Origin of the sequence: Pseudomonas sp. SORT22, assembly GCF_018417635.1 — a bacterium.
Taxonomy (GTDB): domain Bacteria; phylum Pseudomonadota; class Gammaproteobacteria; order Pseudomonadales; family Pseudomonadaceae; genus Aquipseudomonas.
The window spans coordinates 2,416,609-2,528,794 of the sequence record NZ_CP071007.1 but is presented as its reverse complement, the minus strand read 5'-3'; the positions used below and the strand labels follow the sequence as shown (position 1 = coordinate 2,528,794).

General features: G+C 63.3%; 109 protein-coding genes (2 of these 109 running past the window's edge). 60 read left to right on the top strand and 49 right to left on the bottom strand.

Translation table 11 applies throughout. The features are described 5' to 3' along the window. Positions 1–397: the 5' portion of a hypothetical protein gene (locus JYG36_RS11835; protein ID WP_093381617.1), read on the bottom strand. It extends 1,511 nt beyond the left edge of the window; the window shows 397 of its 1,908 coding nt (coding positions 1–397); the start codon lies at positions 395–397; its stop codon lies off the left edge, out of view. A 40-nt stretch (positions 398–437) separates the two neighbouring features. After that, on the bottom strand, positions 438–1,067 hold the full coding sequence (locus JYG36_RS11830; RefSeq protein WP_093381613.1) for a LysE family translocator: 630 nt from the start codon (positions 1,065–1,067) through the stop codon (positions 438–440). 124 nt (positions 1,068–1,191) lie between these two features. On the opposite strand from JYG36_RS11830, the gene JYG36_RS11825 reads away from it, so the two are divergent. Beyond that, positions 1,192–1,575: a DUF2784 domain-containing protein gene (locus tag JYG36_RS11825; RefSeq protein ID WP_093381611.1), complete on the top strand. Its 384-nt coding sequence runs from the start codon at positions 1,192–1,194 to the stop codon at positions 1,573–1,575. Positions 1,576–1,715: 140 nt separating this feature from the next. Here JYG36_RS11825 and tam read toward each other — a convergent pair whose 3' ends face one another. Both tam and pdxR (JYG36_RS11815) read right to left on the bottom strand, forming a co-directional pair. After that, complete coding sequence (gene tam / locus JYG36_RS11820) at positions 1,716–2,480, bottom strand: trans-aconitate 2-methyltransferase (protein WP_093381607.1); 765 nt, start codon at positions 2,478–2,480, stop codon at positions 1,716–1,718. Positions 2,481–2,542: 62 nt separating this feature from the next. Beyond that, complete coding sequence (pdxR, locus tag JYG36_RS11815) at positions 2,543–3,997, bottom strand: MocR-like pyridoxine biosynthesis transcription factor PdxR (RefSeq protein ID WP_213604046.1); 1,455 nt, start codon at positions 3,995–3,997, stop codon at positions 2,543–2,545. Positions 3,998–4,087: 90 nt separating this feature from the next. On the opposite strand from pdxR (JYG36_RS11815), the gene JYG36_RS11810 reads away from it, so the two are divergent. From JYG36_RS11810 to JYG36_RS11790, 5 genes are all read left to right on the top strand, one after another. Further along, positions 4,088–5,299: a multidrug effflux MFS transporter gene (locus JYG36_RS11810; RefSeq protein WP_213604044.1), complete on the top strand. Its 1,212-nt coding sequence runs from the start codon at positions 4,088–4,090 to the stop codon at positions 5,297–5,299. Between the two features lie 34 nt (positions 5,300–5,333). Continuing rightward, a complete protein-coding gene (locus JYG36_RS11805) occupies positions 5,334–5,813 on the top strand; it encodes a GNAT family N-acetyltransferase (RefSeq protein WP_045195638.1) in 480 nt (159 codons plus the stop codon). A gap of 77 nt (positions 5,814–5,890) precedes the next feature. Then, the gene (locus tag JYG36_RS11800) at positions 5,891–6,712 is read left to right on the top strand and encodes a WG repeat-containing protein (RefSeq protein WP_176794246.1); all 822 of its coding nucleotides are present in this window, start codon (positions 5,891–5,893) and stop codon (positions 6,710–6,712) included. A gap of 44 nt (positions 6,713–6,756) precedes the next feature. After that, positions 6,757–8,490 carry a gluzincin family metallopeptidase gene (locus tag JYG36_RS11795; RefSeq protein ID WP_093381594.1) on the top strand — a complete coding sequence of 578 codons (1,734 nt, stop codon included), beginning with the start codon at positions 6,757–6,759 and terminating at the stop codon, positions 8,488–8,490. Then, a complete protein-coding gene (locus JYG36_RS11790) occupies positions 8,487–9,773 on the top strand; it encodes a ComEC/Rec2 family competence protein (protein WP_213604042.1) in 1,287 nt (428 codons plus the stop codon). Before JYG36_RS11795 ends, JYG36_RS11790 begins: the two co-directional genes overlap by 4 nt. 41 nt (positions 9,774–9,814) lie before the next feature. Here JYG36_RS11790 and JYG36_RS11785 read toward each other — a convergent pair whose 3' ends face one another. After that, the gene (locus JYG36_RS11785; protein WP_045194080.1) at positions 9,815–10,435 is read right to left on the bottom strand and encodes a TetR/AcrR family transcriptional regulator; all 621 of its coding nucleotides are present in this window, start codon (positions 10,433–10,435) and stop codon (positions 9,815–9,817) included. A 159-nt stretch (positions 10,436–10,594) separates the two neighbouring features. On the opposite strand from JYG36_RS11785, the gene dkgB reads away from it, so the two are divergent. After that, a complete protein-coding gene (dkgB, locus tag JYG36_RS11780; protein ID WP_195884435.1) occupies positions 10,595–11,398 on the top strand; it encodes a 2,5-didehydrogluconate reductase DkgB in 804 nt (267 codons plus the stop codon). On the opposite strand, the gene JYG36_RS11775 is transcribed toward dkgB, so the two are convergent. Then, on the bottom strand, positions 11,395–11,637 hold the full coding sequence (locus JYG36_RS11775) for a DUF2790 domain-containing protein (RefSeq protein WP_045194082.1): 243 nt from the start codon (positions 11,635–11,637) through the stop codon (positions 11,395–11,397). The genes dkgB and JYG36_RS11775 overlap by 4 nt on opposite strands. Positions 11,638–11,797: 160 nt before the next feature. On the opposite strand from JYG36_RS11775, the gene pdxR (JYG36_RS11770) reads away from it, so the two are divergent. Together pdxR (JYG36_RS11770) and JYG36_RS11765 are read left to right on the top strand one after the other, a co-directional pair. Next, positions 11,798–13,228, top strand: coding sequence for a MocR-like pyridoxine biosynthesis transcription factor PdxR (pdxR, locus tag JYG36_RS11770; protein ID WP_213604041.1), 1,431 nt, complete (start codon positions 11,798–11,800; stop codon positions 13,226–13,228). Positions 13,229–13,330: 102 nt separating this feature from the next. Next, positions 13,331–13,768, top strand: coding sequence for a carboxymuconolactone decarboxylase family protein (locus JYG36_RS11765; RefSeq protein ID WP_045194084.1), 438 nt, complete (start codon positions 13,331–13,333; stop codon positions 13,766–13,768). On the opposite strand, the gene JYG36_RS11760 is transcribed toward JYG36_RS11765, so the two are convergent. The 3 genes from JYG36_RS11760 to JYG36_RS11750 all read right to left on the bottom strand — a co-directional run bounded on the left by JYG36_RS11760 (position 13,769) and on the right by JYG36_RS11750 (position 16,698). Then, positions 13,769–15,199, bottom strand: a complete 1,431-nt coding sequence (locus tag JYG36_RS11760; protein WP_195884437.1) for a short-chain fatty acid transporter — start codon at positions 15,197–15,199, stop codon at positions 13,769–13,771. Positions 15,200–15,310: 111 nt separating this feature from the next. After that, a complete protein-coding gene (locus tag JYG36_RS11755; RefSeq protein ID WP_045194086.1) occupies positions 15,311–15,967 on the bottom strand; it encodes a CoA transferase subunit B in 657 nt (218 codons plus the stop codon). Between the two features lie 32 nt (positions 15,968–15,999). Next, complete coding sequence (locus tag JYG36_RS11750) at positions 16,000–16,698, bottom strand: CoA transferase subunit A (protein WP_045194087.1); 699 nt, start codon at positions 16,696–16,698, stop codon at positions 16,000–16,002. A gap of 137 nt (positions 16,699–16,835) precedes the next feature. Between JYG36_RS11750 and JYG36_RS11745 the strand changes: the two genes are divergently transcribed. Next, complete coding sequence (locus JYG36_RS11745; protein WP_213604040.1) at positions 16,836–17,729, top strand: LysR family transcriptional regulator; 894 nt, start codon at positions 16,836–16,838, stop codon at positions 17,727–17,729. 13 nt (positions 17,730–17,742) lie between these two features. On the opposite strand, the gene JYG36_RS11740 is transcribed toward JYG36_RS11745, so the two are convergent. Beyond that, complete coding sequence (locus tag JYG36_RS11740) at positions 17,743–18,846, bottom strand: T6SS phospholipase effector Tle1-like catalytic domain-containing protein (RefSeq protein ID WP_093381578.1); 1,104 nt, start codon at positions 18,844–18,846, stop codon at positions 17,743–17,745. Between the two features lie 130 nt (positions 18,847–18,976). On the opposite strand from JYG36_RS11740, the gene JYG36_RS11735 reads away from it, so the two are divergent. The 3 genes from JYG36_RS11735 to JYG36_RS11725 are packed head-to-tail and all read left to right on the top strand — an operon-like array spanning position 18,977 to position 22,898. Further along, positions 18,977–21,196 carry an AAA family ATPase gene (locus JYG36_RS11735; RefSeq protein ID WP_213604039.1) on the top strand — a complete coding sequence of 740 codons (2,220 nt, stop codon included), beginning with the start codon at positions 18,977–18,979 and terminating at the stop codon, positions 21,194–21,196. Positions 21,197–21,225: 29 nt separating this feature from the next. Beyond that, positions 21,226–22,050, top strand: coding sequence for an HNH endonuclease family protein (locus JYG36_RS11730; protein ID WP_213604038.1), 825 nt, complete (start codon positions 21,226–21,228; stop codon positions 22,048–22,050). Next, a complete protein-coding gene (locus JYG36_RS11725; protein ID WP_213604037.1) occupies positions 22,050–22,898 on the top strand; it encodes an aldo/keto reductase in 849 nt (282 codons plus the stop codon). Before JYG36_RS11730 ends, JYG36_RS11725 begins: the two co-directional genes overlap by 1 nt. A 15-nt stretch (positions 22,899–22,913) precedes the next feature. Here JYG36_RS11725 and JYG36_RS11720 read toward each other — a convergent pair whose 3' ends face one another. The 4 genes from JYG36_RS11720 to lexA are packed head-to-tail and all read right to left on the bottom strand — an operon-like array spanning position 22,914 to position 28,650. Beyond that, a complete protein-coding gene (locus JYG36_RS11720; protein ID WP_213604036.1) occupies positions 22,914–26,018 on the bottom strand; it encodes an error-prone DNA polymerase in 3,105 nt (1,034 codons plus the stop codon). Beyond that, entirely contained in the window at positions 25,994–27,409 is a 1,416-nt protein-coding gene (locus tag JYG36_RS11715; protein WP_093381567.1) for a Y-family DNA polymerase, read from the bottom strand. The genes JYG36_RS11720 and JYG36_RS11715 overlap by 25 nt, the downstream gene beginning before the upstream one ends. 6 nt (positions 27,410–27,415) lie before the next feature. Further along, positions 27,416–28,033: a translesion DNA synthesis-associated protein ImuA gene (imuA, locus tag JYG36_RS11710; protein ID WP_093381566.1), complete on the bottom strand. Its 618-nt coding sequence runs from the start codon at positions 28,031–28,033 to the stop codon at positions 27,416–27,418. Then, complete coding sequence (gene lexA, locus JYG36_RS11705) at positions 28,033–28,650, bottom strand: transcriptional repressor LexA (RefSeq protein ID WP_045194093.1); 618 nt, start codon at positions 28,648–28,650, stop codon at positions 28,033–28,035. The genes imuA and lexA overlap by 1 nt, the downstream gene beginning before the upstream one ends. Before the next feature lie 77 nt (positions 28,651–28,727). On the opposite strand from lexA, the gene JYG36_RS11700 reads away from it, so the two are divergent. The 4 genes from JYG36_RS11700 (at position 28,728) to JYG36_RS11685 (ending at position 33,274) form a co-directional block, all read left to right on the top strand. Beyond that, positions 28,728–29,384 carry an HAD family hydrolase gene (locus JYG36_RS11700; RefSeq protein WP_093381565.1) on the top strand — a complete coding sequence of 219 codons (657 nt, stop codon included), beginning with the start codon at positions 28,728–28,730 and terminating at the stop codon, positions 29,382–29,384. A 259-nt stretch (positions 29,385–29,643) separates the two neighbouring features. Then, positions 29,644–30,363, top strand: coding sequence for a DUF899 domain-containing protein (locus JYG36_RS11695; RefSeq protein WP_213604034.1), 720 nt, complete (start codon positions 29,644–29,646; stop codon positions 30,361–30,363). A 101-nt stretch (positions 30,364–30,464) separates the two neighbouring features. Next, a complete protein-coding gene (locus tag JYG36_RS11690; protein ID WP_213604032.1) occupies positions 30,465–32,273 on the top strand; it encodes a carbohydrate binding domain-containing protein in 1,809 nt (602 codons plus the stop codon). An 83-nt stretch (positions 32,274–32,356) separates the two neighbouring features. Next, positions 32,357–33,274 (top strand): bestrophin family protein, encoded by a 918-nt coding sequence (locus tag JYG36_RS11685; RefSeq protein ID WP_093381557.1) that lies wholly within the window; start codon positions 32,357–32,359, stop codon positions 33,272–33,274. Here the strand turns inward: JYG36_RS11685 and JYG36_RS11680 are convergent. Beyond that, positions 33,255–34,247 (bottom strand): bile acid:sodium symporter family protein, encoded by a 993-nt coding sequence (locus tag JYG36_RS11680; protein ID WP_093381554.1) that lies wholly within the window; start codon positions 34,245–34,247, stop codon positions 33,255–33,257. The genes JYG36_RS11685 and JYG36_RS11680 overlap by 20 nt on opposite strands. A 79-nt stretch (positions 34,248–34,326) precedes the next feature. Between JYG36_RS11680 and JYG36_RS11675 the strand changes: the two genes are divergently transcribed. From JYG36_RS11675 to JYG36_RS11645, 7 genes are all read left to right on the top strand, one after another. Further along, complete coding sequence (locus JYG36_RS11675; protein WP_093381551.1) at positions 34,327–35,139, top strand: AraC family transcriptional regulator; 813 nt, start codon at positions 34,327–34,329, stop codon at positions 35,137–35,139. A gap of 81 nt (positions 35,140–35,220) precedes the next feature. Next, a complete protein-coding gene (locus JYG36_RS11670) occupies positions 35,221–35,616 on the top strand; it encodes a hypothetical protein (RefSeq protein WP_093381548.1) in 396 nt (131 codons plus the stop codon). Between the two features lie 5 nt (positions 35,617–35,621). Further along, a complete protein-coding gene (locus tag JYG36_RS11665; protein WP_093381544.1) occupies positions 35,622–38,282 on the top strand; it encodes a DUF4132 domain-containing protein in 2,661 nt (886 codons plus the stop codon). 55 nt (positions 38,283–38,337) lie between these two features. Next, positions 38,338–39,708 (top strand): ComEC/Rec2 family competence protein, encoded by a 1,371-nt coding sequence (locus tag JYG36_RS11660; RefSeq protein WP_213604031.1) that lies wholly within the window; start codon positions 38,338–38,340, stop codon positions 39,706–39,708. A 40-nt stretch (positions 39,709–39,748) separates the two neighbouring features. Then, positions 39,749–40,168, top strand: a complete 420-nt coding sequence (locus JYG36_RS11655; RefSeq protein ID WP_213604030.1) for an LIC_13387 family protein — start codon at positions 39,749–39,751, stop codon at positions 40,166–40,168. Beyond that, on the top strand, positions 40,165–40,590 hold the full coding sequence (locus JYG36_RS11650; RefSeq protein WP_213604029.1) for a hypothetical protein: 426 nt from the start codon (positions 40,165–40,167) through the stop codon (positions 40,588–40,590). Before JYG36_RS11655 ends, JYG36_RS11650 begins: the two co-directional genes overlap by 4 nt. Next, positions 40,587–41,636, top strand: a complete 1,050-nt coding sequence (locus JYG36_RS11645; protein WP_213604028.1) for an NAD(P)/FAD-dependent oxidoreductase — start codon at positions 40,587–40,589, stop codon at positions 41,634–41,636. Before JYG36_RS11650 ends, JYG36_RS11645 begins: the two co-directional genes overlap by 4 nt. Here JYG36_RS11645 and JYG36_RS11640 read toward each other — a convergent pair. Further along, positions 41,626–42,501: a LysR family transcriptional regulator gene (locus tag JYG36_RS11640; RefSeq protein ID WP_213604027.1), complete on the bottom strand. Its 876-nt coding sequence runs from the start codon at positions 42,499–42,501 to the stop codon at positions 41,626–41,628. The two genes, JYG36_RS11645 and JYG36_RS11640, sit on opposite strands and share 11 nt — an antisense overlap. Positions 42,502–42,632: 131 nt before the next feature. Here JYG36_RS11640 and ampC point away from each other — a divergent pair, with 131 nt between their 5' ends. Next, positions 42,633–43,790, top strand: a complete 1,158-nt coding sequence (gene ampC / locus JYG36_RS11635; protein WP_093381529.1) for a class C beta-lactamase — start codon at positions 42,633–42,635, stop codon at positions 43,788–43,790. Positions 43,791–43,802: 12 nt separating this feature from the next. Here ampC and JYG36_RS11630 read toward each other — a convergent pair whose 3' ends face one another. Beyond that, the gene (locus JYG36_RS11630) at positions 43,803–44,426 is read right to left on the bottom strand and encodes a glutathione S-transferase family protein (RefSeq protein WP_213604026.1); all 624 of its coding nucleotides are present in this window, start codon (positions 44,424–44,426) and stop codon (positions 43,803–43,805) included. 3 nt (positions 44,427–44,429) lie between these two features. Then, a complete protein-coding gene (locus JYG36_RS11625; RefSeq protein WP_093381526.1) occupies positions 44,430–45,221 on the bottom strand; it encodes a helix-turn-helix transcriptional regulator in 792 nt (263 codons plus the stop codon). Positions 45,222–45,387: 166 nt separating this feature from the next. Between JYG36_RS11625 and JYG36_RS11620 the strand changes: the two genes are divergently transcribed. From JYG36_RS11620 to JYG36_RS11610, 3 genes are all read left to right on the top strand, one after another. After that, positions 45,388–46,482, top strand: coding sequence for a DmpA family aminopeptidase (locus JYG36_RS11620; RefSeq protein ID WP_045194107.1), 1,095 nt, complete (start codon positions 45,388–45,390; stop codon positions 46,480–46,482). A gap of 86 nt (positions 46,483–46,568) precedes the next feature. Further along, positions 46,569–47,942 carry a nucleotide 5'-monophosphate nucleosidase PpnN gene (gene ppnN / locus JYG36_RS11615; protein WP_045194108.1) on the top strand — a complete coding sequence of 458 codons (1,374 nt, stop codon included), beginning with the start codon at positions 46,569–46,571 and terminating at the stop codon, positions 47,940–47,942. Positions 47,943–48,124: 182 nt separating this feature from the next. After that, positions 48,125–48,811: a TIGR04211 family SH3 domain-containing protein gene (locus tag JYG36_RS11610; protein ID WP_093381520.1), complete on the top strand. Its 687-nt coding sequence runs from the start codon at positions 48,125–48,127 to the stop codon at positions 48,809–48,811. 60 nt (positions 48,812–48,871) lie between these two features. Here JYG36_RS11610 and JYG36_RS11605 read toward each other — a convergent pair whose 3' ends face one another. Then, positions 48,872–49,756, bottom strand: coding sequence for a DMT family transporter (locus tag JYG36_RS11605; protein WP_213604025.1), 885 nt, complete (start codon positions 49,754–49,756; stop codon positions 48,872–48,874). Positions 49,757–49,852: 96 nt separating this feature from the next. Between JYG36_RS11605 and JYG36_RS11600 the strand changes: the two genes are divergently transcribed. Beyond that, the gene (locus JYG36_RS11600; protein WP_213604023.1) at positions 49,853–50,410 is read left to right on the top strand and encodes a helix-turn-helix domain-containing protein; all 558 of its coding nucleotides are present in this window, start codon (positions 49,853–49,855) and stop codon (positions 50,408–50,410) included. 14 nt (positions 50,411–50,424) lie between these two features. Beyond that, positions 50,425–50,934 (top strand): methylated-DNA--[protein]-cysteine S-methyltransferase, encoded by a 510-nt coding sequence (locus tag JYG36_RS11595; protein WP_213604021.1) that lies wholly within the window; start codon positions 50,425–50,427, stop codon positions 50,932–50,934. A 235-nt stretch (positions 50,935–51,169) separates the two neighbouring features. Here the strand turns inward: JYG36_RS11595 and JYG36_RS11590 are convergent, their stop codons facing one another. The 3 genes from JYG36_RS11590 to JYG36_RS11580 all read right to left on the bottom strand — a co-directional run bounded on the left by JYG36_RS11590 (position 51,170) and on the right by JYG36_RS11580 (position 55,165). Further along, the gene (locus JYG36_RS11590; RefSeq protein ID WP_093381510.1) at positions 51,170–53,569 is read right to left on the bottom strand and encodes a TonB-dependent siderophore receptor; all 2,400 of its coding nucleotides are present in this window, start codon (positions 53,567–53,569) and stop codon (positions 51,170–51,172) included. A 97-nt stretch (positions 53,570–53,666) separates the two neighbouring features. Next, positions 53,667–54,632, bottom strand: a complete 966-nt coding sequence (locus tag JYG36_RS11585; RefSeq protein WP_213604019.1) for a FecR domain-containing protein — start codon at positions 54,630–54,632, stop codon at positions 53,667–53,669. Beyond that, positions 54,632–55,165, bottom strand: a complete 534-nt coding sequence (locus JYG36_RS11580; RefSeq protein WP_093381507.1) for a sigma-70 family RNA polymerase sigma factor — start codon at positions 55,163–55,165, stop codon at positions 54,632–54,634. The genes JYG36_RS11585 and JYG36_RS11580 overlap by 1 nt, the downstream gene beginning before the upstream one ends. 189 nt (positions 55,166–55,354) lie before the next feature. On the opposite strand from JYG36_RS11580, the gene JYG36_RS11575 reads away from it, so the two are divergent. The 3 genes from JYG36_RS11575 to JYG36_RS11565 all read left to right on the top strand — a co-directional run bounded on the left by JYG36_RS11575 (position 55,355) and on the right by JYG36_RS11565 (position 57,983). Next, on the top strand, positions 55,355–55,942 hold the full coding sequence (locus JYG36_RS11575) for an SMI1/KNR4 family protein (RefSeq protein ID WP_195884456.1): 588 nt from the start codon (positions 55,355–55,357) through the stop codon (positions 55,940–55,942). 94 nt (positions 55,943–56,036) lie between these two features. Continuing rightward, positions 56,037–56,852 (top strand): carbon-nitrogen hydrolase family protein, encoded by an 816-nt coding sequence (locus JYG36_RS11570; protein WP_213604017.1) that lies wholly within the window; start codon positions 56,037–56,039, stop codon positions 56,850–56,852. A gap of 36 nt (positions 56,853–56,888) precedes the next feature. Beyond that, a complete protein-coding gene (locus JYG36_RS11565) occupies positions 56,889–57,983 on the top strand; it encodes a polyamine ABC transporter substrate-binding protein (RefSeq protein WP_045194116.1) in 1,095 nt (364 codons plus the stop codon). A 32-nt stretch (positions 57,984–58,015) separates the two neighbouring features. Here the strand turns inward: JYG36_RS11565 and JYG36_RS11560 are convergent, their stop codons facing one another. Further along, positions 58,016–58,597: a DUF4174 domain-containing protein gene (locus tag JYG36_RS11560; protein WP_093381503.1), complete on the bottom strand. Its 582-nt coding sequence runs from the start codon at positions 58,595–58,597 to the stop codon at positions 58,016–58,018. A gap of 223 nt (positions 58,598–58,820) precedes the next feature. On the opposite strand from JYG36_RS11560, the gene JYG36_RS11555 reads away from it, so the two are divergent. Further along, entirely contained in the window at positions 58,821–59,324 is a 504-nt protein-coding gene (locus JYG36_RS11555; protein ID WP_045194118.1) for an anthrone oxygenase family protein, read from the top strand. 62 nt (positions 59,325–59,386) lie between these two features. On the opposite strand, the gene JYG36_RS11550 is transcribed toward JYG36_RS11555, so the two are convergent. Together JYG36_RS11550 and JYG36_RS11545 are read right to left on the bottom strand one after the other, a co-directional pair. Further along, positions 59,387–61,747, bottom strand: coding sequence for a DNA polymerase II (locus tag JYG36_RS11550; RefSeq protein ID WP_213604015.1), 2,361 nt, complete (start codon positions 61,745–61,747; stop codon positions 59,387–59,389). A gap of 66 nt (positions 61,748–61,813) precedes the next feature. Then, a complete protein-coding gene (locus tag JYG36_RS11545; RefSeq protein ID WP_045194120.1) occupies positions 61,814–63,022 on the bottom strand; it encodes an MFS transporter in 1,209 nt (402 codons plus the stop codon). Between the two features lie 113 nt (positions 63,023–63,135). Here JYG36_RS11545 and JYG36_RS11540 point away from each other — a divergent pair, with 113 nt between their 5' ends. Beyond that, a complete protein-coding gene (locus JYG36_RS11540; protein ID WP_213604013.1) occupies positions 63,136–64,041 on the top strand; it encodes a LysR family transcriptional regulator in 906 nt (301 codons plus the stop codon). Here the strand turns inward: JYG36_RS11540 and JYG36_RS11535 are convergent. Then, the gene (locus JYG36_RS11535) at positions 64,038–64,937 is read right to left on the bottom strand and encodes a LysR substrate-binding domain-containing protein (protein ID WP_093381494.1); all 900 of its coding nucleotides are present in this window, start codon (positions 64,935–64,937) and stop codon (positions 64,038–64,040) included. The genes JYG36_RS11540 and JYG36_RS11535 overlap by 4 nt on opposite strands. Before the next feature lie 112 nt (positions 64,938–65,049). Here JYG36_RS11535 and JYG36_RS11530 point away from each other — a divergent pair, with 112 nt between their 5' ends. The 6 genes from JYG36_RS11530 (at position 65,050) to JYG36_RS11505 (ending at position 68,872) form a co-directional block, all read left to right on the top strand. Beyond that, entirely contained in the window at positions 65,050–65,667 is a 618-nt protein-coding gene (locus JYG36_RS11530; RefSeq protein WP_093381492.1) for a LysE family translocator, read from the top strand. Between the two features lie 118 nt (positions 65,668–65,785). Then, a complete protein-coding gene (locus JYG36_RS11525; RefSeq protein WP_045195644.1) occupies positions 65,786–66,514 on the top strand; it encodes a hypothetical protein in 729 nt (242 codons plus the stop codon). 104 nt (positions 66,515–66,618) lie between these two features. Then, positions 66,619–67,317, top strand: a complete 699-nt coding sequence (locus JYG36_RS11520) for an AzlC family ABC transporter permease (protein WP_045195646.1) — start codon at positions 66,619–66,621, stop codon at positions 67,315–67,317. Beyond that, complete coding sequence (locus tag JYG36_RS11515; protein ID WP_093381490.1) at positions 67,314–67,637, top strand: AzlD domain-containing protein; 324 nt, start codon at positions 67,314–67,316, stop codon at positions 67,635–67,637. Before JYG36_RS11520 ends, JYG36_RS11515 begins: the two co-directional genes overlap by 4 nt. Beyond that, on the top strand, positions 67,634–68,464 hold the full coding sequence (locus JYG36_RS11510) for an AraC family transcriptional regulator (protein ID WP_213604011.1): 831 nt from the start codon (positions 67,634–67,636) through the stop codon (positions 68,462–68,464). Before JYG36_RS11515 ends, JYG36_RS11510 begins: the two co-directional genes overlap by 4 nt. A 12-nt stretch (positions 68,465–68,476) precedes the next feature. Beyond that, positions 68,477–68,872, top strand: a complete 396-nt coding sequence (locus JYG36_RS11505) for a hypothetical protein (RefSeq protein WP_093381488.1) — start codon at positions 68,477–68,479, stop codon at positions 68,870–68,872. A 19-nt stretch (positions 68,873–68,891) separates the two neighbouring features. On the opposite strand, the gene JYG36_RS11500 is transcribed toward JYG36_RS11505, so the two are convergent. Then, positions 68,892–69,662 carry an AraC family transcriptional regulator gene (locus JYG36_RS11500; RefSeq protein ID WP_093381485.1) on the bottom strand — a complete coding sequence of 257 codons (771 nt, stop codon included), beginning with the start codon at positions 69,660–69,662 and terminating at the stop codon, positions 68,892–68,894. A gap of 100 nt (positions 69,663–69,762) precedes the next feature. On the opposite strand from JYG36_RS11500, the gene JYG36_RS11495 reads away from it, so the two are divergent. Beyond that, entirely contained in the window at positions 69,763–70,890 is a 1,128-nt protein-coding gene (locus JYG36_RS11495; protein ID WP_213604009.1) for a Bcr/CflA family efflux MFS transporter, read from the top strand. Between the two features lies 1 nt (position 70,891). Here the strand turns inward: JYG36_RS11495 and JYG36_RS11490 are convergent, their stop codons facing one another. The 6 genes from JYG36_RS11490 to JYG36_RS11465 form a co-directional block, all read right to left on the bottom strand. Next, a complete protein-coding gene (locus JYG36_RS11490) occupies positions 70,892–73,162 on the bottom strand; it encodes a KAP family P-loop NTPase fold protein (RefSeq protein WP_213604007.1) in 2,271 nt (756 codons plus the stop codon). Between the two features lie 126 nt (positions 73,163–73,288). After that, positions 73,289–74,044 carry an ABC transporter permease gene (locus JYG36_RS11485; protein WP_093381477.1) on the bottom strand — a complete coding sequence of 252 codons (756 nt, stop codon included), beginning with the start codon at positions 74,042–74,044 and terminating at the stop codon, positions 73,289–73,291. Further along, positions 74,044–75,243: an ABC transporter substrate-binding protein gene (locus tag JYG36_RS11480; RefSeq protein ID WP_213604005.1), complete on the bottom strand. Its 1,200-nt coding sequence runs from the start codon at positions 75,241–75,243 to the stop codon at positions 74,044–74,046. The genes JYG36_RS11485 and JYG36_RS11480 overlap by 1 nt, the downstream gene beginning before the upstream one ends. Beyond that, a complete protein-coding gene (locus JYG36_RS11475; protein WP_213604004.1) occupies positions 75,209–76,057 on the bottom strand; it encodes an ABC transporter ATP-binding protein in 849 nt (282 codons plus the stop codon). The genes JYG36_RS11480 and JYG36_RS11475 overlap by 35 nt, the downstream gene beginning before the upstream one ends. Then, on the bottom strand, positions 76,054–77,115 hold the full coding sequence (locus JYG36_RS11470; RefSeq protein ID WP_093381470.1) for an acyl-CoA dehydrogenase family protein: 1,062 nt from the start codon (positions 77,113–77,115) through the stop codon (positions 76,054–76,056). Before JYG36_RS11470 ends, JYG36_RS11475 begins: the two co-directional genes overlap by 4 nt. Before the next feature lie 50 nt (positions 77,116–77,165). Next, complete coding sequence (locus JYG36_RS11465; protein WP_045194134.1) at positions 77,166–77,723, bottom strand: carboxymuconolactone decarboxylase family protein; 558 nt, start codon at positions 77,721–77,723, stop codon at positions 77,166–77,168. A gap of 106 nt (positions 77,724–77,829) precedes the next feature. On the opposite strand from JYG36_RS11465, the gene JYG36_RS11460 reads away from it, so the two are divergent. Then, positions 77,830–78,741 (top strand): AraC family transcriptional regulator, encoded by a 912-nt coding sequence (locus JYG36_RS11460; RefSeq protein ID WP_213604003.1) that lies wholly within the window; start codon positions 77,830–77,832, stop codon positions 78,739–78,741. Between the two features lie 139 nt (positions 78,742–78,880). Then, on the top strand, positions 78,881–80,506 hold the full coding sequence (locus JYG36_RS11455) for a methyl-accepting chemotaxis protein (RefSeq protein WP_213604002.1): 1,626 nt from the start codon (positions 78,881–78,883) through the stop codon (positions 80,504–80,506). 63 nt (positions 80,507–80,569) lie between these two features. Here the strand turns inward: JYG36_RS11455 and JYG36_RS11450 are convergent, their stop codons facing one another. The 4 genes from JYG36_RS11450 to JYG36_RS11435 all read right to left on the bottom strand — a co-directional run bounded on the left by JYG36_RS11450 (position 80,570) and on the right by JYG36_RS11435 (position 85,996). Then, entirely contained in the window at positions 80,570–80,923 is a 354-nt protein-coding gene (locus JYG36_RS11450) for a DUF1428 domain-containing protein (protein WP_213604001.1), read from the bottom strand. Positions 80,924–81,063: 140 nt separating this feature from the next. Beyond that, on the bottom strand, positions 81,064–83,283 hold the full coding sequence (locus tag JYG36_RS11445; protein WP_213604000.1) for a TonB-dependent receptor: 2,220 nt from the start codon (positions 83,281–83,283) through the stop codon (positions 81,064–81,066). 380 nt (positions 83,284–83,663) lie between these two features. Next, positions 83,664–84,593, bottom strand: a complete 930-nt coding sequence (locus JYG36_RS11440; RefSeq protein WP_213603999.1) for a DUF4435 domain-containing protein — start codon at positions 84,591–84,593, stop codon at positions 83,664–83,666. Then, positions 84,593–85,996, bottom strand: a complete 1,404-nt coding sequence (locus JYG36_RS11435; protein WP_213603998.1) for an AAA family ATPase — start codon at positions 85,994–85,996, stop codon at positions 84,593–84,595. The genes JYG36_RS11440 and JYG36_RS11435 overlap by 1 nt, the downstream gene beginning before the upstream one ends. 525 nt (positions 85,997–86,521) lie before the next feature. On the opposite strand from JYG36_RS11435, the gene JYG36_RS11430 reads away from it, so the two are divergent. Both JYG36_RS11430 and JYG36_RS11425 read left to right on the top strand, forming a co-directional pair. After that, positions 86,522–86,863, top strand: a complete 342-nt coding sequence (locus tag JYG36_RS11430) for a DUF6124 family protein (RefSeq protein WP_123566275.1) — start codon at positions 86,522–86,524, stop codon at positions 86,861–86,863. Positions 86,864–87,009: 146 nt separating this feature from the next. Then, positions 87,010–87,879 carry an AraC family transcriptional regulator gene (locus JYG36_RS11425; RefSeq protein ID WP_213603996.1) on the top strand — a complete coding sequence of 290 codons (870 nt, stop codon included), beginning with the start codon at positions 87,010–87,012 and terminating at the stop codon, positions 87,877–87,879. A 165-nt stretch (positions 87,880–88,044) separates the two neighbouring features. Here the strand turns inward: JYG36_RS11425 and JYG36_RS11420 are convergent, their stop codons facing one another. After that, complete coding sequence (locus tag JYG36_RS11420) at positions 88,045–88,521, bottom strand: hypothetical protein (protein ID WP_093381455.1); 477 nt, start codon at positions 88,519–88,521, stop codon at positions 88,045–88,047. Positions 88,522–88,675: 154 nt separating this feature from the next. Between JYG36_RS11420 and JYG36_RS11415 the strand changes: the two genes are divergently transcribed. The 4 genes from JYG36_RS11415 to JYG36_RS11400 all read left to right on the top strand — a co-directional run bounded on the left by JYG36_RS11415 (position 88,676) and on the right by JYG36_RS11400 (position 90,342). Next, on the top strand, positions 88,676–88,870 hold the full coding sequence (locus tag JYG36_RS11415; protein ID WP_176794245.1) for a hypothetical protein: 195 nt from the start codon (positions 88,676–88,678) through the stop codon (positions 88,868–88,870). Then, complete coding sequence (locus tag JYG36_RS11410) at positions 88,867–89,199, top strand: low molecular weight protein tyrosine phosphatase family protein (RefSeq protein WP_213603994.1); 333 nt, start codon at positions 88,867–88,869, stop codon at positions 89,197–89,199. The genes JYG36_RS11415 and JYG36_RS11410 overlap by 4 nt, the downstream gene beginning before the upstream one ends. A gap of 89 nt (positions 89,200–89,288) precedes the next feature. After that, the gene (locus JYG36_RS11405; RefSeq protein ID WP_045194143.1) at positions 89,289–90,179 is read left to right on the top strand and encodes a sensor domain-containing diguanylate cyclase; all 891 of its coding nucleotides are present in this window, start codon (positions 89,289–89,291) and stop codon (positions 90,177–90,179) included. Positions 90,180–90,183: 4 nt separating this feature from the next. Continuing rightward, positions 90,184–90,342 carry a DUF2986 domain-containing protein gene (locus JYG36_RS11400; protein ID WP_082075383.1) on the top strand — a complete coding sequence of 53 codons (159 nt, stop codon included), beginning with the start codon at positions 90,184–90,186 and terminating at the stop codon, positions 90,340–90,342. 44 nt (positions 90,343–90,386) lie between these two features. Here the strand turns inward: JYG36_RS11400 and JYG36_RS11395 are convergent, their stop codons facing one another. Together JYG36_RS11395 and JYG36_RS11390 are read right to left on the bottom strand one after the other, a co-directional pair. Continuing rightward, positions 90,387–90,866 (bottom strand): isochorismatase family protein, encoded by a 480-nt coding sequence (locus JYG36_RS11395; RefSeq protein ID WP_213603992.1) that lies wholly within the window; start codon positions 90,864–90,866, stop codon positions 90,387–90,389. 16 nt (positions 90,867–90,882) lie between these two features. Next, positions 90,883–91,350, bottom strand: coding sequence for an NUDIX hydrolase (locus tag JYG36_RS11390; protein WP_093381448.1), 468 nt, complete (start codon positions 91,348–91,350; stop codon positions 90,883–90,885). A gap of 131 nt (positions 91,351–91,481) precedes the next feature. On the opposite strand from JYG36_RS11390, the gene JYG36_RS11385 reads away from it, so the two are divergent. Continuing rightward, positions 91,482–91,868: a hypothetical protein gene (locus JYG36_RS11385; protein WP_123566267.1), complete on the top strand. Its 387-nt coding sequence runs from the start codon at positions 91,482–91,484 to the stop codon at positions 91,866–91,868. Here JYG36_RS11385 and JYG36_RS11380 read toward each other — a convergent pair. Further along, positions 91,865–92,236: an avidin-fold protein gene (locus JYG36_RS11380; protein ID WP_213603991.1), complete on the bottom strand. Its 372-nt coding sequence runs from the start codon at positions 92,234–92,236 to the stop codon at positions 91,865–91,867. The two genes, JYG36_RS11385 and JYG36_RS11380, sit on opposite strands and share 4 nt — an antisense overlap. Before the next feature lie 199 nt (positions 92,237–92,435). On the opposite strand from JYG36_RS11380, the gene JYG36_RS11375 reads away from it, so the two are divergent. The 3 genes from JYG36_RS11375 to JYG36_RS11365 all read left to right on the top strand — a co-directional run bounded on the left by JYG36_RS11375 (position 92,436) and on the right by JYG36_RS11365 (position 95,654). Continuing rightward, positions 92,436–94,022 carry a hypothetical protein gene (locus tag JYG36_RS11375; RefSeq protein ID WP_213603988.1) on the top strand — a complete coding sequence of 529 codons (1,587 nt, stop codon included), beginning with the start codon at positions 92,436–92,438 and terminating at the stop codon, positions 94,020–94,022. Between the two features lie 169 nt (positions 94,023–94,191). Then, positions 94,192–95,130 (top strand): YncE family protein, encoded by a 939-nt coding sequence (locus JYG36_RS11370; RefSeq protein WP_213603986.1) that lies wholly within the window; start codon positions 94,192–94,194, stop codon positions 95,128–95,130. Between the two features lie 11 nt (positions 95,131–95,141). Beyond that, complete coding sequence (locus JYG36_RS11365) at positions 95,142–95,654, top strand: hypothetical protein (protein ID WP_249744424.1); 513 nt, start codon at positions 95,142–95,144, stop codon at positions 95,652–95,654. Here JYG36_RS11365 and JYG36_RS11360 read toward each other — a convergent pair. The 7 genes from JYG36_RS11360 to JYG36_RS11330 form a co-directional block, all read right to left on the bottom strand. After that, the gene (locus JYG36_RS11360) at positions 95,642–98,077 is read right to left on the bottom strand and encodes a TonB-dependent siderophore receptor (protein WP_093381437.1); all 2,436 of its coding nucleotides are present in this window, start codon (positions 98,075–98,077) and stop codon (positions 95,642–95,644) included. The genes JYG36_RS11365 and JYG36_RS11360 overlap by 13 nt on opposite strands. Before the next feature lie 108 nt (positions 98,078–98,185). Further along, a complete protein-coding gene (locus JYG36_RS11355) occupies positions 98,186–99,154 on the bottom strand; it encodes a DUF4880 domain-containing protein (RefSeq protein ID WP_213603984.1) in 969 nt (322 codons plus the stop codon). Beyond that, positions 99,151–99,654 (bottom strand): sigma-70 family RNA polymerase sigma factor, encoded by a 504-nt coding sequence (locus JYG36_RS11350; RefSeq protein WP_045194157.1) that lies wholly within the window; start codon positions 99,652–99,654, stop codon positions 99,151–99,153. Before JYG36_RS11350 ends, JYG36_RS11355 begins: the two co-directional genes overlap by 4 nt. 160 nt (positions 99,655–99,814) lie before the next feature. Further along, positions 99,815–100,627, bottom strand: coding sequence for a class I SAM-dependent methyltransferase (locus tag JYG36_RS11345; RefSeq protein ID WP_045194159.1), 813 nt, complete (start codon positions 100,625–100,627; stop codon positions 99,815–99,817). A gap of 164 nt (positions 100,628–100,791) precedes the next feature. Then, on the bottom strand, positions 100,792–102,996 hold the full coding sequence (locus JYG36_RS11340) for an OsmC domain/YcaO domain-containing protein (protein ID WP_213603982.1): 2,205 nt from the start codon (positions 102,994–102,996) through the stop codon (positions 100,792–100,794). Positions 102,997–103,229: 233 nt separating this feature from the next. Continuing rightward, positions 103,230–103,709 carry a DUF1842 domain-containing protein gene (locus JYG36_RS11335; RefSeq protein ID WP_195884491.1) on the bottom strand — a complete coding sequence of 160 codons (480 nt, stop codon included), beginning with the start codon at positions 103,707–103,709 and terminating at the stop codon, positions 103,230–103,232. A 19-nt stretch (positions 103,710–103,728) separates the two neighbouring features. Beyond that, entirely contained in the window at positions 103,729–104,328 is a 600-nt protein-coding gene (locus JYG36_RS11330; protein ID WP_213603980.1) for a DUF1842 domain-containing protein, read from the bottom strand. A 446-nt stretch (positions 104,329–104,774) separates the two neighbouring features. Between JYG36_RS11330 and JYG36_RS11325 the strand changes: the two genes are divergently transcribed. Beyond that, positions 104,775–105,770 (top strand): AraC family transcriptional regulator, encoded by a 996-nt coding sequence (locus JYG36_RS11325; RefSeq protein ID WP_502937509.1) that lies wholly within the window; start codon positions 104,775–104,777, stop codon positions 105,768–105,770. Here JYG36_RS11325 and JYG36_RS11320 read toward each other — a convergent pair. Continuing rightward, on the bottom strand, positions 105,758–107,677 hold the full coding sequence (locus tag JYG36_RS11320) for a tyrosine-protein phosphatase (RefSeq protein ID WP_213603976.1): 1,920 nt from the start codon (positions 107,675–107,677) through the stop codon (positions 105,758–105,760). The two genes, JYG36_RS11325 and JYG36_RS11320, sit on opposite strands and share 13 nt — an antisense overlap. An 11-nt stretch (positions 107,678–107,688) precedes the next feature. On the opposite strand from JYG36_RS11320, the gene JYG36_RS11315 reads away from it, so the two are divergent. From JYG36_RS11315 to JYG36_RS11295, 5 genes are all read left to right on the top strand, one after another. After that, positions 107,689–108,519, top strand: a complete 831-nt coding sequence (locus JYG36_RS11315) for a histidine phosphatase family protein (RefSeq protein WP_213603974.1) — start codon at positions 107,689–107,691, stop codon at positions 108,517–108,519. A 129-nt stretch (positions 108,520–108,648) separates the two neighbouring features. Continuing rightward, entirely contained in the window at positions 108,649–109,062 is a 414-nt protein-coding gene (locus JYG36_RS11310) for a hypothetical protein (protein WP_045194173.1), read from the top strand. 5 nt (positions 109,063–109,067) lie between these two features. Further along, entirely contained in the window at positions 109,068–109,346 is a 279-nt protein-coding gene (locus JYG36_RS11305; RefSeq protein WP_349629027.1) for a barstar family protein, read from the top strand. Between the two features lie 193 nt (positions 109,347–109,539). Then, positions 109,540–111,216: an MFS transporter gene (locus tag JYG36_RS11300; RefSeq protein ID WP_093381417.1), complete on the top strand. Its 1,677-nt coding sequence runs from the start codon at positions 109,540–109,542 to the stop codon at positions 111,214–111,216. Between the two features lie 149 nt (positions 111,217–111,365). Then, on the top strand, positions 111,366–112,186 hold the 5' end (the start) of the coding sequence (locus JYG36_RS11295; RefSeq protein WP_213603970.1) for a glucose/quinate/shikimate family membrane-bound PQQ-dependent dehydrogenase. It continues 1,597 nt past the right edge of the window; 821 of the gene's 2,418 nt are visible here — the first part of the coding sequence; it begins with the start codon at positions 111,366–111,368; its stop codon lies beyond the right edge, outside the window.

The window sequence follows — 112,186 nt, the reverse complement described above, 5'->3', positions numbered from 1 at the left end:
TCTGACGAAATGCCTCCAGCGTCGACTTGATAGGATTGCTCACATTCTTGAAGCGAAAAGACACGCTCAGCGGCTGCTGCCCCTGCGCCTCAGCCAGGGCCAAGGTCTGCAGGATATCCTTCATCATCACACCGAAATCGCGCTGGGAGGTCAGTACGGCCACCAGCAAGGTCTCGACGCTGACCTGAGCCAAACCACTGCGCGCATCTGCCTTCAACAGGGCCTCCACCGATGGGTGAGCAACCAGTGAAGGTACCGACGCCAGCAGCGCCTGCTGTACCTGATGGTCAAACTGTACATCACGCCCCGGACGCCGCTTCAGCTTCAGTTCAATACCTGCGCCACTGAGCAGCTCGCGCCACAACGCCTGAGCGCTCACTACCGTGAGTCCATTCATGGTGGTTCCTGTAGATTCGGTTCAAGTGGGTACCGCAGTTTCAGCGTAGATCACTGCGCCGGTACAGGCTCAAGCCCACTGCCAGCGCCGCCAGCATGCCGGCGCAACTGCGGTTGATCCACTGCATGGTGCGCGCCGAAAAGCGCCGCATGGCGTGCCGCCCGCCATAGGCGTAGACGGCCATCATCAGCCCGTCGATCGCCGCGCTGGTGATCGCCAGCACTAGGTACTGCTCGGCCACCGGTTGCTCGGGGCGAATGAACTGCGGCAGGAACGCCGAGAAGAACAGCAAGCCCTTGGGGTTGGACAAGCCGACGAACAAGGCCCGCAAGAAGGCCGAACGCCCCGTGGCGCCAGCGCTCACCGTACTACGTTGCAAGGCCCCGCTCGGCGCCCGCCAGAGCACCCAGGCCAGGTACAGCAGGTACACCGCGCCCACCCACTTGACCACGCTGAACAGCTGCTCCGAAGCCTGCAGCAACGCCCCCAGGCCACAGCCCACCGCCGCAATCAACACCAGGTCGGAGAGCATCGCCCCGGCCATGCCGAAACCGGCCACGCGCATGCCGTGGGAAGCGCCATTGTTAAGGGCCAGCAGCATCGCCGGGCCGGGGGTGATCATCACCGCGCTGGCGGCGATAACGTAGAGCAGCAGGGTCGAGGCTTCCATGGCGGGCTCCGCGGGCAGAAAGGCCCAAGCATGCCTCGGCCAGACTGATCATGGCAATCGTGCCATCCCGCGAATGCCTATATCATGACGGTTACAGGAATATCCCCGCGAGGAAGGAATCGTCATGCTTTACCGCCTGGGCGCCGATGGTCTGGTGCTGTTTCACTTGTTGTTCATTGTCTTCGTGCTGTTTGGCGGTTTGCTGGTGCTCAAATGGCGCGGTGCGATGTGGTGGCATCTGCCGGCGATGAGCTGGGGCATGGCCGTGGAGTTCTTGCACCTCACCTGCCCGCTCACCGAGTGGGAAAACCGCCTGCGCCAGGCCTCGGGCCTGGCCGGTTATGAAGGCGGTTTCATCGAGCACTACATTTGGCCGATCATCTACCCGGCGGGGCTGACGCCTGGCATCCAGCTGGTGCTCGGCTCGGTGGTGGTGCTGGTCAACGGCCTGGTCTACCTGCGCGTAATGCGCCAGTGGCAGGCGCGGCGTCAGCAGCGCATTGCCTAGGGTTTGTACGAAAAGTCGCCGAGCGGCGATCAGGCAAGGCGAGAACAGGCGAGGAAGCGGAGTTTACGAGTTGTAAATGAGCATTCCGAGCCTGTTTTCAACGCAGCATGATCGTCGCGCAGGCACTTTTCGTACAAAGCCTAGCGTGTAGCAACGATAAACAGGCGCGGAAACGGCAACAGCACCGTGCCATCGGCGGCAGGCGGATACGCCTGCTCCATCGCTTGCAGGTAATACTGCAGAAAATCTGCCTGCTCCTGGGCATCCAGCGCCGCCAGATACGGCCGCAATGCCGAGCCCTTGAACCACTCCACTACCGCCGGCGCGCCGCCTGCCAGCGGGTGGTAATAAGTGGTGCGCCAGACGTCCACGCGCCGGCAATGGGGGCTGAGCACATCGTAGTAATAGGCCGCAGTGTGCCGTGGCGGCAGTTTCAGGTCACCGACCTTGCTGGCCCAGCTGCCCAGTTTGGCGATCTCGCGAAGCTGGCGGTGGGCCGGTTCGTCGAGGTTGTCCGGGGTCTGGATCGCCAGGCTGCCACCGGCCCTCAGTTGACGTACCAGCTGCGGGTACAGCAGCGCGTGGTCGGGCAGCCATTGCAGCGAGGCGTTGGCGAGGATCACATCGACACCCTCATCGACGCTCCAGCTAGCGATATCAGCCACTTCGAAGGCCAGCTGCGGCAAACGCTGGCGGGCGGCGGCGATCATGTCTTCGCTGCTGTCCAGGCCGGTCACCTGCGCCTCGGGATAGCGGCTGGCGAGCACTTGCGTGGAGTTGCCCGGGCCGCAGCCCAGGTCCACGGCGCTGGCGACTGTGTGGTTGGGCAGCGCCGCCACCAGGTCGCGCACCGGGCGCGTGCGTTCGTTCTCGAAGGTGCTGTATTGCGCAGCTGACCAGGTCATCGCAGGTTCCTTTAGTGGCCTTGGGAAATCGAGCGTGTCCTAGCATGCCGGTTACCCGCCGATTAAGAAACCTCGCACAGCAATGCCGCCAGTTTGCGCCCGGCAAAACGCAGCTGCGCATCGCTCAGGGCGGTGAAGCCGATCATCACCGCAGGCCGCAGTTGCACCTGCTGGCAGAAGCTGCCGATCGGTTGCAGTTGCAGGCCCTGGTCGGCGGCGCGCTGGCAAAAATCCTGCTCATCCGCCCCTACCGGCAACCACAGGACAAAGTGCAAACCGGCTTGCTGGCCGCTGACCTCATAACAGCCCGGCGCATGCTCGGCCAGGCAGGCGAGCAGCAGGTCGCGGCGCTGCTGATAGGCCTGGCGCGCCTGCCTCAGGTAGCGTACGAAGCTGCCATTGGCCAGGTACTCGGCCAGGCCCAGTTGCTCGGTAACCCCGACCGCGCCGCCGGTGCCCTGCAGGGTCGAAAGCAACGGTGCGCGCAGGCTCGCCGGCACCAGCATGAAACCCACGCGCAGGCCGGCGAACAGCGTCTTGTTGAAACTGCCGCAGTAGATCACCCGGTCGCCGTGATCCAGCGCCTTGAGCGCCGGCAGCGGTGCGTTGTTGTAGTTGAATTCACTGTCGTAGTCGTCTTCGACGATCCACGCCTCGGCACGCTTGGCCCAGTCCAGCAGCATCAGCCGCCGCGACACCGACAGGGTCACGCCCAACGGCGACTGGTGCGCCGGGGTCACGCAGGCCAGGCGGGCATCCAGGTGACGCTCAAGCGCTTGCGCGTCGATGCCCTCGGCGGTTACCGGCACCGCCACCACCTGCGCCCCGGCCCGCGCAAACAGCGACCTGGCGGTGCGGTAGCCGGGGTCTTCGACACAGGCCTTGTCGCCCGGGCGAATCACACTGCGCGCCAACAGGTCGATGCACTGGCGGATGCCGCTGGTGACGATCAAGTCCTGGGCAGTGCAGCGGATGCCGCGATAGCGGCGCAGGTAGTCGGCGATCTGCTCGCGCAGGGCCGGCAGCCCGGCCGCATCCGGCGAGCTGAGCAAGGCTGCCGGCGCTGTCGCCAGGGCCTTGGCCAGCGCCTGGGACCAGGCCTTGAGCGGGAACAGCGCCGGGTCGGCCAGGCGCGCGACAAACGGCACACCCACCTGCACACCGGCGCCGCTGGCCGTGCTCGGTGCGCTGAGCGGCTGGCACGCCGGCGCCGCTGCCGGCTCACTGCCAGCAGCGATAAAGGCGTCAGGCACCACCGCACACACCCGGGTACCGGAGCCGGCCACCCGGTTGACATAGCCCTCATCGCGCAGACGCTCGAACACCAGCTCCAGGGTGCCCCGCGACAGCTGCCAACGCTCGGCCAGGGTGCGCGTCGAGGGCAAGCGGCTGCCGGCCGCCAGGCGCTTGTCGAGGATCGCATCGCGCAGGGCGGCATAGGCGCCTTGCTGCTTGCCCTGGGCCAATGCCGTGGGCAGCGGGAGATCGAGGGCGATGGCGGCTTTGCCTGTGCGCATAGTGGTCCAATCAGGTTTGTTCTTAATGGCGCTGCCGATTAAACCACATTGGCCGCTAAGGTCTGCGCATCGATCACAAGGAACCGTTCAATGCCCACCCCCTCCTCGCCCGGCCCGCGAACCTGGCTTCTATTGCTGCTGATGATTGTCTGCCTGCCGCGGGTGGCCCTGGACATCTACCTGCCCGCCCTGCCCGACATCGCCATCGCCCTGCACGCCAGCGACGCTCAGTTGCACCTGACCCTGACCCTGTACATGCTCGGCTACGCCCTGAGCATGCTGATCAGCGGCCCGCTGTGCGACCGTTTTGGCCGCCGCCCGCTGTTGCTGTTCGGCGGCACGATTTACCTGCTGGCAAGCCTTGCCTGCAGCCTGGCCAGCAGTGTCGAGGTGCTGATTGCCGCGCGCCTGTTCCAGGCCCTGGGCGGTTGCTGCGGGGCGGTGATTGGCCGGGTTATGGTGCGCGATCACTTCGACCGCCAGCAACAGGGCCAGTTGCTCGGCTACCTGTCGATGGGTATGGCGCTGTCGCCGATGATCGCGCCCGTGCTGGGCAGCCTGATCGAAACCGGCCTGGGCTGGCGCTGGATCTTCCTGCTGCTGACCTTGAGCGCTGCCCTGAGCCTGCTGCTGATCGCCCTGCGCCTGCCGGAAACCCGCCCGCCGCAAGTGGACGGGCAGCGTCAGCAACCGGTGCTGAAGGTCTACCTGCGCCTGCTCGGTGACGGCTACTTCATGCGCTATTCACTGGCGATTGCCTGCGTTTACTGCACCTACTTCCCGTTCATCGCCGAGTCCTCGACCCTGCTGCAACGCCGCCTGGGCCTGAGTTCGGCGCAGTACGCCGCGGTGTTCGCCGTCACCGTCGGTGGCTACCTGGTAGGCTCGCAGCTGTTTCGCCGGCGCAGTGGCCGCTACAGCGCCGATGCCTTGCTCGGCCAGGCCCTGGTGCTCAACCTGGCTGGCGCGCTGCTGCTGATGCTCGCCACCCGGCTGTGGCCCGACGCGCTGCTGGCGATCGTCCTGCCGATGCTGCTGATCATGCTCTCGGTGGGCCTGGCCATTCCGGCCTGCCAGTGGGCGGTGCTGCAGCCTTATGCGGCCATCGCCGGCAGCGCCTCGGGGTTGTTCTTTTTCATCCAGATGGCCTTCACTGCACTGTGCAGCCTGGTCATCGGCCAGCTCTCCGATGGCAGCGCCGGGCCCCTGGCCGGCATGACTGCGCTGGCCAGCCTGGCCTTTGCCCTGGTGCTCAAATGGCTGCGCAGCGAAGCGATGACGCTCAAGGCCGGTTCCGGCTAACATGGGCGATTACCTCACCCGCCGGAAGCCTGCCATGAGCCTGACCATCCGCCCCGCGCGGCGCGAAGACGCCGCCCAGATCCTCGCCTTCATCACCGAGCTTGCCGACTACGAGCGCGCCGTCCACGAAGTAATCGCCTCCCGGGCCGACATCGAACGCACCTTGTTCGACGACGGCGCCAAGGCCCTGAGCCTGATTTGCGAGCGCGACGGCCAGGCCATTGGCTATGCGGTGTACTTCTACAGCTACTCGACCTGGCTGGGGCGCAACGGCATTTACCTCGAAGACCTGTACATCACCCCCGAGCAACGCGGTGGCGGTGCCGGCAAGCAGTTGCTGCGTCATATCGCCGTCGAAGCCCTGGCCAACGGCTGCGGGCGCCTGGAGTGGAGCGTGCTCGACTGGAACGAGCCGGCCATCCAGTTCTATAAATCCCTGGGCGCCCTGCCCCAGGATGAATGGGTGCGCTACCGCCTCGAAGGCGCCGGCCTTGAGGCTTTCGCCCGCGGTTGAATGGCTGGGCAAGTGCGGCGCGATCGGCTAAGGTGCGCGCCTTGCCCTTACCTCGCCTTGCCAAGGAATGCACTGAATTGAAGGCCCTCTTTCGCTCCCTCCCGTTACTGTGCCTGGGCGCTGCCCTGGCGGCCTGCAGCGCCACCCCCGCCGACCCGGTCAGTTTCAAGGAAAATGACCTGTATGGCCTTAAAGACCCCAGCGGCAAGGTCATCGTTGCGCCGTCCATCGAGCTGCAACCGGTTTACCACGAAGGCATGGCAGCCGTTCGCATCAACAACAAATGGGGCTACATGGACCGCAAGGGGCAGTTGCTCATCCCGACCCTCTACAAGCGCCCCGGGCCGTTCAGCGATGGCCTGGCAGGCGTCTGCCTGACGTATTCCGAGTGTGGCTACATCGATACCCGGGGCCGCACCGTGGTGCCGTTCGAGTATGACTGGGTAGAGGGTTTCGACGACGCCAAGGATGGCCTGGCGGTAGTCGCCAAAGGCAACCTGTTCGGCATGATCAACCGCAAGGGCGAGCAGGTGATCCCCCTGCGCTTCAGCTCGCGGCCCATTACCGAGAAGGGCTATGTGCTGCTGAACGACAGCGCCAGCAAAAAAAGCGGCCTGATGAACACATCCGGCAAAGTGGTGCTGCCTTTCGAATACGACGGCTTCGCCTACAATACCTGGGGCGGACGGCTGATCAACGACAATCTGCTGAGCGCGGCAAAAGAAGGTAAATGGGGCTTTATCGACCTTAAGGGCAAGGTGGTCCTGCCCTATATCTATGACAGACCCGGTTTTTTTCGCGACGGCCAGGCCATCGTACAACGCGACGGCAAGCACTACCGGATCGACCGCAAGGGCAACGAAACGCCCTTGGAATACGAGCCATTGAAGCTACCCTGAGAGTATTTCCAATGATGTAAGCCTGGTGCACAGGAGTGCTGCCCATGGTCGTCAAAGCCAATAGCCAGACCTTCACCATCCTCGCCCAGGACCCGGCGGTGCGTGATGCCCGCGGCCAATTGCTGTTCGCCCGGGTCAGCGTGCCGCTGGAAACCCTCGGCCTGGGCCCCACCGGCTACCGCCTGAAGGTGGTCGACTTCGACGCCTCGCGCAACCAGCTGTACCACGCCCACTCCTACCAGCAGGACGCCACCAGCGGCGCGATGATCGACCCCTTCGATCAGCCCGGCGAGGCGCTGCTGGGCAACCCGGCGTTCCACTGTCAGCACGTCTACGCGGTGGTCATGCGCACCCTGGCGCGCTTCGAGATGGCCCTGGGGCGCCGGGTCGGCTGGGGCTTCGAGGGCCACCAGTTGCATGTGGTGCCGCATGCTTTCGTCGAGGCCAATGCCTTTTACTCGCGGGCCGACCGCGCCTTGATGTTCGGTTATTTCAAGGGCCTCGACGGCCAGCACGTGTTCACCTGCCTGTCCCACGACATCGTCGCCCACGAGGCCACCCACGCGATTCTCGACGGCCTGCGCGGCGGCTTCATGAATGCCTCGGGGCCCGATCAGGCAGCCTTCCACGAAGGCTTTGCCGACGTGGTGGCGCTGCTGTCGGTGTTTTCCCTGCGCGAAATCATCGAGTACGCCCTGACCAATGGCGGGCGTATCGAGCTCACCGTACAGGGCGATCGCCGGCTGCTCAACGGCGACCAGCTGAGCCCGCAGAACCTTGCCGAGTCGCTGCTGTTCGGTATCGGCGAAGAGTTCGGCCAGCAACTCGAAGGCCTGCGCGCCAATGCCCTGCGCCGCTCGGTGATGCTGCCGCCGTCGGCGGATTACCTGAGCGACGAGCAGTTCGCCGAAGCCCACAACCGTGGCGAAGTTTTCGCCGCCGCCATGCTTCGCAGCATGCTCGCCCTGTGGGTGGCGCGCCTGGGCGAGCTGGGCAATTTTGGCGACAACCTGTACAACCTGCGCGAAGTGGTTGAAGAAGGCGCCAAGGCCGCCGACCAGTTGCTGACCATCGCCATCCGCGCCCTGGACTACTGCCCGCCGCTGGACCTGGAGTTCGGCGACTACCTGGCCGCCCTGCTCACCGTCGATGCCCAGGTGGCCCCGGACGATTCGCGCTACGACTACCGGTTGATCATCCGCACCACCTTCGAAGCCTTCGGCATCAATCCGCCGCCAGCGCGCACCGACAGCGACGGCTGCTGGCACGGCTTTGCCGACAACGGCCAGGTGCAATACCGCAACAGCCACTTCGACTCGATGCTGCGCGACGACGAAGAGGTGTTCCGTTTTCTCTGGGAGAACCGTGCGGTGCTGGGCATCGACGAGCGCGCCTACACCGAAGTGGTGTCGGTGCGCCCGAGCATCCGCCTGGGCACCGACGGCCTGCTGCTGCGCGAGAGCGTGTGCGAATACATCATGAAGGCCAACATCTTTGGCGCCGAGCTCAAGAGCGTGTGCAACATCAGCCCGCGCCCGGCCTGGATCAAGACCACCGACGCGCTCACCGTCTACGGCGCCGGCACGCTGATTTTCGACCAGTACGGGCGCATCAAGTATCACGTCCAGCGCCCGCTCAACGACGGCCAGTGGCAATTGCGGCGCTTGAGCTACCTGGCAGGTCTCGATACCAGCGAGCTGGACCTGCGCAACCCGTTGGCGCAACTGCACCGCCAGCGCGCCTGGCAGGTCGGCCCATTGCGCGAGGAGCAAGCATGAACCCGACCAGCCTGACCCTCTATGCCTACCAGGTCGGTTTTGGCGACTGCTTTTTGCTGCGTTTCAACTACCCCGGTGACGTACGCCGCCATGTGCTGATCGACTTCGGCTCCATGGGCATGCCCAAGGGCGTTGCCCAGGGCCAGCGCCTGCTGGCAATCGCCGAAGACATCAAGGCCAAGTGCGCGGGCAAGCTCGATGCGGTGGTCGCCACCCACCGGCACGCCGACCACATCAGCGGCTTTGCCAGCAATCGCGCCGGCACCGCCAGTGGCGATGTGATTCGCAGCCTGGCGCCGGAGCTGGTGCTGCAACCCTGGACCGAACAGCTGGAGCTGGCCGAAGACGCCATTGCCCCCGAGCAACCGGGCCTGCGCGGCGCGCGCAGCATGGCCCAGACCCTCAAGAGTATGAATGCCCTGGCCAGCGCCGTGGTCAAGCTGCTCGACCAGGGCAAGCATGGGTTGTCCGCAGAGCTGGCCAGGCGCCTGGGGTTTATCGGCGAAGACAACATCTCCAACGCCAGCGCGGTGAACAACCTGGCGAGCATGGGCAAGCGCAACGCCTATGCCTTTTTTGGCAGCGAAGATGCCCTGGCCGAACTGTTGCCCGGTGTGCGTACCCATGTTCTCGGCCCGCCCACGGTCGAGCAGAGCACCTCGATCCGCAAGCAGCGCAGCCGTGATCCGGCCGAGTTCTGGCACCTGCACCGGCAACTGGTCGATGCCCAGGTCACTGCGCCGGACGACGACCCCGGGCCCTTTGCCGACTACCCGGCGACCCGTGGCAGCAAGCTGCCGATGAGCACCCGCTGGATCGCCCGGCGGGTGCGCGAAGCCCGTGGCGAGCAGTTGCTGCAGATCGTCACCGCGCTGGACAAGCAAATGAACAACACCAGCCTGATCCTGCTGTTTGAAGTGGCGGGCAAGAAGCTGCTGTTCCCGGGCGATGCGCAGATCGAGAACTGGAGTTACGCACTGAGCCAGGCGGACATTCGCGCATTGCTGGCAGACGTCGACCTGTACAAGGTCGGCCACCACGGCAGCCTCAATGCCACGCCAAAAAGCCTCTGGGGCGGCTTCAACAAGCGCGGCAAGGCCGGCACGCCACAACGCTTGACCAGCGTTCTGTCGACCATGCCCGGCAAGCACGGCAACCCCGAGGCCGGCACCGAAGTGCCAAGGCGGCCGTTGCTGGAAGCGCTGGGCAAGGAGAGCGAGTTGCACAGCACCGATGGCCTGGAGCCGGGAAGCTTGTACGAGGAGATCGAGTTCAGCTTTTGACGATCAGGGCCCTATCGCTGGCTTGCCAGCGATGCTTTTGATCAGGGCTCAAGCCCGATCCCCCTGAGGATCACACTGGTCACCGTCTGTACCGCCCGTTCGAACTGCAGCTCCGACAGCGGTTGGTGATCGTTGAGCAGCCCGACCTGGTGGCTGAAGTCGGCGTAGTGCTGGGTCGAGGCCCAGATCATGTACAGCAGGCCCGAGGGCTCCACCGCCAGGATCCGCCCGTCCTCGATCCACTGGCGGATCTTCGCTTCTTTCATTTTCGCCCAGTCGTACAGCGGGTCGTCCAGCGCCGCGCCGAGGTTCGGCGCACCATGGATGATCTCGTTGGCCCAGACTTTGGAGCCATGGGGCCGGGTGCGCGAATGGTTCATCTTGGCGCGGATGTAGCTGCTCAGCACGATGCGCGGATCGTCATACAGTTCAAAACACAGGGCATCCTGCTTCCACACATCGAGCAGGCCGAACAGCACCGCCTGGTACAGCTCGGCCTTGGTGCTGAAGTAATAGTGCACGTTGCTGCGTGGAAGCTGCGCGGCCTCGGCGATGTCGGCCATGGCGGTGCCGGCGAAGCCTTTTTCGGCAAAGACCTTTTCCGCTGCCAGAAGGATGTTGTCAACGTTGCGTTGACGAATGCTGAGCTTGTGCTGGGCCATGGCCGAATCCGTTGCGACTGACCCTGCAAGGCTACCACTGCCGGAGCATTCGTGCGCTGCAAGCAAAAAGCTTGTGCGGCAACGGGCATTTTTCTGCGCGGGCACAGTCGCAATACTGCACGTCTTGTTTATCAACGCTCGCACCGGAGGAACCCGCTCATGACTATTCCCGCCCTTGGCCTTGGCACCTTCCGCCTCAAGGACCAGGTAGTGATCGATTCGGTGGCCACCGCCCTCGAACTCGGTTACCGCGCCATCGACACCGCGCAGATCTACGGCAACGAAGCCGAGGTCGGCCAGGCCGTGGCCGCCAGCGGCATCGACCGTGACGAGCTGTTCATCACCAGCAAGATCTGGACCGAGAACCTGGCCGCCGACAAGCTGATCCCCAGCCTCAAGGACAGCCTGCACAAGCTGCGCAGCGACTACCTCGACCTGACCCTGATCCACTGGCCATCGCCCCAGGGCGCAGTGCCGGTCAGCGAGTTCATGGGCGCCCTGGCCGAAGCGCAAAAGCAGGGCCTGACCCGTCAGATCGGCGTATCCAACTTCACCATCGACCTGCTGCGCCAGGCCATTGAGGTGGTCGGCAAGGACGCCATCGCCACCAACCAGATCGAGCTGCACCCGTACCTGCAGAACCGCACGCTGGTGGACTTCATGCACCGCCAGGGGATTGCCGTGACCTCGTACATGACCCTGGGCTACGGCAAGGTCCTGCACGACCCGGTGATCGAGCAGATCGCCGCGCAGCACGGCGCCACCCCGGCGCAGGTGACCCTGGCCTGGGCCCTGCAGCTGGGTTATGCGGTGATCCCGTCCTCGACCCGGCGCGAGAACCTGGCCGGCAACCTCAAGGCCCGCGAACTCAAGCTCAGCGCTGACGACATGGGCAGGATCGCCGCCCTCGACAGCGGCCTGCGCCTGACCAGCCCCGAGAGCCTGGCGCCAGCCTGGGACTAACCGCGGTCGGTGCAGACCCGGGCCAGTTTCAGGTACTGCAGGCTGTGTTGCCGGCCCGCGGAGTCGACATAGACCATGCTGGCCAGCACCACCTCGCAGGTGTCGCTGGCCGGTTCGCTCAGCTGCAGCACCCGGGCGACATCCACGGGCATGCCATAGTGATAGACCGGCACCGGTGTGGCGGCCTGGGCCGTCGCCGCCAGCAACAGGCTCAAACCCGGCAGATAACGCAGGCTCATGGTGATTCTCCTGTGCACGCAAGCGGTTCGCCGCAGTGCCGGCGAACCTCGACCCGTTGAGTGTGGCGCGCTGCGGGCATAGGCGTTGCACCAGGGGATCAACGGCAGCGAATCAGGTAACCTGAACGCCAGACAAACGCCTGCGGATACGCCCCTCACTATGGAACTCCACATCAGCCTGCAAGGCCGCAAGGGCCTGGCCGAGCAGCTTTACCAGCAGTTGCGCGACGGCATTGACAGCGGCCGCCTGGCGGCCGGCACGCAACTGCCCCCCAGCCGCCTGCTGGCCGAGCAACTGGGGGTGTCGCGCAAGACCGTGGCCGAAGCCTATTCGCGCCTGACCTACGACAACCTGCTCAGCGGCCAGGTCGGCAAAGGCAGCTTTATCACCCCTGCCGCCACCCGCAACCCACCCCCCAGTACCAGCATCCCCCTCGCCAGCGCCGCCACCCTGGCCAAATGGCAGGCCCGGGCCAACCCGCTGGCTGACCTCAAACTGCCGATGTTGCGCTACGACTTTATCGGCGGCGCCTCGAGCAAGGTGCAGTTCCCCTTCGATGACTGGCGCCGCTGCAGCCAATACGCCCTGCGCCAGATCCGCCACAGCAGCGCCCGCTACAGCGCCCACCAGGGCCTGCCGGAGTTGCGCGAGGCGATCGCCCGGCATATCGCCTTCGCCCGCGGCGTGCGTTGCAGCAGCCAGGACGTGGTGGTCTGCAACGGCGCCCAGCAAGCCCTGGACCTGATCACCCGGGTGCTGGTCGAACCCGGTTGCCAGGTGGCCATGGAAGACCCCGGCTACACCCCGGCGCGCCAGTTGTTCCTGGCCCAGGGCGCCGAGCTGCAATGCGTGCCGGTCGACGCCGAGGGCATGTGCGTCGAGCAGATCGCCGAGGGTACGCGGCTGATCTACGTCACCCCCTCGCACCAGTTCCCGCTGGGCATGCCGATGAGCCCGGCGCGCCGCCAGGCCTTGCTCGAACGTGCCGCCGCGCTGGGAGCGATCCTCATCGAGGACGACTACGACAGCGAGTTCCGCTATGAAGGGCGGCCCACCGACTCGTTGCAAAGCCTCGACCGCCACGGCCTGGTGGCCTATGTCGGGACCTTCTCCAAAACACTTCTGCCGGAGCTGCGCCTGGGTTACTGCATCGTCCCCGAAGCGCTGCGCGAGGCGATCTGCATCGCCAAGCAACTGACCGACTGGCACACCCCGACCCTCAACCAGTGGGCACTGGCGCAGTTCATCAGCGAAGGTTCGCTGCAAAAGCACATCCGCCGCGTGCACGAGGTCTATGCCGCGCGCCGCGAATGCATCCTGGCCCGCCTGCAGGGTGACCTGGCGCCCTGGTTCGAGGTAGTGCCGGCCACTGCCGGTTATCACCTGAGCGCCTTGGCCCGGGGCGAGCTGGACGTGGAGTTTCTGATCAGCATGGCGCGCAAGGTCGAGGTCGGCCTGTATTCACTGGCGCCCTTCCATGCCCGCGTGCCGGTGCGCCAGGGCCTGCTGCTGGGCTTTGGCGCCATCGAACGGCTGGACATCGACCCGGCCCTGGACCGCCTGCGCGACGTGCTCCAGGCCCTTGACTGATTGGCCTCCTGACAAAGGGCAAAATTGGCTATTCGAGTACGCCGTACCTGGCGCTAAGGTAGCGCCATCGCCGCCTGTGGCGGACCTTAGCGGAGAGCAGCAATGAGCAATCGTATCGAATGGGCCAAACACTCGCCTGAAGCCTACAAAGCCATGGTCGGCCTGGAAATGGCCCTGGGTAAATCGGGGCTTGAGAATTCGCTGCTGGAGCTGGTGCGCCTGCGTGCTTCGCAAATCAATGGCTGCGCCTACTGCGTCAACCTGCACGCCAACGATGCACGCAAAAGCGGCGAAAGCGAAGCGCGCCTGCAGACCCTGAGCGTCTGGGACGAAACCGAATTCTTCAGCCCGCGCGAGCGGGCGGCGCTGGCCTGGGTCGAAAGCCTGACCCGCCTGCCCGACCAGCGCGCCCCGGAGCACCAGTACCGCGCGCTGCTCGAACACTTCAGCGAAGCCGAAGTGGTCAACCTGACCCTGGCCATTGCCACCATCAACGCCTGGAACCGCTTCGGCGTCGGCTTTGCGATGATTCCTGGCTGATCAACCCGCCGGGGTCGGCATCACCGGCGGCGTGTACTGCAAGGTGGTGCCAAGGATCCACAGCAGGAACAGCACCAGCGGCACGTGCACCAGCAACTGCACGAACGAGAAGCCGATCAGGTCGCGCGCCTTCAGGCCCAGCACACCCAGCAGTGGCAGCATGTAGAACGGGTTGATCAGGTTCGGCAGCGCCTCGGCGGCGTTGTAGATCTGCACCGCCCAGCCCAGGTGGTACTGCAGATCGTTGGCCACCAGCATCACGTACGGCGCTTCGATGATCCACTTGCCGCCGCCCGAAGGGATGAAGAAGCCCAGCACCGCCGAGTACACGCCCATCAGCAAGGCATAGGTGTCGTGGGTGGCGATCTGTACGAAGAAGGTCGAGATGTGGTGCGCCAGGCTCTGCGCATCGGCGCCCTGGACCTGGGTCAGGATCGCCGCGATCGAGCCGTACAGCGGGAACTGGATCAGCACCCCGGTGGTGGTCGGTACCGCACGGGCCACGGCATCGAGGAAGCTGCGCGGGCGCCAGTGCAGCAAGGCACCGGCCATGATGAACAGCAGGTTGTAGGTGTTCAGCCCGGAAATCGCGGTGATCGCAGGTTTGGTCGAAAACTCGTTGTACAGCCAGCCAGCGGCCAGCGCCACCAGCAGCAGGATCAGGATCGGGCTGTACTCCAGCCACTCGCCCGGGCGGGTGCGCTGCGGTGTTGGCGGTGCCGAGAAGCTTGGGTCGACGCCGCAGGCTTCGGCGCTGCGGGCGCTGTTGGGGCCCGGCGCAGTGGCATAGGCCACGACCAGCGAAACCACCACCAGCGCGGCGAGCATCACCCCCGACTGCCAGAGGAAGATGGTCTCGGTGAACGGGATCACCCCGGTGATCGCCAGGATCGACGGCGGCAGGCTGGCCGGGTTGGCCTGCAGTTGCGCGGCCGAAGACGACAGGCCCAGGGCCCACACCGCACCCAGGCCCAGGTAGGCGGCGGCACCGGCGGCGCGGTAGTCCATTTTAAGGTCGGTGCGCCGGGCCAGGGCGCGCACCAGCAAACCGCCGAACACCAGCGACAGGCCCCAGTTGAGCAACGAGGCGACCATCGAGATCAACGCCACCCAGCACACCGCCGAACGACCGTTGTTGGGGAGGCGCGCCAGGCGGTCGATCAGCTTGACCGCAGGTGGCGAGCTGGCCACCACGTAACCGCCGATGACCACGAAAGCCATCTGCATGGTGAACGGGATCAGGCTCCAGAAACCGTCACCGAAGGCCTTGGCGGTATCGGTGGGCTTGCCGCCCATGGCGAGGGCAGCGACCGACACCAGCACCACGGCCAGGGCGGCGAACACCCAGGAGTCGGGGAACCAGCGTTCGGCCCAGTTCGAGCAACGCAGGGCAAAACGGGCGGAGCGGCTGTCTTGGATATCAGCGGCCACGGGATTTTCCTTTTATTGGTTTTATTGGAACAGCACAAGGCCCCATCGCGGGTCAAGCCCGCTCCAACAGTGGGAGCGGGCTTGACCCGCGATGGGGCCCGAAAGTACGACTCAGAAGGTCATTTCTTTAACATCATCCGCCACAATCAGCTTGCCCGCGGTCTTTTCGATGATCTCTTCAACCGTCACCCCCGGCGCAGTCTCGCGCAGGATGAAGGCGCCGTTCTCGATCTCAAGGTATGCCAGGTCGGTGAGCACCTTGCGGATGCAGCCGGCGCCGGTCAGCGGCAGGCTGCAACGCGGCAGCAGCTTGGACTCGCCGTCCTTCGAGGCGTGGGTCATGGTGACGATGATGTTGTCGGCACCGGCCACCAGGTCCATCGCCCCGCCCATGCCCTTGACCAGCTTGCCGGGGATCATCCACGAGGCGATGTTGCCTTGCACGTCCACTTCAAAGGCGCCGAGTACGGTGAGGTCGACGTGACCGCCGCGGATCATGGCGAAGGATTCGGCCGAGTTGAAGATCGAGGCGCCGGTGCGGGCGGTGACGGTCTGCTTGCCGGCGTTGATCATGTCGGCGTCCAGCTGCGCTTCGGTGGGGAATTCACCCATGCCCAGCAGGCCGTTTTCCGATTGCAGCATTACGTCCATATCGGCCGGGACGTAGTTGGCCACCAGGGTCGGGATGCCAATGCCGAGGTTGACGTAGTAGCCATCCTTGAGTTCACGGGCTACACGTTGGGCCATTTGTTCGCGGGTAAGTGCCATGGTCAGGATCTCTTTATTGTTCTGGGGTCGGGTCAGGCTTTGACGGTGCGTTTTTCGATACGCTTCTCGAAGGTGCCGACGATGACCCGGTCGACATAGATGCCCGGGGTATGGATTTCGCTCGGCAGCAGCACGCCCGGCTCGACGATCTCTTCGACCTCGACCACGGTGATCTTGCCGGCGGTGGCGGCCAGCGGGTTGAAGTTCTGCGCGGTGTTGCGGTACACAACGTTGCCGTAGTGGTCGGCCTTCCAGCCCTTGACGATGGCGAAGTCGCCGGTGATGGACTCTTCAAGGATGTACTTGCGGCCGTTGAATTCGCGCACCTCTTTGCCTTCGGCGACCGGGGTGCCGTAGCCGGTGGCGGTGAAGAAGGCCGGGATGCCGGCGCCGCCAGCGCGCATTTTCTCGGCCAGGGTGCCTTGCGGGGTGAGTTCCACTTCAAGTTCGCCGCTGAGCAGCTGGCGCTCGAACTCGGCGTTTTCGCCCACGTAGGAGGCAACCATCTTGCGGATCTGGTGCTCTTCAAGCAGCACGCCCAGGCCAAAGCCGTCGACGCCGCAGTTGTTGGAAACCACGGTCAGGCCCTTGACGCCACGGCGCTTGATTTCGGCAATGAGGTTTTCCGGGATGCCGCACAGGCCGAAACCACCGGCCAGTACCGTCATGTTGTCGGTCAGGCCTTCAAGGGCCTGTTCATAGGTTGCTACGCGCTTGTCCAGTCCGGCCATGCTGATCCGCCTTTTGTAGTTGTTGATCCGACAGGGGTGTCGGCGAGCGTTTGAACCATCTTCACCCCTGAGCACTTATTTGTTAATTTTGTTTTTATGATCGATTGATTAACTTTTCAAAAGAATAGCCTAGCCCGATGAACGTCAAACAGCTGCGCGCCTTCGTCACCGTCGCCAAATACCAGAGCTTTGCCCAGGCTGGCGAACACCTGCACCTGTCGCAGCCTGCCCTGAGCCTGACCATCAAGGCCCTGGAGGACAACCTCGGCGGCGCCCTGCTCAGCCGCACCACCCGCAGCGTCAGCCTGACGCCGGAGGGCGAAGTGCTGCTACCGCTGGCCCGGCAATTGCTGGCCGACTGGGACAACACTGAAGAATTGCTGCGCCAGCGCTTTACCCTGCAGCTTGGGCGGGTGTCGATCGCCGCCATGCCGGCCTTTGCCGGCAACTTGCTACCGGCGGCGCTGAAGGTGTTCCGCCAGCGCTACCCGAGGGTCAACGTCACGGTGCACGACGTCATCAACGAACAAGTGCTGGAACTGGTGCGCCACCGCCGCGTCGAACTGGGCATCGGCTTCGAACCCGAAGCCAGCGAGCCGCTGCGCTTCACGCCGCTGTACCTGGACCGCTTCGTCGCCGTGGTGCCAGCCGACTCGCCGCTGGCGCAACAGCCAAAGGTAAGCTGGCGTGAACTGCTGGGCGAAGACTTCATTGCCCTGCAACGCCCTTCGGCGGTGCGCCTGCTGCTGGAGCAACACCTGGCCGCCGAACACGGCAAGCTGGCGGTAGCCTTTGAAAGCCATCAGCTGTCGACCATCGGCCGCATGGTTGCCAACGGCCTGGGCGTCAGTGCCGTGCCGGCGCTGTGCATCGGCCAGATGCAGGAGCTGGGTGCGCGTTGCGTGCCGCTGATAGAACCGAGTATAGAACGGCGTATTGGCGTGACCCTGCTGGCCGACCACAAGCTTTCGGCAGCGGCGCAGGCGCTGCTGGAGGTGCTGCAGGAGTGCAACGCCGGCAACCTGCTATGAACTGCCGACTCACTCAAGGCAGATCGGCGACATAGGTCACTTGCGTCACACCGTTGACGATGCTTGCCGACGCATAACCGCCTGCCTTGATTCGTGCATCAACCGATTCATGCACCAGCAATGCGTTGGGCAATACCCGCGGGTAAGGCTGGCGTAACGGCGGCATGGCGCCAATGACCAGTTTGCGCCTGCCCTTGCTCCACACCAGCCGCGGGACCCATTCGGCAATTCGCCAGGCACGGTTCATCGAGTCATGGGATTGCGCCAGAGGGTCCGGGGCTACGCCGGCCAACGGGTTCAATTGTGCCTGGCAGGCCTGGGCGTCCAGGGCCAAACCTGCGGCACCGGCCTGGGCGAACATCCAGCGCAGGGCCACCAGGGCCAACTGCGACTCGGCAACCGCATAACCGCCACCGACATCACAGTGCACGCCGCGAAAAAACACCTCTTTGACATCGGTCGGATCTGTCGGCTTGGCCCGCCACAAGTGCTGGCGAAAGAAGCAACGACGCTCATCAAGCGACACGGCATGACGCACCTTCGCCACACTTGGGTTGCTGGCGGTAAAGGGAATACTGACCGGGTCATAGATCCAGCCCAGGGATTTCACCGTGTCGAACAGGCCAAGAAAGCTGATCTCCAGGTCGCGGCCAAACGTCTCCTTGAACTGGCGCTGTAGAGCAAAATCAGGGGTCTTGTCCTGGTCTCGGGCCAGCAGCATGGACCAGGCATAATCGAAAAGATGAGTCTGATGGGCCGGCACCAACCCCAGCCCATGCACCAGGGCGGCGAGCACCCTGGCCGCGTAAGCGCCGCGCGAGAAGCCGAAAACAAACACCTGGTCGCCCGGCTGATACTGCTCGGCAAGAAAACGATACGCCCCTTCAACATTGCGCTTGAGCCCCCAGCCGAAGGCCAGGCCAAAGATCCGCGCCGGCAGTTTCTGCCATTCGAACAGGGTTTCCTTGAGGCCGAAGGTACCGACGCCCTGATCATAGTAAGACAGGACTTGCTGCGGGTCAGGATTGAGTGCCCGCACAAGGCGCAGTATATGCGTCGGTTGCTGACTGAAACGGTTGTTGGTGCCGTCCAGGCATATCACCAGTTGCCGCGCCATGTGCAGAGCCTCCTGTGCTGACGCTTTGACTATAGGTCAATGATGCTTTATCGCCATCAGCTGCGTTGCAACAGCTATAGTCAGCACATCACGCGCAGTCGCAACTCCCTCTTCACTGGAGTCTAACCCGATGATCAGGATCGAACGCGGGCCAATCCCAGAGGTGTTTTCCTCCGCGGCGTTTACCCGGCTACGCAGTGAAGCCGAGGCGTTCTATCGCCAGCCTGCGGCGAAACGTGCCCAGGCGCGTTTTGGCTTCCAACGCATCGCCGCACGCTTGCACCCGGATATTCGTCTGCTCTGGAGTGAACGCCAGGTCAATAAGTGTGCCTATTGCGAGCAGTTGGTCAGCCGCCCGGAAATCGAACTGTTCAGACCGCGCTACGGCAGCACCGACTTCAGCGGTGGCGTCTCCGATGACCACTATTGGTGGTTGACGTTCGAATGGAGCAACTACCTGCCCAGCTGCGCCGAATGCAATGCACTCAAGGGGCCGCGCTTTCCGGTGCAAGGGCCACGGGCCAAAATGGGGACCACCGGGGAAGCCCTGCGCCAGGAAAAAAACCTGCTGCTCGATCCCGCTGAAGATGATCTTGATGGAGTATTCCTGTTTCTCAGCGACGGCAAGATCACCAGCGCAACCGAACGCGGCCAGGCCACCATCGATGTGCTGGGCCTGAACCGCAGCAACCTGATCAAGGCCCGGTCGGATGACCTGCGCAATCTCGAACATCTGCAAGCGCTGATGAAAAACAAGCGCCCCGACACAAAGAGCCTGGAATACCTGGCGCAAATGGTCAGGCCGCAGAGCCCGTTCTGCGCCATGCGCCGCCAGTTTGTCCGGGCCTGGGCGGAACAAGTGGTCGCGCAGTTCCCCAGTAGCCACAAGCGCATGACGGATTTCCTCAATTTCAACACCGCGCTGGGTGCCTCGAGCAGCGCGAGTAACAGCAAGGCGCTGCGCGATGCGTCCAGAGACCTGACACAACGAACCAAGGCGCTTGAGTCATTCTCGATCGAGCAATCGCAGCCGCCCGAACAACTGTATCGGATGTCTCAGTACATTGAGCGCATGGAATTCAGGCATATCCGCGCGGTTGACCACCTTCAACTCGAACCCTCGTTCAGCGATGGCAAGATCGGCTCCTGGTACATGCTGCTCGGTGAGAACGGCACGGGCAAGAGCACCTTGCTCCAGGCACTGGCGTGCGCGCTGATTGGCCAGAGTGGCGTTGAACGGTTGGGCGTGCAGGCCACCGACCTGCTGCAAAAAGGCGCAGCCCGCGGCGAAGTCAGCGTCGAGCTGTCTGGCATGTCGGAACCTATCGTCATGACCCTGACCCGGCGCGGCAACAAAATCAGCATCAAGCCAGCGGAGCCGAAAGTCATGGTACTGGCTTATGGCGCGACTCGTTTAATGGGTAAACCGCAGCCAGCCGACCCGTCAGCTGCGGCCAGAAGCAAAGTGGAAAACCTGTTCGACCCGACACGCTTCCTCGACAACGGAGTCCCCTGGCTGAACACCGCAAGTTCGGCAGAATTCAATCGCTTCGCCCGCTCTCTGACCTCGTTGCTGCCCAGCGCCGACGGCGTCCAACTGGTTCGGCGCAATCATCAGATCATCGTCAAGAGCCCCTCCGGGCAAGATACCCTGACAGCCGTCAGCAGTGGCTACCAGGCCGTGCTGGCATTGGCCATGGATATCATGAGCATCATGCGCCTGGGCTGGCAGGATATGTCCTCGGCGGAAGGCATTGTGCTGATCGACGAAGTCGACGCCCATCTGCATCCGCGCTGGCGAATGCGTATCGTGCAGCGCCTGCGCGAAGTGTTTCCGCGGGTACAGTTCATTGCCACCAGCCATGAACCCCTCACCCTCAGGGGGCTGGACAGCAGTGAAATCGCCGTACTGACCCGCATTCTCGATGGCCCGGTCACGGCCATGACCACCAAGAACACTGAACTGCCCTCCCCACGCTTCATGCGCGTCGATCAACTGCTGGCGTCAGAATACTTCGGCCTGCATTCGACCGAGGACGTGGAGATCGATCGCCTGTTCGAGGAGTACTACCGCCTGCTGGCCATGGAGCAACGCAGCCCTGGCCAGCAGGATCGCCTGCAGACCATCAGCGAGCAGTTGCGGGGCAACAACAAGATGGGCCTGACGCCTCGGGAGCACATGGTTTTTGAAGCGGCCGACAAGTTCCTGGCCGAGCGCATGACCAGTGCCCGCGAGCTGCCGGCGGAGGATGAGCATGATGCGCTCATCGAACTCAAGAGCCTGTGGGAGGAAATCCAGCTTGAACCGGCCCAGCCTGTGGCGCACGACGGGAAAGGGCCTGAATCATGATCAAGGTACAACGCAGCGCCGCTCCGGCCGTGCTCGATGGGGCGCAGTCTGCCGGCCAGGACGAGACCCGGCGCGCGATCGCGCATATCGTCAATGCCACGCCTGCAACCCCGCCTCCGCCCTTTGAGTTCAGCGTGTACAAAGACCCGGAAATCGTCGAGGCCCTGCGCGTGCTGTTCCACAAGAAATGTGCCTACTGCGAATTCAATTACGCCGCCGGTGGCCCGGAAGACATCGAGCACTTTCGCCCCAAAGGCGCTGTGGTGATCAATGGCAAAATGAGCAAACCCGGCTATTACTGGCTCGCTGCCGACTGGGACAACCTGCTACCGTCGTGTATCGATTGCAACCGCAAACGCGGCAAGACCTTTGCCGATGACAGCACCGGCATGTCCGGCAAAGCCAATCTGTTCCCTGTGGTCAATGAAACGCTGCGCTGGCGCGACCACGCCGCGCAAAAAAATGAAATTGAGTTGCTGCTCAATCCTTGCGTGGACGACCCCGAGCAGCACCTGGAGTTTCTTGCCAAGGGCCTGGTCCGCCCCAGGACAATCCAGATAGCTGCCAACCTGGTGCCCAGCCCGAAGGGGCAAGTCTCCATTGAAGTGTACGGTTTATTGCGTCGCGACCTCGTCGAACAGCGCCAGCTCAAGGAAAAGCGCGTCAAGGCGGCGCTGGAACGAGCGCTCAAAGCCATTGAAATGATGCGCCAGGCTACCCATCCGGCGCTCAAGCAAAATCTCAGGGATCACGCCCGGCAATTGCTCGAAGATGCCAGAAGCCACCTGGCACCAAACGAGCCTTTTCTGGCCGTTGCCCGCACCATTTTCAAGAACTACGGACTCGATTGCTGATGACTGACACGAAGCCCCCCCTCGCACGATTGCAAACAACCTCCCACAAGCTTTCCAGGATTGGCCAGGGCACCTGGTACATGGGCGAAGACCCGGCCCGCCAGCACGCCGAAGTCGCCGCCTTGCAGCACGGTATCGAGCTGGGCCTGAACCTCATCGATACGGCCGAAATGTACGCCGAAGGCGGCGCGGAAAAGGTCGTTGGCAAGGCCATTGCCGGGCGTCGCGAGCAGGTGTTCCTGGTCAGCAAGGTGTACCCGCACAACGCCAGCCTCAAAGGCATTCCCGCGGCCTGCGAACGCAGCCTCAAGCGCCTGGGCACCGAACACATCGACCTGTACCTGCTGCACTGGCGCGGCCAGTACCCGCTGGCGGAAACCGTCGAAGCCTTCGAGCGCTTGCGCGTCGAGGGCAAGATCGGCCGTTGGGGCGTGTCCAACTTCGATGTCGACGACCTGCGCGAGCTGTATCGGCTGAGCGGTGATTGCGCGGTCAACCAGGTGCTTTACAACCCCTCCCAGCGCGGCATCGAATACGACCTGCTGCCCTGGAGCCACAAGCGTAACCTGCCGACCATGGCCTACTGCCCGCTGGCCCAGGCCGGGCGCTTGCTCAAGCACCCGACCCTGGCCGAGATTGCCGAGCGCCATGGTGCGACGCCGGCGCAGGTGAGCCTGGCCTGGGTGATTCGCCAGGACGGCGTGATTGCCATTCCCAAGGCGGTGGACCTTGAGCATGTGCGCCTTAACGCGGCGGCAGCCAACCTGGTGCTCAGCAGTGAAGATTTGCGCGCGATTGACCGGGCCTTTGCGCCGCCGACACGCAAGCAGCATCTGTCGATGGTATGAGGGCCGCGATGCTGTTCAGTGAAAATCCCGACTGCGCACATCCAGCCCCTGCAACAGCGGGCTCAGATCCTCCAGGCGCTGGGCAATCAGGTGGCGTACCCCGCTCTCGCACTCCAGCTTTCCGCTCACCCGCAGCAGTTGCGCGCCCACCAGCACCCGCCGCTGGCGCTCGGCCAGGTCGCGCCAGACCACCACGTTGACGTTGCCGAACTCGTCTTCAAGGGTGACGAAGGTCACCCCGCTGGCGGTCCCCGGTCGTTGGCGCCCGGTCACCAGCCCCGCCACGCTGACCCGATCGTTGTGTTCGGCCTGCTCCAGCGCTTGCGAACTGCGGCACCCCAGGGCATTGAGGCGGCGGCGCAGCAAGGTCAGCGGGTGCGGGCCGAGGGTGGTGCCGACACTGGCGTAGTCGGCAAACATGTCCTCGCTCAGCGACGGTTGCGGTAAATCCACCGGTGCTTCCACTGGCGCCTCGATGCCAGCGAACAACGGCAGTTGCGCCTGCACCGCGGCCACGCTCCAGCGCGCCCGGTAACGGTCGCTGGCAAGCCCGCGCAAGGCCCCGGCATCGGCCAGCAGCTCACGCGCACGGGCATCGAGCTGCGCCCGCAGGCACAGGTCACTGACATCGCGCCAGCCGCACTCGGCCCGCGCCTGTTCGATGCGCAAGGCGTCCTGCTGGCGAAAGCCGCGCACCTGGCGCAGGCCCAGGCGAATGGCCAGGGCGTCCCCTGCCCCCGGCTCCAGGCTGCAGTCCCAGTCGCTGTGGCAGACATCCACCGGGCGGATCTCGAGGTGATGACGGCGGGCGTCCTGCAGGATCTGGTCGGGGCTGTAGAAGCCCATGGGCCAGCTGTTGATCAGCGCACAGGCAAAGATTGCCGGCTCGTGGCACTTGAGCCAGCAACTGGCATAGGTCAGCAAGGCGAAGCTGGCGGCGTGGGACTCAGGGAAGCCATAGCTGCCAAAGCCCTTGATCTGCTCGAAGATGCGCTCGGCAAATTCTGCGCTGTAGCCGTTGTCGAGCATGCCCTGGGTCAGCCGTTGGCGGTGCGGCTCCAGGCCGCCGTGGCGCTTCCAGGCGGCCATGGCCCGGCGCAGCTGGTCGGCCTCGCCGGCCGAATAACCGCCGGCGACCATCGCCAGTTCCATCACCTGCTCCTGGAACAACGGCACGCCGAGGGTGCGTTCGAACACCTGCTTCAGCGCATCCGACGGATAGCTCACCGGCTCAAGCCCCTGGCGCCGGCGCAGGAACGGGTGAACCATGTCGCCCTGGATCGGCCCGGGGCGAACGATAGCCACCTCGATCACCAGGTCGTAGAAGTTCTTCGGCTTGAGCCGCGGCAGCATGGCCATTTGTGCCCGCGACTCGATCTGGAACACACCGACGGTGTCGGCGCGGCCGATCATCGCGTAGGTCGCCGCGCAGTCGGCTGGCACGCTGGCCAGGGTCAACCGGCGGCCACGGTGGCGATACAGCAGGTCGAAACAGCGGCGCAAGGCGCTGAGCATGCCCAGGGCAAGAATATCGACCTTGAGCAGGCCGACCAGGTCGAGGTCGTCCTTGTCCCACTGAATCACCGTGCGCTCGTCCATGGCGGCGTTTTCCACCGGCACCAGGCTGTCCAGCGGCTGCTCGGAAATCACGAAACCGCCCGGGTGCTGGGACAGGTGGCGGGGAAAGCCGATCAGCTCGCCGGTCAACGCCAGCACCCGGCGCAGCAACGGGCTGTCGGGGTCGAAACCGGCTTCGCGCAGTTGCTCGGGCGGCGGCAGGCGGTCGCTCCAGCGCCCGCAGCAATCGGCCAGGGCGTTGATCTGCTGCACCGGCAAGCCCAGCACCCGGGCGATATCGCGCACTGCACCGGCAGCGTGGTAGGTGCTGGCCACGGCGGTGAGCGCCGCGCGATGGCGACCGTAGCGGCGGAACACGTACTGCAGGACTTCTTCGCGGCGGTCGTGTTCGAAGTCGACGTCGATGTCCGGCGGCTCGTCGCGCTCGCGGGACAAAAAGCGCTCGAACAACAGGTGGCTTTTCATCGGGTCGAGCTCGGTGATGCCGAGCACGAAACACACCACCGAGTTGGCCGCCGAGCCGCGCCCCTGGCAGAGAATGCCCTGGCCCCGGGCGTAGTTGACGATGTCGTGGACGGTAAGAAAGTAGCTTTCGTAGTTGAGCTCGGCGATCAGCTGCAGCTCGTGTTCCAGGGACTGGCGCGCCTTGTCGCCAATGCCCCCGGGCCAGCGCTCACGGTGGCCGCGCTCGCACAGATGGCGCAGCCAGGCGCTGGCCGTCTGGCCTTCGGGCACCAGTTCGCGAGGGTATTGATAGCGCAACTGGCCCAGGTCGAACTGGCAACGCGCAGCAATGCGCAGGCTTTCTTCGAGCAATGCCGGCGGGTACAGCTCGGCCAGTTGCGCCAGCGGGCGCAGGTGCCGTTCGCCATTGGCGAACAGGCGCTGGCCGGCCTCGGCCACGCTGCAGTGATGGCGGATGGCGGTCATGCTGTCCTGCAGGGCACGACGACCACGGGCATGCATGTGCACATCACCGCTGGCCACGGCCGGAATATCGAGGCGCTCGGCCAGGGCCAGCAACTGTTGCAGGCGCCGCGGGTCATCGGCGCCACGGTGCAGCTCGACCGCCAGCCACAGCCGCTCGGCGAACACCTCGCGCAACCAGTGGCCGCTGGCCTGGTCAGCCTCACTGCCGTCCGGCACCCACAGCGCCAGCAGGCCGTCCAGGGGCGTGGCGAAGTCTTCGCGCAGCAGTTGGTACTCGCCCTTCTTCGCCCGTCGCCGGCCCAGGGTGATGAGTTTGCACAAGTGCTGGTAACCGCCGAGGTTCTCGGCCAGGAGCACCAGCTTGGGGCCGTCGTGCAGGCGCACTTCGCTGCCGACGATCAGCGCCAGGCCCGCCGCCCTGGCTGCCTGCCAGGCGCGGACGATACCGGCCAGGGTGCACTCGTCGGTGATCGCCAGGGCCTGGTAGCCCTGCTGGCGGGCACGCTGGAACAGCTCCTGGGCACTGGAAGCGCCGCGCTGGAAGCTGAAGTTGGACAGGCAGTGCAGCTCGGCGTAGCCCGGGGTGTTCATGCGAACCAGCCCTGTAGCCACAAGCGGCCGTCTTCACCGAGGGTGCGGTAGGCCCAGCCGTACAGACCGCTGGCGGTACGCACCCGGTAGTAATCGCGGCGCACATCGCCGCCGTCCCACCAGCCGGACTCGATGCGCTCGGCGCCGGTCAGCAACTGCACGCCGACGCCGGGCAAGGCCTGGGGCTCGGCCAACAGCCAGCCCGGGCGTGGCGCACCTGGTAGCGCCAGCGCCTGCCGCGGCCCGTCGCCCGCCTGCCAGGCGCACTCGGGGCGGTGATCGGCCTGGGCCGCAAGCCCCCGTACCGCTTCGTCGCCCAGCCGCGCGCGCAGGCGTTCGCGCAGTTGCTCCCAGGGCTGGTTCTGTTGCGGGCGCGGGTCGAACAGTTCGGCGCGCTGCGGCACGAAGGCCGGCAGGTCTTCGGCCAGCAGGCGCAGGTTGCGCACCGGCGCGGCAATCTGCAGTTGCTCAAGGCGGCCACGGGCCAGCTCGAACAGCAGCGACGGATCACGCTCGGCCGCCAGCAGGCCGACCGGCACGCAGGTGTCGGGCCCTTCGCCGTGCTCCAGGTGCAGGGCAAAGCGCTGCACGCCGCTGTCGCGCCCGGCGAGGAAGGCGGCAAGGTCGTTGATCAGCCGGCGCAGGGGGAACAGCAGGGCTTGATGGGATTCGACATCGAAGTTCAGCTCCAGGCGCGCATCGAAGCGGTCCGGTGGCAAATAGAATTCCAGGGCCATGGGCCGGCGCCCGAGCAGGCGGTCCAGGTGCAGTTGCACCGCTGCGGCAAAGCGCCGGGCCAGGGCATCACGGGGCAAGGCCAGGACCTGGCCGAGCTGGCGCAGGCCCATGCGCGCCAAGGCGTTGGCGGCCTCGGCGGGCAGGCCGACGCGGTCGATGGGCATCTGCTCCAGCGCCGCGCGGGTTTGCTGCGGGCACTCAAGGGCCAGGCCGTCGTGGGCATTGGCGAGCATGCGCGCCGCCACCGGGTTGCTGGCCAGGACGATGCGGTGACGAAAACCCAGCGCCTTGAGCTCTGCGCGCAGCCGCGCTTCAAAGGCCGGCCAGGGCCCGAACAGGCCGAGGCTGGACTCGACTTCAAGCAACAGCACCCGTGGGTAATGCAGGCTGACCTGGGAGCTGAAGCGATAGGCCCAGGCGGCCAGAAACTGCTGCAATTGCTCGATAGCTGCCGGGTCGTGCTCGACGCAGGTAAAACTGCCGGCCAGGGCCTGGGCGGTGGTCAGCGCCTGCCCGGCGCGCAGGCCCAGGGCAGCGGCTGGCGGGTTGACCGCCTGCAAGACCCGGCGCTGGGCCGGGCCGCTAAGCAACACCAATGGCGTGTCGGCGTCGTCGCGGGCGCGCAGCACGGCGTCGAGTGCCAGCTGCGGCAGCAGGATACAGGCCCAGAGCATGATCCATCAGCCTCGCCCGGGGCAGGCAATGGGCGTGGCCGGAGCCAGGCCGCCGCGGCACTTGAGCACCCGCCACTGGGCCGGCTGGGCATCGACGGCAATGCGCAGCGCCGCCGGTGACGGGTTGAGCGCAGCCTGTTGCGGGCGACAGGCAAAGGCCAGGGTCTGGCCGCTTTCGGCGGCAACCTGCAAGCGGCGCAAGGCGCGATCATCGGCCTTGTGCGGCCAGCACAGCACGGCGCCGCAACTGCCCGAGCGCAAACACTGCTCGGCGGCCCAGAGTACTTCGCCGGCAGTGGCCTGGACCACTGCCAGCCACTGCAGGTCGACCCCGGCCGCCTGCCAGGCCGGCGGGTAGGGAATGAACGGCGGCGCAATCAGCACCACCCGCTCGCCGGCCTGGGTCAGGCGCGCCAGGCTCGGCCACAACAATTGCAGCTCGCCACAGCCTTCGGCCGCCAGCAGCAGCTCGGTCAGCGCCCCGGGCGGCCAGCCGCCACCGGGCAGTGCCGCATCCAGAGCGGCATGACCGCTGGGCTGCAGGCCCTGGGGCAAGGCCTGCGGGCGGCCCTTCCAGAGCCGTTGCTGGTCGAGCAGGCCGTCGAGGCTGACCACCGCGCCCATCAGCCGCGCCTCACCAGGCCGCAGAACACCCCTTCGATGACGAAGTCGTGCTCCGGCCCGACCTCGATGGGGGCATAGGCCGGGTTGCGCGGCAGCAGGCGGTAATGCCCGCCGGCACGTTCGAAGCGCTTGATGGTCACCTCGCCGTCCAGGCGCGCGACGATGATCTGCCCGTCACGGGCCTCGGCCTGCTGCTTGATGCCGACCAGGTCGCCATCGAGGATGCCGGCGTCGATCATCGAGTCGCCGCGCACCTTGAGCAGGTAGTCCGGCGAGCGGCTGAACAGGTGCGAATCGAGCATCAATTGTTCGTGGATATCCACGTCCGGGCCGATCGGCCGGCCGGCGGCGACCTGGCCGAGCACCGGGATCTCCAGCACCTCGGGGCGGCGCAAGGCACCGGCCAGGCGGATGCCACGGGCCTGGTTGGGGGTGACCTCGATGAAACCGGCCTCGGTCAGCGCCTGGATGTGCTTGCGCGCGACACTGCGCGAGGCAAAACCGAAGGCCGTGGCGATGTCGGCCAGGCTTGGCGGCTGGGCCTGATCGGCGATGCGCTGGCGAATGAAATCGAGAATAGCGCGGCGTTTGGGCGATAGTTTATTCATGGAGTACATTTGTACTCTTTTCCTACGCATCTGACCAGCCCCGCTGATCCGGTTATCATGGCCGGCCACCGCAGCGGAAGCCGACCATGCTTGATGCCCTGTTGTTCGACCTCGACGGTACCCTGACCGATACCGACAAACTCCACCTGCTGGCCATGCAACAGCTGTTGCTCGAAGAAGGCCGGGTGTTCACCGAAGCCGAGTTCGATGCCCACGTCAGCGGCCGGGCCAATGCCGACCTGTGCCGTTACCTGTTCCCCGACCGCCCGGTGAGCGAGCACCAGCTGTTCGCCGAGCGCAAGGAGGCGCGCTTTCGCGCCCTGTCGCCAACCTTGCAGCCCACCGCCGGCCTGCTGCGTTTGCTCGAACATGCCGAACGCCAGCGCATCGGTATTGCCGTGGTCACCAACGCGCCACGGGCCAACGCCGTGCACATGCTCGCCGCCATGGGCCTGGAGCAACGCTTCGAGCATGTGCTGGTGGCCGAAGAACTGGCCCGGGCCAAGCCCGACCCGCTGCCCTACCTCACCGGCCTTGAACGCCTGCAGGCGCGGGCGGCGCATTCGCTGGCGTTCGAGGATTCGCTGCCGGGGGTGAAGGCGGCCAGCGGCGCGGGGATCTTTACCGTCGGGCTATCGACCAGCCAGCGGCCTGAAGCCTTGCTGGAGGCTGGTGCGCAGTTGGTGGTGGAGGATTTCGACGATGAGCGCTTGTGGGCGTTGATCGGGCGGATGTCCGGCTGAAAGTGGGAGCGGGCCTTGCCCCGCGATCGAGCGCGAAGCGGTCGTAATCCGGGCACCACTTGATGGGTTGGCTGTACTGGCCTCATCGCGGGTCTTGCATCAACCCTTTGTGGCTGGCTTTAAGCCCCCACAGACCCACTGTGGGAGCGGGCTTGACCCGCGATGAATTCACCACCGTTCATCAGCCCTGCACTCACCTCTGTCGAATCCCCCACCCGACAATCGACCATGAGTACATTCCCCCAGCGGAGTCGTACCCATGGACAACCATCAAAATCCCCAGGTGGTCTCGCGCAGCGAATGGCTCAGCGCCCGCCGCCAATTGTTGCTGCATGAAAAGGCCCTGACCCACCAGCGCGACGAACTGAGCAAGGCCCGCCGCGCCCTGCCATGGGTGCGGGTCGACCAGGACTACCGCTTCGAAGGCCCCGAGGGCCGCCTGAGCCTTGGCGACCTGTTTGCCGGCCGCAGCCAGCTGCTGGTCTATCACTTCATGTTCGGCGAAGGCTGGGATGAAGGCTGCCCGGGCTGTTCGTTCCTGGCCGATCATTTCGACGGCGCCAACCTGCACCTGGCCCACCACGATGTGTCGCTGGTGGCGGTGTCGCGCGCGCCCTACGTCCAGTTCCAGGCGTTCAAACAACGCATGGGCTGGAAGTTTCCCTGGGTCTCGTCGCATGCCAGCAGCTTCAACCAGGACTTCGGCGTCGGCGCCAAGGGCAGCGACCAGTACAACTATGAGCCGTATTCGGGCGAGGAAACCGAGCTGCCGGGCCTCAGCGTGTTCTACCGCGATGCCGGCGGCACGCTGTTCCACACCTACTCAAGCTACGCCCGCGGCCTGGACATGCTGGTCGGTACCTACAACTTTCTCGACCTGATGCCCAAAGGCCGCAACGAGGAAGGCACCATGGACTGGGTGCGCCATCATGACCGTTACCAAGACCTCGCCCAACCCCCCCACTGCTGCCATGAATAGCCGCACTACCTGGTATTTTTGCCAGTAGCCAGCACGCCCTGGCGGTGCTCGAATGCACCGAGGCCTGTCGACCGACAGGCCCCACCCCGGAGGCAGGGCGTATGGAACTGTTCATCGACCACACCGATTTCGAATCCGACATTGATCCCTGGAATGGTTGGAAGAAAGGGCCCAATGGCAGCATGTTGACGATCAAGACAGAGCAAGGAAATCACTTTGCCGGATTTGAAAACTTCCAGGGCACCCTCAATGGGCGCATTCTCAACAAAACGCTCGAGGGGCTGACACCCGCAACGCACTACACAATTTCCATGCGCGTCAGACGCCAGAAAGACACGTCGATGACGCCCAGCCTGTGGTTCGAATTGGACGGTAATGAACTGGAGGGGCGAATTGCGGTAGTCGACAAGCAATGGCAAACCCTTCGCTGGACTTTTCAAGCCACCAGCATCACGCAACACCTGGAGTTGCTAGGCCGTGACGGCACAGCCCAAACAGGTGGGGATATCAGCTTTGACGATATCCGCATTCACCCCACCACCATCACGGAAAAATTCGACGGCCGGGCAAATCAACTGATCGACCCAGGGCAAAGCATTCAACTGCCGACCATGACCATTAGCCTGCTCGAAGGTCCTGCTGGCATCAAGGCCGGTATCGAGCGCTACGCCTATCCAGAGGCAGGTTTGCTGGAGGGTGAAGCGATCGTCCTGCAACGCGGCGTGAGTAACCCTGCTTCAGCTCAACGGCTGCGGATCGCCCCCATTGTACCGTGCGATAGAATCAAGTTCGCCTGGACCTGGAGACAACGTCCGGGCGAAGTCGAGTTCTACGATGAGCAAGGCCAGCTGCTTGAAACATTGAGCTTTGACGGGGAGCCCAAACACCATTGGGTGGAGTATCAAGCGCCAGCCAATCGCCCGATCGCCTCGCTGGTGATTACCTCGCGCGACCACGCCTTCCTCGATTTTTTCACTTTCTCTCAACTACCCGACGAGGCCGCGACAACACTCAACACTGTGTTCATCGATCACACCGATTTCGAACCCGGCAATGACCCATGGAATGCTTGGCAGAAAGGCCCTAATGGCCAGGCGCTGGCGCTGACCTCCGATGGCAGCAACCACTGGGCGTACTTCGAAGGCTTTGCGGGCAACCTGCTGGGCAGGGTGATGCGCAAGGAACTGGCAGGCCTGACACCCGGCACCGACTATCGCCTGTCGATGCGGGTAAAACGCAACGGCAACAGCTCCAAGACCCCTCACCTGTCATTTGAGCTCGATGGCACCCTACTCGAAGGCGAGTTTGCCGTCACCGCGCCTGAATGGCAGACCTTGCGTTGGCAGTTCCGCGCCCAGGAGCACTCTCACACCCTCGAGCTGATCGGGCGTGACGATACCGGCAACGGCAGTGATAACGGTGCTGATTTCAGCTTCGATGATATCCGTATTCAGCCCGCCATCGTTCACGAGGATTTCAATGGCCACCCGCAAACAATCATAACGGCCGGCCAACATATCGACCTGAGCACCTTGCGTGTGACGCTTTTGCCCGGTTCTACAGGAGAAGCCGCCATTCAAAAACATACCGGCGAAGTGCCCGGCCTGCAGGAAAAGGAAGGCTTGGCAATATGCCGCAACCAGGGTATTCAGCAACCACAAGTACTACGATTTGACTTGGTCGGTATCTATGCATCCTTGAAGTTTGCCTGGACCTGGCATGACCACCCTGGCCAAGTCGCGTTCTTCAACGCCAAAGGTGAATTGCTTGAACGACGTGACGTCCAGCCACCCGCTGGCCGCCACTTGTGGATAGAGTTCACTGCCCCGACAGACAACCCAGTTGCCAGCCTCGAAGTCAAAAGCCAGGACTTTGCCTACCTGGACTTCTTCACCTTCACCAGCGCTTGACCCCATCAGACTGTATCCCGGTCCGGCTTTGCCCTACAGTAACGCGCGTCAATACTCGCGTTACTGTACAGGGCCTGCCTTGCATGATCATCCAGCCACAAAAACCCTCCATCCGCGTCCTGCTGTTTTCGCTCAAGGGCTCGATCATCCCGGCGATCTGGCGCAAGGTGCTGTACACCGTGCTGATCAGCTCGGCAGTGGTAGCCACCCATGGCACCCTGTTCGAGTACAAGGTGATCCTCACCGCCACGCCCTTTACCCTCTGGGGCCTGACCCTGGCGATCTTCCTCGGCTTTCGCAACACCGTGGCCTACCAGCGCTTCTGGGAAGCGCGCACGCTGTGGGGCGAGCTGCTGATCGTCAGCCGCAACCTGACCCGCCAGACCCTGAGCCTGCTGCCCGACCTCGACGCCAACCAGCGCCGCGCCCTGCTCGACCCCTTGATTGCATTCGCCTACGTGCTGCGTGACCAGTTGCGCGGCACCCCGGCCTGCGCCGACCGCCAACGCCTGCTCGACACGCCGACGCGCACCACCTTGGCCAGCAGCGATGCGCCTGCCAGCCGCCTGCTCGGCCTGCTCGGCCAGCGCTTCATGGCCCAGGCCCGCGATGCCGGCGCCGGCGAGGTGATCCAGGCCAACCTCGACCAGCAGCTCAACCGGCTGTCGTACGTGCTTGGCGGTTGCGAGCGGATCAAAAACACGCCCATCCCCTACCCCTACATCCTCATGCTGCACCGCATCGTCCACGTCTACTGCTTCCTGCTGCCGTTCTGCCTGGTCGACAGCATCGGCTGGTTCACGCCGTTTGCCGTGTGCGTGCTGGCCTATACCTTCTTCGGCCTGGATGCCCTGGGTGACCAGATCGCCGACCCGTTCGACACCCAGCCCAACGACCTGGCCCTGGACGCCATGTGCCGCAACCTGGAAATCGCCGTGCGCGAGCTGGCCGATGAGGCGGCGCCGGCACCACTGCAACCGGTCAAAGGGGTTCTGTTGTAAGCGAGGGTTCTTCAGTACGCGCGGCATAGCGCTGGGCCAGTACCGCGCAGACCATCAGCTGGATCTGGTGGAACAGCATCAGCGGCAGGATCATTGCACCGATACCGCCGCCGACGAACAGCACCTGGGCCATCGGCACGCCGGTGGCCATGCTTTTTTTCGAGCCGGCAAACAAAATGGTGATGCGGTCTTCGAGGTTGAAGCCCAGCCAGCGCCCAAGCGCGCCGGTCAGCCACAGCACCAGCGCCAGCAGCAGGCAGCAGACCAGCGCCAGGCCCAGCAGGCGCGACGCAGGTACTGCATGCCACAGGCCGCTGACCACCGCATCGCTGAAGGCGGTATAAACCACCAGCAGGATCGAACCCTGGTCGACGCTCTTCAACCAGCGGGCATTGCGCGCCACCCAGGCGCCGATCCAGCGCCGCGCCAGTTGCCCGGCCACGAACGGCACCAGCAGTTGCACAACGATCTTCAGCACGGCATCGAGGCTCGAGCCGCTGTCACCCTCGACGCCCATCAGCAGCACCACCAGCAACGGCGTCAAGACGATGCCGAGCAAACTCGACGCCGCCGCGCTGCAGATCGCCGCCGGTACGTTGCCACGGGCCAGCGAGGTAAAGGCGATGGCCGACTGCACCGTGGCCGGCAAGGCGCACAGGTACAGCACGCCCAGGTACAGTTCATCGCCCACCAGCGGCAGCAACAGCGGCTTGAGCAGCATGCCCAGTAGCGGAAACATCACAAAGGTGCAGGCAAACACCAGCAGGTGCAGGCGCCAGTGCCCGGCACCGGCGGCGACCGCCTCGCGCGACAGCTTGGCGCCATGCAAAAAGAACAGCAGGCCGATGGCAAGGTTGGTCAACCAGCCGAACAGCACGGCGCCACTGCCTTCGCAGGGCAGCAGCGTGGCAATGAGGATGATCCCGAGCAGCGCCAGGGTGAAATTGTCGAACAGCATCCGCAGGTACTTCATGGCCGCTCCCGGCTTGTTATTGTGGCGCCGCAGACGTTAAGGTCTTTGCCCGATCTTGACTAACGCCAGCGCCCCGCCAGTGTCGCCAAAAGGACAACCGCCCGCCTTCACCCCGCAGTCACTGGAGCAGCTGACGGCACTGCCGCGCCCGGTGTATGGCCATGTGCAGGCGCTGCCCAACGTGGTGCTCGGCTACCGCCATAGCCATCCGTGGGGGCAGTTGTCCTATGCCATTCGCGGCGTGCTGGAGGTGCACACCGACCAGGGTTTCTACCTGGTGCCGCCGCAGCGCGCAGTTTGGCTGCCGGCGCACGTGCCGCACCGGGTCAGTTGCGCCGACGACACCTGCCTGCGCAGCCTGTACCTGGAGCAAGCACCGGCAAGCTGGCGCGAGCCGCAATGCCGGGTAGTCGCGGTCAAGCCGCTGTTGCGCGAGCTGATCCGCAGCTTCAGCGAACTGCCGGTGGAATACGACAGCGAGGGCCCCGACGGGCGCCTGGTGCAGGTGCTGCTCGACCAGTTGGACAATGCAGAACAACAGCAATTGATGCTGCCGCTGCCACTGGACTCTGAGTTGCGCGCCCTGTGCAGCCACCTGCAGGCACAACCCGATTCGCCGACCGGGCTGGCCGACTGGGCGCGGCAAGCCGGCGTGTCGGAGAAAACCCTGAGCCGGCGTTTTCAACGCGAAACCGGCCTGAGCTTTCGCCTCTGGCGCCAGCGCATGCGCCTGCTTTGCGCCCTGCCGGCCCTTGAGCGCGGCGAGCGGGTCACCGACGTGGCCCTGGCCTGCGGCTACGAATCACTGTCGGCGTTTATCGCCGCCTTCGGCAAGCAGTTCGGCCTACCGCCGGGGGAGTTCTTTCGCGCACGCAACGGCAGTGATGGTTGAGCGCCTGCACGTCGAAATCCGCCGACCAGCCTGATACTCTTGCGCCCATTCGTTTTGCCTCTTGCCAGAAAAGGAGTTCCCATGGCAACGCTCACCGTCCGCGACGAGTCGGTTTCGGGCGAAGTCTTCGACGATTTCGCCCTGCACTTTGCCACCGACACCATCACCGTGCGCCAACTGATCCGCGAACGGGTCCATCAGGAAGTCCTGCAGCGCAGCACTGAAACCGGCCACAGTCGGCGCCAGCGCCTGGTCAACCCCGAACCGCTGGAAGCTGCGCTCAATGGCGAGCCTGTCATCGAGCGCCAGACCATCGATTGGCGCAAGCAGGTCGACATCGCCTGTGAGGCCTTCGAGCGCAATGGCTTTTTCATCCTGCTCGACGAGCGTCAGGCCGAAAGCCTCGACGAAGTCCTGACCATCCGCCACGACAGCGTGGTCAATTTCATCAAACTGACCCCGCTGGTAGGAGGCTGAACCTCATGGCACTGGAACAACTTCAGGCGTTTCGCCACGACCGCGCGCAAACCGAACTGGGCCCGGTCGAGCACATCGGCCCGGACGGCTACCCGCTGCTGGCCGGCTCCGAACTGCGCCACGAGCATGAGCTGATCGGCGAACTGCTGCCGCTGCTGCAAAAAATTCACGGCCGCCCCGACGCCATGGTCTTCGCCCTGGGCAAATTGCCGGCGGTGATGGCCCTGAGCCCTGACCCGGCGCTGCGCACGCGCCTGGTGCTGGCGCTGATCGAACGGGTGGTGGCCTACAACGGTGAGCTGAGCACCGCCAGTGCCGGGCATGCCTTCTCGCACATTTTCGACTACGGCGTACTGCCGGCGCTGATGACCTGGCTGATGGAAAACGGCGCCGACGTCGGCCAGCTGGCCGAGCCTGTGCTGCAGTGGTTCACCAGCTACCGCTTCGCCTATTACGGCACCCTGCCGACCCTGACGGTGACCGACTGGGTCATCGCGCAACACTTCAGCACAGTGCCAACCGACCTGCGTGACCTGCTGATCATGCTGCGCAGCCAGTGCGCCGACCTGGGCCACTACGGCAACTTCGGCGAACAACTGCTGGCCAAGCTCGACCCGCTGCTGGGCAGCGGCGCCTGGCAGGTGTTGGCGCCGTGCGAACACTGGACCCAACTGGCCCTGGAAGACCTCGAACAACTGAGCCCCGAGGTGCGCGAAGACTGGCTGGCGCTGTTGCGTCAGGCCGCTGCGGCAACTTCGGCGCGGCCCTCGGCGAAATGGCTGAAGAACGCCCAGGCGCTGTTGGCCAAGGTCGGTGAAGCACCGCTGCGGGCGGCACTGCTGCGCTGGTTTGCGCGGGTCGATGCCGGGCGCTGCGGCGCGTTGCTCAACGTCGGCTGGGAAAGCACCGATGACCGCGCACGCATGCACGATGGCAACGCCACGGTGCTGCGCGGCCTGTTGTGGATGTGCGCGCCGCTGGCCGACAGCGAACTGACCCGGGCCATCGCCCGCCTGGCCCTGAGCGCCTACCGCAAGGTGCGCGGCATCGGCCCACGGGCGCCCAAGGTCGGCAACGCGGCGGTGTTCGCGCTGTCGTCGATCCCAACCAGCGAAGCAGTCGGGCAACTGGCCCTGCTCAAGGTGCGGGTCAAGTTCGGCACCGCGCAGAAGGAAATCGAAAAAGCCTTCACCAGCGCCGCCGAAGCACTGCAACTGCCCCGTGACCAGATCGAAGAACTCGGCGTGCCGACCTACGGCCTGGAACAGGTCGGCCTGCGCCGCGAAAGTTTTGATGACGGCGCCTTTGTCGCCGAGCTCAAGGTCGATGGCAAGGCCGCTACCCTGAGCTGGTTTCGCGCCGACGGCACGCCGCAAAAATCGGTGCCGGCCAAGGTCAAGGCCGACTACAAGGACGAGCTCAAGGAGCTGCAAGGCGCGCTCAAGGACATCGGCGCCATGCTGCCGGCCCAGGCCGAGCGCCTGGACAGCCTGTTCCTGCTGGAAAAGCACTGGCCGTACGATCAATGGCAGGAGCGTTACCTCGACCACCCGCTGATCGGCACCCTGGCGCGGCGGCTGATCTGGGTGATCAGCGACGGCGGCCAGCAGCACGCCGTGGTGTTCAACGAAGGCTGCCTGCAAACCCTGGACGGTAAAACCATCAGCCCTTCCAGCGCGGCGCAAGTGCGCCTCTGGCACCCGATCGGCCGCCCGCTGGAGGAGGTCCTGGCCTGGCGCGAGCGCATTGAAGCGCTGCAGATCACCCAGCCATTCAAGCAGGCCCACCGCGAGGTCTACCTGCTGACCGAAGCCGAGCGCAACACCGCCAGCTACTCCAACCGCTTCGCCGCGCACATTTTGCGCCAGCACCAGTTCCACGCCCTGGCCGCCGCCCGCGGCTGGCGCAACAAGCTGCGGCTGATGGTCGATGACACCTACCCGCCGGCCAGCCGCGAACTGCCGGCCTGGGGCCTGCGCGCCGAGTTCTGGATCGAGGGCGTGGGCGACGACTATGGCGTCGATACCAACGAAGCCGGCGCCTTCCTGCGCCTGAGCAGCGACCAGGTACGCTTCTACCCGATCGACGCCGCCCAGCGCAGCGCCCATGCCGGTGGCGGCGGTTATGCCTTGAACCGCTGGGATAACGCCGTGGACGCTGCGCCCTTGCCGCTGGACCAGGTGCCGCCGTTGGTGCTCAGCGAAGTGATGCGCGATGTCGACCTGTTTGTCGGCGTCGCCTCGCTGGCCAACGACCCGCTGTGGGCCGACGGCGGGCCGGACGGCCGCTACCGCGATTACTGGCACAACCACTCGTTCGGCGAGCTGGGCGCCACCGCGCAAACGCGCAAGCAATTGCTGGAAAAACTGCTGCCGCGCATGACCCGCCTCAAAGACAAATGGACCCTGCACGGGCGCTTCCTGGAGGTCACCGGCAAGCTGCGCAGCTACAAGATCCACCTGGGCTCGGGCAACATCCTGATGCTGCCCAACGATCAGTACCTGTGCATCGTCCCCGACGCCAAGGCGCGGCAGAAAAACACCCCGCAGTACCTGCCGTTCGAGGGCGACGCGCTGCTGTCGATCATCCTCTCCAAGGCCTTGCTGCTGATTGACGACGACAAGATCAGCGACCCGACCATTACCCGGCAGTTGGCTTTGAAGTGAACCCGAACAGACACTGATCGGCGCTTATGCAGGAACTACCAAGGAAGGAAAGTGAATGACGTTCACCCATTACGCGATGATCGAAGATATTGTGCTGGATGGCTCGAGAATGCTAGCGGTTCTTGACTGTATAACTAGGAACGCCGTCGATCAGCTGAGCTATAAAACCTGGTCAAACGTGGGGCCCAACAATGAGTATCTGCAGCAGACATTGTTGCTAACAGTCGATATTCAGGATCTGACTCAATCAATCGTATGGCGCAACCAGCCCACTCCGCTCTATCGCGGCTTCTGGTTGAAATTCACGCTTGACCACACAAACACACCGCCACCTGAAAATGCGGTGATTGCCGAGTTTCTGAGTTTGGCCGAGCTGCAGGAACAAACGTCTCATCGATTTACGTTGACCGGCATCCGCGCAGCACAGCCCCAGCTTCAACAACTCGCTTATCTGCACGGTTTATCAGCAGATGAAGCAACCCTCCATAGCGTACTTGATGCCGCCGCCCGCCAGGCCGGTACGTCCCGCTGGGTAGTGGCCTACGACATCGGTCAAGGCAATGCCAATGCCTTGATTGATGTCCATGGCCACCCTTGCCTGTTTTATGACCTGGGCTGGCCAACGAGCAGCAATGCCTGCACACGCCCCGCCGATCGCCCAGCGTTGCTGATTGATCATCGATGCTGCAACGATGGCGAGCTCTTCGCTCCAGTAGTGCTGTCTCACTGGGACTTCGACCATTGGGGCTACGCTGTAGGCAACATGGACTACAACTTCGGCCTACGGGCAGCCAACATGGTGTTCAAGCCTGAAGCTGTGAACCGGCCCTGGATTGTTCCGCAGCCGCCACCGCCACGTAACAACTCAGGGCTGGGGCCCTCTCATTTGCGCTTCTTTGCGCACTTGTACTACCCTCTGGTATGGCCCAATTCACTCGAGCAGATCACTTTCAGCGCTGGCACCATCACCCGCACTGACCCTAGCCGAACTCCGCACAATCGCAACAACCAGGGGCTAGCCTGGTTTGTGATGGACTACCCGAACTGCGCAGCGGCCACTCTGCTGCCTGGTGACATCGAGTATGACAAGATTCGCTGGCCGGACCCTAGGCCCGATTTGGTCTCCCTGGTTGCCAGCCACCATGGTGGACGAGCCGGAATGCCGCCGGCAGCGAGCACTTTGGTGCCGGCACATCTGACCCTGTCGCTTGGTCAAGACAATACCCATCACCATCCCAGCCCCGTGGCACTTGCCAATCATGCAAGGATGGGTTGGCCCGCCCCCATTGTTACCAAGGATCGCACACGGCGTGCTGGGTCGGGGCTGACTAGCGGCTCAGTGCTTATTCCACTCGATCCTGCGGCGGTAAAACCAAGCTTCGGTTGCATCCAATTGATTTCCAGCAATCTGGTGCCAACCCAGTAGAAACGCAATTACCCTTACCACTTCAAGCTAAGGTCCGCCCATGATCGCCCAACTGCTGATCTGTGCCAGTGCCGCCATCGTCCTGCTGCTGGGGACGGTACATCTGCTCTACACCTTCGCCAGCAACAAGTTCCAGCCGCGCGACCCGACCCTGGCCGAGCACATGCAAAACGTCGCTCCGGTGATTACCCGCCAGACTACGGTGTGGAAGGCCTGGGTCGGCTTCAATGCCAGCCATAGCCTGGGCGCAATGCTGTTTGGTCTGGTGTATGGCTACCTCGCCCTGGCAGCGCCGCTGGCGCTATTACGTGATGGTTTCCTGCTGAGCGTGGGGATGCTGTTCCTGGCCAGCATGGCGGTGCTTGCCGGGCGTTACTGGTTCAGAATTCCGCTGATCGGCATAAGCCTGGCGCTACTTTTGTTTGTCAGCGCAGTGGTGCTGCAGGCATTGCCGCTATGAGGCTGTTGCTGCTGAGTCTGTTACTGGTCGGCACGGCTTGCGTGGCCGATGACGAAGACTACCCGGACCCGCTGTACGGCTTTGTAGTCGGGCCTTATGCACTGATCGGCAAAGCGCCGGACAACGGCGCCACGTATTCGGGCCGGGCCACGCTGCGCTATGTGGACGGGCAACTGCTGCTGGCAACGACCATTGACGGCAAGACCCGCACCGCCATCGGCCAGGTCGAGGTCGCGGCCATTGCCAAGGCCAAGGTGCTGCGTTTCACTTGGCCCGGTCACCGTTCGACCTGCCTGATCCACGGCGACCTGGACAACTACGCGCGCCTGACCTGCTACTGGCAACGCGACGGCGTCGAGCACAAGGAGCCGGGCATGGAAAGCTACTTCCCGACCGCCACCTGGCCGGAGAATCGCCAATGACAGCAGAGGCCGAGCGCCCGCACGTGGTGGTCATCGGCGCCGGTATCGTCGGTGCCTCGATTGCCTATCACCTGAGCAAGCACACCCAGGTGACAGTGATCGACAAGGGCCAGCCGGGCCTGGGGGTCACCTCGCGAGCCTTTGGCTGGATCAACACCACGGCGCCGCAGCCTGGCGAATTCGCCGCCTTGCGCAATCTGGCGATTGGCGAGTATCACCGCCTGCAAGACGAGCTGGGCACGGCGCCGATCAACTGGAGCGGCGCACTGTCGTTCAGTGCAGCGCCCTCGCCCGCCGCTGGCGTCGAGCCGATCGACCCGGCTCGCGTGCGAAAGCTTGAGCCGCAGTTCAAAGCGCCACTGCAGCAGGCGCTGTTTGCACCGCAGGAAGGCTCAATCGACCCGCTGGCGATGACCCGCTTGCTGCTGGAACGCGCCCAGGCCAACGGCGCCAGGGTGCTCAGCGACACACAGGTGCTGGCGATTGAATGCCGGGACGGCGCCGTCGCCGCGCTTGTCAGCGCAGAGGGACGGATCAGCTGCGAGCGCCTGGTCGTAGCGGCAGGCACCGCGTGCAAGGCCTTGCTGCAGCCCTTGGGCGTCAGCTTGCCACTGCATCCGTCGCCGTCGATCCTGATCCGCCTGCGGGCGCAACGGCGGCTGGTACACACCCTGATCGCCAGCAGCGAACTGGAAATCCGCCAACCGACGCCGGAGCTGATCCTGGCCGCCGAAGACTACCTCGACGCCGACGGCGAAGACGGTCCCCAGGGCATTGCCCAGCGGGCGCGCAATACCATCCGCAACAGTTTGCACGGCGGCCAGGGCCTTGAGCTAATCAGTACCGAGGTTGGCTTGCGACCCATGCCGGATGATCGCATCCCCATTATCGGTGCCTTGCCAACTGTCAGCGGCCTGTACCTGGCGGTGATGCATTCGGGCGTGACCCTGGCGGCCGTGGTCGGCCGGCTGGTGGCGCAAGAGCTGATCGACAGCCGACTGGCGCCCGAGCTGCAAGGCTGCCGGCCTTCGCGTTTCAGCCTGTAGCTGCCTTCAACAGCCAGGCTTTGAACGCCGCCATCGCCGGGCTTTCGGCCTTGGACTGCAGGCGCGTCAGCCAGTAGCTGCCGGTACTGATGCCCAGGGCAAATGGCTGGCGAATGGCATCGCTGGCCAGCAGGCGTTCGAACATAAGCGGTGGCGCCAGGGCCACACCGGCGCCTTGCAGGGCGGCGTCCATCATCCCCAGCGACGAATCGAAGACCATGGTCCGCGACGGCTGTACCGCGCCCGGCAGGCCAGCGGCCTGGAACCATTCGGCCCACTCATCGCTGCGGTAGGAACGCAGCAGGGTGTGTTGCAGCAGGTCAGCCGGGCTGTGCAACTGCACGGCAATCGACGGCACGCACAACACCGACAGCGGCGCCTCCAGCAACGGCATGGCATCGATGCCATGCCAGGCGCCGCTGCCAAAGCGGATGGCGTAGTCCAGGCCTTCGGCGGCGATATCGACGCGGTTGTTATTGGTCGACAGGCGCAAATCGATAAACGGGTGCAGGGCCTGGAACTCGGGCAGGCGTGGCAGCAGCCAGCCGAGCGCAAAGGTGCCCACCGCGCCGACGGTGAGTACTTCGCGGTAGTGGCCGCCATCGAAGCAGTCGAGGGTCTGGGCGATGCGGTCGAAGCATTCGCGCAACACCGGCAGCAAGGTTTCGCCTTCACGGGTGAGCATCAGCCCGCGCGGCAGGCGCTTGAACAGGGCGACCTTGAGCTGGGCCTCGAGGCTCTTGACCTGATGGCTGACCGCCGCCTGGGTCACGCACAGCTCGATGGCCGCGCGGGTAAAACTCAAGTGCCGGGCCGAAGCCTCGAAGGCACGCAGGGCATTCAGGGGCAGGTGTGGTCGGATCATGCAGACTCCCAAATTTTTCTAATGGCTGCTGCGAAATATCATCGTTTGTGCAACCTGGGCAAAGCGCCTAGATTGGCGCTCCCTGCTGCAGCCAGGCTCACAACAGTCCACTTAAGGAAAGGTTGCCGATCATGCACCAAAAAACCAACCTCAAGCCAGGGATTCTGGCTGCCTTTACCCTTTGCCTGGTTGCCGGGCAAAGCCTTGCACAGACGCCGCTGGAGTCAACGGTGAGCGCCGCCGTGCGCCCGCTGATGCAGCAACAGGCAATCCCCGGCATGGCCGTGGCCATCAGCATCGATGGCCAGCAGCACTACTTTAACTACGGAGTGGCCTCGAAACAGAGCGGCCAGCCAGTCAATGCCGACACCCTGTTCGAGATCGGCTCGGTGAGCAAAACCTTCACCGCCACCCTTGCAGGCTTTGCCCAGGCCAGTGGCAAGCTGAGCCTTGGCGATACGGCCAGCAAGCACTGGCCCGCACTCAAAGGCACCGCGTTCGATGGCATCACCCTGCTCAACCTTGGGACTTACAGCGCGGGCGGACTGCCCTTGCAGTTCCCTGACGCGGTCAAGGGCGAAGCCGACCTGGCCGGCTACTACGGCCACTGGAAAGCCGACTACGCGCCGGGCACTCAGCGCTTGTATTCCAACCCCAGCCTGGGCCTGTTCGGCTACCTCACGGCGAAAAGCCTGGGAACGCCGTTCGCCCAGTTGATGGAACAACAGCTGCTGCCGCAACTGGGCCTGCAGCACAGCTACCTGCAAGTGCCTGGCGCGCAGATGGGCAACTATGCCCAGGGATACAACAAGCAGGACCAAGCGGTGCGCGTCGGCCCCGGGCCGCTGGATGGCGAGGCCTATGGATTGAAAGTGACCGCCGTGGACCTGCTCCACTACCTGGACCTGAACATGCAGCCGCACAGCCTGAGCAAACCGCTGCAACGGGCCATCGCCACCACCCAGACCGGCTATTACCAGGTCGGTGCCATGACCCAGGGCCTGGGTTGGGAGCAATATGCCTACCCGGTCAGCCTTGAGCAGTTGCAGGCCGGCAATGCGCCGTCGATGGTGCTGGAGCCGCAACCTGTGAGCTGGCTGAAACCGGCGCGGCCGCTGCCAGCCGACACCTTCTTGAACAAGACCGGCTCGACCGATGGTTTTGGTGCCTACGTGGCGTTCGTGCCGTCAAAACGCATCGCCATTGTGTTGCTGGCGAACAAGAACTACCCGATTGCCGAGCGGGTGAAGGTGGCGCATCAGATCCTCACGGCTCTTGACCCGCAATGAGGCCAGTAGGCCTCACGGCAACCCGTTGCGCCCATGCAAGCGATAGCCTTCACGCACGTTCAGGCGCTCATAGTAAGCCTCGACCGCCGGCAACGCCGGGCGCTCCATGGGGGTCTGCAGCCAGCGGTTGACCGACAGGCCGATGGCGATGTCCGCCAGGGCAAAGTCCTGGCCACTGACATAGGCCCCGGTACGTTCCAGCTGACGTTCGAGGATGGTCATGTGCTTCGCCCAGTTGCCGCAACCCGCCGCCAGCGCTTGCGGGTCCTGGTGGGTCGGTGCCTTGCGCACCAACGAGACAAAGGCGTAGCTCCACGAACCGTTGAGGTCGGTGGCCTGCCAATCCAGCCATTGATCAACCCGCGCCCGCGCCTTCGGTTCGGCCGGGTACAACGCCTGGCCGCCATACTGGGCGGCGAGGTAGCGGATGATGCTGTTGGACTCCCACAAGACAAAATCGCCGTCGACGATCACCGGCACCATGGCGTTGGGGTTCAGCGCCAGGAACGCCTCATCCTCGGTCGAGCGAAAGCCCGAGCCCCAGTCCTCGCGCTCGAACGGCAACTGCAATTCGGCGCAGGTCCACAGCACCTTGCGCACGTTGATCGATGAAGCCTTGCCGAGTATCCGTAGCATCATTCACTCCTGATGGTCATGTTGTCCCAGGTGTTGCAAAAACAGGCTGAACAGCTCCGATTGGGACGAGACCCCAAGCTTGCTGTAGAGGTTGCGCCGGTGCACCTTGACCGTCTCCTGGGAGATGTCCAGGCGCTTGGCGATGGCCTTGCTGGAGTTGCCGCGCAGCACCAGGCGGGCGGTTTCCAGCTCACGCGCCGACAGCGTGTCGCTGCCAAAATGCTCCAGCGCCCGCTCGACCGGGGTCGAATGCTCGGCAACCTGCCGGGGATGCTGCTGGTGCCAGTGCTGGCGCATCAAGGCCAGCAGCCACGGCGCCAGCAGGCTCAGCTGGCCTATGGTCGCGGTGTTGTAACGCTGGTTGGCGCCCAGCGAGATGGCCAGGACCTTGCCCGCATCGAGGTTGAGGATCAGTTGCAGCTCGTCCTCGCCGACCAGGGCACGAAAGTAGTTGTTGAAGTAGTCGCTCTTGCGAAACTCGTCCGGGGCGACCTCTTCCATGCGGTACACGCCATCGGCAAGGCCGTCGCGCATGGCCTGGATGAACGGGTCGAGCAGGTACAGACCGCCCAGGTACAGGGGCGCTGCCGCCGGCGCATCGCGAAAGCCGCGGTCGAATTCCTCCAGCACCTGCGGCGCGCCCTCGCGCTCCACCAGCAAGGCCAGGGCGGTGTCGCACGGCAGCAGTTGATCGAGCAGCACGATCAGCTGATGCCAGAACCCCGGCTTGCCCAACTGGTCGATGACCCGGGCCAGGCCATGGTGGTGGGCAGCGGCTTCGAATAGCAGGTTCACCGGTAACTCCTAGGGGGTAACGATTGGGGGGAATCGCCAGCGGCAGGTCGGGCTCCTAGACTCTGCACACCGGCACGCAGTATTGCCGTTGCTCAAGCACTTGTCATGCGCTGCGAACAACGGCCCTTGCGCGCCCCTCGAACCTTCCAACAGGAGCTGTGAATCAATGCGTGTACGTGATCTGGGCATTCGTATCGGCGTCGGCACCCCTGGCGCGTTCAACGCCATTACCGACGTGCCGGGCGTGCGTGTCGGCCATCACACCGTGCAGCGCGGCAGCGGCGACCACGCGGTCAATACCGGCGTCACGGTGATCGAACCACGGGCCCAGGCCGCCAGCCTGCAGCCGTGTTTTGCCGGTGTGCACGTGCTCAACGGCAACGGCGATGCCACCGGCCTTGAGTGGATTCGCGAAGCCGGCCTGCTGACCACGCCGATTGCCTACACCAACACCCACAGCGTCGGCGTGGTCCGCGATGCGCTGGTGGCGGCCGAGCGCGAGATGGCCAAGGCCCGCACCTACTGGTGCATGCCGACGGTACTGGAAACCTACGACGGCGTGCTCAATGACATCTGGGGCCAGCACGTAACGGCCGAGCATGTCCACGCCGCACTGGCCGCGGCGCAATCGGGGCCGGTGGCCGAAGGGTGCGTCGGTGGCGGTACCGGGATGATCTGCCACGAGTTCAAGGGCGGTATCGGTACCTCGTCGCGGGTCCTGGACCGCGCGGCCGGCGGCTGGACCGTCGGCGTCCTGGTGCAGGCCAACTATGGCGTACGCGGCGCCCTGCGGGTGGCCGGCTACCCGGTCGGCCAGGTGCTGGGCGAGGTGCATTCGCCGTTCAGCGCGCCGCGCAATGTCGGCGAGCCGGGCATGGGCTCGATTGTCATCACCCTGGCCACCGACGCCCCGCTGCTGCCGCACCAATGCACGCGCCTGGCGCAACGGGCCAGCGTCGGCCTGGCACGGGTCGGCGGCGGCACCGAGGACTCCAGTGGCGACATCTTCATCGCCTTCTCTACCGGCAACAGCCTGCCGGCAGCCAACTTCGGCCACCCCGGCGCGCCGACCAGCACAGTTGAGATGGTCAACAACGACCATATCTCGGCGTTGTTCAGTGCAGCGGCGGACGCCGTCGAGGAAGCCATCGTCAATGCCCTGCTGGCTGCCACCGACCTCGAGGCCCATGGCAGCAAGGTCCTGGCGCTGCGCCCCGAGCGTTTGCTTGAGGCCCTGCAGGCGGTCGGCTGGAAGGCCTGACAGCGAAAGGCACTCGTTGCTGCGACAATTTGTCGGTATGGTGGTGTTCTGAAGATGGACGTTTACCCGCTCACAGGAAACCCAGAATGCCCCAACGTGAAGTTATCAATGCATCTGTCAGCCCAAAAGGCAGCCTGGAAACACTGTCTCAACGTGAAGTACAGCAACTGAGTGAAGCCGGTTCCGGCAGCCTGTACACCCTGTTCCGCCAGTGCGCGCTGGCAATCCTCAACACCGGCGCGCACGTCGACAACGCCAAGACCATCCTCGAAGCCTACAAGGACTTCGAGGTACGCATTCACCAGCAGGACCGCGGCGTGCGCCTGGAACTGCTGAACGCCCCGGCCGATGCCTTCGTCGACGGCGAAATGATCGCCAGCACCCGTGAAATGCTCTTCAGCGCCCTGCGCGACATCGTCTACACCGAAAGCGAACTGGCCAGCCAGCGCATCGACCTGGAAAGCTCCCAGGGCATCACCGACTACGTCTTCCACCTGCTGCGCAACGCCCGCACCCTGCGCCCTGGCGTGGAGCCGAAAATGGTCGTGTGCTGGGGCGGTCACTCGATCAGCACTGAGGAATACCAGTACACCAAGAAGGTCGGCCACGAGCTCGGCCTGCGCAAGCTGGACGTCTGCACCGGCTGCGGCCCAGGCGTGATGAAAGGCCCGATGAAGGGCGCGACCATCGCCCACGCCAAGCAGCGCATGAGCGGCAGCCGTTACCTGGGCCTGACCGAGCCTGGCATCATCGCCGCCGAAGCGCCGAACCCGATCGTCAACGAACTGGTGATCCTGCCGGACATCGAAAAGCGTCTTGAAGCCTTCGTGCGCGTCGGCCACGGCATCATCATTTTCCCTGGCGGCGCCGGTACCGCCGAAGAGTTCCTGTACCTGCTCGGCATTCTCATGCACCCGGACAACCGCGGCCTGCCGTTCCCGGTCATCCTCACCGGGCCCAAGAGCGCCGCACCGTACCTGCAGCAACTGCATGCCTTCGTGCGCGCGACCCTCGGCGACGAGGCCCAGGCGCACTACCAGATCATCATCGACGACCCGGCCGAAGTGGCCCGGCAGATGGTCGACGGGCTCAAGGAGGTCAAGCAGTTTCGCCGCGAGCGCAACGACGCCTTCCACTTCAACTGGCTGCTGAAGATTGAAGAAGGCTTCCAGCGCCCCTTCGACCCGACCCACGAGAACATGGCCGGGCTCAAGCTCAGCCGCGCGCTACCGCCTCACGAACTGGCCGCCAACCTGCGCCGGGCGTTTTCCGGGATTGTCGCCGGCAACGTCAAGGACAAGGGCATCCGCCTGATCGAAGAGAAAGGCCCGTACGAAATCAAAGGTGACAGCGCCGTGCTCGAACCCCTCGGCCACCTGCTGCAGGCGTTCGTCGACCAGCACCGGATGAAACTGCCGGGCGGTGCCGAATACGTGCCCTGCTACCGCGTCGTGAGCTGATTCAAGCCCCGCCCCCGCTTGCGGGCACAGCCTGTGCCCGCAACATTTGCTGCTATTTTCCTACCCCCTTCAGTGAACCTGCCCGCAGAAATATGGTCTTTCAGCAGGCGGCCTGCGCGCACGCCGACTGTTCACCGGCCCAGTCATCGGGCTTTTATTGTTTATTTCACGCGAAGACCATCATGCCTATCTCTCGTCCCGTTTCTGCGGCGCCCGCGCTGTTTTCCTCCTGCAACCCGGGCGCGCGCCGCCTGCTGACCGGCAGCCTGATAGGCGCCCTGCTGGTTTTGGCCAACCCGCTGCATGCCGAAGAGGCAGCGCCCAGCAGCGAGCGCTGGGTCAGCGATAGCTTGAGCACCTACGTGCGTAGCGGCCCTACCGACGGCCACCGCATTGTCGGCAACCTCAAGTCCGGGCAAAAGGTCACACTACTGACCACCCAGGGCAACTACAGCCAGGTGCGCGGCGAATCCGGCGACACCGTGTGGATCACCAGCAGCGACCTGCAGGCCGTGCCCGGCCAGGCCGAGCGCCTGCCGCAACTGACCGAGCAGGTGACCCAGCTCAGCGAACAGCTCAAGACCATCGACGACAGCTGGAAGACCCGCGTGCAAGGCATGCAAGAGACCCTCGACTCGCGCAAGGCGCTGATCGACGAGCTGCAAGCACGCAGCAAGGCGCTCAATGCCGAGCTGAGCGACACCCAGTCGGAACTGCGCAGCACCCAGGCGCGCCTGGGTGACGAGAACAAACAGGTGTTGATGCGCTACATGGTGTACGGCGGCGGCATCGCCGGTGCCGGTTTGCTGGCGGGCTTGATCTTGCCGGCCTTGAGCCGTGGGCGCAAAAAGAATGACCGCTGGTTCTGATGGCTGATTGCGGGGCTACTGCGTAGCCCATCGCCGGCAAGGGCGGCTCCCACAAGAGCGCTACTTAGCGGTCGTGATCCGTAGCATCCAGCCAAAGGTCATCCCCGCCGCCGCCAGCAATATCAAGCCGGAACCGGCCAGTTGCAGCGCACTCAGCGGATGCCCCAGGGCCAGCCAGTCGACCAGGATCGCCACTACCGGATAGATGAACGACAAGGCGCCGACCAGGCTGGTGGGGATTTTCTGGATGGCGCTGTACAGCAGGGTCGACATCAAGCCGGTGTGGACGATGCCGATCGTGGCCAGCAGTGCCCAGGTAGCGGGCGCCAGGGCCAACCCCGGCAGCTGCGCAAACGGCGCCAACAGCAGCACCCCGACCAGCATCTGGATCAACACGATCAGGTGCGGCGCCACCCCCTGCAAACGCTTGGTGATAGCGGCAGCGACGGCATAGAAAAACGCCGCGCCCAGGGCCATCAGCACGCCCAGGCGGTAGTCTCCGGCAACGCTGTCAACGCTCGATCCGGCCATGACGATCAGCAGCATCCCGGCGAACGCCGCCAGCAACCAGCCGGCCTTGTTGACGGTCATCTTCTCGGCGAACAGCAGCATGCCCAAACCCACCAGCATGAACGGCTGGGTGTGATAAACCACGGTGGTAACGGCAATCGAAGCATGGGTATAGGCACTGAACAGCAACACCCAGTTCAGCACCAGCGCGACCCCGCCCAACACCGCCGCCAGCGCCTGGCGGCCGCTAATCACCCTGCGCCGGAGCAAGCCCAGGCCGGCACAGGCCAGCAGCAACGCCAGCGCGCCAAACAGGCAACGCCAGAACACCACCGCCGCTGCCGGCTGGTCTGCGGCCAGCACGAACCAGCCCACCGTGCCGGAGATCACCATGGCCGCGGTCATCTCCAGGGTGCCACGTGTTTTCAGCTGCATGCTGAATCGACTCCTGTCATATCGAACAAAGGTCCGCTATGCTGAACAGATGAGTAGCGTTCGTCAAGACGAACAAATGACCGGTATAGAGAACACATGATCGAAGCCCATTCCCCTATCCTGCTGCTGGCCAGCGCCATCCGCCGTGAGCGCGAGCGCCTGGGCCTGTCGGTGACCGAGCTGGGCAAGCGCGCGGGCCTGGCCAAGTCGACCCTGTCGCAACTGGAGTCCGGGGTCGGCAACCCCAGCCTGGAAACCCTCTGGGCCCTGGCCACTGCGTTGCAGGTGCCGGTCAGCCGGCTGATGGGCCAGCCGCGCCAGCACGTGCAGGTGATTCGCGCCGCTGAAGGCGCCGCCAGCCATAGCGAGCAGGCCCATTACGCCGCCACCCTGCTCGCCGCCTGCCCGGCCGGGGCGCAGCGCGATATCTACCGGCTGCGGGTGCAGCCGGGTGAACCGCGGCGGTCAAAACCGCATCCACCGGGTACCCTTGAGCACGTGATCCTCTGCAGCGGCCGCGCCCGGGTCGGCCCGCTCGAGCAAGCGGTGACCCTGGAGGCCGGTGACTACATGAGCTATTCGGCCGACGCCCCGCACGTGTTCGAGGCCCTGGCCGCCGACACCCTGGCGGTGATGCTGATCGAACACGCCTGAAACGAGGACTGCCCATGAGCGAACTGCTGCTGCGCCGCCTGCACCTGCCGGAGCCGATTGGCCAGGTGCTGATCGTCGGCGATGACCAACGGCTGTTGGCGCTGGAATTCGATGAGCCAGAAAAACGCCTGCTGCGGTTGCTGCGCACCCGTTTTGGCGCCGCTGTGCAATTACGCGAAACCGCTGGGCTGACGGCGCTTGCCGATGCTGTGCAGGCTTATTGCTCAGGCCAGTTGCAGGCGTTTGATGCGCTGGCAGTTGATGCCGGCGGCACGCCGTTCCAGCAACGGGTGTGGGCGGCGTTACGGGAAATTCCGCCAGGCACTACCCGCACCTACGGGCAGATTGCTGCACAGCTGGGTAACCCGGCAGCTGCACGGGCAGTGGGCTTGGCCAATGCGCTGAACCCGGTGAGCCTGGCCATTCCCTGCCATCGGCTGGTGGGCAGCAATGGCGCACTGACAGGTTATGGAGGCGGTATTGAACGCAAGCGCTGGTTGTTGCAACACGAACGCCACGCCTAGTTATATTATTTATAGATGTTATAATCGTCAGTTAATTGTTTTGGAGGGCAGTTTATGACTACATTTCAATTCATTGCCGGCATGGCCTTCTGCTTTGCAGCCCTTGCGCTAAAAGCCTACCTGATCCTGAAGCCGCCCGTAGAAGCCGGGCCTGATGCTCGATAAGCATATATAAGCCGGAATAACAGAACGCCCCCTTTTTTATAGATCAAGGGGGCGTTTTTTATTTAACCGATCAGAAATCCCAGCGCGTGGTCAGCATCAAATTGCGCGGGTCACCGTACGACATCGAGTTATAAAAACCGATGTTGGTGTAATAACGTTTATCGAACAGGTTATTGGCATTTACCGTGGCCGAAAAACGCTCGGTGAACTGGTAGCGGGCCATCAGGTCCACCAGCCAGAACGGGTCCTGGGCGAACTCCTCGTCGATGCCCTTGGGGCGGTTGCGCAGTACCTGCCAGCCCTTGCCCTGCCAGCGCGCGCCGCCGCCGACCGTCAAGCGATCAAGCGCGCCCTTGAGTTTGTAGCTGGTGTAGAAGCTGACCTGGTCTTCCGGCTCCCAGGTCGACACCTTCTGGCCCTCGTCATCGCGAATCACTTTGTGGGTGTAACCGCCCTGCAATTGCCAGCCCGGCGCCAGCTCACCCGAGACTTCAGCTTCGAAGCCCTTGGTCTTGGCTTTGACGCCCATCCAGGCGAAGCCCACCGCCGGGTTGGTCGGGTCGCCGTTGTACTGGTTGTCCTCGACGGTGCGGTTGCTCTGGTGGATCTCGAAATAGGCAAGGCTGGCGTTGACCCGGCCATCGAGGAACTCGCCCTTGATCCCCACCTCGTAGTTCTGCCCTTCGTCCGGGTCCAGCAGGCGGTCGGTGCGGTCGCGGAACCAGCTGTCCTGAGGCATGAAGATGTCGGTGTAGCTGGCGTACAGCGAATAGGTGTCGTTGAGGTCATAGACCGCGCCTACGTAAGGGATCAGGCGGTCGTTTTCCTTGTTGTCGGCGTCGATGCCGTCGTAGCTGTAGTTGACCAGGCGCCCGCCGAGCAGCAGGGTCAGGTCGTCGATCGGGTGCAGGCGCGCGGTGAGGTAAGTGCCGTTCTGGCGAACCTTGTCGTCGGTGCGCGCCGACACCGGGCCCCAGTCAGGTTCGCCGATGTCGCCGTCCCAGTTGGGAAAGTCGAGGATGTTGTTATTGGCATGGGTAACGTCGCGGTAGTCGTTGCCCTTCCAGCGCGAGGCGGTATAGGAGTTGCCGATCACCAGTTCATGCTCGCGACCGAACAGCTGGAACGGCCCGCTCAGGTACAGGTCGAGGGAGTCGCTCACGGTTTCGCCGGTGTACTTCTGCGCATAGATGCCGGCGGTGCCGTCCTTGCGTGGCTGGTAGCCCTGGATCGAGCCGAGCGGCGCGTGGTAGCCGTTGATCTTGTGATCGAACTGGGCCTTGGCCACCCAGCCGTTGTCCAGGTGATGCTCAAGGCTGGCGAACACGGTGCGGGTGTACTGCTCCCAGCTGCTCCATTTCGCTGCGTTGTTGAAGTGGTGCGAGACATTGTTGGTGTCGCCATTGCCATCGTATAGCGGCACGGTGCCCGACCAGCTGGAGCCTTTGGGGTTGTTGTCCTGGTAGTCGGCGCCGACGGTCAGCAGGGTGTCGGGGTCGAGGTCGAACTCGAGGATGCCGTAGTAGACGCTGGTCTTGCGCTGGTAGTGGTCGAGGAACGAGTGCTTGTCCTGATAGGCCGCCACCGCCCGGCCACGCACGTTGGCGCTGTCGGTCAACGGGCCGCTGACGTCCAGTTCGCTGCGGTAGTTGTCCCAGCTGCCGGCGCCCAGATCAAAATGGCCCTTGAACTCGGCGGTGGGTTTCTTGCGCACCAGGTTGATGGTCGCGCCCAGCGAGCCTGCGCCGGTGAGCAAGCCGGTGGCGCCCTTGAGCACTTCGACGCGGTCGTAGATGGCCATGTCGCTGAGGCTGTTGCCAGCCGAGTAACCGACGTTGCGCGAAGTCGAGGGAATGCCGTCGTACTGGAAGTTGCTGATGGCAAAGCCGCGGGCGTAGTAGCTGTTGCGCTCGGTGTCATAGGCCGAGACGGTGATGCCCGGGGTGTGGCGCATCACGTCGTCAATGTTGTTGAGGCCGAAGTCATCCATGTGCTGGCGGGTCACCACGGTGATCGACTGCGGCGTCTCGCGCGGGGTCAATACCAGGCGTGTGGCGGTGGCAATGGTGCCGGGGGTGTAGGAGCGGCTTTCTTCGGTGATGGTCCCCAGCTGGTTGCTGGTGACCTCGGTGGCGCTGAGGTTGATCGCACCCGCCTCGTTCACTTCGCGCACCAGGCTGTAGCGCCCGTCGGCTTCCTTGATCAGCGCCAGGCCCTTGCTGGCGAGCAAGGCGCGCAGGCCCTCCTCGACCCCGTACTGGCCGTGCAGACCTTCGCTACGCTGGCCCCGGGTCAGCGCCGGGTCAAATGACAGCACCACGCCGGCCTGGGCGGCAAAACGGGTCAGCACCTGGCCAAGATCGTCCTGGGCCAGGTCGTAGCTGCGCGCGGCCGATTCGGCCTGGGCCATGCTCAAGGGCAACAACAGCGCGCAACAGCGCAGGGCGTGGTGAATCGGGCGGGTTCTCATTCGATGCGTTCTCTTCTGGTTGGCATTCAGGCAGTGGGCCTGCCTTCCATAAGTCGAACGACAAGACGAATTAATATCATTTGCATGAAAAATACTTTTATTTGCGTGCCTCTACCGTCACCCAATACGGCGTGCGCTGGCTGACCCGCACCGGCAACGTGCTTTCAAGGGCGCGGAAGATCTGTGCCTGGTCGTCGAGCCTGAAGGTGCCGCTGATGCGCAGCCCCACCACTTGCGGCGCGCAACGCAACCAGCCGCGGCGGTAGCGCGCCAGGTCAGCGATAAAGGCCCCCAGGTACTGCTCGTTGGCGATCAGCAGGCCCTTGCTCCAGGCATCCAGGTTGCCCTCCAGTGGCGAACTGAGCACCAGCGCCGGGTTGGCGAAGCGGCATTGCTCGCCCGCCTCCAGCAGCGCACCGCCGCCCTGCTCGCCCGCCAGCACCTGTACGCGGCTTTCGAACACTGCCAGGCGTGTGGTGTTTTCGCCGGCCAGCAGCGAAAAGCGTGTGCCCAATGCCTGCACGGTGCCGTGGCGGGTTTGTACCAGGAAGGGCCGGTTGGCCGGGTCCTTGGCGGTGGTGATCAGCACCTCGCCATCGCGCAGCACCAGCAGGCGCTGTTGAGGGTCGAAGCGCACATCCACGGCGCTGGCGGTGTTGAGCTGCACCTGGCTGCCGTCGTCCAGGGTCAGGTTCAGGCGTTCGCCGGTGCGGGTGTGATAATCAGCGACCCAGGGGCCCTGGCGCGCCTGCTGGTAACCGCCCCACCCCACAGCACCGGCTCCCGCCGCCAGCACCAGCCCCTTGAGCACACCGCGACGGCCCAGCGCCGGTTGCTGGCCGGCCAGTTCCAGGGTGCGCCCGGCCAGGCGCGTGGGCATTTGCTGCAGGCGTTGCTGCACCCGCTCGACCTGCTGCCAGGCCCAGCGGTGCTGCTCGTCGGCCTGCAGCCAGGCGTGCCAGGCGGCGTGCTCGGCGCTGCCGGCGCTTTCGTCACCGAGGCGTGCACGCCAGGCGGCGGCCTGCTCAAGGGCAGCGAGCTGGCGCGAATCGAGGGCGGCCATCAGTCAGCCTCGTGTTGCAGGCTATACAGCGTGCAATGGTGCAGGGCCTTGGCGATGTCACGATTGACCGTGACCACCGAGATGCCGAGGGTTTCGGCGATGGCCTTGTAGGTCATGCCGTCCAGTTGCGAGAGCAGAAAAGCCTTGCGCACCCGGGCGCCGAGGCCGGCGAGCATGGCATCCAGCTCGCACAGGGTTTCCAGCAGGATCGCCCGCGCTTCAGCGGAAATATCCAGGGCTTCAGGCTGCTCGGCCAACGCCTGCAGCCAGGCGCGTTCGAGCCGCGCACGGCGAAAATGGTCGATCATCAAGCGCCGGGCGATGGTCGCCAGGTAGCCCCGCGGTTCGCGTACGGCGCGCAGGCGGTCGACGGCATCGTCGGCGCTGAGCACGCGGACAAACACGTCCTGCATCAGGTCGGCGGCCAGGTCATGGCACGCCACTCGCGGGCGCAGCCAGCCGGTCAGCCAGCGGTGATGAGCCTGGTACAGGTGGCTGACCTGCTGGCGCAGGGCGGGGTTGGAATCGCTCATGATGACTCGAAAAAGTAAATGAGAATTTCTATCATTCTATGCGAATGTAGGACGCCGGTGGAAGCGCGGCGTCAGGCTGATCACGGGCCAAGTCGAGTCGTCGCACCGCCGCGCCCATAGCACTGGCAATCCCGGTGAATTTCAGTCAGCCTGCCACACACCTCTGCGCTTTCAGGAAGGAACCGCCCCATGTCACTCGTCGAAACCTACCTCAGCGGCCTGCGCCAGGCGCTGCCAAGCGAAGAGCTTGAACAATTGAACCTCGCCCACGGCGCTTCGGCCGCAGACCTGCAAAAACTCAGCGCCCACTACCCGCTGTGCCCCGACAGCCTGCTGCGATTGCTCGGGCAGATCGACGGCACTCATTTTCGTGATTACCCGGGCGGCACGGTCATCGTCCTGGTGCTCGGTTCGGACGTGTTCGAATACCCCTATTACCTCAGCGCCAGCGAGCAGATCCTCGAAGACGCCCGGAGCTACACCGACAGCATTCGCGGCATGTACGGCGAGTACCTGGAGGAATACCCGGAAACCGTCGGCGCGGGCATCGACAGCGACCTGGCCATGAACCAGCGCCTGTGTTTCTCCCATTGCATGAACAACGGCGGCAGCTCGAAGCTGTACATCGACTTCAACCCCGCCGCCGGTGGCACTGTCGGCCAGGTGGTGCGCTACCTGCACGACCCGGACAGTTATGAAGTGATCGCCGACAGTTTCGATCAGTACCTGCAGCAACTGATCGACGATGACTTTGCCTTTGTCGAACGCGAGATCTGAGCGCCATTACCCATTCAGGGTTACTCCATCAACGTAATTAACGCCCACGCCGTCGCGCCGCATACTCGGTTCCAGCCCCCCGCAAGGAACCCCGATGAAGATCGAACTGATACAACTCGCCGGCCGCGACGGCGATACTGCCTACAACCTGCAACGCACCCTTGAAGCGATCGCCAGTTGTGCGGCCGGCACCGACCTGCTGGTGTTCCCGGAAACCCAACTGATGGGTTTTGCCAGCGCCGAACAGCTGCCAAAGGTTGCCGAAACGGTGGACGGCCCCAGCGTCCAGGCGGTGTTGCAGGCGCTACGTGAACGTGACGTGGCGGTGGTGATCGGCCTGGCCGAAAAAGCCGACGGCCGCTTCTACAACACCTCGCTACTACTCACCCCCGAAGGCATCGCCCTGCGCTATCGCAAAACCCACCTGTGGCCCTCGGAGCGCGGCCTGTTCACCCCCGGTGATCGCTACGCCACCACCACCTTCAAAGGCCTGCGTCTCGGCCTGCTGATCTGCTACGACATCGAGCTGCCGGAAAGCAGCCGCGCCCTGGCGCAACTAGGCGCCGAGCTGATCGTGGTCAGCAACGGCAACATGGACCCCTACGGCCCGGTGCACCGCACCGCGATCATGGCCCGCGCCCAGGAAAACCAGGCCTTCGCCCTGATGGTCAACCGCGTCGGTGCAGGCGATGACAACCTGGTGTTCGCCGGTGGCAGCGCCGTGGTCGACCCGCACGGGCGCCTGCTGTTCGAGGCCGGGCGCGAGCCCTGCCGGCAGCTCATCGAACTGGACCCTGGGCAACTCGAACTGGCTCGCCGCGACTACGACTACCTGGCCGACCGGCGCCTGCACCTGCCTGGCCAGCGCCTTGAACACGCCGATGGCCGCCGCGAACTGCTGATCCCCTGAGCGCTACCCTTACAACAAGAATCCGGAGTGCCCTTCATGAAGTCGATCCGTCGCCTGCCCCTGGCCCTGGCCGCGCTGCTCAACCTGGCCGCCGCCCAGGCCGCCGCGCCCAGCGTGCACATCTATAACTGGTATGACTACATCGCGCCGAACACCACCAAGGAGTTCCAGCAGGCCTCGGGCATCGCCCCGGTGTATGACGTGTTCGACAACAGCGATGTCATGCAGAGCAAGCTGATGGCCGGGCGCAGCGGCTATGACGTGGTGTTTGCCAGCGCCGACCTGCTGCCCAACCTGATCAAGGCCGGGGTGCTGGCCGAGCTCGACCGCAGCCAGTTGCCCAACCTGGCGCACCTGGACCCGCAGATCCTCGCCAAACTGCAGGGCAACGACCCCGGCAACCGCTTCGCCGCCCCCTACTTATGGGGCACCACGGGCCTGGGCTATGACGTCGACAAGGTCAAGGCGCGCCTGGGCAAGGATGCACCGCTCAACTCCTGGGACCTGATCTTCAAGGAAGAAAACCTCGCCAAGCTGGCCGACTGCGGCGTGGCCATGCTCGATGCACCCGGCGAGATCATCCCCATCGCCCTGCACTACCTGGGCCTGCCCTACAACAGCAAGAACCCCGAGGACTACCGCAAGGCCGAGGCGCTGCTGCTCAAGGTGCGCCCGCACATCGCCTACTTCGACTCCTCGCGGTTCATCTCCGACCTGGCCAACGGCAACGTGTGCGTGGTGCTCGGCTGGTCTGGCGGGGTGTTCGATGCCAAGCTTGCCGCCAACAACGCCAACAATGGCCGCGACATCCGCTACAGCATTCCGCACGAAGGCGCACCGTTTTGGCTCGAAAGCATGGTCCTGCTCAAGGACGCGCCCAACCCGCAGCAAGGCCTGGCCTTCATCGACTACATGCTGCGCCCCGAGGTAATCGCTGCCTCGACCAACTACCTCGGCTACCCCAACGCCAACAAGGATGCCGCGCCGCTGGTAGACGCAAAAATCCGCGACAACCCGTCGGTATACCCGCCCCAGGCGGTGCTCGACACCCTGTTCGCCCTGGAGCCGCTGCCACTCAAGTACGAACGCATCCGCACCCGGGTGTGGAGCAAGGTCAAGACCGGCAGTTAGTTGCCCGAAGGGGGCTCGGCGACCGCTGAGCCTCAATCCTCCAGCGGCTTGGGTGGAGGCAGGGGCTTAGGAGGTTTCGCCGGTTTGGCCGGTTTGCCATCCTTGCCGGGCTTGGCGTCCTTGTCCTTCGTGGCGTCGGTTTTCAGGTCGGCAACGGTCGGCGGCACGATGGCTTTCTCTGCCGCTGGCAACTGGTCGACCGCATCGAAAATCGCCTTGGGCTCGAGGGTGCCGGTGTGTTCGATCCGATGCTGTTCGCCGTCTTTGCCTACCAGTACCACCTGGGTGACCATCGTATCCCGGGCACTGAACTTGAACCGGCGGATCAGGGCCATGGTCTCCTGTTGATCCATGAACTTGTCATCGCGCTTGCCGATCATGCCGGCAACGCTGTACAGCACCAGCTTGCGTTCCTCGAATGCCGCCTTGCTGGCCGGGTCTTCCAGGGCCTTGTTCAATTCGCGCAGAGTCGGGTCGGCGGTGCTGGGGGCAAGGACTACCAAGGGACGGGCCTTGTTCAGATCCCGGGCCAGAGGGTCATCGCTATCGGCAGCGAGGGCGGGGCCGGCAACGAAGGCCAGCAAGGCGGCGAGGGTCAGTGACCGAACAAGCATGCGCATCTCCTTTCAATTTCCATGCATCAAAGACTACAAATCGCGACGAAAGATCCGGGTTGCGAGCCTAAACTACAGGGCCAGATGAGTGGGCAAAGCAAAGGTAACTTCCGATTACCAAGTGCGACCTTGGATACCTACCGAAAGGTCTGTCATCCGATTCTGAGGATAGCTGAAGGCCGCCAGCCATGCCCGTCGACCACCCTGGAAAAAGGCCTGAACCATGAGCATTGCCGATACCCTGCTGTTGCTGCTGATCCTTGTTACCGCCCTGGGCTGTGGGTTGATGGGCGGGTTGTTCTTCGCCTTCTCCAACTTCGTCATGCAGGCCCTGGAGCGCATTCCGGCACAGAGTGCGGTGACGGCCATGCAATCGATCAACCAGGTGGTGCTCAACCGCCTGTTCCTCTCGCTGTTTCTCGGCACCGCCGTGACCTGCGCGATTCTGCTGACCTGGGCCTGGTTGCGCTGGCCATTGCCGGGCAGCCTGTGCATCGGCATCGGCAGCGGCCTGTACCTGCTCGGCAACGTACTGGTGACCCTGCTCTTCAACGTGCCGCGCAACCAGAGCCTGGCGCGCCTGGACCCGGCCAGCAGCGAAGCGGCCAGTGCCTGGCCCACCTATGCACGGGTGTGGAACCGCTGGAACCATGTGCGCACCATCACCGCCCTGGCGGCGACGGCGTGGTTGATGGTGGCCTTGCTGCGGGTGGTGTGGACTCAATAGCGGCTGCTACGCAGCCATCGCTGGCAAGCCAGCTTCCACAGTGTCGGTGCATGCAGGTCCGGCTAGAACAAGCCCATCTGCCGATCGATCAGCGCCGTGAAGTCATCCTCCACGAACGGCAGGATCGCATCCGCCACCGGCTGCAATTGCCGGGTCAGGTAGTGGTCGTAATCGATCGCCGAATGCCGCGTCTCCAGCGGCTCCGGCCCCGCCACGGTTATCACGTAGCTGATCCAGCCGCCATTCTGATACTGCCGCGGCCGGCCCTGACGGTCATTGAAGTCATCGGCCATGCGCGCCGCCCGCACATGCGGCGGCACGTTGCGCTGGTAGTCAGCCAGCGGGCGGCGCAGGCGCTTGCGGTAGATCAACAGTTCATCCTGCTCACCGGCCAACGTCTTGCGCACATACTCACGCAGGTACTGCTGGTAAGGCTGGCGCTTGAAGATGCGCTCGTACAGCTCCTGCTGAAACTGCCGGGCCAGCGGCGACCAGTCGGTGCGCACGCTTTCCAGGCCCTTGTAGATCATCTCTTCAGTGCCCTGGCCACGTTGCACCAGGCCGGCATAGCGTTTCTTGCTGCCTTCCTCGGCGCCGCGAATGGTCGGCATCAAAAAGCGCTTGTAGTGGGTTTCGTACTGCAGCTCCAGGGCACTGTCCAGGCCATAGCTGTCGCGCAGGTGCTCACGCCACCACTGGTTGACCTGCTGCACCAGCTCGCGGCCAATTTGCGCCGCGTCCGCCTCGTCATGGGCACGCTTGAGCCAGACGAAGGTCGAGTCGGTGTCGCCATAAATCACCGTATAACCCTTGGCTTCGATCAACTCGCGGGTACGGCGCATGATCTCGTGGCCGCGCATGGTGATCGATGAAGCCAGGCGCGGGTCGAAGAAGCGGCAACCGCTGGAACCGAGTACGCCGTAGAAGGCGTTCATGATGATCTTCAGCGCCTGGGACAGCGGCGCATTGTGCTCGCGCTTGGCTGTCTCACGGCCCTGCCAGACCCGCTCGACAATCGCCGGCAGGCAATGCCGGCTGCGGGAAAAACGCGCCCCGCGAAAGCCTGGCACCGAGGTCTCATCGCCCGGCTCGCGCAAGCCTTCGACCAGCCCCAGCGGGTCAATCAGAAACGTGCGGATGATCGACGGATACAGGCTCTTGTAGTCGAGCACCAGCACCGACTCGTACAAGCCCGGTCGCGAATCCATGACAAAACCGCCCGGGCTGGCCTCCTCCGGGCGCTCGCCCTGATTGGGCGCGACGAAGCCCTGGCGGTGCATCAAAGGCATATACAAATGACAGAACGCCGCCACCGAACCGCCGCTGCGATCAGCCGGCAAACCGGTGACCGTGGCCCGTTCGAGGAGGAAGGTCAACAGTTCGGTCCTGGCGAAGATCCGCGTCACCAGCTCGCAGTCCTTGAGGTTGTAGCGGGCCAGGGCCGGCTTGTCCTCGGCGAACATGCGGTTGATTTCGTCCATGCGCTGGTACGGGGTGTCGATCGCCTTGCCTTCGCCGAGCAGGGTCTGGGCGACGTTCTCCAGGCTGAACGAGGGGAAGCTCCAGGTCGCCGAACGCAGCCCTTCGATACCGTCGATGATCAGCCGCCCGGCCGCCCCGGCAAAAAAATGCGCGCGGCTGCCGTGCTCGCGCCAGTCCATTGCCTCACCGCCACGGCCCAGGCGCAGCGGCACCTTGAGCTGGGTGGCGTGCTGCTGCAGTACGCGCAGGTCGAACTGCACCAGGTTCCAGCCGATGATCGCATCGGGGTCGTGCACGGCCAGCCAGTCGTTGAGGCGTTCGAGCAATTGAGCGCGGCTGTCGCAGTATTGGAGGTCGAAATCCACGCCTGCGGCGTCGCCATTGGCCGGGCCGAGCATGTACACCTGGCGCTGGCCACAGCCTTCGAGGGCAATCGAATACAGCTCGCCGCGTTCGGTGGTTTCGATGTCCAGCGACACCAGTTTGAGCGTGGGGCGGTAATCGGCGGCGGGCTTGAGCTGGGCGTCGATCAATACGCCGCTGGCATCCGCCGTGCCGCTGAAGCTGACCGGCGCGGTGATGAAGCGCTCCATCAGGTAGCGCTCCGGCGGGCGCACATCGGCTTCGTAGATTTGCACGCCGGCGGCGCGCAGGCGCTTTTCCAGCTGGATCAACTGGCGGTGCTGACGGCAGTACAAGCCCAGCACCGGCCGTTGTTCGAAATCGCGCAGGGCCAGCTCGCGCAACTCGACCTCGCGCTCGCCGCGCAACACCGCCTCGGCCTGGCGCCGCTGCTCGGCGGGGACGAACGCCACTGAAGTCTGCAGCGGCAGACGCAAGCGCCGTGGGCCCTGGTCGGTGGCCAGCCAGAACTCGACAACGGTACCGGCCGGGGTATCGCGCCAATGCCGGGTCAGGACAAAGCCCTGCTGTAACTCCACCGCTGCAACCTCGAAAACGCCTGTGTATGCGCCGATTCTACCCGTCTGCGCGGCGGCCTGGCGAACTTAGCTCGGCACCCGTGCGCCCGGGGCGAAACCGTGGCCATGGGCGCGACCGGCAATCAACAGGGCCAGGGCGATCAGCGCCAGCAACACCCAGGGGAAACTGCCCACGCCCCACTGGCTGAGCAACACACCGCCAAGCAGGCCACCGGCGGCAATGGCCGAGTTCCATACCGTGACGATCATCGACTGGGCGACATCGGCGCCCTCCCCGGCGGCATCGGCGCTGGCGGTTTGCAGCAGGGTTGGCGCGCCGCCGTAGGTCAGGCCCCAGAGCGCGACACTGACATACACCAGCGGCGCCGACTGGCTGACAAAACCAAGCACCAGCGCCACCACGGCAAAACCGAACAAACTCAGCAGGACCATGTTGCGCAGGTGCTTGTCGATCAGCGCACCGACCACGCCGATGCCGGCCAGGGCGGCAATGCCGAAGGTCAGCAGGACCATGCCGGTGCTCGCCGCCAGGCCCACCGAGGCCAGGTACGGCACGATGTAGGTGTACAGCACGTTGTGCGCCAGCACCCAGGTGAGGATCACCAGCAGCACCGCCAGCACGCCGGGTGTGCGCAGCACCTGAGCGATACCGGGGCGTTGGCCCGGGGCATGGCCGTCGAAATCCGGCACCTTGCACAGCACCCAGGCCACCAGCACCAGGGTCGCGCCGGACACCAGGGCAAAGGTCATGCGCCAGCCCAGCAACTCGCCCAGCCAGGTGCCGGCCGGCACCCCCAGCGACAAGGCCACTGGCGCACCAATCATCGCCACCGCCATGGCCCGGCCTTGCTGCTCGGGGCTGACCATGCGCCGCGCATGCCCGGCAATCACGCCCCAGGCCAGGCCCGCGGCAACACCGGTCATGAAGCGCGCGACCAGGGTCAGCCAGTACGAACTCGACAACGCCGTCACCGTGTTGAACAGCAAGAAGCCGATAATCGCCAGCAACAATACCGGCCGCCGGCGCCAACCCTGGGTCAGGGTCACCAGCGGGATGGCGGTCAAAAGCGAGCCCAGGGCATAGACGCTGACCATCTGCCCGGCCATCGCCTCACTGACCTGCATGCCGCTGGAGATCTGCCCAAGCAGCCCGGCCGGCAAGGTTTCGCTGAGGATGGCGATAAAGCCGGTCATGGCCAGGGCCAGCAGGCCGCTGACCGGCAAGGGCTGCTCCAGTGCGGCCGGCCCATCGGCGCTGCAGCTGATGTGGGTCATGGTGAAACTCCTGTAGGAAAGATGGGCGAACCTTAAGCCTGCGCGCACTGCGGAAAAAGCCGGGTACAATTCCGCTCATAACGGACACGGGTGTCCGCAATCGGGAAATGCAGATGGATAGCCTCAGCGGTTTCGTGGTGTTCGTGCGGGTGGCAGAAACCGGCAGTTTTGTCGGCGCTGCGCAGTCGCTGGGGGTCAGCGCCTCGGCCATTGGCAAGCGCGTGGCGCGCCTGGAGCGCCGCCTGGGCGTACGCCTGTTTCACCGCAGCACGCGCAGCATCACCCTCACCGCCGAGGGCAGTCAGTTTCTGGAGCGCAGCCGGCGCATCCTTGCCGAGATCGAGGCCACCGAGCTTGAGCTGTCCCAGGCCAGTGAAGTGCCGCGCGGGCGTTTGCGCATCAGCCTGCCGCAAGTCACTGCGCTGGTGATGCCGGCCTTGAGCGAGTTCATGGCGCAGTATCCGGAGATCGAGCTGGACCTGGATTTCGACGACCGCATGGTCGATATCATCGGCGAAGGTTTTGACGTGGTAATGCGCGGCGGCACGCCCAGCGACTCACGCCTGAGCGCGCGCTTTCTTGGCCATTTTCACCATGTACTGGTGGCCTCGCCGGCGTACCTGGCGCGCAATGGCAGCCCCACACACCCCGCCGAACTGGCCCGCCACACCTGCCTGCACTACCGCTTCCCGAGCACCGGCAAGCTCGAACAGTGGCCGCTGCGTCAGGAGCCCGCCGGCCACGCCTATGAGATCCCGGTGTCGATGGTCTGCAACCACGTCGACACGCGCATCTGCTTTGCCATGCGCGATCGCGGCATCACCTGCATTCCCGACTTCACCGTGCGCCAGCAGTTGCAGCGCGGTGACCTGGTGACCGTGCTCGATGACTACATGGAGCGCCGCGGCAGCTTCTACCTGCTGTGGCCCTCGGGGCGGCAAGTGCCGCCACGGCTGCGGGTGTTCATCGACTTCATGAGCACGCGGCTGCTGCCCGATGCTGGCGCGCCGCAGTATTAGTCATATAAATAATCAAAGCCTTGGGCAGGCAATTGTGGCACCTGCTGCACCAGGAACGCCCCCAGTTGTTGCACCTGGCGGGCCTTGGGGCTGGCCTGCAGCCAGGCCAGGTAATAGCCCTCGCCGGTGGCCACCGCCTGCGCAAACGGCGTGACCAGGCGCCCGGCGGCGAGCTCGGCGCTGGCCAGCAACAGGTCGACCACGGCCACACCCAGGCCTTGCTGAGCCGCCGAGATGCCCTGGTCAAGGGTGTCGAACAGCTGGCCGCGCTCAAGGCTGATGGCCGCAGCCCCGGTGCGCTGCAACCAGCGCCGCCAGTCGCGCCGGTCGGGAGATGGGTGCAGCAGCTCGCAATGGGCCAGGTCTGCCGGGTAACCGGGCTGGCACACCGGTACCAGCCATTCGTCAAACAGCTTGAGGCTGGCGATGCCGGCGCCGAAATGTCCGTCGCCCAACAGGATCGCGCAGTCGTAGGGCTCGCTGTAAAAATCCACCGTATCGATGTCCATCCACACGCTGCTCAGTTGCACCTGAGCGTGCTCTTCACATTGCTTGAAGAGCGCCAACTGGCCAAGCAACCAGCGCACGGTCAGGGTCGAGGGCGCCTTCAGGCGCAGTTGCTGGCGGTCCTGTCTGAGCAGGCCACAGGCGCTTTCGATGATCTTGAAGCCGATTTTCAGCTCCTGGGCCAGCAGCCGGCCCGCTTCGGTCAGCGCCACTTTCGGCCCGCGGCGCTCGAACAGGGCGCAGTCGAACAGACCTTCGAGGGTTTTGATGTGATGGCTGATGGCGCCCTGGGTCAGGGCCAGTTCTTCGCCGGCGCGGGTGAACGAACCGTAGCGCGCGGCCACCTCGAACGCCCTGAGCGCCTGCAATGCGGGAATGCGTTCGGTCATGGCCGCCTCTAGCATGAGTCAAACTAATAGAAGGCCACAGTAACAGGCGTTTTACAACCGGACCGGGCCTGCCGAGAATTGCGCTCCCGCCAAACGCCCTCGAGACCCGCCCGTGAACAGTGCCCTGCTTGCTACCTACGCCCTGACCGTTGTGCTGCTGATCGCCAGCCCCGGCCCGGTGGTGGCGCTGGTGGTCAACACCACCGCTCGCGCCGGGCGCAAACAGGCACTGCTGACCGCCCTGGGCACCAACGGCGCGTCACTGGTGCTGATCGCCCTGGCGGCGCTGCTGATCTTCAGCAGTGCCGCGATCAACCCGCTGCTGCTTAGCGCCTTGAGCGTGTTTGGCTGCCTGTTCATCGGCTTTCTGGGCCTCGGCGCGCTGGCCGAACTGCGCCGGCCCGCGCACGCCGCAGCGCCGCCTGCGGTGCGCCAGGGCGGGCTGTGGCAAGGATTTGCCATTGGCCTGTCGAACCCCAAGGACATCCTGTTTTTCGTCGCCTTCTTCCCGCAGTTCATTCAGGTCACCGAGCAGTTCAGCCACAGCCTGATGCTGTTGGCGCTGGTCTGGCTGGTGCTCGACCTGGGCATTCTGGGCCTGTACATCCTGGTCATCGGCCGCCTCGCCGAGCGCCTCGACAGGCGCCTGATCAGCGCCATCAGCGCCGTGGTACTGCTGGCCATCGCCGCCGTCGGGCTGGCCTACAACATCCGGCAACTGTTGCCCTGACGGGCTACGCTTTCGGGCGCGGGCCCGGAGCGGTTAGAATGGCGCGCTATCACCCAGGCCAGCCACACTATGGACAGTCGGATTGAACCCTGAACAGCGCAGTCGTCTCCAAGCCAACATGCATACCCGCCCGGCCCCGAATTCCAGAGGCACTTCCTTGATCCGCTCGCCCCTTTTGCACGGCCTGCTCGCCGTCGTGCTGCCGACTTCGGTACTGGCTGCCGGCGTACAGATCGACCCGCATGCCGACCTGCTGTACCGCCAGGCCGTGAGTTTGCTGGAACAGGCCGACAACCAGAGCGCCAGCTTCACCCTCAAGACCAGCACCACCGACCAGGATCTTGCCCAGCAAGGCCAGGCCCTGGGCCGCACCCTGGCGCCTGCGGTGAGCCTGTTGAAAAAAGCCGTGGAGCTTGACCACCCGGCTGCCCAGTATCGCCTGGCGCTCTACTACATCACCTACCTGCCGGCAGCACAGATTTCCGCTGCCGCCTGCCCGCTGCTCGAAGCCAGCATGGGCCAGGGCTTTGCCCCGGCGGCCCTGGGCATCGAGAACTGGTGCCCCAACTACAGCCGTAGCGACTACCGCAACGCGCTCGAAAGCGTGCCGAACCTGGCCAGCCTGTACGCCCCCTACTACCCGCAACCGGCCGTGCGCCTGTTGTGCCATCGCGAGCAACCGCAGGGCCTGGCCATGCAGTGGGGCCGCCAGCGCGACTACCAGGCCGAGGTCTACCGCCTGCTGGCCAGCGCCGACCCGGCGCAGAGCAAGGCCTACTGGCAAAAAGCGGTGGACATCAATGGCTGCATCGCCGCGCAGCGCCGCCTGGCCAGCAACCACTACTGAGCGCCAAGCCCTCTGCCGCGCCGCTGACAGCAAGATCGTTCAAGTCAGCGGCGCCCGCCTCTGGCATGCTGTACAACCTTGTTCATTGGTTGTTGCTGCCGTCCATGTCCAGTCCGCCGTTCGCCCGCCAGGCCTTCATCCGTGGCGCCATCGCCATCCTGCCGTTGTCCCTCGCCGTCGCTCCCTGGGGGCTGCTGGCCGGCTCCATGGCCATCGAAGCCAACCTCAGCCCCTGGGAAGGCCAGGGCCTGTCGGCGATCGTCTTTGCCGGTGCCGCGCAATTGGTGGCAATCGGCATGCTCAAGGGCGGCGCCAACCTGTTCTCGATCCTGCTGACCACCCTGTTGCTGACCTCCCAGCACTTGTTGTACGGACTGTCGATGCGCCCGGTGCTGTCGGGCCTGCCGACCCGCTGGCGGCTGGGCCTGGGCTTTTTGCTCACTGACGAGTTCTTCGCCCTCACCAGCCAGTACGACCAACAGCAGTTCAATCGCTGGTACGCCCTGGGGGTCGGCCTGACGTTCTACATTGCCTGGAACCTGTTCACCCTGGCCGGGATCATCCTCGGCCAGAACATTCCGCACCTCGACCAGCTAGGCCTGGACTTCTCGATCGTCGCCACCTTCGTCGCCCTGATCGCGCCGCTGGTGCGCAACCTGCCCACCGTGGTGTGCGTGGCGGTGTCGCTGTTCTGCTCGGTGCTGTTCAGCGCCTGGCACTGGGACATCGGCCTGGTGGCCGCCGGGTTGCTGGGCATGAGCGCCGGCTTTGTCTGCCAGAAATTCAGTGGAGCACGCGCATGATCTTCGCCCTGATTATCGGCATGGGCCTGCTGGTGTTCCTCAACCGCTATGCCTTCCTGGAACCGCGCCTGCCCTTGCGCCTGAGCTCCAATGCCCGGCAGTTCCTCGGCTTTGCCGTGCCGGGCATGCTCACCGCCATTTGCGGGCCGATTGTGTTCTTGCCCGGGCACCAGCTCGACCTGAGCCTGAGCAACCCTTACCTGGTCGGTTCGGTAGTGGCGGTGGTGCTGGTGCTGTTGACCCGCAGCACCTTGATCAGCATGCTGCTGAGCATGGCCTTCTTTTTTGTCTTTCGTTGGTGGTTGAACGGCAGCCCATGAACCCTGCACACAAGGAACAGACCCGCTTCTGGCAAGCCTCGGCGCTCGGTGATACCGAGATGCTGCACGCGCGTTATTTTCAGCAGCGCTTCGCTCCCCATGTGCACGAAGGCTACGTGATCACCATCATCGAGTCCGGTGCCCAGCGTTTCTGGCACCGCGGCAGCGAACACCTGGCGCCGGTGGGCAGCATGGTGCTGATCAACCCCGACGAGCTGCACACCGGTGCCAAGGCCAGCGAAGATGGCTGGCGCTATCGCGGTTTTTACCCCGACAGCGAGCGCATCACCGGCGTGCTCGACGAGCTGGAGCTCAAGCGCGACGGCCTGCCGCGCTTTGACGCCAGCGTGCTGCACGACCCGCAACTGGCCAAAGCCTTCAGCTGGCTGCACTGCTCGGCCGAACACGGCGCCAGTGCCCTGGAACAACAAACCGCCTGGCGCGAAGCGGTGCTGTTGCTGGTGCAACGCCATGCCCGCGCCGGCACCGCGCGCACGCCCGGCAACGAACCCTGCGCCGTGGCCCGGGCCAAGGAACTGATGGACAGCCGCCTGGCCTACCCGCCATCGCTGGAAGAACTGGCCACGGCAGTCAACCTCTCGCCCTTCCACTTTGCCCGGGTGTTCCGCCAGGCCACCGGCCTGCCGCCCCATGCCTGGCTCAAGCAACGGCGCTTGAGTCGCGCCCGCGAACTGCTGAAAAACGACTGCCTGCCGTTCAACGTCGCCTTCGCCCTGGGCTTTGCCGACCAGAGCCACCTGAACCGCCAGTTCAAGCAAGCCTATGGCGTAACGCCGGGCGAGTACCGGCGCGCCTGTATTCACTGACGGACCAACCCCATGCCCTACCCGCTTGCCTACCGCTGGTTCATCCACAAAGGCCTGACCGACTGGGAGCCGTGGTATTTCTGCGACACCCCGGCGTCACTGCAACAAGGCCCGGACCTGAGCAAAAACGCCTTCGCCGCCCGGGCCTTTGCCAAGGAGACCGGCGCGGACTTCGAGGTCTACCTGTTCGCCCGCCGCCAGGACCGGGAAGACTTTGCCTTCTTCGTGGTGCGCGACGGGGTGATCGAAGACAAGGTAATCACCGCGCACCTGTCGTTCGCCGACAAGCTGGAGCTACGCTCGCGGCTGAGCTATGAACAGGTGACCCGCAGTTTCAGTGAGTGGGTGGCCGAAGTGGCGCTGGCCGATGCCGTGGAGTGGATGAGCGAGGACGACCTGCAAGATTGAGCCTGGGCTGCTCTTCTGCTCAGCGGCAATACGCCCGCGGCGTGCTGCCGGTCATGCTTTTGAAGAAGGCGATGAACGCACTGTCGCTGGCAAAGCCCAGCTCCAGCGCCACCTGGGTCAGCGGCTGATGGATCGCCAACTGCTCCACCGCCCGCACCAGCCGCCACTGCTGGCGCCATTGCTGGTAGGACATGCCAGTGTCGCGGCGAATCAAGCGACCGATGGTTTTCTCGCTGGCGCCCACTGTGCGGGCCAGCTCTTGCAGCGGCGGCGGTAACTGCTCAAGGTTCTCGACCAGGCGCGCCAGGCGCCGGTCCCTGGGCAGCGGCAAGCGCATCGGCTGCTGCCCGGCAGCCTGCAGTTCGGCGATGCACAGGCCGGCCAGGTGCGCGGCGGCGCCTTGGCTCCAGTCGGTTTCGAACGGCGCCAGGGCGATGCGTTCGAGCAGTTCGCGCAGCAGCGGGTTGACGTCGAGGATCACCACTTCATCCGGCAAACGCGGCCAGTGGCGGGTGTCCAGGTACACCGAGCGATAGTCCACGGTCGCCCGCATCCGCGCCCGATGGGCTACGCCGGCGGGAATCCACGCCGCGCGGGTCGGCGGCAGCAGGCAGAGCAGGTCCGGCGCCTGGGCATCGATGCGCACACAGCCCTGGCGGGTGAACAGCACCTGTCCCATACGGTGCTGATGGACGCCGGAATCGTGCTCGCCCAGGGCCGAGCAGATACCGACGATGGGCGCATCGACGTGCTCGGGGTTGAAGAGGGCGGTAGGTTCCAGCCAGGCCATGCAGGTTGTCCGATTTTCACTATTTCTAGACCAGACCGCGACAATACACCCATCGCCCGCCGCCTACCATGAGCGCCCTTTTACCCACGGGACCCTGCTCATGACCCAACGCACCTGGTTGCCCCTGGCCACGGCCCTGCTGATGTTCCCGCAGATCGGCGAAACCCTCTACAGCCCCGCCCTGGTGGATATCGGCCAGGGCTTTGGGGTAACGCCTGCACAGGCGGGGCAAACCCTGTCGCTGTATTTCGCCGCCTTTGCCGTCGGCGTGCTGGTCTGGGGCCGCCTGTGCGACCTCTGGGGCCGACGCCCGGCGTTGCTCGCAGGCTTGCTGCTGTACGGCCTGGCTTCGCTGGCGGCCCTGTTGGTCACACATTTCGCCGGCCTGCTTGGCGCGCGCATCGTCGCCGCGTTCGCCGCAGCGGTCGGTTCGGTGGTGACGCAAACCGCGCTACGCGATGCATATAGCGGTGCGCAACTGGCGCGGGTGTTTTCCCTGATAGGCATGTTCCTGGCCATCAGCCCGGCGATTGGCGTGCTCAGCGGCTCGCTGCTGACCCAGGCCTTGGGTTACCGTGGCGTGCTCGCCGCGCAGTTGCTGATGGCCCTGGCGTTATGGCTGTGGAGTTGGCAACTGATGCCGGAAACCCGCCCGCAAACGCCCCACCACGCCAGTGTGATCGGCACCTTGCGGCGCATGCTCGGTGATCGCCGGGTGCTGCTGGCGACGCTGCTGGTGGCGTTGTTCAACATCGGCGTGTTCAGTTGGTACAGCCTAGCACCGTTCATTTTCCAGCGTTTGCAGTTGCACAGCCTGTTTGGCTACAGCGGCGTACTGCTGGCGCTGGGCTCGCTGCTCGGCGCGCGCCTCAATGCGCGATTGCTGGCACGGGGTGTCAGCCAGGCAACCCTGCTCAACCTGGCATGCGCGGTGAACCTGCTGGCGGCGCTGGCGATCCTGCTGCTGGGCGAGCACTGGCTGATCGCGGTGGCCATGGCCTTCATGCTCGGCGCCTTCGCCATGGCGATTCCGCTGGTACTGGGTTCGGCGCTGATCGAGTATGGCGATTGCCGGGGGACGGCGGGGGCGTTGTTCGGGTTGTTGTATTACGCGTTAATTGGCGCGGGCCTGGCGCTGGCCGGCTGGAGCCAGGCGCTGGGAGCGGCGCTGGTCTGCTGCTCCGTTTGCACCGCTGGCGCAGCGGCTCTATACCAGCCACGGGCATGACTCAGCGGCGTCGTTGCCTGTCCAGCTCTGCCAGGTTTGCTGGCAGTTCAATCCAGCTTTTGTCGATGCCGGCATTGACGAGCGTGTCCCATTTATCGAGCAATTGCTTGGGGGAACGGTGGTACTCGCTACCCTTCATCGCCGCTTCCCAAGCAACAGCAATCAGCGACTGCAGCCTTTGCAGATCATGGCGCTCAACCTCGACGCTGGTATGGTTGTGAACCACCAATCCCACAAGATAATCAAGCATGTTAGCGGCGACGACGCCTTCGGCCAGCCTGTCATCGGCAATGCTTTGCAGCCATGCGACCAGCCTGGCCTGACCCTCCTGCTGGTAAAAAGGTGACTGGACATCAAACAAACGCCACAGCCGTTGAATGGCGGCTGGCGAGCGGTCCTGAAACAACCGTTCGATCCCCTTTGGCACCCTGAACAACGCCAGCAAATCCGCTACCGCATTCTCCTTGAGTATGTCGGCGACATCTTTGAGCAGTGCCTTTTTGTGCGAGTCAAACAAAAACCTGGAGCGCAGATTTTCCATCACCCAGTCGTATAACCGCACACGATCATTGCAAGTGATTGCCGCACCCGTCACAAGTGCTACTTCCCGCTGGAACTGTGCTCGCCTTAGTTGGTCGGCTCCCGCCTCACCCAGGGACAACAAACTATCGATCAGATTGCTGCACAAGCCGTAATGGCCAGACACCTGGTGGAGTTTTTCGTGCGGCGTATCCCCCCAGACTTTCTCTAGCAGTTTGAGCTGTACCTCGAGTTCCTTCATCTGCTGATCATAGATGCGTTGGTCGGTCTCTGAAGCCGACTCGCGGATACCATGGCAATAAGAGCCGATGGTCAACCAAACCAATCTAGAGGCAACCTCCTGCATTTCGGTCTGAGCAGCGTCAGCCCCGTTCGCAAGAAGCTGATCAATTCGAAGATTGTCGAAATCCCCGGCCCATTCGCGCAGAAAAAGACGATGTTCATGAGCGGTGATACCCGGCTCCTGTGCCAACAATCCCATCTCGTATCGGATATTGGCGCGAGAGGTTGATTTACGCAGGTCCTGCAGGGCTTCGAGCTGATTCTTTAGCCGAACAAAAGCCGGCGCATGATCAGGCACTGTTGATCCCAGCGTAAGTTGAATAGCTTCGCGCAGAAACGTCTCCCGCTCTTCTTCGTTTTCGCCACGTAGCGTCTGACGGTCCCGGCCCAGTAGGGAGGGCTCGAGACGCTCCAGAGTCTTCGGGGCTTCATGCCTGATGATGGTCTGCAAAATAATTGCATCCCACGCGAGCTCGTTATAGCCGTGGCGATACGCAACTGATTTCAATTGACCCAGATCACGGGTTATAGCTTTGACCAAGCGAGGGTTGCGAGGAAACCACTGAGCAACTTGCTTGAAAGATTCCTCGGGAATGAAAGGGCAACACTCGCCAAATGCTCGCGAGGCCAGGCGCCTGGCTTGCTCCTCGGTAGGCTCCGGCAGGGTAATGGAGATATCAATGATCTTCTCGAGAAAGCGTTGGCCGTTCTCACCATAGGCGGCCGAGTACAGGCTCAGTGCTTTGCTCACAACATCCAGGTCGAAGGCCAGGACGAAGGCGAAGCTGGGCCAGTCGAGCAACTCGCGCAACGCCAGCATGGCCTTGGGGATTGCGGTCGGGTCGGCGCGGTCAAGGTCATCGATGAACACCACGATGCGCGTGCGCTCGAGTTCGGCACACAGCGCTTCGAGTTCTTTTCGGTTGAAGGCCAGCTTTGAACTCAGCAGCTGGCCCGTTTGCTCGGCAATCTGGGTACCCTTGCTAACCATCATCCCGGATACAGGGTCCATGACTTGAACAACTGACTTGCCAATCTCGGCAACATTGCCCAGTAGCCTGGCAATTCCACGCCCCAGATCCTTGAATGACTTGCCCGACCAGGCGCCTTTTTCAAGTTGCTCCAACAACGCCTGATAAAATCGCTGGATCACCCCGTCACGGCCTTCGGCATCCCACGCCGAAAAGCGTACGACCACCCAGGTGATACCGTCCGGCTTGCTTTCATTGCGCATGCGCGCCTGCTCTTCAATGAAGTTCAGCACGCTGGTCTTGCCAGAACCCCACTTGCCATACAAGCCGATTCGGGTCGACCAGCTGTCTGGCGCCGACTCGATCGAGCGCAGCACCGAGCGGGCGATTGCCCAGCGCTGCAGGTCGTCATCCTGTTGCTGACTGATCGCCGCGTCATGGCCCTTGCCGCTACGCCGTGGGTTTGCTGGTGCTGTCATGGGGTGATCCTTCGACCGTGCAGTTGAACCAGTCGGGAAGTCTATCCAACTGAGTTCGGTGCTGCACCTGAGCTTTCAAAACTGCGCTGTCTGCATCGCGGGGCAAGCCCGCTCCTACCTCCACGATCAGGCATGCACCCACCGCCGATGCAGGCCACGGGCAATGGCATCGAGCATAAAGCCCAGCACGCCGATCAGCAGCACCATCGCCATCAGCTCCGAATACGCCAGCCGGTCACGGGTATCGAGGATGAAGTAGCCCAGCCCGGCACTGACTCCGAGCATCTCGCACGGCACCAGCACGATCCACAGAATACCGATGGCCAGGCGCACGCCGGTCAGTACATGGCCGAGCACGCCGGGGATGATCACCTTGCACAGGGTCTCCCAGCGTGTGGCGCTGAGGCTGCGGCTCAACTGCAGCCAGCGCGGGTCGAGCTGACGCACCCCCGCAGCGGTGTTGAGCAGGATCGGCCACAGCGCGGCAAAGGCCAGGAGGAAGTAGATCGGCTGGTCGCCCACCCCCATCAGCATCACCACCACCGGCATCCACGACAGCGGTGAGATCATCCGCAAGAACTGGAACGCCGGGGTAGTCGCCGCCTCCAGGTGACGATAGCTGCCCACCAGCAAGCCCAGCGGCACGCCGATCAGCAAGGCCAGCAGCAAGCCGACAAGGATGCGCTTGAGGCTGACCCAGATGTGCTCGTACACCTCGCCCTGGCCCAGCAGCTCGATCAGGCTGCTGAGGGTCGCCTGCGGCGAAAAACGCGCCGACAGGCCATCGGCCTGGCCGAACACCTGCACGCCCAGCCACCACAGCAACAACAGACCGAGCAGGCCGGCGACGCCCAGGGCGCCATGGATTGCATGCTTGCCCATCAGATCGAAAACTCCTCGCTACGCTCGAAGCTCTCGGGCAAACCGAAGGCCTTGAGCCCGCCAACGGCGGCGATGCTGTTACGCACGAAGCGGTCGTCGACCAGGTCGCGGGCGGTCTGTTGCGGGTCGAGGCCGGCAAGAAAGCCCTTGTCGCCCTCGATCAGGGTGTTCTGCAGGCGACGCACCAGTTCTTCGGTGTAGCTGGGGAACGGATAAGGCTGAAAATCGATGCGCTTTTCGTCCCACTGCGCATGCTGGATCGCACCGCTGGCGATGTAGGCGTCGCGGGCCGCGGCCGCCGGCGCCAGCACCTGGCTGAGCACCTGCGGGGTGTGCGGGGTGTATTTGTTCGGCCCGCTCTTGGACAGCAGCGCGGCGGCTTCGGCGCGGTGCTCGCGGGTCCACAGCTGGGCCTTGACGATGGCGTTGACCACCTTCTGCGACCACTCGGGGCGGTTGTTCAAGTCGTGCTCGTGCATGAACACCACGCAGCAGGCATGGTTGCGCCAGATGTCGCCGGTAAAGCGTTGCACGCGGCCAACCTTGAGGTCTTCGGCCAGGGCGTTGAACGGCTCGGCGACGATGTAGCCGGCGATGCGCTTGCTGACCAGGGCCGGCGGCATGTCTGACGGCGGCAACACCACTAGGTTGACCTCGTTGGCGGCCAGCTGGGCTGTGGCGGCCTTGGACACCGGGGTCAGGCCGTGGTCGCGAAACAGCTGCTGCACCACCACGTTGTGGATCGAATACCAGAACGGAATGGCCACGGTCTGCCCGCCCAGTTGCTTGACCTCGGTGATGCCCGGGGCCACGGTCAGGCCCGAGCCGCCGACATGGTTCCAAGCCACCACTTTGGCCGGCACCTTGCTGGCATAACGGGCCCAGACGGTCATCGGCGACAGCAGGTGAATGACATTGACCTGCCCGGAGATGAACGCCTCGATCACCTGCGCCCAACTGCGCAGCAGCACCGGCCGCTCGGCCTTGATGCCTTCGGCTTCGAACAGGCCATTGTTGTGCGCCACCAGCAACGGCGTGGCGTCGGTGATCGGCAGGTAGCCGATGCGTACCGGGGCGTCCGGGTCGCTCGCGGCGCGGGCCTGCAGGCTGCCGAGCAGCGGCATGGCGCCGCCGGCGGTGAGCAAGGCGCTGAGTTTGATGAAGTCACGACGAGTGTGGGTGAAGTCGTCCAGGCACATGGGCAGTCTCCGACGGCAGCGGCATAGGTTCAGAAGAAGGTTCGGGTGTGCGGCTGGCCCGCCGAAGGGTTTTGAGTATGTCGATGCGCAGCGCGCCCAGTTCCTCGACCCGCTGCTCGCGCGGTTGCGGCAGGTCGATGAGCCATTGGCCGAGGGTGCGCGCCGGGTGGTTGCCCAGTAGCAGCACGCGATCGGACAGCAGCAGGGCTTCGTCGATATCGTGGGTAATAAGGATGGCCGCGGTGTTGTGCCGGGCTATCAGTTGCAGCAGCAGTTGCTGCATGTCGGCGCGGGTGACTTCATCCAGCGCGCCGAAGGGTTCATCGAGCAACAGCACTTGTGGCTGGCGCGCCAGGCAGCGGGCCAGCGCGGTGCGCTGGGCCATGCCGCCGGAGAGCTGCGCCGGGTACTGCTCGCGCGCATGCTGCAGGCCGACCGCCTCGATGGCATGGTCGATGCGCGCCCGTCGCTCACTGGCAGCGAGCTTGGGCTGGCGGGCGAAGTCCAGGCCGAAGGCAACGTTGCTTTCCAGGCTCAGCCAGGGCAGCAGGCTGGGGTCCTGGAAGGCCACCGCCAGGCGCGGGTGCGGGCCCTGCAACGGCTCGCCGAGCAGGCTGACGCTGCCGGCACGGGACTGCTGCAAACCGGCCAGCACCCGCAACAGACTGGATTTGCCAACGCCACTGGGGCCGAGGATGGTGATCACCTCGCCCGGCGCCAGTTGCAGGTCGAAATTTTCCAGCACGCTTTGCCAGCCTTGTTCACGCGGGTAGCCGAGGCTGATGCCACGCGCTTCGAGCAACACTTCGGTCATGCTGACGACGCCTGGCGCTGCAGCTCGGCGCGCAGTTGCACCAGGCTTGGGGTGACGATCGGCACGAACGCCGACTCGCGCCAGCGCCGGGCAAAACCTGCGCCGTAGGCGGTCAGGTAAGCCTTGCCGCCACTGGCTTGCAACTCAAGCTGCACGGCATCGGCAGCCGTTTCGGCAAGGGTGATGCGCAGCTTGAACAAGGCCGCCGGCTGGCTCAGGAAACGGCCGTCGAGCAAGCCCTTTTTCAGTTCGGCCACGGTGTTTTCCAGGCGCTCGCGCAGCACCTGCAGCGCCTCGCCAAGGAACGAGCGCATGCCCTGCAGATGCCCCTCCACCTCGCTCAACGAGCGCCGCGCCAGGCCGATGGCCATGCCGCATTGCAGGCCCAGGAACGACGGGCGCACGGCAGGCAGAAACTGCTTGGCGTTGTCGTGCAGCAGCCAGTCACGGCTGATCGACACCTGTTCGAAACTCAAGGCTGCGGTGTTGCTCGATTGCAGGCCCATTAACTCAAGGTCGTCAGAGCGGCTCAGCCCTGCAGCGTGATCGGGGATCGCCAGCACGAACGGCGAGGCGCCCTCCTCTTCAATCGCCGCCGCCACCACGAAACCGCCCTTGCGCAGGTTGGTGACCCAGTGCAGGCGCCCGGCCAGGGTCCAGCCCTGGTCGTCGCGCAGGCCCTTGACCTGCAGCGCTTCGATACCCGAGAGGTACTTCATGGCGTTGGACAGGCCGGTGGCGCCAGCCAGTTGGCCGCTTAGCAGCTCAGGCAGCAGGCGTTCACGCAGCCCGGCGTTGGGGCTGTGCAGCAGGTATTCGATAAAGGCGCGCTGGCCCCAGAACACGAAGGCTGCCGCCAGGGAATGGCTGGCAACCGTGGCCAGCGTCTCGACCGCGTCGGCGACCGTGCCGCCACTGCCGCCCAGGTTCTGGTCAATACCGACGCGCAGCACCTGCGCCGCCGCCAGTTGCCCCAGTACCGCCTGCGGGTCGCCGTGGCCCTGGTCGAGGGCTTCGGCCTGGGCATCCAGCCACGCGACCAATGCGGGATCGAGCATAGGGTTTACTCCTTTAACAATGCGCCAGCTTGCGCTGGCGCCGAGGGTCGTTATGCCGAAGGCTGCCAGCGGTACTTGCTCAGCTCGTCATTGAGCGGCGTCTGGGCGAACACATTAGCAAAGTTGCACAGGGTTGCCAGACTGACACCGAGGATCACCTCCAGGGCATTGCCTTCGCTGTAGCCGGCTTCGCGAAACGCACCGTAGCCGGCTTCGCTGACATTGCCGCGGGTGGCGATCACTTCGCGGGTGAACGCCGCCAGGGCTTCGAGCTTCTCTTCTGGCAGCTCGCCCTTGGCGCGCAGGGCGTCGACCACCTCCTGCGCCAGCTTGGCCTTGTTCAGTGCCACGGCGGTGTGGCCGGCCACGCAGAAGTCGCAGCCATGATTGGTGGCGGCCACCAGTTGCACCACCTCACGCTCGGCGAGGCTCAGCTCGGCCTTGCCGTTGAGTGCCGAGACGGTGACGTAGGTTTCCAGCGCCGCCGGGGCGCTGGCCAGCACGCCGAGCAGGTTGGGGATGAAGCCCGAAGCCTTCTGGGCGTTTTCCAGGTAAGGGCGGGCAGCCTCTGGGGCGCTTTGCAGAGTATGGACAGTGACGCGCGACATGGAGTGGACTCCTGCTGACTGAGGGTGTGCCACAAGTCTGTTGGTTATAAGAATTACCTGCCATATTCTGCAGTCGCTATTACTTGCTCCTGAGTCTTTTCATTAGATGATTTCATCCAGCCCAGTAGTCGATTGGTTATTAGAAAGCCTTGAGCTAGACGCCAGCCTGTTCCATGTCGGGCGTTACTGCGGTGGCTGGCACGCCAGCACCCATGGCCTGGCGCGGGCCAGTTTCCACCTGATCGTCCAGGGCCACTGCTGGCTGCATATCGATGGCCAGGCCGAGGCCATTCGCCTGCAAGCGGGCGATGCGGTGTTCCTGCTGCGCGACTTCAACTATCGGCTGTCCAACGCCGAGGAGTGCGAGCTGGCCCAGCAGCAACCACGCCAGGTCATGCAACCGCTGGACAGTACAGCCACCGATGGCGTGGGCCTGGTGTGCGGCTTCTTTCATTTTCAGCCGGGCTTGTCGTCGCTGATCATCGAAGGCCTGGACGACTGGATCATCCTGCGCGCCGGCGACCCGGCGCTAAGCGCGGCGCGGGCGCTGTTCGAGCTGATCCTGGCCGAGTGCCAACGCCTGCCTGCGCCCTCCTCGGCCTTGCTCGAACGCTTGAGCCACTTGCTGTTCTTGTACGTGCTGCGCCAGCGGGTCAGTGACGACCAGGGCATCCGCGGCCTGGTCGCCCTGGCCCGCCACGGCAACTTTGCCAGCCTGCTCGAGCAGTTGATCGAACACCCCGAGCAGCCCTGGTCGCTGGAAAGCATGGCGGCCTGCACCGGGCTGTCGCGCTCGGCATTTTTCAAGCGTTTCAGCGAACTGGCCGGGCAATCGCCGGGGCAGGTATTGCTGGCCCTGCGCATGCGCCATGCCTGCCAGTTGCTCAAGGCCAACAACACCGTCGAGCAGGTGTGCGCAGCGGTGGGGTATCAGTCGATTGCCGCGTTTACCCGCGCCTTCAGCAAGGCCGTCGGCGTGCAGCCGGGGGCCTATCGGCGCCAACATGAGGGGCGCTGAGGCAAACAGCGTGCGGTAATCGAACACAAGCAGGCTAAGCGCCCTCAAGTCCGCCGCCGGCGACTCCGATAGCAGACCACCCACCGCCGTTGCCGCGGCAAAGCGTGGTGCTGATAACAACTCAAGGAGTACTGCCCGCATGTTCGCCGACCTGAAAATCCGCACCGGTATGTTCTGGGTGCTGTCGCTGTTCAGCCTGACCTTGCTGTTTTCCACCGTCAGCGCCTGGCGCGTGGCGGTGGGCAGCGACCAGCAGATCAGCGAACTGGACCAGACCGCGCACCAGTCGGATCGCCTGAACAACGCCTTGCTGATGGCGATCCGCGCCAGCGCCAATGTCTCTTCGGGCTTTATCGAACAGAGCGGCGGCCACAGCGACAGCGCCAACAAACGCTTGAAGCTCTCGCAAGAACTGCTGGGCAACAGCGCGCAACTGATCAGCGAGCTGGTCAGCAATGCCCAGGAGCCCACCTTTAAAGGCCTCGCCGTCGAGCTGCAAACCACCTTCGGCGACTACGCCAAGGCCGTGGCCGGCCAGCGTGAAGCGACCGGCAACAACGACCTGCAGCATTACTTCAGGGTCAACACCGACGCTGGCAACGCCATGGGCCGCTTGCAGGCGCTGCGCCAGCAACTGGTGGCGGCGTTGAACGAGCGCAGCCAGCAGATCATGCTCGAATCCGATCGACGTCTGAGCAGCGCCCAGGTGCTGAGCGTGGCGCTGGGGCTGCTGACCTTGCTGCTTGCCGCACTGTGCTGGAGCTTTATCGCCCAGCGCGTGCTGCGCCCGCTGCGTGAAGCCGGGCAGCACTTTCAGCGCATTGCCGGCGGTGACTTGAGCGTGCCGGTGGCGGTGCACAGCAGCAACGAGATCGGCCAGTTGTTCAGCGAACTGCAGCGCATGCAGCACAGCCAGCGCGACACCCTGGGGCAGATCAGCAGTTGCGCCACGCAACTGGCCGAAGCTGCCGGTGCGCTCAACGGCATCACCGAACAGAGCTCGCACAGCCTGCGCCAGCAGGACCAGGAGCTGGAACAGGCTGCCACCGCCGTCACTGAAATGACCACCGCGGTGGAAGAAGTAGCGCGCAATGCCGTGTCCACCTCCCAGGCCGCCAGCGCCTCGAATGACCTGGCCGAACAGAGCCGCCGCCAGGTCAGCGACAACCTCGACGGCACCCAGGCCATGGCCCGTGAAGTGCAAACCAGCAGCGAGCACCTGGAGCAACTGGCCGGGCAGATTCGCGATATCGGCCAGGTGCTGGAAGTGATCCGCTCGGTGTCCGAGCAAACCAACCTGCTGGCGCTCAATGCCGCCATCGAAGCGGCCCGTGCCGGTGAAGCCGGGCGTGGCTTTGCGGTGGTCGCCGATGAAGTACGCACCCTCGCCTACCGCACCCAGCAATCGACCCAGGAAATCGAGCAGATGATCGGCCGCGTGCAGCACGGCACCGAAGCGGCGGTGGCCTCGATGCATGCCAGCACCCAGCGGGCGCAATCAACCCTGGGCATCACCCAGGCCTCGGGACAGGTGCTGGAGGGGATCTACAGCGCCATTGGCGAGATCAACGAGCGCAACCTGGTGATTGCCAGCGCTGCCGAGGAACAGGCGCAGGTGGCGCGGGAAGTGGATCGCAACCTGCTGAACATTCGCGACCTGTCGACCCGCTCGGCGGCCGGGGCGCAGGAAACCCGCGAAGCCAGCCAGGCGCTGGCGGGGTTGGCCGGGCAGCTGACGGCGCTGGTGGCGCGGTTCAGGGTTTAGCGGGGAGCCTATCGCGGGGCAAGCCCGCTCCTACAGTGGGAGCGGGCTTGCCCCGCGATACATCTAGACTTCCACCAGAATCCTGAACCCACCAAAAATCATTCGCATGCCATCAAACGGCATCGGATTCTTGTCAGGCTGCATGCGCGGGTCTTGCATCATCTTCTGCATCCCGGCATCGCGCACCTCGCGCGACGGCCAGAGGATCCAGGAAAACACCACCGTCTCGTCGCCCTTGAGCTTCACAGCCATGGGGAACGAGGTGACCTTGCCATCCGGCACATCGTCGCCCCAGCATTCGATGACCTTCAAGGCACCGCACTCCTTGAACACTACGGCTGCTGCTTCGGCGTGCTTTTTAAACGTGTCGCGGTTGGCGGTGGGGACTGCGAGGACGAAACCGTCTACATAGGACATGGGGGCACTCCTGCACGTGGGGTATGTGCAGGATGGTCGATTGGGCCGGGGGTGGATCGACAGGCTTGCACGCAAGCCCGACCGATGGTCATCGCACCCTGTGGGAGCTGCTTGCCAGCGATGAGGCCGGCAGCCCCGGCTCAAAACCGCGTCGTCGCACTCACCCCGAAGGTACGCCGATCCCCGCGCGCATCCCAGGCAATATCAAACGGCAGCGGCACGCTGTCGGTCTTGTACTGCTTGTCGGTCAGGTTGTTCACGTAAGCAGTCAGGTCCAGGTCATAGCGCCCGCCCAGGTGATAGGTGGCACTGGCATTGCCCAAGGTATAGCCGCCCTGGGACACGCTGTGATCCTGCTGCGCCGTGGGCAGGAAGAAGATCCGGCTCTGGTAGCGCCAGTCCGTGCCCAGGCGCACTTCATCGCCATTTTCCAGCGGTATCCGGTAACTGCCGCCCACCGCCAGGGTCCGCGACGGCGAGCGGGCAATGCGGTTACCGGAGTAATCCACCCCACCCGACTCGAAGTCCTGCAATTCGGTATGCAGCAAGCCGAGCGAGCCATGCAGCTCCAGGTTGCTGAACGGCAAGGCCTGCAGCTCGAACTCGGCGCCGCGAATCACCCCCTGGCCGCTGTTGGTCAGCAGCGACACCACCTGCCCGTCGCGCACCGACACGGCGTTGACCTGGATGTCCGAGTAGTCGTAGTAAAAGACGTTGGCGTTGGCGATCAGGCGCTCGTCGAACCACTCGCTCTTGACCCCCAGTTCATAGGCATCGACGTTCTCCGGCGCCACCACCGAGGCCTCGGCCTGCACCTGTGCACCGCCGCTGAAACCACCGGAGCGAAAGCCCTTGGCATAACGAAAATACACCCGCGCGTTGTCGTTGAGCTGGTACTCGGGGGTGAAGTCGTAGGTGAGCTTGTTCCAGGTGCGCTTTTCGTCCTGTTCAACGCGGGTCACCAGGTCGCCGCTGTAGTGCTTCCACCAGTCGCGTTCGCTGCTGTAGCTGACCGCGTCGGCATCCGGCGCTGCGACGCGGTGCAGGTCGATGTCCTTGGTTTCGCGGGTCCAGCGCAGGCCGGCGGTGAGGCTCAGGTTGTCAGTGGCCTGCCAGGTGCTGCTGCCGAAAATCGCGAAACTGTCGGTGCGCTGGTCGATATCGGTACGGCCATAATCGGCCACGCCAAAGGCCTGGTTGTAGGACTTGGGCAACAGGCCGTTGTCGTTGCGGCTGTCGAGCTGCTCATGGAACAGATGGGTGCCGACGATCCAGCTGAGCGGCTGGTTCTTCGCCGAAGACAAACGCAACTCCTGAGACACCTGCTTCCAGCGGTCATCGTTAAAACCGCGGCCGAACTCGTAGATGCTCATGTTCGGGCTTTCAGCTTTTTCGTGAATATCGTCGAAGGCGGTGATCGAATCCAGTTGCAGGTCGCCCAGGTCCCACTTCAACGCCAACTGCACACCGTTGTGCTCGATGCGGTCTTCGGCCTTGCCGGTAAATGCGGCCTCATCGGTATCCGGCTTGGGTGCCGGGCCAAACAGCGTGCTGCCGCCCGGCCCCGCCCCCCAGGCGCGGGTGGCAATGCCCTGGCCTGTGTAGTCGCGGCCATGCAATTGCAGGGTGGCCTGCAGGTCGTCGTTGATCTGCGCCAGCAACTGCAGGCGCAGGGCCTGGTCGTGGATATCGCCGACGGTGTGGCCATCGACCTGGTTCTCCAGTTGGCCATCGGCGCTCTGGTCGACAAACGCCACCCGTGCGGCCAGCTTGTTGTCGATCAGCGTATCGCCATAGGCACCTTCGTACAGGCGCGAATTGTAGTTGCCCAGGTCGAGCTTGAAGTAACCGTTGGCTTTCTCGAAATCCGGCTTGCGCGAAACGAAGTTGATCGCCCCGCCGGTGGTGTTCTTGCCCCACAGCGTGCCCTGCGGCCCGCGCAGCACCTCGACGCGCTCCATGTCGTAGAGCGGAAAACCGGTGGCTACGTGAGGGTCGATATACACGTCATCGGTGTAGATGCCCACCGGGTAAACCGTGGTCGAGGCCATGTCCCCCGAGCCCATGCCACGAATGTACCAGCGCGGCCGCTGGTGCCCGGCAAACTCCGGGGCGATGGCGTTGGGCACGTTCTGCAACGCCTTGCCGGCACTGAAACCGCCGCCGCTGTCGGCGATCTGTCTGGCGCTGACCACAGAAATGGCCGAGGGCACGTCCTGCACCGACTCTTCGCGCTTTTGCGCGGTGACGGTAACGGTGGGCAGGGCTTCGGGGGCTGGCTCGGCGGCGAAGCCGGGGAGCGTGGGCAAGGCAGCGGCGATGGCCAGTAACAGGGGCACGCGGGCGAAGGGAGCGGTCATGAACGTCAATGTTCCACAAAGGGGAAAGAGACGGGGGGCTTCGCAATGGTTGTGCCAGGTGGGTAGTTGGTTGATTTTTATAGTTTATTTGGCCGTAGCATGAGGGAAGTGCTGCGGGGTCAGCAGCGATGCAGCATGGGTTGCTTGAGTACCAGCAATTATTCACTGATAGTAGTCGATAGGGTCAGTAGCGAGCCGACAGAATCTTGAGTTTCTTGCTTTACACCTCGAAACTGATAACCAATAACATTCTATCAACAAGGTCGTGGCTCCCGAGTTAATTTCAAACAAGCACCCTGCACTGTAGCGCAATTCAACATTATTCACGGATTATTTTCGACTGAGATAGCCGGACTACTGTCCGGCCAAATAAGAAATCATTAAGCACATGCTAAAATGGAAGCGACGAGAGGCAGTGGATACTGTGGTTCACCTTGTCGAACTCTCAGGATCCATGCCTCAGACAGCGCCGAAGATATAGTGGCCTCGGAGAGATTATTGAAGGCATCCGCGTCATATTTTGCGGCTATTGCATCGCTGCTCTGACCACAGAAAAATAGGCATGCTGCAAAAACCCTCTGCAACACCAATACCGCTGTGTGCCCCCGACAAAATCTAGAGCAAACATCTACATCAGTGGCATTGACGATTGAGTCCGACTCTTCCACAGCATTTAAAAATCTGTTTCTAAACACATCATCCGAGGGCTCAAACTTCAAAACAATGCCCGCATCATTAAACTCAATGTTTTGCCACTTTAACAATCCACCCGGATATCCTGCACACCTTAAATCCTTGGCAGCAACTGTTAGAGACGCAACTAACCTTATGGCAGAAGGGAAATACCTTACAAACATATCGATAGCTTCATTTTTTTGCGCGGAAGCCGTTAAGTATCGAAAGCCTTCACAAAGCATAGATGAACTTAAAAAATAATTTTCAATTGAATGCCCCAAACTCCAAGATAGATTCCCATCAACCTCATGCTCTAACAACTCATCGACAATAGAGTCACCAACTACAAACCGCCTAAATTCGCGATCGCAAAAAAAGAACAGTTTCTTATGAGTACCTTTACCTTTACAGCATGAATGAACCTTCTCAATCTTCGCTCTATTGTTTGTGCGAGTCTCATCGCAGTCACCGACTAGTTCCACTGCAGTATCCACTCTAAATCTCAAGCCTGGAGCAGCGACTTTTATTAAATTATGCACATGAGAGCGATCATCTTTCCCCTCAACCAACACTCTAATCTTTGAACTCATTTTTGTCATTGTTAAGTATTGAGCGAGATCATATTTGAGCTCCATCAGATCAGCTCCTCGTCCTCATCAACTGAATCGACACCGGACGCGTATTTTGAAGAAAGTATTGGCACTACTTCAATCATGCAGTCTTGATAACTGGAAGCGATTGCAGGAGAGTGCGTACAAACTATAATTTGACGATTCCCAAGCTGATCCATCATCTTCTCCAGCAGCTCTTCCTGCCAATCAATATGCAAAGAAAGCTCAGGCTCATCAATCAAAACTAAAGTATCAGCACTCATCTTGGTCACAGCATAAAGCATCGTAAGCAGCTGACGCTCACCCGATGACATAACTCGAATACTACTCCATGATCCGTCAGGAAACTGAAGACCTACGCGTGGAATTCGTCGATGAGTATCAGGAACGTAGCGAAGAGTTTTCTGCTCTAAGAAATTATTAACAGCCGCAAAATATTTATCCAGCTCTTCAAATATAGACTCTTGAAAACTTCTTCGTTCTCTCAGAGCATCCCTATACACTACTAACGCCCCCGTAGCAGAGCTTGCTAGATCACGAGACGCTCGACTAGCCCCTACTAACTGCTGCAGTTGGGCGTAAGCATTGGAGGGCCCCTCATAGTTAACCAACTTATTAACTGCCGACTCAGTAGTAAGCTCTGAAATCTCTCTCAAGAGGTCTTCCGCATGCAAATCAGAACTAGTACCATCCTGCAAAATTGCGGAGAACACTTTAACAAAAGAATTAGAAAATACGGAACTTTCATACTGGGCGATTTTCAGCTGCGCCTCTCTAATCTCTTCCTTTACATTACTCTCGATACTCAACGGTGAAGGGTAGTTAATTTCCGGCAAAAATTTACCAAACAACCCTCGAGCAAAAGAGGTCACCTTCTTAACAGATATCCTCTTTACAGCTATACCACGAAACCGCCGCATCTCCTCATCAACTTGACTAGACCAAGCCTCTAGCATCGCCCTGAATGCAGGAAAATAAGAATTGTTAATTTCGGGAACATTATTACCCTCCAAGAACCCCCTCATCAGGCTTGTCAACTCAGTTCTTGGCTCTCGCCCCTCCCACTTTTCCTCATCAACTACCGCGAACGATTTAAATGCATCAGACTCTAAGAACTCAAAGAAACTCCCACGCCCCTCAGAGTCAAAGTACTTTACCTCCAACACCGCCGGCTCAGCGCCATGCCGAAGAATTTCAATTTTGCACCGATTAGAATATTCAACGAGCACCTCATCAAAACTCAAATATGCAAATCGTAAAAAATCACGATTAGCTATGTTAGCAATAATATGAATAAGGGTAGACTTCCCAGTCCCATTATGCCCATGCAGAACATTCAAAGTTTTGTTGAAACTGACGTCCAAATCATATCTCTGATGAATCCCCTTCAGAGAAACCCTTTTAATATAAACAACATCAAAATCCATACAATATCCCTATCAGTCATTTAAGCCCATTATAACCGCACCAAGATTAACCTGCAGTGATTATAAAATCGTAAGAAGCCTTCTACGCAACGCACCTAAAACCCTCTCCTTTAGCAACGCAATACTAAACCAGCCCCTCCAACGTAAATATCTGCTGCATGTTAGCCGACTAAAGGGTGTGTTATGCCATCTACCATGTATCAACCCTATATACATCACTTGCATCACTCCCGCCACTCAGGATCTTGCTTCCTAGCAATTCTCCCGCTAACCTTCCCCCCAGTCGCTGTAAATCCAGCGACACAGGTTTGGTCACCTGTGAGAAATCAAGGCGCACAAGCGCCCCATCCGATTCAGCCGGCGCTTTTTTCATGCCTGTTGTTTCGAGTTATGGCGGCTGTGCGTGGGGCGCATTCGTGCGCGCCGGGTTCCTTGATTCCCGGTTGACCAACCTGCGTACAGTCGCCACCCATCGTTTGGTCACGGTTTGTGGCGGCTCCGATTTACCAATCAAGGAGCACAACAATGACAAAGCCCGTCCCCGACCCACCCCTCGTCACCAAAACCGCCACCACCTTCGGCTCCTGCAACGGCAGCCACGCCCCTCTGTTCGCCGTGCGCACAGGCGCTTCAGCCGAAGACGCCCTGGTGCATGCCACCGTTCTGCTCAAAAGCGCCTACCAGACCAACGCCCAGGCCTGTGAAAAGGTCGACCCTGACGTGCGCGGCCTGCTCTGGGCTACTCAGCACTCGCTGGAAATGAGCATTGCGCTGGTCGAAGCTTGCCTGGACGAAGTCGAGGCTCACGCCATGACTGCAGCCTTGCAGCGGCGTGTTGCGCAGATGGATCAAGCTGCGCTGAAGTGAAGACTGCAGGCTAACCCCGGGCCGCCGACGCGGCCCACCGAGCTCATGCTCATCCGCTGAAAATTCATCTTGAGCAAACCCGGCTAGGCGCAGCCACGCGGGTATAGTCGATTCTATGCCGACCGTACTTCCAAGAGCCTGAAGCCGTGCCCGACCTGCCGCCCAACGCCGCCTACACCCTGCGCTTCAGCGCTGTACTGGCCTACATCGACGCCAACCTCGAGGGTGATCTGTCGGTAAAAAACCTGAGCCAGGTGGCGAACTTTTCGGTGTTTCACTTTCACCGCCAATTCACGGCGTACGTCGGCGTGCCGGTTTCGCGTTATGTGCAGTTGATGCGCTTGCGCCAGGCGGCGCACCGGTTGGCGGCCAATGCAGATCTTTCGGTACTGGAGGCCGCCCTCGCGGCAGGTTTTGAAAGCCCCGAGGCATTCAGCCGGGCGTTTCGGCGGGCGCTGGGGATGTCGCCGAGCGGCTTTCGCCGGCAGCCGAACTGGCAGGCCTGGAATGCGGTGTTCGCTATCCCTCACTTTTCCAGGAGCATCATCATGCAGGTACGTATTGTCGAGTTTGCGCAAACCCGGGTCGCGGCGCTGGAGCACTGCGGGCCGCCCGCGCAGGTCAGCCAGAGCGTGAACCGGTTCATTGCCTGGCGCATGGCCAGCGGGCAGTCGCCGGTGGCGTCGAGCCGTACTTTTGGCATCCCCTATGGCAACCCCGATACCACGCCGGCGGAGGATTTTCGTTTCGCCATTTGTGGCGAGATCGACGAGGCGGTGGCGGCGAATGAAGCCGGCGTGCACGAACGACTGATTGCTGGCGGGCGCTATGCCGTGGTGCGGCATGTGGGTTCGCCCGACCATATTGGTGAATCCATCTATCCGATCTATCGCGACTGGTTGCCGGACAGTGGTGAGGAGCTGCGCGATCAGCCGCTGTTTTTTCATTACCTGAGCGTGTATCCAGAGACGCCGCAGGCGCAGTGGCAGACGGATATCTACGTGCCGTTACGCTAGAGAGGTGTATCGGGGCCTGTGGGAGCGGGCCTTGCCCCGCGATCGAGCGCGAAGCGGTCGTAACTCAGGCGCCGCCTTATGTGCTGGCTGGGCTGGCCTGATCGCGGGGCAAGCCCGCTCCTGCAATGGATTTGCAAACCCCGGCTTACCAACCGCTGAGGTCGATCACAGTGCCCACATCCGCACCCGTGCAAACTCCAGGTCCACGCTCACGCACTCACGCCCATCCACCCATTCGTCCTCACGAAGACGGCGCCCGGTAGTGGTTTCCCGCTCACCATTAGCGATCACCAGCACAAACAACCGGGTCGGGCACTCGAACGAGCGCAACCGGTCGACATCAGCACGGACCGACCAATCGCCTTCCAGGCACTTGGCTTGCGATACATCGCCCAGGCATTTGATTTCAGCAACCATCGCCGGGGCGCCACTGGCATCCAGCGCGTACAGGTCCGCTTTACGCCGCTCGCCTATCGGCAGCTCTGTCCAGATTTCAATGTTCTGTTCAAACCAGGCGTGCAGGCTGATTTCGGCCTGTATCCAGTGTTCGCGGCAGCTGTTCAGTTGCACGACTTGCTCAAGTTTCTTTTCCATTTTGCGAAAAGCGTGCTCGAACAAGGCGAGCCATTGCGGTGTGTTCATTGAGTACTTCCTGTATCCGCCGACTGGATCGCGGGGCAAGCCCGCTCCTACATGAAAACCAGCGACTAGCTAGCCGCAACGCTGATTCGCGCTTACTATAAGCCCAACTCGTATTACCGCGGCTGCTGAACCCGGTACTCACGAGGAAATGATCATGCACAGAACCCGCGCCTGGAGACGCTCCCAGGCCCGCAAAAACGGCAAGAGCAAAGCGCCAGACCCGCTGCTGTTCAAGCCTGAAAAGAACTGGAAGCTGCTCTACACCCGTGGCGACAAGTTGCTACGGGCACGCCAGCTCGGCCTGAGCTATCCCGTTCGCTCCACCCGCCAACTGTTGGATCAAGAGTGACTAACCTCCTGTTCGTCTGCAGCCGCAACCAGTGGCGCAGCCCTACCGCAGAAGCGCTCTGGCGCCGCCGCCCAGGCTTCGATGCCCGGTCGGCGGGCACCAGCCCGAATGCGCGCAAACCCATCGGCCCGGCGGACATTCGCTGGGCCGATGTGATTTTCGTCATGGAACGCAAGCACCACAATCGTCTGCAGGCGCAGTACGCGCGGCTGCTTGAACACAAGCCGCTCCATACCCTGGATATTCTCGACGATTTTCAGTACATGGACCCGGAGCTGGTGGCCTTGCTCGAAGACAGCGTCGGGGCTTTTCTAGCCGCCCAGGGTTGATGTACAAACGCTGGCAAGCGCAGCGTAACTGCACTAGCAATGCGGCGATCGCGCTACGATTCACCGACACCCACCGGACGTGCCAGCCTATGCCCGTTGACCTCCAAGCGCTGTACCCGAAACTGATCCACCTGATGCTGGACACGGTCTTCGTGGTCGACAGGGATCACCAGATTGTCTTTGTCAGTGATGCCTGCGAGGCGCTGCTGGGTTACCGCGCTGGCGAGCTGACCGGCACGCCGATCACCGACTACATTCATCCGCACGACCTTGCGGTTACAAAGGCCTCCATTGTCCGGGTCATGAACGGCCAATCCCACGTCGATTTTCGTAACCGCTACATCCGCAAGGATGGCGGCATCGTGCACATCCTCTGGGCGGCGTTCTGGTCCGAGGAGGTGGGTGCGCGCATCGGTGTGGCGCGGGACGTGACAGCGCTGCACGAGGCCGAAGCGGAGTTACGCTTTTTGGCCCATCATGATCCGTTGACGGCGCTGAGCAATCGCGCGCTGTTCAATGATCGGCTGGAGTCGGCCGTGCGCACGGCGCAGTGCCAGCAAAGCGCACTGGCGTTGCTGTTTCTCGACGTCAATGATTTCAAGGGGATCAATGATGTTCATGGGCATGCCATGGGTGACCGCATCCTCTGCATGATTGCCCGGCGCCTTGAAGACTGTGTGCGCGAGGCTGGCACGGTGGCGCGGATTGGTGGCGATGAATTCACCGTGCTGTTGCCGGGTATCGCGTCGCAGGAAGCCGTCTACGCCAAGGTGGGGCAGATTCTCGCGGCCATGGCCGAGCCGCTGGGTGCCGAGTTCGGCGCTGTCTCGATGCCGTCGTGCAGTGTCGGCGTAGCCTTTTACCCTCAGGACGCGGAGAATGCCGATACCCTGCTCAGCCATGCCGATGGCGATATGTACCGGATCAAGAAGCACCGCGCCGCGCAGCGGGTAGCTCTCAAGCAATTACCAGTCGAGTGACAACGTGAACCGTCAAAAGAAAATCAAGCAGCTGTTAAAGGCCCACGCGAAAAAGGCCAGCGCCAAACTGGCGCCCAAGAGCAAGCCTAAATACATCAGCAAGGCTGACCGGTTGAAACTGGAAGCTGAGGCCAGCGAAGCTATTGTCACGCCTTCAGAGTGAGAGCTGCGTATCCCGAAGCATAGGCAACGACTACTGCTACAGACTCAAGCATCAAGCTCAGCAATCGCCTCTGCCCGGGTCGTAACCTGACGAAAGTGATGCTTCCACAAACTGATGCCCAACTGCCCCGAGCGGTCCAGCGATGAGCCCACCGTAAGGTCGGTCACCAACGTCGGCGAGAGCCCGGCATCGAACAGCGCAAAGCCGGCGGCGAGTACGCAGGTTTCGGTCTGGATGCCGCACACCAGCACGCGCTCGACACCGAGCTGCCTGATGTACTCGATGGTTTCAGCGGTCTGCCCGTAACCGTGCTTGATAAACACTTTATCGGCCTCGACCAGGCTTTCGTCTTCGGCCGCAGGGTGCCAGCCGAGTTGCTGTTCAAACGGCGTCACCTGCTCATCGTGCAACTCGACCGAGGCAATCGTCAGGATCCGTTCTGACAACGCCCGCACGCCATCGACCAGCCACTCGGGCGGGCTGAAGGTGGACTGGACATCTACGATAAGCAAAACCTGGCGCATAACGTTCTCTTGAGCATCAATCAATGGCGCGGAGTATATCGTCCTGCAACGGCTGTTCGCCTGCCCAATGACCGCGCGCTTTCAGGCTTGCCGATAAAAACTGCAGCGCGCGCTGAAAGACCGGATGGCAATCGGCAAGGGGCAAATGCTCGAGCGCAGCCCAGAAGAATTCGAACCTGTGGCCGTGGTCGTCAAGCGTCTGATGCGTCCATTGCTCCGGCAAAGGTCCGCTCGCCTGGCACAGGTGGAACGACCAGACCTGCCCCAGATGCCCGGCGTCCCAACAGCCAAGATCATCGGCAAGGGTCGCGGCATTGATGCCAGACTCTTCGGCCAGTTCCCGCAGCGCTGCCTGGCCCGCCGTTTCGCCTTGTTCAATCGTGCCCTTTACTAGCTGCACACCCGCCAGCGGATGACGAAACAAGAGGATTCTGGGGTTCGGGGTGGCGGCAACAACCACGGCGCAGGCCTTGTTGGGGAGCATGGCGATATCCTTGTCGGCAAAGAGGGCTGCGCATCATACGCCAGCGCTTTAGCCGCGCAGCCATAGAACTTTTCTCTGTTTACCGGTCTATTGGGATACGTTCAATCGTCATTCAGAGGTTGTCTTCGCTCATGAAACTCCATGCCCCACGGATGCTGCTCGCTGCCCTGTTCGCACTCGCGGCAGCGGGCTCGGCATCAGCCACTCAGATGAAGACGTCCACCCCGCTGCTGGCCCCCGAAGCCCGCGCTGTGCAACCTGCACCAAGCCCCTGGCCGAGCCTGGCGAGCATGACCGAGCAACAGCCTGGGCCATTGCTGGCCCATGACGACCGCTACCGCGATGACCACCGCTGGCACGACCGCAGGGATGATTGGCGCCGGGAAAACTGGCGCAGAGAACAATGGCGCAGGGAGCAAGCCCGACGCGAGGCCGAGCGCCATCGTTATTGGGAGCGCCACCATGACCGGGCCATGCGTTACCGTTACGAGGACGACCGCCGCTACTATCGTCGTTAGGGCTGCTCGGCGACCTCGACGTAGCTCGACTCCCCGCCCCCGCTCGCCCCCGACAACCAGCCCCAGACGAAACTCAGCGTGGTCCGCCCGGCATCGTCAACGCCTATCGTGCCACGCGACCAGCCGGACAGCAGCTCGCCCTCGGTGGTCAGGCAGTGAAACAGCAACTCGATGGTATCGGCGCCCGTGGCACGTCCGACTTGATGCCCCACACGAATCCGGCCGCCCTGGTAGGTGCTCGAAATGGCAGTACCTTCAACCTGATAGTGGAACAGCGTACCTGTGCCGGAGAGCCCTTGGGCATTGTTGGCGACGGCGAAGCGGCGATTGTGCAAACGCTCGCTGATGTGAGCGAAGTGGCTGTGCATTGAGGTGTCGTCCTTGGGTTCAGAGACTGCAGTGCAGCGTGCGCTGATCCTAACCCACTGCGCCGCAAAGTGCTGGTCTTGGCGCACGCCGACGGCAGCGCGTTGGTCGCATCCCGGGGCAGGCCGGCCCCTGCACACTAAAGCTTTGAAATCCACCGCCGATATCCCTGAACACGTATGGAAACCACGGGTACCGACCATGAACCCAATCAACGCAGGACTGCGCATTGCCCCTGCATACGCCGCCCCCCAGGCGACACCGGCCAACGCTGTCAGCAGTCGCACCGATCAGCTCGCGACGCCGCCCAGTACCTCCGTCAACCTGGGCCAAAGCCCTCGTAGCGAAGATGCAGCGACTTATTCGTCGCGCGGGACCCTCGCGGTGCCGTTGCGCTATGTGCTGGAAAACGACAACCTGAACAAGCTGAGCATGAACATGATGGTGGGTGTTCAGGCCAGCGCTATCGGTTCGCGCTTCCACGGGCTCGGCGCAGCCTTGGTAAATCAACTGGTAGCCAACGGCGGCCAGTCGTTTACGCAATCGGTGTTCGCCTTCGCCGACGGCGCCCAGCCAAGCGCCGAAGCACTCAAGGTGCAGAGCAACAACCTGCGCCAGCACCCGGCCAATGCGGTAAACCTGAGCTTGACCACCGCTTCCGGTGCCACCGTGAACCTGTCCCTGGCCAGCAATGAGCAAGGCCTGGCGGTCAGCGCCGAAGTACAGGGCGGCCAGCTCAGCAGCGATGAGCTCAAGGGCCTGGCGTCGCTGGCCGAAAGTTTCCAGGGCGCCATCAACGGCCTGAGCGAGCAACCACCACGCCTGCAACTGGGCAAGCTGGCCACGCTCGACTCGACCCTGTTCAGCGCGCTGCAGATGAACGCCAAGCTGGACACGGTAAATGGCCAGCAGCTGACGTTCGACCTGACCCTGGATGACAGCGCACGCAAGCTCAGCCTGCAGGGCCCGGCCGGTAACGTACAACTGAACCTCGATACCCGCGACACTTCGCTGCTGGGTAAAAGCGCCCAGCGCCAGGCGGCGATCAGTAATTACCTGAGCCAGTTCGATGCGGCGCAGAGCCGCGGCAAAGGCGACGAGAACCTGGTGGGCCTGCTCAAGGACGCCTTCGTTCAGCTCAACAGCGCCGACGATATCGCCAGGCCAGCGACCGGCAGCATCCCGCTGCTGGCAGCCAAAGACACCGCCCTGCTCAGTGGCCTGGCCGACTTCAGCGCCTCGATCAGCCAGACCAGCCAGCAGCCCAACCCGCTGCGCCCCACCGAGCTGGATCGCTTCGACTACAAAGTGTCCCAGTCAACCACGATCAGTGGTGCATCGCCGGCGAACCGCGCGGTGCAACAGGATCAGCAAGCGAACCTGTCGGCCGCCTACCACACCAGCCTCAACCCGCAGATGGCGCTGGTCGACGCCCTGGCGACGCAGAACTACCGTTACCACGAGATCAGCGACCAATCGAGCACCAGCACGCGCTTGCGCTACGACAAAAACAGCCTGGTCGAAGCCAGCGTCAGCCAACAGGCCAGTCGCAATGAACGTGTGCGCTCTTACGCCGATGGCGTGCTGCAAAGCGACGTGAGCACACCGGCGTCGGTCTCCGAATCACGCAACCTGCTTGGCCTGCTCACTGACCTGTTCGAACGCGAGCGCATCTCCCAGCGTGACCGCGGCGTATCGATCCTGGAGGCACAGCTGCAGTCGCAACGCAGCCAGTGGCAGTTGCAGTCCGATCCGGCGCTGATCCGCCCGCAGGATCCCCAGCAATAGCCGTGACATTACTGGCCTCATCGCCGGCAAAACCGGCTCCCACAATGGATCTGTGCACCCCGGACCAGTGGGAGCGGGCTCGACCCGCGATCGAGTGCACAGCGCTCGCCATACAGCCGGCACACGCTTTATCCTTGCGCCTCTTTGCCCAATGGCCTTCGGAGTTGCAATGTACATTGATGTACCCCGCCGCCTGGTGTTCTTCGATAAAAGCGACAGTATTCGCCCCGCCTGCCTGACCCAGTACGATCCGGACACCGGTGCATTGACCCACCCCGTCGGTACCCAGGCCGACGACAGGGTTTGCGACATCTCCCACGATGGCCGGCGCATGGCCCTGCAAGGCACCGATTGGCGGGTGGTGCGTGGCGCCAGTCGCTCGCGCCTGAGCTTTCTTGAAGATCGCACGGCGCTGCATGAAACCGACAGGTTCCTGGCGTACTGGTCGCACCTGGACCCCAGCGGCCGGTACGCGCTGGTCGGGGTCGGCAACGATAAAAAGCGCCCGGTGGTCATCGACCTGGACAGCGGCGAATGCAGCGAACCGATCGCCCGTAATGTCGATGCCCGGTTTGGTTGCATCGACCCCGTGCAAGGCAAACTCTGGGCACCCGATGAGCGGGCCAGCAACAGTGTGCTGACGGTTGATTGCGCCAGTGGCGAGATCAACAAGATCACCCTGGTGCTGGACGCCAAGGTCAGAAGCCTGCGCTTTTCCCGTGATGGTCAATACCTGTTTGTCACCGGTGAAAACAACCGCCTGCTGTGCTGCGATCGCAACGGCGCGACATTGTGGTCCAGGGACATCGACGAATATGGTCAGGTAGGCGCCGGGACAATCCTGTTCAATGAATCCGCTACTCACCTGTGCCTGCCGATCTCGGCGACGCAGCGTTCGAATTGGGGTGAAGACATCATCCTTGCGGCTGACAGCGGCCAGATCGAAACCACGGTTGTACGCCACAAAGGCCCACCCGGCCGGCTCGCCGCTGACTGGTTTGGCGATCAATTGCTGACCCACCGTCTGGAGGTCGTGGACTTTTTCAGCGGTGCAGTCGTCGATGTGCTTGATCTGACCAGCCCCCTCTCCCCGGATAGCCCCATTTGAGAACGCCCAGCATGCTTGTATTGCCAAAGGGAGAGCGCCACGGGATACGAGTATCCCCGCGCTGGCCGTCCTCTGAAGTAGCCATCGATGAAGAAACTTTCCATAAATTGATTGAGGCCCAATCAACGCTGCCACCCGACATTGAGCTGTTGCTGGTGCGTGGGTATGAAAACAAAAACAGCCATCTGGGTTCGTTCAGAACACTCTCACGCTGGCTGGGCATCAAGGTGTTCTGCGCCTGCTACCCCGGTCGCAAGGATGAAGTCGGCGAGATATTTGGCGCCAATGGACATGACGTGGATGGCTCACATGTCGATGTCTCCATTGTGTTAAAGGGAAAAAGGCTGCGCTTTCTGCCCTTTGGCGTCTTTACCTCGCTGACTCGCCAGCGCGCACGCGCAGCGCACTACCTGGTGATTATCGACAGGGTCAAAGACGCATTGAAACAATGCGGCTTTGACATCCATCGAAACGAAACAGAGAGCATGCAGATCCATTGCGACTGCAAACCTCAGAAGTCGTAACGCACATTCATCATCACATTGCGCGGCGGCCCGTAGTGCCCGTAGCTGCCGGAAAACCCGGCGTAGTACTTCTCGTCCAGCAAGTTGTTGAGGTTGAGGGTGGTAGAAAGATGATCGCTGAGCCGGTAGCGCGCCATCAGGTTGAACACCGCGTAGTCATCCTGGCTGACGCGACTGTTGTAGCGGCTGAAGTACAGCGAGTTGCTGGAGTTCCAGCTGGCGCCGCCGCCGAGGGTCAGGCGCTGCCATTGGCCGGGTAACTGGTAGGTGGTCCACAACCGGAAAGTGTCCAGCGGCAGCTGGCTGGTCAGGCGCTGGCCTTCGGCGTCTTCGGTGCGCGAGTGGCTAAAGCCCGCTTGCAGCTCCCAGCCCGGGGCGAGCTCACCGGCCAGTTCCAGGTCAACGCCCTTGGTCTTGGCCCCGCTGACCGCGCGGTAGGCGTCCTGGTCGGTGCCCGGCACGGTGTAGCCGGCATCCAGCTCGGCGACGTTATCGCGCTTGATCACGTAGGCGGCGACGTTGGCGTTGAGGCGGCCGTCGTAGAACTCGCCCTTCCAGCCCAGTTCATAGTTTTTGCCGACCACCGGCTCCAGCACCTTGCCGCTGCGGTCCTGGCTCGACTGTGGCTTGAAGATATCGGTGTAGCTGACATAGATCGACTGCTCGGGCGTCAGGTCATAGACCACCCCGGCGTAGGGCGTGACTTCGCCGCGTTCGGTCATGCTGTAGTCCAGCACGTAACCGGAAGCCAGGCTCTTGGAATAGTAGTGATAGCGGTAGTTGCTGGCCCGGGCGCCGAGGATCAGGTGCAGGCTGTCGCTGAGGTTGAAGCGCCCGGCGACGAAGTAGCCGCTCTGGCGGGTGTCGACGTCGTAGTCCAGCGCCGGGGCGAAGCTGTCCTTGTCGGGCTTGGGCAGTTCGTTGTTCCAGGTATTGAAGTCGACGATGGCCGAACGCCCGCTGGTGGCGTAGTGGTGGTTGACGTAGTCGAGGTAGTTGGCGCCGACGATCAGTTCATGGGTTTGCCCGAACAGCTCGAATGGCCCCTGCAAGGTGGCATCGACGGCTTTCTGGTGCTGGGTGGCTTCGGACCAGCCCTGGCTGATGGTGGCATTGCCCTCGGGGGTGATGTACGACATACCGGTGGAGCTCTGGTAGGAGCCGCTACGGGTGTCGCGATCGACATCCATGAAGGTACCCGCGACCTTCAACTGCCAGTCGTTGGCCAGCTGCTGTTCGAGCGCCAGGCTGTAGTTGTTGGTGTCGAAGCGATCTGACGCCCAGCGCGCGCCGGAACTGGCATCACGGGAGAAATCCGTTGGCTGGCCGTTGCTGAACAGGATCGGCACCCCCTGGCCGCCGGTGGGCCGGTAGCGCTGGTGGTCGATGCTCAGGCGCACCAGGGTGGTGTCGCTGAGGTCGGCTTCGAGCGCTGTGTAAAGAATGTCGCGGTCCTGCTGGTACCAGTCCATGAACGTGTCGTTGAGCTGCTTGGCCGCCACCATGCGCCCACGCAGGTTGCCGGTCGGGGTCAGCGGACCGGAGACGTCTGCTTCCAGGCGCTTGAAATCCCACGACCCGATGCCGCCTTGCACATAACCCTGAAACTCGCGGGTCGGGCGCTTGCGGATCACGTTGACCACGCCGCTGGGGTCGCCCGCCCCGGTCATCAGCCCGGTGGCACCGCGCACCACCTCTACCCGGTCGTAGATGGCCATGTCCAGCAGGGTGCTGGGCATGGTGCGGGTCTGGTTTTCCTGGTAGGTGGTGACGCCGTCGAACTGATAGGTGTTGATGGCACTGCCGCGCGAGTAGATGTTGAAGCGCTCGCCGCCGTCCTGGGACATGGTCACGCCGGGGGTCTGGTTGAGCACATCGGACATGTTGCGCAGCTGCTGGTCGTCCATGCGCTGGCGGGTAACGACACTGATCGATTGCGGTGTTTCGCGGATCGACAGGTTCATCTTGGTTGCCGTGCTGGTCGAGCCGCTGGTGTAGGAGCCCGTGCCTTCGGTGGTGGCGCCCAGGCCGGCGGCGCTGACACTGGTCGCTCCCAGCTCAAGGGCACCGGCATCCGCGGCGCGGGGTATCAACCGGTAACGTCCCTGGCCCATGACCACAGGTTGCAGGCCGGTGCCGGCCAGCACTTGCGCCAGTGCCTGGTCGACGGCGAACTGGCCGCGCAGCCCGGGGCTGTGCAGGCCGTTGGACACCTGCGAGTCCACCGCGACCATCACCCCGGCCTGCTGGCCAAACTGGCCGAGCACGCTGTCCAGGCTCCCCGGGGCGATGTCATAACTGCGCACACCGGCCTGCTCCGCGCTCGCCTGGGCAGCCATTACGGTTGGGTTGAAGGTGACCAGGGTAACACCCAGCATCAGGGCGCGAACGGCAGTGGCAAGGGGGGTAAGGCGACAACGCATCGAGACAGTCCTTGGAGAGCAGAGGTGGGCATGGCGCTGGCTGTTCAGCGCTTTCCCTTGTCTTGATGCGCGAAGCAAGAAAACCTGCCAACGCCAATGAACATTATTTCAGGCCGGGACAACGCTGGCCCAGTAACCCAGCAGCCGCTGCACGCGAACCGGCAACACCTGGGTGATCAGCTCAAGGCTGGCATCGGGTTGATCGAGGGAGAACGAGCCGCTGACCTGCAGCCCGGCAACCTGCGGATCACAACGCAGCACGCCGGGGCGGTAGCGGTCGAGCTCGGCCAGCAGTTCGGCCAGCGGCATGCGCTGCGCCACCAGCAGGCCCTGGGTCCAGGCCTGCGCGCCCGCTGCCAGTGGCAGCAACGGCCCGGCCCGGGTGCTGCTGTAAAGCTGTTGCCAGCCGGCCTGCAGGGTCAAGCCTGAGTCCTGCCCATGCTCGACCTGCACGGTGCCCTTGAGCATCTGCACCAGCGTCGCGCTGGGTTGCCGGCTGACCACCAGGCGCGACAGTGCCGCTGGCCGTACCCGGGCCTCGCCCGTGCGCAGGCTGACGCTGGTGCCCTGCCCCACCTCCAGCAATACCCGCCCACGGTTCAAAGTCAGCACCCGGACGCCATCGAGCAAATCACTGTCCAGGGCGCTACGGGTATCCAGTTGCAGCGCCAGCCCCGAGGCCAGGGTCCAGTTGCGGCGCTCGCCGGTGGCAGTGGCGTAATCGCTGAACAGGCCCGGCAGCACACTGCGCTGCTGTACCCCGTAGCCACTGGCGATCAGTACGCCACCGGCGACCAGGCTCTTGAGGACTGCCCTGCGCGAAGGCAGCGAACGCGCCTCAAGCAGGCTGCGCGCGCCCGCCGCCGACAAACCGCAGGTGCCTTCTCGCAGGCCTTGGCCGATACCACTGAGCCGCTGCCAGGCCAGTTCATGGGCCGCGCTTTCCTGGCGCCAGCGCTGGCAGGCGAGTTGCTCGGCATCGCAGCTCACCCCCGATTGCAGGCGCACCATCCACAGCATCGCCTGTTCCAGAACGTGCGGGTCAAGGCGCGGCTCGGCTGCGGGCATCGGCTTCATTCGCCGTGCACGGCAGCGTAGCAATGCCGATAGGCCTTGAGCATGGCCTTCTGCACGACATTGACGCTCAGGCCCAGGCGCTCGGCGATCTGCGGGTAGGTCAGGCCATCGAGCTGGGACAGCAAAAACACCTCCCGCACCCGGCTGGCCAGGCCATCGAGCACCTGGCCGACGGCGTCCAGCGCCTCGAGCACCAGCACCCGGGTTTCTTCCGACGGCTGATGCTGCGGCTCAAGCTGAGCCAGGCTTTGCAGGTAGGCACGTTCGAGCGCCTGGCGGCGAAAATGCTGCAGGCACAGGCGGCTGGCGATGGTGCCAAGGTACGCCCGCGGCTCGCGCAGCAGTGGCGGCACCTCGCTGCGCAGAAGCTTTACGAAGGTGTCCTGGGCCAGGTCCAGCGCCTGCTCGCGATTGCCCAGCTTGCGCCGCAGCATCGCCACCACCCAGCTGTGATGCTGCAGATACAGCGCGCCAACATCGTGAGGGCTGGACGGGGGCATGGACGGGATCTCCTGGCAGCTAAGGAAAGCCGTGCATGGTAATACTTCTCATTCATTTACTACTACTGGTTTTGCTTTGCTCGACCATGAAACAACACAACCGACCGTTTCGCGGGGCAAGGCCCGCTCCCACAGCTTGCGCGCAGGACCCGCGATGATTTCAGCGGCGGCTGATGACCACCTCAAGGTACTCGCTCGGCACCACCAGCGATGCACCTCCCGCCACGTTGTTGTCGTTCAGCAGTTGGGTCAAGTCGCTTTCCAGCGCGCGGGCCTGGTCGCTGTCGAGCGAGGCAAACGCCTTGTGCACCGGCCCGTACCAGGTTCTGAATACGTCGATGAAGTGCGCCGGCGAACGATAGCGAAAGTTGAAGTGTTCGCGGCTGACCTTGATCGCACCGATGTCGTCGCCGAACAAATTGTGCAACTGCTCTTCATCGCCCCAGCGCGACGGCGGTTGTGCACCGGCCGGTGGCGGCACGTGACGGCCGAGGGTCTTGAACATCTGCCCGATAAAACCTTGCGGGGTCCAGTTGGCCAGGCCGATGCGCCCGCCCGAACGACATACGCGACCCAGTTCCCTGGCCGCCTGCGCCTGGTCGGGGGCGAACATCACGCCAAAGGTCGAGACCACGGCGTCGAAGGCGCCATCGGCAAACGGCAAGGCTTCGACATCGGCCACTTGGAAGGCCACGTTGAGGTGCTCGGCCCGGGCGCGCTCCTCGCCGCGCTTGAGCAGTTCGGGCACGTAGTCGGTGGAGGTCACCTGACAGCCACGGCGGGCGGCGGCCAGGGTGACATTGCCGTTGCCGGCGGCGACATCCAGGACCTTTTCGTCCCAGCGCAGGTCGCAGGCTTCGGCCAGGCGCTCGCCAACCAGTTGCAAGGTGGTGCCAATCACCGCGTAGTCGCCGCTGGCCCACGCCGCCTGCTGGCGCGCCTTTAACGCATGCAAATCCAGGGGTGTGCTCATGGTCTGCACCTGATGAGGTTGTTCACACGAACGCTCAGCTAAACGCCAACCCCCGCCTGCGGCAAGCGCCAGCGTTTGAGCGGCAAGACCGGTTGGCTACATGGCTATAACCTGTGCGCATAAACCAAAACAGCACCCGAAGGTGCTGTTTTTGCTGGCGCCTTTTAGCGCGACAAATTGGCCACTTTGGCCCGCGCCGCGTGCAGTTTCTTGTAGCTGTCGATCAGACGCTGGTGACGGTCTAGGCCTTCGAGCTTCATGCTGGTCGGCGTCAGGCCATGGAAGCGCACGCTGCCGTCCACCGAGCCGAGCACCGCGTCCATGCGCGGGTTGCCAAACATACGGCGGAAGTTGGCTTCGTAATCGGCCAGCTCCAGCTCGTCGTCCATGGCCACTTCGAGCACCACGTTCACCGCCTGGTAGAACAGGCCGCGCTCGACGGTGTTGTCGTTGAACTGCAGGAAGGTTTCGACCAGCTCCTTGGCCGGCTCGAACTGCTGCAGGGCCAGGTGGATCAGCAGCTTCAGTTCGAGGATGGTCAGCTGGCCCCAGGCGGTGTTGTCGTCGAACTCGACGCCGATCAGAGTGGTGATGTCGGTGTAATCATCAAGCTCGCTTTCTTCCAGGCGCTCGACCAGCGACTGCAGTTGCTCGTCATCCAGGCGGTGCAGGTTGAGGATGTCCTCACGGAAGAACAGCGCCTTGTTGGTGTTGTCCCAGATCAGGTCGTCCACCGGGTAGATTTCCGAGTAATCCGGCACCAGGATGCGGCAGGCGGTGGCACCCAGGTGCTGGTACACCGCCATGTACACCTCTTTGCCCATGTCTTCGAGGATGCCGAACAGCGCCGCGGCTTCTTCGGCGTTGGCGTTTTCACCCTCGGCAGAGAAGTCCCATTCGACGAACTCGAAGTCGGCCTTGGCGCTGAAGAAGCGCCACGAGACCACACCGCTGGAGTCGATGAAGTGCTCGACAAAGTTGTTCGGCTCGGTCACCGCGTGGCTTTCGAAGGTGGGCTGCGGCAGGTCGTTGAGGCCTTCGAAACTGCGGCCCTGCAGCAGCTCGGTGAGGCTGCGCTCCAGCGCCACTTCAAAGCTTGGGTGGGCGCCGAACGAGGCGAACACGCCGCCAGTGCGCGGGTTCATCAAGGTCACGCACATCACCGGGAAGGCGCCGCCGAGCGAGGCGTCCTTGACCAGCACCGGGAAACCCTGCTCTTCCAGGCCCTGGATACCGGCGAGAATGCCCGGGTACTTGGCCAGCACCTCCTGCGGTACGTCCGGCAGGGCCAGCTCGCCTTCGAGGATTTCACGCTTGACCGCGCGCTCGAAGATCTCCGACAGGCATTGCACCTGGGCCTCGGCCAGGGTGTTGCCGGCGCTCATGCCGTTGCTCAGGTACAGGTTCTCGATCAGGTTGGAGGGGAAGTACACCACCTCGCCGTCGGACTGGCGCACAAACGGCAGCGAGCAGATACCACGCTCGATATTGCCCGAGTTGGTGTCGTACAGGTGCGAGCCGCACAGCTCGCCATCGGGGTTGTAAATCTCGCGGCAGTATTCGTCGAGGATCTCCGCCGGCAGCGCATCTTTACGGCCTGGCTTGAACCAGCGCTCGTCGGGGTAATGGACGAATTCGGCGTTGGCGATGTCTTCGCCCCAGAACTGATCGTTGTAGAAGAAGTTGCAGTTGAGCCGCTCGATGAACTCGCCCAGCGCCGAGGCCAGCGCGCCCTCTTTGGTGGCGCCCTTGCCGTTGGTGAAGCACATCGGCGACTGCGCATCGCGAATGTGCAGCGACCAGACATTGGGCACGATGTTGCGCCACGAGGCGATCTCGATCTTCATCCCGAGGCCGGCGAGAATCCCCGACATGTTGGCGATGGTCTGCTCCAGTGGCAGGTCCTTGCCGGCGATGAAGGTGCTGGTGTCCGAGGACGGGTCGAGCATCAGCAGCGCCTGGGCGTTGGCGTCGAGGTTTTCCACTTCTTCGATGACGAAGTCGGGGCCGGTCTGCACAACCTTTTTCACCGTGCAGCGGTCAATGGAACGCAGGATGCCCTGGCGGTCTTTCTCGCTGATATCGGCCGGCAACTCGACCTGGATCTTGAAGATCTGCTTGTAGCGGTTCTCCGGGTCGACAATGTTGTTTTGCGACAGGCGGATGTTATCGGTGGGGATATCGCGGGTCTGGCAGTACAGCTTGACGAAGTACGCCGCGCACAGGGCCGACGAAGCCAGGAAGTAATCGAACGGCCCCGGTGCCGAGCCATCGCCCTTGTAGCGGATCGGTTGATCGGCCACCACCGTGAAGTCATCGAACTTGGCTTCAAGTCGAAGGTTGTCGAGAAAGTTAACCTTGATTTCCATGCGGGAATACCATACGAGCAAAACGATTTGGCCGCCATTATCCGGGTTTTCGCCGGGAAGTCTTGTGCCTGACGCAATTACTCGGGCAAACCCGCCACGAAGCACTCAAAGTCATCGCCCTGCTGAATCGGCAGCCATCGTCAGCGTTGTCGCCGATGCAGCCTTGTTTGGCAGCGCCTGGATGCAGTCGATAAGCAGCCCGGGCTACCGGGCTGCCCTCTTGTCACGCGCCTTTACGCGCTTTCCAGCTGACCAATCGCCGCCTGCAGGCGGCTGCGGCTACGTTCGCTGACGTCCTTCTGGCTCTGGTGAGTCTCGGTCGGCGCCTGGCGTACGTTGGCATGCGCTACCACTTGCCAGCCGCCGCCATCCAGGCGCAGGTAGCGATAGCTGGCGGTGCCGCTGGCCCACTTGGCATCAAGGATTGCGTGCAGATGGAAAGTCTGCTCCAGGGTACTGAACGGGCCGCTGGGGCTGCCGGTGAGGTTGATAACAATATGGCCCTCACCTTTGAGGCCGAGCTTGAGGTCCGAGTAATCCCCCCAGACATCGGCATGGAAGTTCAGCGGCGGGTAGGTGGCAGCAAAGATGCTGGCCACGCCGGTGATCTTCTTGTGCACGGTGTTGACCAACAGATCGAGGGTCAGCACGGGGGCGCCGAGCAGGCCGGTGCGTACGTTGAGACGGGTGTGGAACAGTCCGATTGCGGGCATGGTACGACTCCTTGTCTGGTCAGGCGCGGCTGGACTTGCCGGCTTTGCCGGAAGCGCTCTTGGTCGAATCGATGGCGGTGTTCAGGGCTACGCCCGCATCACCGGCCGCCAGGGCCTTGAGGTGGGCGACATCGCCGGTAGCAATGGCCGCCTCCAGGGTCGCGGTGTGCAATAGCGCCTGGATGTCCTGATTACCGAAGGCCTTGATACGGGTGTCTTCGCGGTGCGCTGGCGCCTCGACCACGATCCATTGCCCCTGGTTATTCAGGTAGCGGTAACCGGCCTGGCCTTTCTGCCAGTCCGAGCCCACCGCCAGGTGCAGGCTGAAGATGATCGGCGAATTGGCCGTCGGGCCGCCGTGGTTACCTTGCAGGGTGATAAGGATATTGCTCGGGCTCGGCGGCAGGAACAGCTGGTAGCTGTAGGTGCCCCAGACGTCCAGGTTCAGGTCCAGTGGCGGGTTGGTGGCCTGGGTGAGCTGGGCGCTGCCGCGCAGGGTGCGGTCAGACGGATGCACCAGCAAATCGAGAACCAGGCGCTGGGCGCCGGGTGCATCGGTTCCGATGACGTAGGACAGGGGGAAGAGTCCTATTACAGGTGCTTGTAGTGAGTCAGTCATGGTGCCTCCATTGCAAACAATGAGTGGAAACAAGCGCGTGGCTGTTTCTGGCGGGCGACTTCCTTGGCGCACAGTTGGATGCAGGCGAACGGCGTCGCAACCTCCGCGCTGCGTCACGCGCAGATTGCCTGCGGCGAAGACGCTGCGGTCCGGTACGGCCATGCCCGATTGGGCACGGTTTACCGAGGTGCAACGGGTATGAAACCCTCCCTGGGCGCATAGCTGCCTGCCTGGCAGCCCAGATCAGTTAAGCAGGGAAATACGGGCTGGCCAGAGGGTGGTGGCAAAAGTGCATTATGTCCGACAAATGGTTGGCCAGCCTGGGTAAAGCACCCTGTTATCCCCCATATGGGTCACGCCGCTGTCACGTCCAGCTGCTAGCCTCTTGATGTTTTGCTGCCCCGAAACCTCTCGCACGCCAGGTGACCCCGAAGGTGTACTCAAGCATGACCCGCAAACAGATCATCCTGCGCTCAGACAGCATGCACAGCGACGACTTCGGCGCAGTGTTCAGCAGCCTGTTCGGCAACCTGTACGCCGATACCCCACCGCTGCCCGGTAACATCAACATCGGTGGCGTCTATGGCCGCCATGACGGCGTGAGTTTTCGGCGCATGCATTACCGCGGTGACTTCACTTTCTGCTTTCCCGAGTCACAGGATGAAATCACCTTCGTCATTCCCTCCTCCGGGACCCTGATCCTTAACCCCGATCGTGACGCGGCGGGTTTTCGGCACATGGGCCTGGCGATCGACAAGGCCGATGTACGCTCGATGCGCTTGATGGATGATCACGACCAGTGCGGTATCTCGATCCGCCGGGCGCTGTTTACCGAGCGGCTGGCAACGCTGCTGGGCAAGCCGATTCTCGGCAGGTTGTATTTTGAGCCTGTGGTGCCGCTGGCCCACCTGCAGGGCATCAGGGCCCTGGTGGAGCTGGCCACCGGCAGCCAGTTCGACCTGCTGCTGCACGCCGGGGCGCTGATGCCGGCGCGCCTGCAGGAAATGCTCGTCGATGCGCTGCTCGAAATCTGGCCGCACAACTTCAGCCAGGCCCTGCAGCGCCCGGCGCCGATGATCGCGCCGCGACATGTGAAGCTGGCCATCGAGTACCTTCAGGCCCATCCGCACAGCCAGGTGAGCGGCACCGAGCTTGCGCGAATGTGCAACGTCAGCCTGCGTGCCTTGCAGGACGGTTTTCGGCGTTTCATGGGTTTGTCGATCGTCGCCTACCAGCGCCAACTGCGCCTGGAACACGCGCACCATGCACTGCGCCAACGCGGCGCGGCGTCGGTCACCGAGGTGGCGCTGGCGTCTGGCTTCAGCAATGTCGGCAGGTTCTGTCAGTACTTTCACAGTGCCTTCGGCGTCAGCCCTGCCGAGGTGCGCAACGGCGCGGGCCAGCGGCGCAGGGCTGGCCCGGCTGGCAGTCAGAACAAGTAGCTGGCCTTGAGGCTGCCACTGGCGCCGTGGCTGTCACCGCCGCTGCTGGCGCCGGCTTCGGCAGCGAAGCTCAGCGCCCCCAGGCTGACCATCAGGTTGACCCCGGCAGTGAACTGGTCGCGGTTGTCGAAGGCGGCGCGCTGTTCGATGTCCAGGCCCAGCAAGTGGCCCTGGCTGTCGACCTGGTGATCGTCCAGCACATGCTCGTAGCCCAGCTGCACGCCCGGCACCAGTTGCCAGCCCGCCAGGTCAATGGCGCCGAGTGCAACATCGAGGTTGGCGAATGCGCTGCGCCGGGTTTGCTGGATGCCATCGACCTCAAGGGCCAGTTCGCTGCCTTTTTCGTTAAAGCCCGAGAGGTCCAGGTGACTGATGCGCAGGCCCAGGCTTGGCTCCAGCATGATGGCACTGGATGGCATGCGATAGCCCAGGGCCAGGCTGGCGCCGCTGAGGGTGCCATGGCTGTCGCCCTTGGCCGCGCCCAGCCCACCGCCAAGCTCGCGCTTACTGGTGTAATCGAGCCAGCCGGCACTGAGGCCGGCATCGACGAACAGGCCACGCTCAAGCCCCGCCGGAGCGTAGCGCGCACCGGCCTTGAACAAGGTCAGGTCGGTGTCCGCCTCACCGCCCGCGCCGCCGACATTGCCACGGCTGTAGCCAAAACCGGCGTGGCCGCTGAACTGCTCGGAAAAGCGCTGGGTCAGGCCGATCATCAGGCCCTGGCTGTGCTCGTTGCTGCTGGCGGCATGGCTTGAACCGTCGGTGCCCAGGTAGCTGGCCAGGGCAGTACTCCACAACCGGTACTGGCCAACCTTAAGCTCAATGCCGCGGCTGTAAGGCGCGGCGGCGCGGTCGATCAGCGCGCCCTGGCGCAACAGGTAGCTGGCGGCGTCGGCATGCACCTGGCCGCCGACGGTCGACTCGACGCCAGCCAGGTCACCGGCATCGATGGCCGACTGCAAGTAATAGTTGTAGGCACTGTAGGTGCCCGACAGGCTGCTGTCCTGCAACTGCTGCAACAGCTGCGCGCCGGCCGCGGCGTTGCCGAGCAAGCCCAACTGGCCGGGCAGGCTGTTGTAGGACACCATCTTGGCCCGCAGTACGTAGAGGGTCTCCTGAGACAAGCCCAGGCCCTCCTTGAGGTAGTTGTCCATGCTGCCGTACTGCGCGGTGACCTGGTCGAGGCCGGCTTGCAGGTAGCTGGCGTCCACTGCCAGCAGCGGCGCATAGATCGCCGCCATGCTCGCCGGCATGTGCGCCAGGGTCGCCGCCACGCGTGCGGCGGTGTAGTCGTTGGTGGCCAGGTAGTTGTCCATGATCGTCGCGCTGTCGACCCCGGCAATGCTCAGCAATACTGCGGCGGTCCAACCGGTGCGGTCCTTGCCGGCGGTGCAGTGGAACAGCGCCGCACCATCGCCCGCCGCCAGCTCATTGAACAGCGTGGTGAACTGGCCACGCATGCCGGCATCGTTGACGAACGCGCGATTGGTCTCCTGCATCATGGCAATGGCATCGGCGGCACTGGTGAAGCTGACGCGGGTGATGTCGGCGCCGGAGGTGTTGTTGCCGATGATGTCGATGTTGCGATAGCGCGCGCCCTCGATCAGGGTGTCGGGGGTGGCGGCGATCTCATCCGGCGTGCGCAGGTCGTAGATTGCCTTGATGCCCAGGCCGTTGAGCGTGGCCAGGTCTGCGGCCGACGGCGTCAGGGCGTTGGAGCGGTAGAACACGCCGCTGCGCATCGTGCCGTCGTGGGCAGTGGAATAGGCATGGGTGGTGCCGGCGATATCGCGAAAGTTGTCGATACGCGCCAGGCGCGGGGTATCCAGCGGCACACTTTCTGCGGCCTGGGCGGCGGCGATGGACAGGCTCAAAACGGACAGCGAACACAACAGTCGTTGATACACGATGCAGCCTCATGGAAGTCACGTTGGGCTGGCTACTATTGCGGGCTGACCTGCGACTTAATATTGCAAAAAGCCCGGATTGGCGAATCGCTGCGCGATCTGTCCGGGGCATGCGTTTTTTGTCCGTATTGCGTCGTACTTGCGGCGTTTTATCGCTGCAAACTGCCAGTTCTGGCACAATCGCCGGCCTGTCAGCGAACACTTACGAATGGAAGAAAAGTGAACTACCTATGAAGCGGTATTACATTGTTACCCACGGACAGGCGCAACATCACATCGATAACCTTGTCGGCGGCTGGTTTGATTCCAGGCTAACGCCTAAAGGGATCGAACAGGCCAAGGCCCTGGCCAGTTTTTTTACGGCCCAGGGGTTTTCAAAAAGCCCGGCAATTTACTCTTCTGACCTGCTGCGTTGTAAAGAGACCGCAACAATAGTTGCCGATGCCCTGGGGCTTGAGCCGAACCTCGACGCACGGTTGCGCGAGATGTCGTTCGGCAGTCATGAGGGCATGGAGCAGGCGCTGCATGACAGCATCATGAAAGCTTGCGCCGAGAAACCCGGCGAGCGCATGGACCATGCCATCTGCGACGGGGCTGAAACCCGTCGGCAATTCGCACGTCGAATTTACGACTTTGTCGCAACGCTGGATGCTGAGGTTGAATGCGCAATTATCGTAACCCACGGCTTTGCCGCCAGTTTCCTGATTAGCGCGTTACAACGCGTGCCGGTCGAGAGCATGGCGTTTATCTCGTTCAAAATGTCTGCAGGCGGTGTGTCGGAGTTGATAGAGGATGATCTGTTCAAGAACGTCACCCTGACAAAGTTGAATATGCAGGTTTAGTTGTTGGCCAGACATTTTCGTTGGCTTTAGGAGCTGGCTTGCCAGCGATCGAGCGCGCAGCGGTCGTAATCCTGAACATCGATCACTGGTAACCTGCAGCCCCTTTCCGGCCAGCCCGCAAGGCAGATTATGGACAATCCAGACTACTACCCCTTCCACCTCTTCGCCGCCACCTTCGAAAGCGAAACGCACGCCCGCCAGTTCGCTTTCGAGCAATGGCAACCCGAGCCGCCCGCCAGCGCGAGTGCTGCCGAATTCGCCGCCTGGGAGGATCGCAATCCGTCCTGGCAGCTTGCCCAGGAGCTTGAGTGGTTCATGGATTCGGACTTCGTCGAGCTGGATGAGTCGCTGGAATATGTGCAGAGCCTGATGGCCGACGAGGCGCAGAAAGCGCAATTGTGTTCCCGGTCTCTGGACGCTTTCAGTCACTTCATCATCGTCGGCGACAACGCCATTTACGGCGACCGCCGCTCAGCAGATCACTCCCATTCGCGCCAGCCACAAAGCACCGCCACGCTCACCTACCTGGGGCATTTCAATTGAGCCGGGTGCGGGTGGTAAGGATTGATCTGGGCCAGGTGACCAGCGCCAGGCAATTGCATCACCTGTTAAGGGACTCCCTCGGTTTTCCCGAATGGTATGGCTGTAACTGGGATGCCTTCTGGGATGCGATCAGCGGGCTTGTGCAGATGCCTCAACAGTTGCAGCTCAGTGGCTGGGAGGCTTTTGCCAGGCACTTGCCCAGAGACGCCGAACTGATGCAGAAGTGCCTGGCCACGCTGCAGGCCGAGTATCCGCAGATGGCCTCTGAAGTGCTGTTCGAGTGAGTGATCCCCACACTCGCTGATGCTGGCGAGTGGATATCCAGACAAACCTGATTATGCTTCAAGAAACCTTGCAGCAATGCGAGGCCGTCAGTCTGTGTTCATGATTTGCGCAATCCGATGACATCACCCTAAGGCCTGGGTGCGGCAAGGACAGTGGGAACTCCGGCCTACAAGCACAAGACGGAGAAGACTCATGGCGGCAATCGACAATACAACCACGGGCAGCGCGCCCAAACGCGGGATCACCAAGGAAGAGCGCAAGGTGATTTTCGCCTCCTCCCTGGGCACGGTGTTCGAGTGGTATGACTTCTACCTCTACGGCTCGCTCGCCGCGATCATCGCCAAGCACTTCTTCGCCGGGGTCAACGAGACCACGTCGTTCATCTTCGCCCTCCTCGCCTTCGCCGCAGGCTTTGCCGTACGGCCGTTCGGCGCGATTGTGTTCGGCCGGCTGGGGGACATGATCGGGCGCAAGTACACCTTTTTGATCACCATCGTGATCATGGGTATCTCCACCGCCGTGGTTGGTTTGCTGCCCGATTACGCCACCATCGGCGTGGCCGCGCCGGTCATCCTGATCACCCTGCGCCTGCTCCAGGGCCTGGCCCTGGGCGGTGAGTATGGCGGTGCGGCAACCTACGTCGCCGAGCATGCGCCCAAGGGCAAGCGCGGTTACTTCACCTCGTGGATTCAGACCACCGCCACCCTGGGGCTGTTTCTGTCGCTGCTGGTGATCCTCGCCTGCCGAACCATTCTCGGCACCGAGGCGTTCGAGGCCTGGGGCTGGCGGATCCCGTTTTTGCTGTCGATCCTGCTGCTGATCGTCTCGGTGTACATCCGCCTGCAACTGAGCGAGTCGCCGGTGTTCCAGAAGATGAAGGCCGAGGGCAAGGCCTCGAAGGCGCCGCTGACCGAGTCGTTCGCCCGCTGGGACAACCTCAAGATCGTCATCATGGCCCTGCTCGGCGGCACCGCCGGCCAGGCGGTGGTGTGGTACACCGGGCAGTTCTACGCGCTGTTCTTCCTGTTGCAGATGCTCAAGATCGACCCGCAGACCGCCAACCTGCTGATTGCCGGCTCACTGCTGATCGGTACGCCGTTCTTCATCCTGTTCGGCAGCCTTTCGGACCGCATCGGCCGCAAGGGCATCATCATGGCCGGCTGCATCATCGCCGCGCTGACCTACTTCCCGATCTTCAAGGCGCTGACCGAATACGGTAACCCCGACGTGTTCATCGCCCAGGAGAAGAACCCGGTGACGGTGGTGGCCGACCCCAACCAATGCTCGTTCCAGTTCGACCCGGTGGGCAAGGCCAAATTCACCAGCTCCTGCGACCTGGCCAAGAGCGTGCTGGCGAAAAAAGCCATCCCCTACGCCAACGTCAAGGCAGAGCCGGGCAGCGTCGCGCAGATCCATATCGGCGACAAGGTGCTGCAAAGCTTTGAAGGCACCGGCATGCCGGCCGCCGATTTCAAGGCGCAGAACGACGCCTTCATCGCCACCCTGGGCACGGCCCTGAAAGATGCCGGCTACCCGGAAAAAGCCGACCCGGCCAAGACCAACTACCCGATGGTGTTGCTGCTGCTGACCATCCTGGTGATCTACGTGACCATGGTCTACGGGCCGATCGCCGCCTGGCTGGTGGAGCTGTTCCCCACGCGCATCCGCTACACCTCGATGTCACTGCCCTACCACATCGGCAACGGCTGGTTCGGCGGCTTCCTGCCAACCGTGGCCTTTGCCATGGTCGCCGCCACCGGCGACATCTACTACGGGCTTTGGTACCCGATCGTCATCGCGGTGATGACGGCGATTCTCGGCACCTTCTTCCTGCCGGAAACCAAGGACCGCGACATCACTGATACTTAAGTCTGATACCCGCCCTCTCCCCCAGCGGGAGAGGGCATTTGCCCTGATTTCAGCGCCAATGCAGCCCTTGCCGAATTATGTACCAACTTGTTAATTAGCTTGCTAAGGGTATAACATTCGGCCACTCCCCCCTTCGAGTTCTTTTCGATATGACGCACTCACCGCGCGCCAACGGCGCCTCAACATTCATCCTGGTTGGCCTGGGCGTGATCATCGCCCTGCTCGGCCTTGCGCTCGCCGCCGGTGGCGTGAAGCTGGTCAGCCTCGGTGGTTCCTGGTACTTCCTGCTCGGCGGCCTGCTGATGGCGCTTTCCGGGCTGCTGATCGCCCGCCGCAAACTGGCCGGGGCCTGGCTGTTTGCCGCCTTTGTGCTCGGCACCGCGATCTGGGCCGTGGCCGATGTCGGCCTGGTGTTCTGGCCGCTGTTCTCGCGCCTGTTCATGTTCGCCGCGATGGGCCTGGCGGTGACGCTGGTGTACCCGCTGCTCAAGCGTGCCGCCGGCGCCACCCCAGGCCGTGGTGCCTATGGCCTGGCCGCAGTGCTGGCAATCGCCCTGGCGGTGGCGGCCGGCAATATGTTCGTCGCCCACCCAGGCGTTGCCCCCACCGGTGACGGCCCGGGCCTGACCGCGGTCGACCCGGCCAACGCGCAAAAAGACTGGGCCCACTACGGCAACAGCGAAGGCGGCAGCCGCTTCGCCGCCCTGGACCAGATCAACCGCAGCAACGTCGACAAGCTGAAAGTGGCCTGGACCTACCACACCGGTGACGTCGCCATCAGCGATGGCAACGGTGCCGAAGACCAGCTGACGCCGCTGCAGGTTGGCAACAAGGTGTTCATCTGCACCCCGCACAACAACCTGATCGCCCTTGATGCCGACACCGGCAAAGAGCTGTGGAAGAACCCGATCAACGCCAAGTCGGCAGTCTGGCAGCGTTGCCGCGGCATGGCCTATTTCGATGCCAGCGC

Bases quoted from the DNA above. Each gene is read 5' to 3' on its own strand.
- JYG36_RS11830 (WP_093381613.1), bottom strand. From the start codon at position 1,067: ATGGAAGCCTCGACCCTGCTGCTCTACGTTATCGCCGCCAGCGCGGTG.
- JYG36_RS11825 (WP_093381611.1), top strand. From the start codon at position 1,192: ATGCTTTACCGCCTGGGCGCCGATGGTCTGGTGCTGTTTCACTTGTTG.
- tam (WP_093381607.1), bottom strand. From the start codon at position 2,480: ATGACCTGGTCAGCTGCGCAATACAGCACCTTCGAGAACGAACGCACG.
- pdxR (WP_213604046.1), bottom strand. From the start codon at position 3,997: ATGCGCACAGGCAAAGCCGCCATCGCCCTCGATCTCCCGCTGCCCACG.
- JYG36_RS11810 (WP_213604044.1), top strand. From the start codon at position 4,088: ATGCCCACCCCCTCCTCGCCCGGCCCGCGAACCTGGCTTCTATTGCTG.
- JYG36_RS11805 (WP_045195638.1), top strand. From the start codon at position 5,334: ATGAGCCTGACCATCCGCCCCGCGCGGCGCGAAGACGCCGCCCAGATC.
- JYG36_RS11795 (WP_093381594.1), top strand. From the start codon at position 6,757: ATGGTCGTCAAAGCCAATAGCCAGACCTTCACCATCCTCGCCCAGGAC.
- JYG36_RS11790 (WP_213604042.1), top strand. From the start codon at position 8,487: ATGAACCCGACCAGCCTGACCCTCTATGCCTACCAGGTCGGTTTTGGC.
- JYG36_RS11785 (WP_045194080.1), bottom strand. From the start codon at position 10,435: ATGGCCCAGCACAAGCTCAGCATTCGTCAACGCAACGTTGACAACATC.
- dkgB (WP_195884435.1), top strand. From the start codon at position 10,595: ATGACTATTCCCGCCCTTGGCCTTGGCACCTTCCGCCTCAAGGACCAG.
- JYG36_RS11775 (WP_045194082.1), bottom strand. From the start codon at position 11,637: ATGAGCCTGCGTTATCTGCCGGGTTTGAGCCTGTTGCTGGCGGCGACG.
- pdxR (WP_213604041.1), top strand. From the start codon at position 11,798: ATGGAACTCCACATCAGCCTGCAAGGCCGCAAGGGCCTGGCCGAGCAG.
- JYG36_RS11765 (WP_045194084.1), top strand. From the start codon at position 13,331: ATGAGCAATCGTATCGAATGGGCCAAACACTCGCCTGAAGCCTACAAA.
- JYG36_RS11755 (WP_045194086.1), bottom strand. From the start codon at position 15,967: ATGGCACTTACCCGCGAACAAATGGCCCAACGTGTAGCCCGTGAACTC.
- JYG36_RS11750 (WP_045194087.1), bottom strand. From the start codon at position 16,698: ATGGCCGGACTGGACAAGCGCGTAGCAACCTATGAACAGGCCCTTGAA.
- JYG36_RS11745 (WP_213604040.1), top strand. From the start codon at position 16,836: ATGAACGTCAAACAGCTGCGCGCCTTCGTCACCGTCGCCAAATACCAG.
- JYG36_RS11740 (WP_093381578.1), bottom strand. From the start codon at position 18,846: ATGGCGCGGCAACTGGTGATATGCCTGGACGGCACCAACAACCGTTTC.
- JYG36_RS11735 (WP_213604039.1), top strand. From the start codon at position 18,977: ATGATCAGGATCGAACGCGGGCCAATCCCAGAGGTGTTTTCCTCCGCG.
- JYG36_RS11725 (WP_213604037.1), top strand. From the start codon at position 22,050: ATGACTGACACGAAGCCCCCCCTCGCACGATTGCAAACAACCTCCCAC.
- JYG36_RS11715 (WP_093381567.1), bottom strand. From the start codon at position 27,409: ATGCTCTGGGCCTGTATCCTGCTGCCGCAGCTGGCACTCGACGCCGTG.
- imuA (WP_093381566.1), bottom strand. From the start codon at position 28,033: ATGGGCGCGGTGGTCAGCCTCGACGGCCTGCTCGACCAGCAACGGCTC.
- lexA (WP_045194093.1), bottom strand. From the start codon at position 28,650: ATGTACTCCATGAATAAACTATCGCCCAAACGCCGCGCTATTCTCGAT.
- JYG36_RS11700 (WP_093381565.1), top strand. From the start codon at position 28,728: ATGCTTGATGCCCTGTTGTTCGACCTCGACGGTACCCTGACCGATACC.
- JYG36_RS11695 (WP_213604034.1), top strand. From the start codon at position 29,644: ATGGACAACCATCAAAATCCCCAGGTGGTCTCGCGCAGCGAATGGCTC.
- JYG36_RS11690 (WP_213604032.1), top strand. From the start codon at position 30,465: ATGGAACTGTTCATCGACCACACCGATTTCGAATCCGACATTGATCCC.
- JYG36_RS11685 (WP_093381557.1), top strand. From the start codon at position 32,357: ATGATCATCCAGCCACAAAAACCCTCCATCCGCGTCCTGCTGTTTTCG.
- JYG36_RS11680 (WP_093381554.1), bottom strand. From the start codon at position 34,247: ATGAAGTACCTGCGGATGCTGTTCGACAATTTCACCCTGGCGCTGCTC.
- JYG36_RS11670 (WP_093381548.1), top strand. From the start codon at position 35,221: ATGGCAACGCTCACCGTCCGCGACGAGTCGGTTTCGGGCGAAGTCTTC.
- JYG36_RS11665 (WP_093381544.1), top strand. From the start codon at position 35,622: ATGGCACTGGAACAACTTCAGGCGTTTCGCCACGACCGCGCGCAAACC.
- JYG36_RS11660 (WP_213604031.1), top strand. From the start codon at position 38,338: ATGACGTTCACCCATTACGCGATGATCGAAGATATTGTGCTGGATGGC.
- JYG36_RS11655 (WP_213604030.1), top strand. From the start codon at position 39,749: ATGATCGCCCAACTGCTGATCTGTGCCAGTGCCGCCATCGTCCTGCTG.
- JYG36_RS11650 (WP_213604029.1), top strand. From the start codon at position 40,165: ATGAGGCTGTTGCTGCTGAGTCTGTTACTGGTCGGCACGGCTTGCGTG.
- JYG36_RS11645 (WP_213604028.1), top strand. From the start codon at position 40,587: ATGACAGCAGAGGCCGAGCGCCCGCACGTGGTGGTCATCGGCGCCGGT.
- JYG36_RS11640 (WP_213604027.1), bottom strand. From the start codon at position 42,501: ATGATCCGACCACACCTGCCCCTGAATGCCCTGCGTGCCTTCGAGGCT.
- ampC (WP_093381529.1), top strand. From the start codon at position 42,633: ATGCACCAAAAAACCAACCTCAAGCCAGGGATTCTGGCTGCCTTTACC.
- JYG36_RS11630 (WP_213604026.1), bottom strand. From the start codon at position 44,426: ATGCTACGGATACTCGGCAAGGCTTCATCGATCAACGTGCGCAAGGTG.
- JYG36_RS11620 (WP_045194107.1), top strand. From the start codon at position 45,388: ATGCGTGTACGTGATCTGGGCATTCGTATCGGCGTCGGCACCCCTGGC.
- ppnN (WP_045194108.1), top strand. From the start codon at position 46,569: ATGCCCCAACGTGAAGTTATCAATGCATCTGTCAGCCCAAAAGGCAGC.
- JYG36_RS11610 (WP_093381520.1), top strand. From the start codon at position 48,125: ATGCCTATCTCTCGTCCCGTTTCTGCGGCGCCCGCGCTGTTTTCCTCC.
- JYG36_RS11605 (WP_213604025.1), bottom strand. From the start codon at position 49,756: ATGCAGCTGAAAACACGTGGCACCCTGGAGATGACCGCGGCCATGGTG.
- JYG36_RS11600 (WP_213604023.1), top strand. From the start codon at position 49,853: ATGATCGAAGCCCATTCCCCTATCCTGCTGCTGGCCAGCGCCATCCGC.
- JYG36_RS11595 (WP_213604021.1), top strand. From the start codon at position 50,425: ATGAGCGAACTGCTGCTGCGCCGCCTGCACCTGCCGGAGCCGATTGGC.
- JYG36_RS11590 (WP_093381510.1), bottom strand. From the start codon at position 53,569: ATGAGAACCCGCCCGATTCACCACGCCCTGCGCTGTTGCGCGCTGTTG.
- JYG36_RS11585 (WP_213604019.1), bottom strand. From the start codon at position 54,632: ATGGCCGCCCTCGATTCGCGCCAGCTCGCTGCCCTTGAGCAGGCCGCC.
- JYG36_RS11580 (WP_093381507.1), bottom strand. From the start codon at position 55,165: ATGAGCGATTCCAACCCCGCCCTGCGCCAGCAGGTCAGCCACCTGTAC.
- JYG36_RS11575 (WP_195884456.1), top strand. From the start codon at position 55,355: ATGTCACTCGTCGAAACCTACCTCAGCGGCCTGCGCCAGGCGCTGCCA.
- JYG36_RS11570 (WP_213604017.1), top strand. From the start codon at position 56,037: ATGAAGATCGAACTGATACAACTCGCCGGCCGCGACGGCGATACTGCC.
- JYG36_RS11565 (WP_045194116.1), top strand. From the start codon at position 56,889: ATGAAGTCGATCCGTCGCCTGCCCCTGGCCCTGGCCGCGCTGCTCAAC.
- JYG36_RS11560 (WP_093381503.1), bottom strand. From the start codon at position 58,597: ATGCTTGTTCGGTCACTGACCCTCGCCGCCTTGCTGGCCTTCGTTGCC.
- JYG36_RS11555 (WP_045194118.1), top strand. From the start codon at position 58,821: ATGAGCATTGCCGATACCCTGCTGTTGCTGCTGATCCTTGTTACCGCC.
- JYG36_RS11545 (WP_045194120.1), bottom strand. From the start codon at position 63,022: ATGACCCACATCAGCTGCAGCGCCGATGGGCCGGCCGCACTGGAGCAG.
- JYG36_RS11540 (WP_213604013.1), top strand. From the start codon at position 63,136: ATGGATAGCCTCAGCGGTTTCGTGGTGTTCGTGCGGGTGGCAGAAACC.
- JYG36_RS11535 (WP_093381494.1), bottom strand. From the start codon at position 64,937: ATGACCGAACGCATTCCCGCATTGCAGGCGCTCAGGGCGTTCGAGGTG.
- JYG36_RS11525 (WP_045195644.1), top strand. From the start codon at position 65,786: ATGCATACCCGCCCGGCCCCGAATTCCAGAGGCACTTCCTTGATCCGC.
- JYG36_RS11520 (WP_045195646.1), top strand. From the start codon at position 66,619: ATGTCCAGTCCGCCGTTCGCCCGCCAGGCCTTCATCCGTGGCGCCATC.
- JYG36_RS11515 (WP_093381490.1), top strand. From the start codon at position 67,314: ATGATCTTCGCCCTGATTATCGGCATGGGCCTGCTGGTGTTCCTCAAC.
- JYG36_RS11510 (WP_213604011.1), top strand. From the start codon at position 67,634: ATGAACCCTGCACACAAGGAACAGACCCGCTTCTGGCAAGCCTCGGCG.
- JYG36_RS11505 (WP_093381488.1), top strand. From the start codon at position 68,477: ATGCCCTACCCGCTTGCCTACCGCTGGTTCATCCACAAAGGCCTGACC.
- JYG36_RS11500 (WP_093381485.1), bottom strand. From the start codon at position 69,662: ATGGCCTGGCTGGAACCTACCGCCCTCTTCAACCCCGAGCACGTCGAT.
- JYG36_RS11495 (WP_213604009.1), top strand. From the start codon at position 69,763: ATGACCCAACGCACCTGGTTGCCCCTGGCCACGGCCCTGCTGATGTTC.
- JYG36_RS11490 (WP_213604007.1), bottom strand. From the start codon at position 73,162: ATGACAGCACCAGCAAACCCACGGCGTAGCGGCAAGGGCCATGACGCG.
- JYG36_RS11485 (WP_093381477.1), bottom strand. From the start codon at position 74,044: ATGGGCAAGCATGCAATCCATGGCGCCCTGGGCGTCGCCGGCCTGCTC.
- JYG36_RS11480 (WP_213604005.1), bottom strand. From the start codon at position 75,243: ATGTGCCTGGACGACTTCACCCACACTCGTCGTGACTTCATCAAACTC.
- JYG36_RS11475 (WP_213604004.1), bottom strand. From the start codon at position 76,057: ATGACCGAAGTGTTGCTCGAAGCGCGTGGCATCAGCCTCGGCTACCCG.
- JYG36_RS11470 (WP_093381470.1), bottom strand. From the start codon at position 77,115: ATGCTCGATCCCGCATTGGTCGCGTGGCTGGATGCCCAGGCCGAAGCC.
- JYG36_RS11465 (WP_045194134.1), bottom strand. From the start codon at position 77,723: ATGTCGCGCGTCACTGTCCATACTCTGCAAAGCGCCCCAGAGGCTGCC.
- JYG36_RS11460 (WP_213604003.1), top strand. From the start codon at position 77,830: ATGATTTCATCCAGCCCAGTAGTCGATTGGTTATTAGAAAGCCTTGAG.
- JYG36_RS11455 (WP_213604002.1), top strand. From the start codon at position 78,881: ATGTTCGCCGACCTGAAAATCCGCACCGGTATGTTCTGGGTGCTGTCG.
- JYG36_RS11450 (WP_213604001.1), bottom strand. From the start codon at position 80,923: ATGTCCTATGTAGACGGTTTCGTCCTCGCAGTCCCCACCGCCAACCGC.
- JYG36_RS11445 (WP_213604000.1), bottom strand. From the start codon at position 83,283: ATGACCGCTCCCTTCGCCCGCGTGCCCCTGTTACTGGCCATCGCCGCT.
- JYG36_RS11440 (WP_213603999.1), bottom strand. From the start codon at position 84,593: ATGGAGCTCAAATATGATCTCGCTCAATACTTAACAATGACAAAAATG.
- JYG36_RS11435 (WP_213603998.1), bottom strand. From the start codon at position 85,996: ATGGATTTTGATGTTGTTTATATTAAAAGGGTTTCTCTGAAGGGGATT.
- JYG36_RS11430 (WP_123566275.1), top strand. From the start codon at position 86,522: ATGACAAAGCCCGTCCCCGACCCACCCCTCGTCACCAAAACCGCCACC.
- JYG36_RS11420 (WP_093381455.1), bottom strand. From the start codon at position 88,521: ATGAACACACCGCAATGGCTCGCCTTGTTCGAGCACGCTTTTCGCAAA.
- JYG36_RS11415 (WP_176794245.1), top strand. From the start codon at position 88,676: ATGCACAGAACCCGCGCCTGGAGACGCTCCCAGGCCCGCAAAAACGGC.
- JYG36_RS11405 (WP_045194143.1), top strand. From the start codon at position 89,289: ATGCCCGTTGACCTCCAAGCGCTGTACCCGAAACTGATCCACCTGATG.
- JYG36_RS11395 (WP_213603992.1), bottom strand. From the start codon at position 90,866: ATGCGCCAGGTTTTGCTTATCGTAGATGTCCAGTCCACCTTCAGCCCG.
- JYG36_RS11390 (WP_093381448.1), bottom strand. From the start codon at position 91,350: ATGCTCCCCAACAAGGCCTGCGCCGTGGTTGTTGCCGCCACCCCGAAC.
- JYG36_RS11385 (WP_123566267.1), top strand. From the start codon at position 91,482: ATGAAACTCCATGCCCCACGGATGCTGCTCGCTGCCCTGTTCGCACTC.
- JYG36_RS11380 (WP_213603991.1), bottom strand. From the start codon at position 92,236: ATGCACAGCCACTTCGCTCACATCAGCGAGCGTTTGCACAATCGCCGC.
- JYG36_RS11375 (WP_213603988.1), top strand. From the start codon at position 92,436: ATGAACCCAATCAACGCAGGACTGCGCATTGCCCCTGCATACGCCGCC.
- JYG36_RS11370 (WP_213603986.1), top strand. From the start codon at position 94,192: ATGTACATTGATGTACCCCGCCGCCTGGTGTTCTTCGATAAAAGCGAC.
- JYG36_RS11365 (WP_249744424.1), top strand. From the start codon at position 95,142: ATGCTTGTATTGCCAAAGGGAGAGCGCCACGGGATACGAGTATCCCCG.
- JYG36_RS11360 (WP_093381437.1), bottom strand. From the start codon at position 98,077: ATGCGTTGTCGCCTTACCCCCCTTGCCACTGCCGTTCGCGCCCTGATG.
- JYG36_RS11355 (WP_213603984.1), bottom strand. From the start codon at position 99,154: ATGAAGCCGATGCCCGCAGCCGAGCCGCGCCTTGACCCGCACGTTCTG.
- JYG36_RS11350 (WP_045194157.1), bottom strand. From the start codon at position 99,654: ATGCCCCCGTCCAGCCCTCACGATGTTGGCGCGCTGTATCTGCAGCAT.
- JYG36_RS11345 (WP_045194159.1), bottom strand. From the start codon at position 100,627: ATGAGCACACCCCTGGATTTGCATGCGTTAAAGGCGCGCCAGCAGGCG.
- JYG36_RS11340 (WP_213603982.1), bottom strand. From the start codon at position 102,996: ATGGAAATCAAGGTTAACTTTCTCGACAACCTTCGACTTGAAGCCAAG.
- JYG36_RS11335 (WP_195884491.1), bottom strand. From the start codon at position 103,709: ATGCCCGCAATCGGACTGTTCCACACCCGTCTCAACGTACGCACCGGC.
- JYG36_RS11330 (WP_213603980.1), bottom strand. From the start codon at position 104,328: ATGACTGACTCACTACAAGCACCTGTAATAGGACTCTTCCCCCTGTCC.
- JYG36_RS11325 (WP_502937509.1), top strand. From the start codon at position 104,775: ATGACCCGCAAACAGATCATCCTGCGCTCAGACAGCATGCACAGCGAC.
- JYG36_RS11315 (WP_213603974.1), top strand. From the start codon at position 107,689: ATGGAAGTCACGTTGGGCTGGCTACTATTGCGGGCTGACCTGCGACTT.
- JYG36_RS11310 (WP_045194173.1), top strand. From the start codon at position 108,649: ATGGACAATCCAGACTACTACCCCTTCCACCTCTTCGCCGCCACCTTC.
- JYG36_RS11300 (WP_093381417.1), top strand. From the start codon at position 109,540: ATGGCGGCAATCGACAATACAACCACGGGCAGCGCGCCCAAACGCGGG.